The 115,343-nt window shown below is 39.1% G+C and carries 82 protein-coding genes, 4 tRNA genes and 6 pseudogenes (2 of these 92 running past the window's edge); 38 read left to right on the top strand and 54 right to left on the bottom strand.

Annotated elements, in window-relative coordinates:
- On the top strand, positions 1-200 hold the 3' portion of the coding sequence (locus IEY40_RS02180; protein ID WP_188952890.1) for a CPXCG motif-containing cysteine-rich protein. 1 nt of this gene lie to the left of the window's left edge; the window shows 200 of its 201 coding nt (coding positions 2-201); its start codon straddles the left edge of the window (only 2 of its three bases are visible, at positions 1-2); the stop codon is at positions 198-200.
- Between the two features lie 95 nt (positions 201-295).
- Here IEY40_RS02180 and IEY40_RS02175 read toward each other — a convergent pair whose 3' ends face one another.
- Positions 296-916: a riboflavin synthase subunit alpha gene (locus IEY40_RS02175; RefSeq protein ID WP_188952888.1), complete on the bottom strand. Its 621-nt coding sequence runs from the start codon at positions 914-916 to the stop codon at positions 296-298.
- A 28-nt stretch (positions 917-944) separates the two neighbouring features.
- Between IEY40_RS02175 and IEY40_RS02170 the strand changes: the two genes are divergently transcribed.
- The 4 genes from IEY40_RS02170 to IEY40_RS02155 all read left to right on the top strand — a co-directional run bounded on the left by IEY40_RS02170 (position 945) and on the right by IEY40_RS02155 (position 2,830).
- Positions 945-2,306: an MATE family efflux transporter gene (locus tag IEY40_RS02170; RefSeq protein ID WP_188952886.1), complete on the top strand. Its 1,362-nt coding sequence runs from the start codon at positions 945-947 to the stop codon at positions 2,304-2,306.
- A gap of 176 nt (positions 2,307-2,482) precedes the next feature.
- Positions 2,483-2,589, top strand: a tRNA-OTHER gene (locus IEY40_RS02165).
- Positions 2,590-2,638: 49 nt separating this feature from the next.
- Positions 2,639-2,715: transfer RNA gene (locus tag IEY40_RS02160), tRNA-Val, on the top strand.
- Positions 2,716-2,753: 38 nt separating this feature from the next.
- Positions 2,754-2,830: transfer RNA gene (locus IEY40_RS02155), tRNA-Val, on the top strand.
- Between the two features lie 729 nt (positions 2,831-3,559).
- On the opposite strand, the gene IEY40_RS02150 is transcribed toward IEY40_RS02155, so the two are convergent.
- Positions 3,560-4,069, bottom strand: a complete 510-nt coding sequence (locus IEY40_RS02150; protein WP_229776982.1) for a helicase-related protein — start codon at positions 4,067-4,069, stop codon at positions 3,560-3,562.
- A gap of 388 nt (positions 4,070-4,457) precedes the next feature.
- Here IEY40_RS02150 and IEY40_RS02145 point away from each other — a divergent pair, with 388 nt between their 5' ends.
- Positions 4,458-5,150 (top strand): pirin family protein, encoded by a 693-nt coding sequence (locus IEY40_RS02145; protein WP_188952884.1) that lies wholly within the window; start codon positions 4,458-4,460, stop codon positions 5,148-5,150.
- 437 nt (positions 5,151-5,587) lie between these two features.
- Positions 5,588-7,111, top strand: a complete 1,524-nt coding sequence (locus tag IEY40_RS02140) for an esterase/lipase family protein (RefSeq protein ID WP_188952882.1) — start codon at positions 5,588-5,590, stop codon at positions 7,109-7,111.
- A 219-nt stretch (positions 7,112-7,330) separates the two neighbouring features.
- On the opposite strand, the gene IEY40_RS02135 is transcribed toward IEY40_RS02140, so the two are convergent.
- From IEY40_RS02135 to IEY40_RS02085, 11 genes are all read right to left on the bottom strand, one after another.
- Complete coding sequence (locus tag IEY40_RS02135; RefSeq protein ID WP_188952880.1) at positions 7,331-8,488, bottom strand: PP2C family protein-serine/threonine phosphatase; 1,158 nt, start codon at positions 8,486-8,488, stop codon at positions 7,331-7,333.
- An 8-nt stretch (positions 8,489-8,496) separates the two neighbouring features.
- Positions 8,497-9,072, bottom strand: coding sequence for an MlaC/ttg2D family ABC transporter substrate-binding protein (locus IEY40_RS02130; RefSeq protein WP_188952879.1), 576 nt, complete (start codon positions 9,070-9,072; stop codon positions 8,497-8,499).
- Entirely contained in the window at positions 9,072-9,521 is a 450-nt protein-coding gene (mlaD, locus tag IEY40_RS02125) for an outer membrane lipid asymmetry maintenance protein MlaD (RefSeq protein ID WP_188952877.1), read from the bottom strand. Before mlaD ends, IEY40_RS02130 begins: the two co-directional genes overlap by 1 nt.
- 12 nt (positions 9,522-9,533) lie before the next feature.
- Positions 9,534-10,328 carry an MlaE family ABC transporter permease gene (locus IEY40_RS02120; protein ID WP_188952875.1) on the bottom strand — a complete coding sequence of 265 codons (795 nt, stop codon included), beginning with the start codon at positions 10,326-10,328 and terminating at the stop codon, positions 9,534-9,536.
- Complete coding sequence (locus IEY40_RS02115) at positions 10,328-11,125, bottom strand: ABC transporter ATP-binding protein (RefSeq protein WP_188952873.1); 798 nt, start codon at positions 11,123-11,125, stop codon at positions 10,328-10,330. Before IEY40_RS02115 ends, IEY40_RS02120 begins: the two co-directional genes overlap by 1 nt.
- Entirely contained in the window at positions 11,118-11,447 is a 330-nt protein-coding gene (locus IEY40_RS02110) for an STAS domain-containing protein (RefSeq protein ID WP_137224857.1), read from the bottom strand. The genes IEY40_RS02115 and IEY40_RS02110 overlap by 8 nt, the downstream gene beginning before the upstream one ends.
- Positions 11,448-11,453: 6 nt before the next feature.
- Positions 11,454-11,855, bottom strand: coding sequence for an ATP-binding protein (locus IEY40_RS02105; protein ID WP_188952870.1), 402 nt, complete (start codon positions 11,853-11,855; stop codon positions 11,454-11,456).
- A 28-nt stretch (positions 11,856-11,883) separates the two neighbouring features.
- On the bottom strand, positions 11,884-12,732 hold the full coding sequence (locus IEY40_RS02100; RefSeq protein WP_188952868.1) for an MlaA family lipoprotein: 849 nt from the start codon (positions 12,730-12,732) through the stop codon (positions 11,884-11,886).
- Between the two features lie 288 nt (positions 12,733-13,020).
- The gene (locus IEY40_RS02095) at positions 13,021-13,719 is read right to left on the bottom strand and encodes a YoaK family protein (protein WP_188952866.1); all 699 of its coding nucleotides are present in this window, start codon (positions 13,717-13,719) and stop codon (positions 13,021-13,023) included.
- Positions 13,716-14,126, bottom strand: a complete 411-nt coding sequence (locus IEY40_RS02090; protein ID WP_188952864.1) for a DoxX family protein — start codon at positions 14,124-14,126, stop codon at positions 13,716-13,718. Before IEY40_RS02090 ends, IEY40_RS02095 begins: the two co-directional genes overlap by 4 nt.
- 15 nt (positions 14,127-14,141) lie before the next feature.
- Positions 14,142-15,992: an amidohydrolase gene (locus IEY40_RS02085; RefSeq protein ID WP_188952863.1), complete on the bottom strand. Its 1,851-nt coding sequence runs from the start codon at positions 15,990-15,992 to the stop codon at positions 14,142-14,144.
- Between the two features lie 205 nt (positions 15,993-16,197).
- Between IEY40_RS02085 and IEY40_RS02080 the strand changes: the two genes are divergently transcribed.
- The 8 genes from IEY40_RS02080 (at position 16,198) to IEY40_RS02045 (ending at position 27,801) form a co-directional block, all read left to right on the top strand.
- A complete protein-coding gene (locus IEY40_RS02080; RefSeq protein WP_188952861.1) occupies positions 16,198-16,878 on the top strand; it encodes a hydrolase in 681 nt (226 codons plus the stop codon).
- Positions 16,879-17,007: 129 nt separating this feature from the next.
- Complete coding sequence (locus IEY40_RS02075) at positions 17,008-17,289, top strand: DUF1427 family protein (RefSeq protein WP_188952859.1); 282 nt, start codon at positions 17,008-17,010, stop codon at positions 17,287-17,289.
- A gap of 71 nt (positions 17,290-17,360) precedes the next feature.
- A complete protein-coding gene (locus IEY40_RS02070; RefSeq protein WP_188952857.1) occupies positions 17,361-17,741 on the top strand; it encodes a response regulator transcription factor in 381 nt (126 codons plus the stop codon).
- A gap of 52 nt (positions 17,742-17,793) precedes the next feature.
- Complete coding sequence (locus IEY40_RS02065) at positions 17,794-23,304, top strand: protein kinase domain-containing protein (protein ID WP_188952855.1); 5,511 nt, start codon at positions 17,794-17,796, stop codon at positions 23,302-23,304.
- Between the two features lie 2 nt (positions 23,305-23,306).
- Complete coding sequence (locus tag IEY40_RS02060) at positions 23,307-23,966, top strand: response regulator transcription factor (protein WP_229776981.1); 660 nt, start codon at positions 23,307-23,309, stop codon at positions 23,964-23,966.
- Positions 23,967-24,133: 167 nt separating this feature from the next.
- Positions 24,134-25,573, top strand: coding sequence for a catalase (locus tag IEY40_RS02055; protein WP_188952853.1), 1,440 nt, complete (start codon positions 24,134-24,136; stop codon positions 25,571-25,573).
- Positions 25,574-25,682: 109 nt separating this feature from the next.
- The gene (locus IEY40_RS02050; RefSeq protein WP_188952851.1) at positions 25,683-26,504 is read left to right on the top strand and encodes an alpha/beta fold hydrolase; all 822 of its coding nucleotides are present in this window, start codon (positions 25,683-25,685) and stop codon (positions 26,502-26,504) included.
- Positions 26,505-26,619: 115 nt separating this feature from the next.
- Entirely contained in the window at positions 26,620-27,801 is a 1,182-nt protein-coding gene (locus tag IEY40_RS02045; protein ID WP_188952849.1) for an alginate export family protein, read from the top strand.
- Between the two features lie 50 nt (positions 27,802-27,851).
- Here IEY40_RS02045 and IEY40_RS02040 read toward each other — a convergent pair whose 3' ends face one another.
- The 5 genes from IEY40_RS02040 to IEY40_RS02020 all read right to left on the bottom strand — a co-directional run bounded on the left by IEY40_RS02040 (position 27,852) and on the right by IEY40_RS02020 (position 32,014).
- Positions 27,852-28,754: a LysR family transcriptional regulator gene (locus IEY40_RS02040; protein WP_188952847.1), complete on the bottom strand. Its 903-nt coding sequence runs from the start codon at positions 28,752-28,754 to the stop codon at positions 27,852-27,854.
- A gap of 152 nt (positions 28,755-28,906) precedes the next feature.
- Positions 28,907-29,494, bottom strand: a complete 588-nt coding sequence (locus IEY40_RS02035; protein WP_188952845.1) for a putative antibiotic biosynthesis monooxygenase — start codon at positions 29,492-29,494, stop codon at positions 28,907-28,909.
- A 33-nt stretch (positions 29,495-29,527) separates the two neighbouring features.
- The gene (locus IEY40_RS02030) at positions 29,528-29,926 is read right to left on the bottom strand and encodes an OsmC family protein (protein ID WP_188952843.1); all 399 of its coding nucleotides are present in this window, start codon (positions 29,924-29,926) and stop codon (positions 29,528-29,530) included.
- A 51-nt stretch (positions 29,927-29,977) separates the two neighbouring features.
- On the bottom strand, positions 29,978-30,892 hold the full coding sequence (locus IEY40_RS02025; protein ID WP_188952841.1) for a pirin family protein: 915 nt from the start codon (positions 30,890-30,892) through the stop codon (positions 29,978-29,980).
- A 90-nt stretch (positions 30,893-30,982) separates the two neighbouring features.
- Positions 30,983-32,014 (bottom strand): alpha/beta hydrolase, encoded by a 1,032-nt coding sequence (locus IEY40_RS02020; protein ID WP_188952839.1) that lies wholly within the window; start codon positions 32,012-32,014, stop codon positions 30,983-30,985.
- 788 nt (positions 32,015-32,802) lie between these two features.
- Here IEY40_RS02020 and IEY40_RS02015 point away from each other — a divergent pair.
- The 3 genes from IEY40_RS02015 to IEY40_RS02005 all read left to right on the top strand — a co-directional run bounded on the left by IEY40_RS02015 (position 32,803) and on the right by IEY40_RS02005 (position 38,346).
- Positions 32,803-34,215 carry an ATP-binding protein gene (locus IEY40_RS02015; protein ID WP_188952836.1) on the top strand — a complete coding sequence of 471 codons (1,413 nt, stop codon included), beginning with the start codon at positions 32,803-32,805 and terminating at the stop codon, positions 34,213-34,215.
- Positions 34,216-34,711: 496 nt separating this feature from the next.
- Positions 34,712-35,071, top strand: a complete 360-nt coding sequence (locus tag IEY40_RS02010; RefSeq protein ID WP_188952834.1) for a response regulator — start codon at positions 34,712-34,714, stop codon at positions 35,069-35,071.
- Between the two features lie 701 nt (positions 35,072-35,772).
- Complete coding sequence (locus IEY40_RS02005) at positions 35,773-38,346, top strand: EAL domain-containing protein (RefSeq protein WP_188952832.1); 2,574 nt, start codon at positions 35,773-35,775, stop codon at positions 38,344-38,346.
- 282 nt (positions 38,347-38,628) lie between these two features.
- Here IEY40_RS02005 and IEY40_RS02000 read toward each other — a convergent pair whose 3' ends face one another.
- Positions 38,629-38,826: a helix-turn-helix transcriptional regulator gene (locus tag IEY40_RS02000; RefSeq protein ID WP_188952830.1), complete on the bottom strand. Its 198-nt coding sequence runs from the start codon at positions 38,824-38,826 to the stop codon at positions 38,629-38,631.
- Positions 38,816-39,223, bottom strand: a complete 408-nt coding sequence (locus IEY40_RS01995) for a hypothetical protein (RefSeq protein WP_188952828.1) — start codon at positions 39,221-39,223, stop codon at positions 38,816-38,818. The genes IEY40_RS02000 and IEY40_RS01995 overlap by 11 nt, the downstream gene beginning before the upstream one ends.
- A 222-nt stretch (positions 39,224-39,445) precedes the next feature.
- On the opposite strand from IEY40_RS01995, the pseudogene IEY40_RS01990 reads away from it, so the two are divergent.
- Positions 39,446-39,693 (top strand): annotated as a pseudogene (locus IEY40_RS01990) (endonuclease III); the annotation flags it as partial.
- A gap of 54 nt (positions 39,694-39,747) precedes the next feature.
- Here IEY40_RS01990 and IEY40_RS01985 read toward each other — a convergent pair.
- The 4 genes from IEY40_RS01985 to IEY40_RS01970 form a co-directional block, all read right to left on the bottom strand.
- Positions 39,748-40,602, bottom strand: a complete 855-nt coding sequence (locus tag IEY40_RS01985) for a CPBP family intramembrane glutamic endopeptidase (RefSeq protein WP_188952826.1) — start codon at positions 40,600-40,602, stop codon at positions 39,748-39,750.
- 826 nt (positions 40,603-41,428) lie between these two features.
- A complete protein-coding gene (locus IEY40_RS01980) occupies positions 41,429-43,630 on the bottom strand; it encodes an AAA family ATPase (RefSeq protein ID WP_188952824.1) in 2,202 nt (733 codons plus the stop codon).
- 472 nt (positions 43,631-44,102) lie between these two features.
- Positions 44,103-45,125, bottom strand: a complete 1,023-nt coding sequence (gene trpS / locus IEY40_RS01975) for a tryptophan--tRNA ligase (protein WP_188952822.1) — start codon at positions 45,123-45,125, stop codon at positions 44,103-44,105.
- 1,351 nt (positions 45,126-46,476) lie between these two features.
- Positions 46,477-47,286 (bottom strand): HNH endonuclease, encoded by an 810-nt coding sequence (locus tag IEY40_RS01970; RefSeq protein ID WP_188952820.1) that lies wholly within the window; start codon positions 47,284-47,286, stop codon positions 46,477-46,479.
- Between the two features lie 538 nt (positions 47,287-47,824).
- Here IEY40_RS01970 and IEY40_RS01965 point away from each other — a divergent pair.
- A complete protein-coding gene (locus IEY40_RS01965) occupies positions 47,825-49,780 on the top strand; it encodes a tetratricopeptide repeat protein (RefSeq protein WP_188952819.1) in 1,956 nt (651 codons plus the stop codon).
- 282 nt (positions 49,781-50,062) lie between these two features.
- Here IEY40_RS01965 and IEY40_RS01960 read toward each other — a convergent pair.
- The 3 genes and pseudogenes from IEY40_RS01960 to IEY40_RS01950 form a co-directional block, all read right to left on the bottom strand.
- Positions 50,063-50,568, bottom strand: a pseudogene (locus tag IEY40_RS01960) (endonuclease); the annotation flags it as partial.
- A gap of 211 nt (positions 50,569-50,779) precedes the next feature.
- Positions 50,780-50,911 (bottom strand): annotated as a pseudogene (locus IEY40_RS01955) (IS3 family transposase); the annotation flags it as partial.
- Between the two features lie 101 nt (positions 50,912-51,012).
- Positions 51,013-51,753, bottom strand: coding sequence for an SDR family oxidoreductase (locus tag IEY40_RS01950; RefSeq protein ID WP_188952816.1), 741 nt, complete (start codon positions 51,751-51,753; stop codon positions 51,013-51,015).
- A 128-nt stretch (positions 51,754-51,881) separates the two neighbouring features.
- Here IEY40_RS01950 and IEY40_RS01945 point away from each other — a divergent pair, with 128 nt between their 5' ends.
- Positions 51,882-52,760, top strand: coding sequence for a LysR family transcriptional regulator (locus IEY40_RS01945; RefSeq protein ID WP_229776980.1), 879 nt, complete (start codon positions 51,882-51,884; stop codon positions 52,758-52,760).
- A 363-nt stretch (positions 52,761-53,123) separates the two neighbouring features.
- Here the strand turns inward: IEY40_RS01945 and IEY40_RS01940 are convergent.
- Positions 53,124-53,623, bottom strand: a pseudogene (locus IEY40_RS01940) (IS66 family transposase); the annotation flags it as partial.
- 473 nt (positions 53,624-54,096) lie between these two features.
- Between IEY40_RS01940 and IEY40_RS01935 the strand changes: the two are divergent.
- Both IEY40_RS01935 and IEY40_RS01930 read left to right on the top strand, forming a co-directional pair.
- On the top strand, positions 54,097-55,848 hold the full coding sequence (locus tag IEY40_RS01935; RefSeq protein WP_188952812.1) for an amidohydrolase: 1,752 nt from the start codon (positions 54,097-54,099) through the stop codon (positions 55,846-55,848).
- Positions 55,849-56,011: 163 nt separating this feature from the next.
- Entirely contained in the window at positions 56,012-56,617 is a 606-nt protein-coding gene (locus IEY40_RS01930; RefSeq protein ID WP_188952810.1) for an FMN-dependent NADH-azoreductase, read from the top strand.
- A gap of 1,316 nt (positions 56,618-57,933) precedes the next feature.
- Here IEY40_RS01930 and IEY40_RS01920 read toward each other — a convergent pair.
- The 4 genes and pseudogenes from IEY40_RS01920 to IEY40_RS01905 form a co-directional block, all read right to left on the bottom strand.
- Complete coding sequence (locus IEY40_RS01920; RefSeq protein WP_188952808.1) at positions 57,934-58,629, bottom strand: pirin family protein; 696 nt, start codon at positions 58,627-58,629, stop codon at positions 57,934-57,936.
- 46 nt (positions 58,630-58,675) lie between these two features.
- Positions 58,676-59,119 (bottom strand): DoxX family protein, encoded by a 444-nt coding sequence (locus IEY40_RS01915; protein ID WP_188952806.1) that lies wholly within the window; start codon positions 59,117-59,119, stop codon positions 58,676-58,678.
- A gap of 470 nt (positions 59,120-59,589) precedes the next feature.
- Positions 59,590-60,346 (bottom strand): annotated as a pseudogene (locus IEY40_RS01910) (ISAs1 family transposase); the annotation flags it as partial.
- Between the two features lie 165 nt (positions 60,347-60,511).
- Complete coding sequence (locus IEY40_RS01905; protein ID WP_188952804.1) at positions 60,512-60,736, bottom strand: helix-turn-helix domain-containing protein; 225 nt, start codon at positions 60,734-60,736, stop codon at positions 60,512-60,514.
- A gap of 43 nt (positions 60,737-60,779) precedes the next feature.
- Between IEY40_RS01905 and IEY40_RS01900 the strand changes: the two genes are divergently transcribed.
- The 3 genes from IEY40_RS01900 to IEY40_RS01890 are packed head-to-tail and all read left to right on the top strand — an operon-like array spanning position 60,780 to position 63,166.
- Positions 60,780-61,091: a hypothetical protein gene (locus tag IEY40_RS01900; protein ID WP_308424497.1), complete on the top strand. Its 312-nt coding sequence runs from the start codon at positions 60,780-60,782 to the stop codon at positions 61,089-61,091.
- Entirely contained in the window at positions 61,084-62,307 is a 1,224-nt protein-coding gene (locus IEY40_RS01895) for a site-specific integrase (protein ID WP_188952802.1), read from the top strand. The genes IEY40_RS01900 and IEY40_RS01895 overlap by 8 nt, the downstream gene beginning before the upstream one ends.
- Positions 62,300-63,166: an HDIG domain-containing metalloprotein gene (locus IEY40_RS01890; RefSeq protein ID WP_188952800.1), complete on the top strand. Its 867-nt coding sequence runs from the start codon at positions 62,300-62,302 to the stop codon at positions 63,164-63,166. The genes IEY40_RS01895 and IEY40_RS01890 overlap by 8 nt, the downstream gene beginning before the upstream one ends.
- A gap of 429 nt (positions 63,167-63,595) precedes the next feature.
- On the opposite strand, the gene IEY40_RS01885 is transcribed toward IEY40_RS01890, so the two are convergent.
- From IEY40_RS01885 to IEY40_RS01865, 5 genes are all read right to left on the bottom strand, one after another.
- Complete coding sequence (locus IEY40_RS01885) at positions 63,596-64,852, bottom strand: Y-family DNA polymerase (protein ID WP_188952798.1); 1,257 nt, start codon at positions 64,850-64,852, stop codon at positions 63,596-63,598.
- 12 nt (positions 64,853-64,864) lie between these two features.
- A complete protein-coding gene (locus IEY40_RS01880) occupies positions 64,865-65,272 on the bottom strand; it encodes a LexA family protein (RefSeq protein ID WP_182745212.1) in 408 nt (135 codons plus the stop codon).
- 787 nt (positions 65,273-66,059) lie between these two features.
- A complete protein-coding gene (locus IEY40_RS01875; protein WP_188952796.1) occupies positions 66,060-69,005 on the bottom strand; it encodes a toll/interleukin-1 receptor domain-containing protein in 2,946 nt (981 codons plus the stop codon).
- A 225-nt stretch (positions 69,006-69,230) separates the two neighbouring features.
- Positions 69,231-71,255 (bottom strand): serine/threonine-protein kinase, encoded by a 2,025-nt coding sequence (locus IEY40_RS01870; protein ID WP_188952794.1) that lies wholly within the window; start codon positions 71,253-71,255, stop codon positions 69,231-69,233.
- 37 nt (positions 71,256-71,292) lie between these two features.
- Positions 71,293-73,068 (bottom strand): trypsin-like peptidase domain-containing protein, encoded by a 1,776-nt coding sequence (locus tag IEY40_RS01865; RefSeq protein ID WP_188952792.1) that lies wholly within the window; start codon positions 73,066-73,068, stop codon positions 71,293-71,295.
- A 187-nt stretch (positions 73,069-73,255) separates the two neighbouring features.
- On the opposite strand from IEY40_RS01865, the gene IEY40_RS01860 reads away from it, so the two are divergent.
- Together IEY40_RS01860 and IEY40_RS01855 are read left to right on the top strand one after the other, a co-directional pair.
- A complete protein-coding gene (locus IEY40_RS01860) occupies positions 73,256-74,779 on the top strand; it encodes a hypothetical protein (RefSeq protein ID WP_188952790.1) in 1,524 nt (507 codons plus the stop codon).
- 7 nt (positions 74,780-74,786) lie between these two features.
- Complete coding sequence (locus IEY40_RS01855; RefSeq protein ID WP_188952788.1) at positions 74,787-76,025, top strand: tetratricopeptide repeat-containing protein; 1,239 nt, start codon at positions 74,787-74,789, stop codon at positions 76,023-76,025.
- On the opposite strand, the gene IEY40_RS01850 is transcribed toward IEY40_RS01855, so the two are convergent.
- The 3 genes from IEY40_RS01850 to IEY40_RS01840 form a co-directional block, all read right to left on the bottom strand.
- Complete coding sequence (locus IEY40_RS01850) at positions 76,006-79,284, bottom strand: toll/interleukin-1 receptor domain-containing protein (RefSeq protein ID WP_188952786.1); 3,279 nt, start codon at positions 79,282-79,284, stop codon at positions 76,006-76,008. The two genes, IEY40_RS01855 and IEY40_RS01850, sit on opposite strands and share 20 nt — an antisense overlap.
- Before the next feature lie 91 nt (positions 79,285-79,375).
- Positions 79,376-81,178, bottom strand: a complete 1,803-nt coding sequence (locus IEY40_RS01845; RefSeq protein ID WP_188952784.1) for a hypothetical protein — start codon at positions 81,176-81,178, stop codon at positions 79,376-79,378.
- 77 nt (positions 81,179-81,255) lie between these two features.
- Positions 81,256-81,690: a hypothetical protein gene (locus IEY40_RS01840; RefSeq protein WP_188952782.1), complete on the bottom strand. Its 435-nt coding sequence runs from the start codon at positions 81,688-81,690 to the stop codon at positions 81,256-81,258.
- A gap of 326 nt (positions 81,691-82,016) precedes the next feature.
- On the opposite strand from IEY40_RS01840, the pseudogene IEY40_RS20295 reads away from it, so the two are divergent.
- The 6 genes and pseudogenes from IEY40_RS20295 to IEY40_RS01815 form a co-directional block, all read left to right on the top strand.
- A pseudogene (locus IEY40_RS20295) lies at positions 82,017-82,328 on the top strand (toll/interleukin-1 receptor domain-containing protein); the annotation flags it as partial.
- A 246-nt stretch (positions 82,329-82,574) separates the two neighbouring features.
- A complete protein-coding gene (locus tag IEY40_RS20290; protein ID WP_346347797.1) occupies positions 82,575-82,793 on the top strand; it encodes a hypothetical protein in 219 nt (72 codons plus the stop codon).
- On the top strand, positions 82,774-83,277 hold the full coding sequence (locus IEY40_RS01830) for a WD40 repeat domain-containing protein (RefSeq protein WP_229776979.1): 504 nt from the start codon (positions 82,774-82,776) through the stop codon (positions 83,275-83,277). Before IEY40_RS20290 ends, IEY40_RS01830 begins: the two co-directional genes overlap by 20 nt.
- A 183-nt stretch (positions 83,278-83,460) precedes the next feature.
- Entirely contained in the window at positions 83,461-84,144 is a 684-nt protein-coding gene (locus IEY40_RS01825) for a PPC domain-containing protein (protein WP_188952778.1), read from the top strand.
- 143 nt (positions 84,145-84,287) lie between these two features.
- Positions 84,288-85,238, top strand: coding sequence for a trypsin-like serine protease (locus IEY40_RS01820; protein ID WP_188952776.1), 951 nt, complete (start codon positions 84,288-84,290; stop codon positions 85,236-85,238).
- A gap of 300 nt (positions 85,239-85,538) precedes the next feature.
- Positions 85,539-86,936, top strand: coding sequence for a TRAFs-binding domain-containing protein (locus IEY40_RS01815; RefSeq protein ID WP_229776978.1), 1,398 nt, complete (start codon positions 85,539-85,541; stop codon positions 86,934-86,936).
- A 255-nt stretch (positions 86,937-87,191) separates the two neighbouring features.
- Here IEY40_RS01815 and IEY40_RS01810 read toward each other — a convergent pair whose 3' ends face one another.
- The 7 genes from IEY40_RS01810 to IEY40_RS01780 all read right to left on the bottom strand — a co-directional run bounded on the left by IEY40_RS01810 (position 87,192) and on the right by IEY40_RS01780 (position 99,785).
- Positions 87,192-89,189: an alpha/beta hydrolase family protein gene (locus tag IEY40_RS01810; protein ID WP_188952774.1), complete on the bottom strand. Its 1,998-nt coding sequence runs from the start codon at positions 89,187-89,189 to the stop codon at positions 87,192-87,194.
- Between the two features lie 32 nt (positions 89,190-89,221).
- A complete protein-coding gene (locus tag IEY40_RS01805) occupies positions 89,222-89,437 on the bottom strand; it encodes a hypothetical protein (RefSeq protein ID WP_188952771.1) in 216 nt (71 codons plus the stop codon).
- Between the two features lie 380 nt (positions 89,438-89,817).
- Entirely contained in the window at positions 89,818-91,059 is a 1,242-nt protein-coding gene (locus IEY40_RS01800) for a toll/interleukin-1 receptor domain-containing protein (RefSeq protein WP_188952769.1), read from the bottom strand.
- Positions 91,060-91,128: 69 nt separating this feature from the next.
- Complete coding sequence (locus tag IEY40_RS01795; protein WP_188952767.1) at positions 91,129-92,616, bottom strand: hypothetical protein; 1,488 nt, start codon at positions 92,614-92,616, stop codon at positions 91,129-91,131.
- Between the two features lie 970 nt (positions 92,617-93,586).
- Positions 93,587-96,703: a site-specific integrase gene (locus IEY40_RS01790; RefSeq protein ID WP_188952765.1), complete on the bottom strand. Its 3,117-nt coding sequence runs from the start codon at positions 96,701-96,703 to the stop codon at positions 93,587-93,589.
- On the bottom strand, positions 96,673-99,153 hold the full coding sequence (locus tag IEY40_RS01785) for a hypothetical protein (RefSeq protein ID WP_229776977.1): 2,481 nt from the start codon (positions 99,151-99,153) through the stop codon (positions 96,673-96,675). The genes IEY40_RS01790 and IEY40_RS01785 overlap by 31 nt, the downstream gene beginning before the upstream one ends.
- A 53-nt stretch (positions 99,154-99,206) precedes the next feature.
- Positions 99,207-99,785, bottom strand: a complete 579-nt coding sequence (locus tag IEY40_RS01780; protein WP_188952761.1) for a hypothetical protein — start codon at positions 99,783-99,785, stop codon at positions 99,207-99,209.
- Between the two features lie 301 nt (positions 99,786-100,086).
- Here IEY40_RS01780 and IEY40_RS01775 point away from each other — a divergent pair.
- Positions 100,087-100,163: transfer RNA gene (locus tag IEY40_RS01775), tRNA-Val, on the top strand.
- Positions 100,164-100,375: 212 nt separating this feature from the next.
- Here the strand turns inward: IEY40_RS01775 and IEY40_RS01770 are convergent.
- The 6 genes from IEY40_RS01770 to IEY40_RS01745 form a co-directional block, all read right to left on the bottom strand.
- Positions 100,376-102,469, bottom strand: coding sequence for a two-component system response regulator (locus tag IEY40_RS01770; RefSeq protein WP_188952759.1), 2,094 nt, complete (start codon positions 102,467-102,469; stop codon positions 100,376-100,378).
- Positions 102,466-104,817: an ATP-binding protein gene (locus tag IEY40_RS01765; RefSeq protein ID WP_188952757.1), complete on the bottom strand. Its 2,352-nt coding sequence runs from the start codon at positions 104,815-104,817 to the stop codon at positions 102,466-102,468. Before IEY40_RS01765 ends, IEY40_RS01770 begins: the two co-directional genes overlap by 4 nt.
- A complete protein-coding gene (locus tag IEY40_RS01760) occupies positions 104,814-105,347 on the bottom strand; it encodes a YfiR family protein (RefSeq protein ID WP_188952755.1) in 534 nt (177 codons plus the stop codon). Before IEY40_RS01760 ends, IEY40_RS01765 begins: the two co-directional genes overlap by 4 nt.
- 9 nt (positions 105,348-105,356) lie before the next feature.
- The gene (locus tag IEY40_RS01755) at positions 105,357-107,393 is read right to left on the bottom strand and encodes a TonB-dependent receptor plug domain-containing protein (RefSeq protein WP_188952753.1); all 2,037 of its coding nucleotides are present in this window, start codon (positions 107,391-107,393) and stop codon (positions 105,357-105,359) included.
- A 243-nt stretch (positions 107,394-107,636) separates the two neighbouring features.
- A complete protein-coding gene (locus IEY40_RS01750; protein ID WP_188952751.1) occupies positions 107,637-109,070 on the bottom strand; it encodes a LysM peptidoglycan-binding domain-containing protein in 1,434 nt (477 codons plus the stop codon).
- A gap of 152 nt (positions 109,071-109,222) precedes the next feature.
- Positions 109,223-110,587, bottom strand: a complete 1,365-nt coding sequence (locus IEY40_RS01745) for an MATE family efflux transporter (RefSeq protein ID WP_188952750.1) — start codon at positions 110,585-110,587, stop codon at positions 109,223-109,225.
- A 480-nt stretch (positions 110,588-111,067) separates the two neighbouring features.
- On the opposite strand from IEY40_RS01745, the gene IEY40_RS01740 reads away from it, so the two are divergent.
- The 3 genes from IEY40_RS01740 (at position 111,068) to IEY40_RS01730 (ending at position 114,661) form a co-directional block, all read left to right on the top strand.
- Positions 111,068-111,820 carry a FadR/GntR family transcriptional regulator gene (locus IEY40_RS01740; protein ID WP_229776976.1) on the top strand — a complete coding sequence of 251 codons (753 nt, stop codon included), beginning with the start codon at positions 111,068-111,070 and terminating at the stop codon, positions 111,818-111,820.
- Positions 111,821-112,082: 262 nt separating this feature from the next.
- A complete protein-coding gene (locus IEY40_RS01735; RefSeq protein WP_188952749.1) occupies positions 112,083-113,948 on the top strand; it encodes a putative nucleotidyltransferase substrate binding domain-containing protein in 1,866 nt (621 codons plus the stop codon).
- Complete coding sequence (locus IEY40_RS01730) at positions 113,948-114,661, top strand: 3'-5' exonuclease (protein ID WP_188952747.1); 714 nt, start codon at positions 113,948-113,950, stop codon at positions 114,659-114,661. Before IEY40_RS01735 ends, IEY40_RS01730 begins: the two co-directional genes overlap by 1 nt.
- Positions 114,662-114,717: 56 nt before the next feature.
- On the opposite strand, the gene IEY40_RS01725 is transcribed toward IEY40_RS01730, so the two are convergent.
- Positions 114,718-115,343, bottom strand: the 3' portion of a protein-coding gene (locus IEY40_RS01725; RefSeq protein ID WP_188952745.1) for a polysaccharide lyase family 7 protein. It continues 337 nt past the right edge of the window; 626 of the gene's 963 nt are visible here — the last part of the coding sequence; the start codon falls outside the window, past its right edge; the stop codon is at positions 114,718-114,720.

Here is a 115,343-nt window from a genome sequence, read left to right as displayed (position 1 = left end):
TGAGATTATTATCACGCGCAATTTGTTGCCCGCATTGCGGTCATCATCAACATGTCACAATTGATGCAAGTGCTGGAGATCAAGAGTATTACGATGATTGCCGTATCTGCTGTAACCCTATTCATATCCGTATGCATTTAGATGATAACCGACGTATGATTGAGCTTCATGTAGATTCAGATGATGAACAAATATATTAAGCATTAGCCTTTGTGTTTTGCTAAAGAGATGTAACGCTATTATATAAACAATAACAGCGTCGCATTTACACTTTTTAAAAGGCATTAGCGATTAATCAACTGTTGAGCAGTTGCTTTTTAGCAAGTATCCGCTCGACAGTATCAACAATCACCTGTGTTTGACTGTCAATTTCGATATTGATCTTATCGCCAGGCTGATATTGGCTGAGATTAGTCAATTTCAAAGTTTCGGGTATCAGATGTAACATAAAACCACTATCACTCACTTTACCAACCGTTAAGCTACACCCATTAATACCTACGAAACCTTTATAAAAAATATAGTTCATCCATTTCGAATCTACATGAAGTTCAATATTATAATGTTCCGCAGTATCACTAACACCACAAACAACGGCTTGAGTATGTACATGGCCAGACAAAATATGGCCACCAATTTCAGTGCCAAACTTCAACGAACGTTCAATATTAACTTTATCCCCGACACTGATATTACCTAAGTTAGTCAGGGCTAATGTTTCTTCCATTACATCAAAAAACACCTTATCATTTAGGATCTTGGTTACCGTTAGGCAAACCCCGTTATTAGCAACACTTGCGCCAGTCACTAATCCCTGTATTAACTCAGGTGTCATAAGGACTTCAAAGGTTTTAAGCCCAGCGGATTTTTGTATTGATACCACTTCGCAAGTGGCTTGAACTATACCAGTAAACATATTTTCTCGTTCCGTAATAGGCTTTTTAATGAATAATACAGGTTTTCAAATTCAGCGCTTAATAAAATTAGCGCTTCCGGTACTTATTGCCCAAGTCACACAAACCATGATGGGATTTATCGACACAGTGATGGCTGGACGCGTCAGTGCTGTCGATATGGCTGCGGTGGCTGTAGGCACCAGTTTATGGCTGCCTGCAATTTTATTTGTTCAAGGTTTATTAATGTCCTTCACACCAGTGTTTTCCCAACACCATGGTGCTAATAATCAACAAGTGATCCCATCATTAATATTTCAGGCTGGATATATTGCCATAATTGGTGGGATTGGCGTGATGTTCTTTCTGGCGTCTTCAACCTATTTACTTGATTTGATGAATTTAGAACCACAATTAAAAATATTAACCGTAGGTTACATCGATGCAATTTTATGGGGCGCTCCTGCTTTTGTATTATATCAAGTCTTACGCGGTTGTAGTGAAGGTATCTCTTATACGATGCCTACAATGGTAATTGGATTTATTGGCTTAGCTGTGAACATTCCAGCAAACTATATTTTTATCTATGGTGGCTTCGGTATACCAGCAATGGGCGGCGCGGGATGTGGCGTAGCAACGGCATTAGTGTTTTGGGCAATGTTAGTCGCGATGATAATTTACATGTTAGTCGATAAGACTTTTAAAGAGCTTGAACCCTTTAAGCAGTTTTACCGTCCGCATTTAGCCAGCATGTGGTCAATGACAAAATTAGGTATGCCAATCGCAATGGCCTTGTTTTTTGAAGTCAGTCTATTTGCCGTTATTGCTCTCTTTCTTGCGCCTTTAGGGGCAAATGTTGTTGCTAGCCATCAAATTGCCCTAAACTTTTCATCAATTGTATTTATGTTGCCATTATCTATTGGTATTGCGGTTTCTATCCGTATTGGTTATTACCTTGGCCGCAATCAACCAGAAATAGCAGCGTTAGTTGCGAGAGTAGGATTAGGCCTCTCTTTGGTATTAGCAGTTTGTACGGCACTATTAACTGTTACCTTTAGACATGAAATTGCTCTTCTGTATAACGACAACCCAGAAGTAGTTGCATTGGCAGGCAGCTTAATGATGTTAGCGGCTTTTTATCAAATATCAGATTCAGTCCAGGTTGTTGCTGCAGGTGCATTACGCGGATATAAAGACACCCGCAGTGCATTTTACATTACGCTGTTTTCATATTGGTTTATTGGTATGACTACTGGATACGTTTTAGGCTACACCAATTTAATTATTGACCCCATTGGAGCACACGGATTTTGGATTGGCTTAATAGCTGGGTTAACCGTTGCAGCAATATTATTTGCAATACGCTTAAAGTACATCCAGAAGAAAGGATTTGAGTTTAAACAAATTGGATAATTTGAGTTGCATATTTTAAGGTTTAAACAGTTTCATTGCTTAACCTTGAATCAAGTTGCACAGCAAATCACCATTTAGTCATAAAAATGATTTTTTTACTTGCAAGCGGTAGGCTATCCCACTTACTATAGCGACCGCTTTGAAGCAAAACGCTTTTAATGTTTTCTTTAAACGACACACCCGTAGCTCAGCTGGTAAAAAAGAGTAGCACTACCTACTCATTTGATAAGCTGTGGTAGGGTTGGTATTCTCGATGTAAAAAGCAGTCCACTCGGGTGTACCACTCTTTTCAAAGAGTCTAAACATTGAGATTCTATTAAAAAGTAAACAATACACCCGTAGCTCAGCTGGTTAGAGCACTACCTTGACATGGTAGGGGTCGGTGGTTCGAGTCCACTCGGGTGTACCACTCTTCTGACAGAGTTTAATCAGTCAATTTCAAACAATACACCCGTAGCTCAGCTGGTTAGAGCACTACCTTGACATGGTAGGGGTCGGTGGTTCGAGTCCACTCGGGTGTACCATTCTTGTATTTAATACAATACCTTAACTAAATTTCAATTCTTTAACTCTGTGCCTGAAGAAACTTTTTTGCCCCTAAATCCTGAGTTTTTCAAATATATTTAAATACCCCCTCTCCCTGTTAACCGCTTAGTGATGCGTTAATCACGCAATCAAAATTTGTCACTTTAACCTCAAAAAAATGCGTTTTTATCATTTTGTGCCCATTTCGTGCCAAACAAGTTGGCACAAGATGAATTTTGACATTCTTAAGCTGACCACTAGCTTAAATGGCACTACAGCTGATTGTTTGGTGCTATTGTGTCAGTTGATTCTTTGTGAAACCATTTGATTATATGACATATATGCATCCAGCTTACTTAAATTGATGATTTTATAAAAATCATCAGGGGATTCTTCGGTACAGTGTCCCCCTCCGAAATGTGAGGTAACATGGTTTTTCTGCATCCGGTTGCGATGAGAGTTCTGGTAGTGCATTGGTTTAAAAAATAGGTTTTAAACATATTGAACCGCAGACACGATAATGTGAAGATTCAGAAGAAAAGTATTACAAAAATAGATTATGAAAAAACCTAAATTATTCGCACGACTTAAACATTAGTAAACTTAAAGCTTGAACATTAACAACAAACAATGTTAGTTAAATTATATCTCACATTAGATGTGCTAATGAGCCCACTCACGAGATCCCTTACATTTGACCCAGTAGTCTTGTTATATGAAAATGAATATCAGAAAAACTGGGCAAGCTCATTTGGCTCAATACTCGGATTTGCTACAACAGCATCACTTAAATCAACTTTGTTTGCCAATAAGCCATTTAAATGTTGATCAAAAGAACGCAAGTTGGGATGAAGCGCCATTGGAATATAAACATTCACATTCCTCGTTTGTCCTATCCGGTAAACTCTATCAGTCGCCTGAGCTTCTTTTGCCGGATTCCAGTGTCGTTCAAGATGGACAACTTTATTGGCCCTAACAACAGTGAGCCCCACACCTGCAGCAACAGGAGACATTACAATAACACCAAAGCCTGGTAATGTTTGAAAACGATCAATAATCGCTTTCTGGGTTTTAGTTTCGGTCTTAGTTGCTACAGCTTTTGTATCACCGTTAATAATATCAACGTGAACCCTAAATAAACTAGTCACCAATGCACAAACATATCCTTGAACGGCTTTTGTTTCAGCAAAAACCAACACCTTCTCAGCACGCTTTTCAATTTCATTAAGCACGGACATTAAAGACTTATGAAAGCTGTATCAGCCTATTACAATTAAACATGATTAGCTGAAACATACCTAGGCCCCTACTCTCATTTTAATAAAGTAATAACTTATTAGTTAATCTATAAAATTTTAATTAGTACGATAAAGCATTACGGTAATTTTAGTTTTATTAGTTAATACGATATTCAAAACTTTAGGTGTGATAAGAAGATTCAGCCATACAACTTTCGTTTTCTTAATGACAAAAGCTGATATTTTATTCGTATGTGGGGTTAACATTCGGGATTTTAAGGAAAACAAAGACCATTCTTATTTTTAGAATGTTAGACGCTTATTATACTAATTTTAATGCGAAATAAAGAACTTATAATTTGTTTATAAATTATGAGGAGAAACATTTATGTTAACGATACGCAAAGCTTCAGATCGTGGTGCCGCAAATCATGGCTGGTTAAAAAGCTTTCATACTTTTTCATTTGCTAATTATTACGATCCTGAACACATGGGTTTTTCAGCTTTAAGAGTAATTAACGATGATACTGTTGAACCTGGAATGGGCTTTGGAAATCACGGTCATAGAGATATGGAAATTATCAGCTATGTTCTTGAGGGCGATCTAGCTCATAAAGATAGTCAGGGAAATATTAAGACTCTACCCGTAGGTGAGTTTCAACTAATGTCGGCAGGTAGTGGTATTACTCATAGTGAGTACAACCACAGTAAAGATAGAAAATTATCTTTTTTACAAATATGGATTGAGCCTAGCATAAAAGGTCAAATGCCTAACTATCAACAGAAAAACTTTGGGCAAGATGAAGGTCTAACCCATGTGATCAGCCGCGATGGAGTCGGTGATACTTTACAAATTAAGCAAAATGCCAACTTGTATCAATTGATCTTAAAAGACACTAAACATGCTGAGCTTAAAAGCACATCCGCTAGGCAGTATGTACACTTAATCTCGGGAGAATTAGCGGTAAATGGTGTTGAAATAAAGAGTGGTGACGGCCTAAAAATAAGCGACGAAAAATTACTGTCATTTTCATCATTAAGTGATGAGCCTATTAAAGCCTTGGTATTCGAGTTACCATAAACATCAAGATGGTCATACTATACAGTATGACCACCTTTTATCGGAACTAACCTCCAACTCCTCTTGCCTCATCTTCTGCCAACTTTCTGTCAAATTATTCCACGGATAAACTATAGATTTGAACTTATTAACTGACAACTTAATACCTATTAGTACTTTGGCAAATCACGGATAATATATTGAGTTATTCTCAAAGTTTCATTATTTTAATAGTTTTCATTAACTAGCAGAATAATTTGTTGCAACATTTAGTCAGCTGTTTATGATGAATGATATAACTATGGTACATACTAATTTAATAGAGAAATTGAGTGGAAATCAGATATCACCTCAAGCTGAATTTTTTATCACTCCTGTTAATTTTGTTTTTACAGGGCTGTGCCAGCAATAACTATTTTAAGCTCATTGACACACCTGTGACCACAATGGATCTTAATGTGTCTTCACTCCCCACTTGGAATAATCTTGATAATGCAGACGTAGCAAAGCAATGCCAGCAGTTTGCTTTTATAAACAATAGTATTATCGCTCTCAGTTGCGCCAACACATTATTAACGAGAAATAATTTATCGACACAAGAGAAAAATCAAGCCGTCGAACTTTATAATCATTCCCTACAACAGCTTGTCAATTTAGTCCTACAACAGCGTACGCTCGACAACCTTGTGGTCAAAGTCAATGGTCTAAACCTAGCTAAACAGAAACATAGATTGGTGCTTACCTCTGCCTTTAATATATTAGAACCGCGATTAAAAGTGACTGAATTTGGTGAATTGGGCGTGCTTGCGATTAGAGAGCGTGACAACACTAAAAAAGGTCAGGATAAGTTTTATCCGTCTGAAGGCATCTTCCGAAGTGTTAATTTTCAGTTTGACTCACTTACCGTGCATAACGGTAAGTACGTCTTGAAACTGCATGCAGCAGAACTCAGTAGTGCGACAGATATAACTAAAGGTAACAATCAATATCAGCAAAAGTATTCTCCAGCAGCAGCTTACTTATCGCTACTTCAAAAAGCCGATATTGATAACTTTAGTGTTATAGGCGTAATACACGCCGCTAAAGCTGAATTTCGTCGAGGCGTGTTCGCCGTAGAACCGATATCGACAACTAAAATTCCAATTATTATGATCCACGGGTTAAATTCTGATCCTATAATATGGCGCTATTTAACCATGGTGTTGTTAAACGATCAGCAGCTTAGCAATCACTTCCAAATCTGGCATTTATATTATCCATCCGGTCCACCGCCATTTTTTACCTCTATGAAATTAAAGCAAAGTATCGATGACTTATTAAGCTCAATTAACCAGCCTAATTTTACCGATGATGCGGTATTTATTGGCCATAGTATGGGGGGTATTGTCACAAATGTACTAACCACTGACTCTGAATATGCATTATGGGATGCAGCCTTTATTGATAGGCCTGAAATGTTTGAAGAAAAACCTGATAGAGACTTAGAAAATATTTTTATTTTTAAACCGATATTTAAACATAACACGGTATTTTTTCTCGATACACCACATCGAGGCTCTGAAGTTGCGACCTCGACTATTGGCTACTTCAGCTCAGCATTAGTAAATTTGCCACAATCTTTTCTAGGATTGTTTCAAAACTTTACTTCGAAAATTGGCTTAGAAAAAATGACTAAAGCGATGCAACCTTTTATGGAAGGACCGAATAGCATTCAAGTGCTTAGGCCTGGACACCCACTAATGAATGCACTTAATGAATTGCCTATTGCTGGTGAAGCTTATTCCATTATTGGCACTGAAAATGATTTACATTGTTTGTCAGATAGTGACTGCTCAAACATCAGCGATGGCGTCGTTAACTATAACAGTGCCCATATAGATCAAGCTAAGGAGGATATTATCGTTCCTAGCACCCATAACTCTTTTCAAAGCGAACAAGCAATTGAGTTTATTAAAAGTAAACTTCTTCAACTAATTAAATAATCCATTTTTAATTAGTTGCAATGGTAGGTATATAGAATTTTCATTAATCGAATCATCAGATAGTTATTGTTGATTTTTATTTCTTTCAAGCTCTTAAACGATAGCTTCTTCCATCAGTTTTGCTGTTTTCATGCCTCCAACAGAGTAGTCAACTGAAAGTAATACTTTTGATTGCTAGAATAAGTATTATCGATTTGTTATTTCGTTAGTCATAAATAATTAAATAAACTGGATAGCACACATGGTCAAATCATCCTGAAACTCAGAATAGCCACAAAACAGCTTCATTTGCTGCTCAAGGTGATCCAACATAGCCTGGGGTTGATCCGGTGACGCGATAATGGCCTTTTCGAGACGTTCAAAACCATATAACTCTTTTTGGGCATTTTGAGTTTCGATAACTACATCGGTGTACACAAACAAAATATCACCAACATCAACTTTTACTCTGTAAGTATTCCAATTTTGCTCGCGCAGCACTCCAATAGGGATCCCCCCCTGATCAAGGGCAACAAGTCTGTTGGCTTTTTTCAAATATGCATGGGGATGGCCAGCATTAGCGTAAATAAGCTCTTTATCAGTATAGTTGTAACGAAAAACTGTTGCCGTTAAAAAACAACCTCGAGTTTTTTTGGTAAAAAAATGTTGATTGATATATTTAAGCACTTCAGAAGAGGTATGACTTAAATCTTTAGCATCAAAGGTGCGTAAAATAGCATCTATCATGGCGGTTTCTACTGCGACAGCGGGACCATGTCCTGACACATCGGCAATAATCATTCCGACATCGCCTTTAATACCTGGACGATTTTTCCCTAGGTCGACAATGTCTAAATAATCACCACCTGCCCCAATCATTGCTTTGTATGTATAAGCCATTACCACAGAACTTAAGTCGATAGCTTTGTCTGGCAGCATAAGTTGTTGTAAGCGCGATATTTCATCTATTTCATTACGGATCCAAATTTTAGCAGTATTAAGCTGTGAAGTGATTTCATTTAACTGGAAACATTTTAATTCGTACAACATTTTAAAATACAATGTCGTAATATGTTGTAAATCAAATTGAAGATCTAAATCGCATAAGATAATACACTCAAATAAATTCGACTCATGACCTAAGGTCAGCCCCAAACTAATATTACCATCATCATTAAGCTCCAAGATATCAGCAGCGTTATCTTGCTGTGACAATTTTTGAAAATGACTATAAAGTTCACAACTATGATAATCAGACAAATATGGGGAATTACAGCTAATTTGACCGTTTTTCTTAATAAGATAAAATTTAAAACCCTCTAGAATTTCCACCAAATTAGTTTCAAACCATAGAGTTTCATCAATAATACTGTTATCTAGCGCTTTATCAATACTCAAGATTAAACTTACTTTTGGGCTAATTTAGTGGCTAAGGCTTCATTTAAACCACTGACACCGCTTTTTTTCAATGTACTTTTATAGTCGTTACTAAAGGTACGAATCATCGATAAACCTTCAGCAACAAAATCGTAAATTTTCCATTCATTATTTCGTTGATAAAGCTGATAAGAAACCGGAATGATATTTTCTTTGGTATGAATTTCAGTATCTACCGATGCATAAACCTTTTTCTTAATGGTTTCGCTAGTGTAATCAACCGTTTGATTATCATATTGTTCTAACAATACGATATAAGTATCGACTAACACCCCTTTTAATAACACCATAAATTGACGTTTTTCAGTATCGCTAGCCTGTCTCCAGTACTTACCTAATACGCGTTGTGCCGAGGCTTGTATATCTACATGCTTTTCAATCACATCACTGAGTGATTGTTTTTTCTGTTCAACTGACAATGCGCTATCTGATGCAATACCAATGATATCTGCCACGCCCAATTTAACGCGTTCTGTCGGTTCTTGTGCCGCTAAAGCTAAAGACGGCATCACTAATATCATGAGTAAAAAAATTATCGATTTCATTATTTATCCTGACTAAACATATACTTGCTAATTAACTCTTCTATACTGATAGATGATTCTGTATCAATAAACTCATCACCATCTTCCATATTGATATCTGAACCACCGCTAGAGATTTTAAGAAATCTGTCACCGATAATGCCGGATGTCCGAATAGAGGCGACCGAGTCATCAGGTACCGTAATCGTATTATCTAATGACACTTTAACCACAGACTCATACGCTTTAGGGTCGTAAGTAATTGATTGAATTAATCCAACGCGTACCCCAGACATTTCAACAAAAGCACCTTCTTTTAAACCTGAAGAATTTTCAAATTTAGCCACTAAGGTATATTTACCACTATTGGTAACCGATACACCACCAATGGTAACAGACATAAATACCAAGGCTCCAATCCCGAATAAAACAAACAGGCCGACGAGAAAATTGACGTAATTATTTTTCATTGTTACCTCTAGTTATAGCGCTAATGAGCTAACGATGTAGTCACTAAACAACATTATAATTGCACTCATTACCACTGCCTGAGTGGTGCAATTACTGACGCCTTCTGCGCCCATATTTTTTGGGTTTAGGTGTAAATAAAAGCCGTAATATAAAGGTATCCACATAATAAACAACCCAAATACCATCGACTTTATTTGACCAACCAGCACATCTTTAAAGCTAATCGTATCTAATATCCCTTGAATATATGCACCAGGGCTTTCGCCTTGGATGTGGATACCAACAATATAACCACCACCAATCCCCACCAAATCAAACAAAGCCGTTAAAATAGGTACACAAATCAATGCAGCCAGTAGTCGTGGTAACATGACATAGCGATAACTGTTAATTGCCATGCAATCCAGCGCATCAAATTGTTGTTCGTTACGCATAATGCCAATTTCGGAACACGTGGCAGAGCCTACTCGCGCAATCACCATTAATGCAGTCATCACCGGGCCTAATTCTTTAATCAGGCTCAAGGCAACCGCCGAACCCAATAAATCTACCGAGCCGAATCGCACTAAGGTATCGTAAAACTGCAAAGCCACTACCATACCGGTAAATAATGCGGCCACAACAATGACAATTAAAGACCGATTACCAATAAAATATATTTGCTTAATCACTTGCTTAAATGACACCAGCCCAGTGAATAAGCTGCTAACAATTCGTAATAAAAATAATGTCGCTAAGCCTAAACCATCAATATTTTTTCGAGTCGCTGCACCTAATTTACTGATCGAATTAAATAAGGTTGCCATTAATCTTTGTCCTTATTTAATAACCGATTAAAGTAAACCTCACCATCATCTCTGTGGGTGTTAGGTTGACGATTAATCATGTTATGAATTCGTTCATCTGGTGAGTTTTTAATATCATCAACCGTGCCGTTAGCCACCACTTCACCGCCAAATAAAACCACAACTCTATCGGCAATTTTAAATACGCTTTCAAGCTCATGAGTCACCACGACTATAGTCATGTTCATGGCATCTCTAAGGGTTAAAATAAGCTCATCCAATTCAACTGCGGTAGTAGGATCGAGCCCTGCCGAAGGTTCATCAAAAAACAGTAGCTTAGGGTCCATAATCACGGCCCTAGCTAAACCAGCTCGCTTTAGCATACCGCCTGATAGTTCAGAGGGCATGAGATGACCCGTGTCAGCCATATTCATTACTTCAAGCTTCATCCGCACCATAATATCAATGGTTTGGGTATCCAACGACGTATTATGCTCTAAGGGTAGCCTGACATTGTCTGCCACATTCAACGAACTTAGCAGCGCGCCACCTTGGAAAGCCACACCCATTTTTTTACGCAAGTTGCGTAATTGCTTATTTTTAGCATTAAAAATATTAACATCATCAATCATGATGGTGCCTGACGTTGGCGTTTTAAGCCCAAGCATATGGTTGAGTAAGGTACTTTTACCTGAGCCAGAACCCCCCATCACCACCAGAATTTCTCCGGTGTTGACCTCTAAATTGACATCTTTAAGAACTTGAGTGTCGCCATATTGGGCAAATAAATGCTCTACAGTAATGATAGGTTTAACCATTGTTACCCACAACTTCTACTGAATCAGCTAGGTTAAACACTGTGTTTAAACGGGTTAATTGCAGTACCTGAAGCGGTGAACCATTGGCTCCCACAATATGAAATTCAGTATCGTTTTCTTTGGCTTCGTTAAACGCCTCTACCAATGACGCCATGCCAGAGCTGTCGATATATTGCAGATGAGTAAAATCGACGATAATGTTATTTTTACTTTTGATTAATTTTATAATGTCGAGTTTAATGCTACGTGAGTTACTCAAATCAACTTCGCCATAAAGTTTAATCACTTGGTAATTATTATATTTTTCAATTTCAATATTCATGTCTTGTCACCCAAATTTCATCATCAGTTCTAGCCAATTACCTTTGCCATTATGGGGTATTAACCTTACCGTTTCAGCCACATGATAAATGAGGCAAAGGCCTAGTCCACCGGGCTCACATAAATCGTTTTCAGGAGGTGTTAATTGCTTGCCTGTAATCTGCGAACATACATCTTTTATCACAAATAGCGCATGATCATCACCACTGCTTATCTCTACTTCTAAACAGCCTTTGCTCGACATGTGATAACCATGACGAATAACATTGGCACAAGCTTCATCGACCGCTAATACGATTTCATTGACTTTATCTTCGCTAAAAGGAAACTCGCGGCATGCATCTACCACAAATCCGCGAATATTTTTTAATTCACTTGTACACGATGAAAACGTTTTGATGTTTGACATTGGCTAGTCCGTTCTCTTGATATCAGTTTTATTGTCTATTTTCGGGTATCACTTTTTTATCACTTAATGGTTTAGCCTCTAATGATTGATCGTTTAGAGTGTGATCATCTAGCTGCTCAGCGTCTATGAGTTCGTCATCTAAGAGTTCATCATCGAGTAGTTCATTATCGAACTCTTTATCAAAGGTATCAGCTTCAGTTTTCTTTACTTTACCGTCACTGACCAAGTATGCATCTCTTTGCAGATAGACATCTTTTACATAACCATATGGATCTAACGAACCATTTAACATGGGCTCATATTGCTGAAATTCAATCCGGCTATCTAAACCTTCAAGCGTAAATTTACCTAATCGTTGTTCAAACGTAAGCAGTGACAAAGGATAGACAAAAACATCGACAAAATCCCCCACCGTATTACGCGCAGTACTGGTACCATAAACAGGCCACATAACAAAAGGCCCATTACCGACCCCCCAAGCACCAAAGGTTTGTGCAAAGGTCTCTTGTTTCTGTAGTAACCCCATATCGGTAGCAGGATCAAAAATACCCACTAGACCAATTGTTGAGTTGACCACAAAACGTAAAACACTACTGCCACTGTCGGTGACTTTCCACTGCAGGAGGTTATTTACCGCGTAAAGAGGCTCGCTTAAATTCGATAGCAGATTAGACACACCTTTTCGAACAGGCTGAGGGATTTTTTCATAACCTTTTGCTGCGGGTTTTAATACATGCTTATCCATGATCTTGTAATTAAAATCCCAGCTTTTTCGATTAGCAGATTCGAATGGGTCACCCGGTGTTGAGTTGCTAGCACAGCCACTAAAAAATAGTAAAGCAGCACAGATAACTAACAGTCGACCAATTATGCCCACTTATACCTCCAGATTTTTCAAAAATATGCTTAAAATTAGTATTAAAAACGATATTTAATATCGATAACATCAATAAAGAGTGAAAAATATATAAATGAAACGATGATAACTATTCATAACAATATGACTAATAACTTATAAAAGATTAATTTTATGATGAAATTAAATCTTTAATTTGCTTTAATCAAAGCCACGTTTAACAGATGTTCAAGATATTTTATTCAAACTTATAATAATGAAAATAGTAATCTAGTCAGACATTGGCAATATCTCTATTAATAAAGAAAACTATTCTTGAGTGCTAGCAGTGTCAGATTGCTCAATAAATAATAATCCAAACAAAATCGAGATCGGTAACAATAACGCCCAAAAACCAAATTGGATATAACCCATTGCCGCACCCATGGCACCAATAGCAAATGCCGCGACAGGCCAAAAGAACTTGCCAATACGCTTACGAGTATTAACATCGCCTTTGCCTAAGAGCAGTTCTAATATGTCTAATACAATTTGAGTCACGTTACCCGTCATCATTGAAGTCGGCGGTAAATGTGTCATCAACAATCGAGTATACGCACTGTGAACTCCCATAGCTGCAGCTCCCAGCATCCCACAAAATATTAAGAATGGTGTTTGTTCATTACCAATAGGCGATGCATGGACCCCTGTAGCCATGAATGAAGTAAGCAAAAAGATCTGTATAGCAATTGCAATTTGGGTCACGTGAGTTTTATTGGAATGAGAACTACATTTCATCACTAATAAACGGACAATGGCAATCCCAATAACAAAGGCAGGAAAAGCCATAAATTTAATAAGTAAGCCACTGTTAGATTCACGCGTGAGACTGGCACCAATTAACACAAAGTTACCAGTAACATGAGCGGTAAATAACCCAAATAGTGCCACAAATCCCAGCGTATCGACATAACCGGCCAAAAAACCTAAGCCTGTACTTTCAAGTAAAATTTTTGTTTTTGGCGTCATATTCTTCTCTTGGGATTTGTGTTGAATGCAAAATGCCCTGGACCACACAGCGCAATGGTGCCAAACAAGACCAGTAATAACCAACCAAATTGTCCTTGCTCAATAGACCAATCCGAATGTACGCCTAGCATAGAGACCAACAGTAGAAAAATTAAGGGTAAACACGCTAAACGAGTATACACGCCAAAAGTAATGGCAATCGGGCAAACAACCTCTGCAAATATGGCACACAACAAGGTGATTGAACGCCCTAAGTGGAGTGGGTCATCAATAACTTGCAACTCAGTTCCCCAATGCAAAATCTTAGGCAATCCATGTACATAGATCACCAGTAAAGAACCAAAAACGCGCAAAAACAATAGGCCCAAATCAGGCCTCTGCAAAAAATAAGGAGGCGTTAATTTCATGCTAAATCCCCTTTGTTAGAATGCAAAACAACTGCAACCTAACACGCCCCAAAATGCACCATGATCTGATATAGGCATTGAAGACTGACGAGCATTATCATGACTATGCCCATGGACCCCACAAGCCCCCCCACATACATGATGCATCGCCATAGGATGTACTCTTGTATGGCCAGGAACCAATTTCACCGGAGACCATTCTGGTACAACTGGAATTGATGGTGGGCTGTATGAAGAAAACCCTTCACTGCCATAAACAATTTTACCATCAACAATGGTCATCACTGATTCAATAGACTTAATTTCTTCTTCTGGCACACTAAAGAAATCGGCACTAATAACGGCAAGATCAGCAAATTGACCTTTTTTTATTCGACCTTTTTTATGATCTTCACCCGAAAACCAAGAGCTACCAGCGGTCCATAATTCTATTGCAGTATCACGCGGTAAACGGGCATTGTCTTGATACAGTTGTAAACCACCAACTGTTTTACCTGATACCAACCAATATAATGCAGTCCAAGGGTTATGACTGGCTACACGAGTCGCATCAGTACCACCACCGACAGGTAATCCCATCTCTAGCATCTTCGCAACAGGAGGTGTTTGTTCAGCTGCTTTTGCACCATAACGCTCAACAAAATATTCACCTTGGAACGCCATACGATGCTGAATTGCCAACCCACCATCAAGTGCTTTAACCCGTTCCATATTTTTCACAGAAATCGTTTCTGCATGGTCAAATAACCAACGAAGACCATTAAAAGGTGTGTCCCGATTCACTTTTTCAAACACATCCAACATACGACTTATCGATTCATCGTAAGTTGCGTGTAATCTAAATGGCCAACGATTTTGCACCAAATGACGCACCACTTTTTCTAACTCATCTTCCATTCCATGAGCAAGATCTGGTCGTGGTTCAACAAAATCTTCGAAGTCTGCAGCTGAAAATACCAACATTTCACCAGCACCATTATGACGATAAAAGTCACTACCATCACCTGGTGACACCATATCGGTCCATTTTTTAAAATCTTCTAACTCAGCACCTTTATTTTGAGTGAATAAGTTATAAGCAATACGAATCGTCAATTGGCCATCTTTCGCCAACTGGTCAACCACTTGGTAATCTTCAGGGTAATTTTGAAACCCACCGCCAGCATCAATGGCACTAGTTACACCCAAACGGTTTAATTCACGCATAAATTGGCGAGTTGAATTCACTTGATACTCAAGCGGTAAACTAGGTCCTTTAGCTAATGTCGAATATAAAATCATTGCGTTAGGTCGCGCAATCAACATCCCCGTAGGATTGCCATTACTATCTCGCTGAATTTCTCCACCAGGAGGATTCGGCGTATCTTTGGTATAGCCAACAACCTTCAATGCAGCACGATTAAGAATCGCTCTATCGTAAAGGTGCAAAATAAATACTGGAGTATCTGGTGCAGCATGATTAATTTCTTCAATTGTTGGCATTCGCTTTTCAGCGAACTGGAATTCAGTCCACCCACCCACTACACGTACCCATTGTGGATGAGGTGTGCGCTCGGCTTGAGTGCGCAGCATGCGTAATGCATCAGCAACTGATGGTACACCTTCCCAACGCAATTCTAGGTTGTAATTCAAACCACCACGAATAAGGTGTAAGTGAGAATCGTTTAATCCAGGGATAACAGTACTTTTATTGAGATCAATTACACGACTGTCTGACGTTCTGTGACGAAGGATATCTTCATTACTGCCAACATCATTAAATTTCCCATCACGGATCAATACTGCACTGGCATGAGGGTGGTCTTTGTCCATCGTGTGAAAACGACCGTTAACCAAAATAAGATCATTCTTTGAAGATATATCCATCACTTACACTCCTAGCCATAAGGCCTAACCATTAAAGGGTTGATGTTATTCAGTGTGCGAATAAACCAACCATGCGTCTAGCTATACAAATAGATAGTAGTTATCACTCAGATAGGTGCTTATGATTTAGAAGAAGCTAAATCAAGTAATAGCTCAATAAGATGTTTACCCCATATAATTTAACGCGTGTAAGAGGAATTTACTTATGTCAAACTTAGATGTGCTGACACCGCATAATTGTCAAGTTATCTTTATTGATCAACAGCCACAAATGGCTTTTGGTGTGCAATCAATCGACAGACAAACATTAAAAAACAATGTTGTGGGTTTAGCTAAAGCAGCGAAAATATTTAACATCCCAACCACTATTACCACGGTAGAAACCGAAAGTTTTTCAGGTTATACATATCCTGAATTACTCGATGTATTTCCAGGTCAAGCTACACTTGAACGCTCATCAATGAACTCTTGGGATGACCAAAAGGTCCGTGATGCGTTAGCAAAAAATGGTAAGAAAAAAATCGTGGTATCTGGATTATGGACTGAAGTTTGTAATAATACTTTTGCACTATCTGCAATGGCCGAAGGCGACTACGAGATTTACATGGTAGCTGATGCCTCAGGAGGTACATCCAAAGAAGCGCATGATTATGCAATGCAACGCATGATACAAGCTGGTGTAATACCAATGACTTGGCAACAAGTATTACTCGAATGGCAAAGGGATTGGGCTCATAAAGAAACCTATGATGCAGTGATGGAACTCGTTCGAGCTCATTCTGGTGCTTACGGTATGGGGGTTGATTATGCCTACTCAATGGTCCACAAAGCACCACAACGTGTCATGAATGATTATGAAATAATCGCTCCTGTGCCAGCTAAATAATATCTTAATCAAAATATGTGATAGCAAGCAACGTTAAAGTACATTACAACCTATAGACCAAGTGTGCCTATTTCTTAATCGGGTGACATCTGTGTCAATAGGTTGTTCCACTTACACATGGAGGTCAATATGAAAATCTATTTATTATCGTTAGGTGCCGGATTATTGGTTGGGATTATTTATGCATTAATCCAGGTACGTTCACCAGCACCTCCAGCGATCGCATTATTAGGTCTACTGGGTATGTTGATTGGAGAACAAGTTGTTCCAACAGTTAAACTTATTCTTGCTGGTGAACCTCTAACTATGCGCTGGTTTAAAAATGAGTGTGTTCCTAAAATAACTGGCGCACCAGAAATACTCGTAACTCAACGAAAGCAAGATTCAGCCAATAAAAGTAAAGATATGTAATAAGCACCGTTTATCTTATAATTACTCTACATCATTAAACTGGGTAAGATAACGATTGGAGAAATAAATTAATGCATAGTAATGTTTCAAGGGAAAACCTAATTGCTATTATTGATGATGAACAATCGATTCGAAATGGCTTAAGCAGTTTATTGCGCTCTGAGGGTTATGAAACAGTGTTATTTTCATCAGCAGAATCCTTTTTGAGTTCGGAAAAAATTAACAATATTAAGTTTATGGTGCTTGATTTAAAATTAACTGAGATGTCTGGGGTAACGTTATTTGAGCTATTACTAGAAGCAAACATTAAGATCCCAACAGTTTTTATTTCAGGTAATGCAGAACCTGAAATGTCTGAAAGCTTAGTCAAAAAAGGCGGCATACTGTTTCTATCTAAACCAATAAATGTAGAGTTATTACTAAGAAAGGTTAAAGATATATTAGCAGGATAATACTTAATTTTTAAGAAAGTAATCAGCTAAGAACCTCATAGGATAAATTGTTGTGGCGACACTGGACATAAGCTCTTATCACTTTGAGCTACTAAGACAGGATTGTGATATAAGCTACTTCCGTGCTATTTGCTTACAAAGTAAAGAGCAAAACATCATCGTGGCTAAAGCAAACTCAATAGATCTTGAACAAACAACAGCACTAAGGCTACATAATGAGTTTGTTTTAAAAGACAAAATCAGCCCGCTGTGGGGAATTAAACCATCACAGCTAGTTATAGTAGATGGATTAACTACCTTAATTTACAAAAATTACACAGCTGTCCCCTCAAGTTGGCGGATAAATGGTCAACTAGAACTTAAGCAATTTTTCCCTATTGCATTAAAATTAGTAGCGACGTTAAAACACTTTCATCATAGCGGTTTGATACATAAAGATATCAAACCTAGCAATTTTTTAATCGACGATGACGGTTGCATATATTTAAGTAACTTTGGTTTCGCACAAAAAATTGAAGATATTCAGAATTCAGACCCTATGCCATTTTTCAAAAGCACATTGGCCTATATTTCTCCTGAACACTCCGAGTTTTCAGAACATCAGATAGATCATCGTAGCGATCTATATTCTATTGGTATTATTTTATACGAGTTACTTAGCGGTTGCTTACCTATCGGATTACCTGATTCAGCATCTATTCATGAATGGCTTCATTGCCAACGAGTCAGTGAGCCTAAACCTCCTCATGTTATCAATTTCAACATTCCTATTTGGTTATCTAAATTGGTATTGAAATTACTTGAAAAGTCTCCAGAAAAACGTTACCAATCAGCTGATTTGTTGGAATCTGATTTATTATTCTGCAGTAAAAATTGGCATGAAGTAGGTAATATACCTTCTTTTCCTTTAGGAGAACACTATCACTCAACTGGACTAGAGCTTTCAGATACACTTCATCAAAGAGAGCAAGAACTGGCAGCAATGCATGCTGCACTTGAGCATTCTCGCCTTGAACAAACACCAACGCTGGTATTTGTTCAAGGTCATGCTGGGATCGGGAAGTCAAAGTTGTTGGAACGCTTTATGAGTGATATAGCATTCAATGGTAGTTGTATAGCCTATAGCCAAGCGGAACGCTATAAACAAGCTCCTTACAGCGTATTAATTAGTGCGTTTAGGTATGCTCTGGCTCAAATATTACAGGGGAATCAAGAAGATCGAGAATTCTGGCAACAACATATTAAATCATCTCATCATTTGATAACCGATGAGGCGCGAAAGCTCTTTCCTGAACTAAAAAAACTAATTGAGAATGTTGGTCACCACACTCCAGAAAATGCTCCTATTAGCTTAAATATACCCAATCAAATAGAAGCTTCTATGCGAAGTATCATTGGCATATTTTCAACAACGACAAGACCATTCGTACTAATTTTAGATGATATTCATTGGTTAGACCACATAAGTATAAGCTTAATCAATACACTATTAGGTCAACAATTTTCATTGCCATTTCTGTTAGTTGCAACTCAGCGTCATACAAATAAAATACCTCTGAACACAATACAGCACGACGGTCAAACTACCATACTTCACTTGAAGCCTTTAGATGTGTCTTCTATCAGGAAGATATTAGTCAGTGCTTTCAAAACTAACCAAACAAATATAATACAACTAGCTGAATTGATTCTTCTGAAAACTAATGGCTGTCCATTTTTTGTTAAGTCTTTGATTAATACATTATTTAATCAAGAACTAATAAGATTCGATCCTATTAATTCTGTTTGGATATGTCAGCATGACGCTATTCAGTCGTTTTCTTATACCGACAATGTCGCGTTAGATATCACTCAACAATTTAAAACGCTCCCGAAAAAAACACAACAATTGTTGATTAACATGTCAATTGTGGGCCGAAGTATCGAAACAGCATTAATAGAAGCATTATTTGTTAGTAATTATGAGGAATTAGAGAGCAATATTTTGCCTGCTGTAAACATTGGTATTCTGCACAAAACGAAAAACGGTTTTGCATTTTTTCACGACTTAGTACATACAACCATAAAAAATTTAGCAAACCCGTCGGAGAAAATGCAACTTCACTTACAGATAGGTAGACGTTTAATAGAACAAGCCACAAGCACTAAGGATCTAGATGCTCAATTTCATGGTATCGAACATATATCACACGCAGAAATTTTACTGACCGATATTAACGAACGCTTATATTTAATACCACTAGCATTAGAAGTCGCAAGAAACGCCAAGAATTCACATTCATTAAAGCTTGCTCGAAGCATCTTGGTTTTTACTTATCAATTATTACCTCTAAATACTGAAAAACATAAACGATTACAAGCCGATATTATGTTTGAACAAGCAGACTGCGAGCTGCTATCAGGTAATTTTGATCATGCCCAAAGGCTACTATTAGGCATTATTGACGCCAAAACCGAATCAATACAAAAAACTGAAGCTTACCGTTTAAACGTTGAGCTATTATTGCGTCAATCTAACTATATTGCTGCCGTTAATACGGCCATTGAAGGACTGAAAGCGGCGAACATTCATATTAGCCCTAATCCAACAAATATAGAATGTGATATGGCTTATAATCACTTAATGCTTCGTCTAGGTACAACACCATCGAATACTTTAACTAATTTAACTCAATTAGATAATAAGGAAGTGGAAGCATTATTATCACTACTAAGCGCATTATCAGCCCCCGCTAGCTTCACCAGTACCAATTTACATTTTATGCAATTGACTCTAATGCTCGAAATCACATTGGACCATGGGATATCAGGAGCTTCAGCTGCTGCACTTGGTTGGTATGGCGTTTTAATAGCAGAGCGCTATGAGCAATATAAAATGGGGTTCAAATTTTGCCAATTAGCCAGAATTTTGGTTCTCAAACATCATTTCCATGATTATGAAGGGAAAGTTTTATTAACATTAGATCAAGTAAGTGTATGGATAAAGCCATTGCCTTATTCTATCGAATGCGTTAATTCTGGGTTTTCTGCAGCAATAGGTCATGGCGATGTTGCAACAGCCTGTTTTGAATGTTGCCACCAAGTGGCGAACTTATTTACATTAGGCACGCCACTTAATAAGGTGCTACAAGAAATTGAACGTGGGCTCAAATTTAGCCAGAAATCTGGGTTTGAAGACGTTAAAGTCATCATGTTGGTCCAACGAGCTTTTATTGAGAATTTACATCACAACACTAATGATAGTTTAAGCGGTCATGATTTTTTTGCCGCGGTCGGATACAGTACTGATGGTAATATTGCCGACAGAATGTCGACATTGATTTTTTGGTTTTGGTTGTATAAAGGAATAACCCATTATTTAGCTGATGAAATCAAAGATGCGTCAGTCAGTTTAATTACAGCTGGCTATTATGCTTGGTCAGCACCAGCTCATATTCATTTATTGGATTATCACTTTTTTAGTGCTTTAACGATTACCGCCACTACCTATTGTGAACAAGAAAAAGAAATAGCCCGAAAACAACTAATGGTGCATTACCATAAAATTACAACATGGGTAAAAAACAATCCACAAAACTTCACTGATAAAGCTTTAATTTTAGAGGGTGAAATAGCTAAATTTGATAATAATCCTTTTTTAGCTATGTCTAAATTCGAGGAAGCTATATCCATTTATCCTGACCAAGATTTTATTCAGTACCGTGCTATCGCACATGAATTAGCAGGAAAAATAGCACTTCAACATGGTCAAGTTACGGCAGCCACTGCCCACATTGAGCGGGCGATACAGTGTTTTGGGTCTTGGGGGGCGCAGAGTAAAGTACAGCAGTTATGTTCTAGTTATTCACTACTTAATATTGTTAATATTCATAATGAACAAGGTGTACTACTACCAAGCTTGAACACAAGCGCTCGATACCAATCTGCGGCACTCAAAGCGACTAGAAGCATGACCGAATTTGGTGACGATGAAGAAATACTTCAACAATTGCTCACTATTATTGTAGAACAAGCAACCGCAAGAAAAGGAGTATTGATAAGTATATGTGGACAAAGACTGATAATGGAAACACTTGTCAATACCACTTCTCAGGGATTATCGGTCGTCACTATAGGCGCAGTCGTTAGTCCTTTCGACATCCCAAAAAGTTTAATAAGCTCATGTATTAGAACAAAAAAAATGATTTATGTTGAACAAATATTAGAATCACCGTATGAACTAGATTCATATTGGCAAGGTAACTACGAACGTTCAATATTATGCTTACCTCTGATTGCTCATAATAAACAACTAGGAGTTTTATATCTTGAGTTTCGTCCTCAGGATATAAACATGAACGAAGATTATACAAAAGCCTTAAAATTTCTCGCAGCCAAAGCGGCATTATCCTTAGATACAGCCCAACTTAGAAAAAACTTCAGTGAATCAGTATCTAAACACTCTGAAATTGAGAGAGAAAACTTAGTAACTAGAACGTCTCTTAATTTAGGCGAGAAAATATGTAAAACGGGAAGTTGGCACTGGAATTTAGCTTCAAATATCGTCACTTGTTCTGTTGAAATGTGTCGCATATTTGGAATTGATTCTAAAAATAATCAAAGAACATTTCAGTCAATTGCCGCTTTTTTTCATCCAGAAGATCATCAAAGCGTGATGGAGAAAATAACCAAAGCCGTTACTGACCAAAAGACATTTGACGTCGATCACCGAATTATTCTAAGAGATGGCAGTAGCTTGTACCTCAATGGACAAGGATGCCCTGTTATCGGAAAAGATAGTGTGGTTGATTATGTCGGCACAGTCAGTGATATAACTTCACGACGTGCAGCAGAGGATGCCTTGCGCATAGCACAAGAAGACTTAGCAAGAGTATCGAGGATAAACACTGTAGGACAACTGACCTCGTCTATTGCTCATGAAATCAATCAACCTTTAATGTCTATTGTGTCAAATGCAGCAGCAGGATTACGCTGGTTAAAAAGGGAAAAACCGAATTTAGATGAAGCAATGATAAGCATGCAGGCCATTGCCAATGAAGGTCAACGAGCAGGACAAATAGTAGAGAATATCCGTAATTTAACCCGTAATGTTAAGCCATCTTTTACCAGAGTAAACTTATATAATATTGTTGAACATGTATTGACTATTGTTCGTAGTGAAGCCGTTCATAAAAATGTCACTATCAAATTACACATTAAAGCACATAAACTCGATATACAAGGCGACTCAATACAATTGCAGCAGGTCATGTTAAACATACTCATGAATGGCATTGAAGCAATGAGCGAAGTATATGATCGTCGCAGATTATTAAACGTCTATATAAGTAATCCTGATGATACAAATATTGTAATCGAATTTAACGATACTGGACCAGGAATAGACAAAGAGGTAAGCCAGCATTTGTTTGATGCTTTTTATACGACTAAAAAAAATGGAATGGGGATGGGATTGGCTATTTGTCAGTCTATTATAAAAATACATCAAGGAAAAATATCTGCAACATCAAGTAACAAAGTGGGTAGTACTTTTTCAATTACCCTACCCTTAATAAAGGATTAACTATGTCTATTTATAATAATTCGCACAACGAGAAAGCCTTGATAAATGGGTTAGTATTCATTGTTGATGACGAAGAAAGTGTTAGAAAATCATTGCATAATTTACTTAGCTCAGTTGGTTACCAAGTACAAGAGTTCGCTACTGCGCAGGCATTTCTCGATACAGACTTACCTAAAACACCAGTATGTTTAATTCTGGATATGCAGATGCCCGATGCGAGTGGCTTAGATGTTGCCGAAAAGCTGAGTCAAAATAATATTACTATCCCAGTGATTTTTTTAACTGGTTATGGATCAATTCCACTCAGCGTTGAAGCCATGAAACTAGGAGCTCAAGAGTTTTTGACTAAACCTGTAAATCCTGACGCTTTGTTAATTGCCGTAGATAAAGCATTAAAGTGGGACAGAAATAATATACAACAGCGAATTGAGATTGCCGACTTTACGTCACGTTATCAGTCACTTACGCCTAGAGAAAAGAATGTACTTGAGTTTATTATTAGCGGTTTATTAATTAAACAGATTGCCTCAGAACTGCATGTAAGTGAAATTACAATTAAGGTTCATAAACAAAAAATAATGCAAAAAATGTTCACAAAATCTTTACCGGAATTAGTACGTATTAGCGAACGATTAAACATTATTTCAGCAAGAACAAGATAAAATGGCCATCCGCATTAAAAAATAACTTGATTGTCCCTGATAGAAATCTCAAGCGATCACTCACAGTAGTACTGAGTTTATTACTCCCTATACCTATAGATAATATTTTTTCATCGCCTGCTTTCTTAAGCTGTCATGAACCCTAATGGCACCTCAAGGATATTCGCGTGAATAAATTAACCACAGCAGCGGGAGCTCCCGTTGTTGATAATCAAAATACACAAACTGCAGGACCGCTCGGTCCTGTTCTATTGCAAGATATTTGGCACTTGGAAAAACTGGCTCACTTTGCCCGTGAAGTGATACCTGAACGACGTATGCATGCAAAAGGTTCTGGAGTTTATGGTTCATTTACCGTTACTCATGATATATCCCACTTCAGCAAAGCTAAAATCTTTGCTGAAATAGGCAAAAAAACTGAAGTATTTGTACGTTTCTCTACCGTTGCTGGAGAACGTGGTGCTGCAGATGCTGAACGAGATATTCGTGGATTTGCCATTAAATTCTATACCGAAGAAGGAAATTGGGATTTAGTTGGTAACAATACCCCAGTCTTTTTCATTCGTGATCCGCTTAAATTTACTGATCTTAACCATGTCGTTAAACGTGACCCTAAAACCAATATGCATAATGCTGAAAGCAATTGGGACTGGTGGACTCTATTACCCGAAGCACTGCATCAAATTACTATAGTCATGAGCGATCGTGGTATTCCCCGTACCTACCGTCATATGCATGGTTTTGGTAGCCATACCTATAGTTTAATTAACAGCGACAACCAACGTTTCTGGGTAAAGTTCCATTTTACTTCGCAGCAAGGTATTGAAAACCTGAGCGATCAAGAAGCCCAAGCGATGATAGGTAAAGATCGCGAAAGCCATCAACGTGATTTATTTACTAGCATAGAAAATGGTGATTTTCCACGTTGGAAATTATCGATTCAAATTATGAGCGAAGAACAAGCTCAAGAATGCTCTTTTAACCCATTTGATCTAACAAAAATATGGCCCCATTTAGATTACCCATTAATGGATGTGGGGGAAATGGTTTTAAATCGCAACCCTGAAAACTATTTTGCAGAGGTGGAACAAGCCGCCTTTTCACCAGCCAATGCCGTACCTGGTATCAGTTTTTCACCCGATAAAATGCTGCAGTCTCGATTATTTTCTTACGGTGATGCTCAACGTTATCGTTTAGGGGTTAATCATCATCATATTCCAGTTAACGCGCCTAAATGCCCTTTCCATAGCTATCACCGCGATGGGGCTATGCGTACCGATGGCAATCTAGGTAGCACCATTGGTTATGAGCCTAATAGCCAAGGGGAATGGCAACAGCAGCCTGAATTTGAAGAACCTCATTTAGTAGCGTCGGGCAGTGCTGGACACTGGGATCATCGGAACGATGAGGATTATTACTCACAACCTGGTGCTCTATTCCGCCTTATGAGTGCACAAAAACAGAAAATACTATTTGAAAATACCGCTCGTGCAATATCAGGTGCATCCACCATGGTTAAGCAACGTCATATTGATAATTGCAATAAGGCTGATCCCGCATATGGTGCAGGCATTGCCGCAGCACTAAAATTGATCTCCAATACATAAACAAAGTCAATGATACACGTCATACAATGTGATACGGAAAATATCGTCATTGGATGTCCTAACAAAAACGAGGAAAACTCCTCAATATTATACATTTAAGGAAAATAAAATGAGCAGCATTACGACAAAAGACGGTACACACATTTATTATAAAGATTGGGGAAAAGGTCAGCCAATCGTGTTCAGCCATGGGTGGCCACTGAGTGCCGATGCATGGGAAGGACAAATGTTATTTCTAGCCAATAACGGCTACCGTTGCATCGCCCATGATCGTCGTGGTCACGGGCGTTCAAGTCAACCATCATTCGGTAATGATATGGACACTTATGCAGATGATTTAGCTGAACTAATTGAACACCTAGATCTCACAAATGCTGTACTAGTTGGTCATTCAACAGGTGGTGGTGAAGTCACTCGTTACCTTAAGCGTCATGGGTCAACACGTGTAACTAAAGCCGTCCTAGTCGGCGCGGTTCCACCAACTATGCTTAAATCTGCTACCAATCCAAATGGTGTTCCAATGGATGTGTTTGATGGTATTCGTGCAGGCGTACTTGGCGACCGCTCACAATTTTTTAAAGATTTGACAGTACCATTCTTTGGTTTTAATCGCGAAGGTGTGACTGTTTGCCCAGGATTCCAAGATGGATTCTGGTTCCAGAGTATGCAGTGTGGTTTGATCGGTGCTTATGAGTGTATTAAGCAATTTTCAGAAACAGATTTTACTGAAGATTTAACACTAATTGATGTACCAACCTTAATTGTGCATGGCGATGACGATCAAATAGTCCCAATTGAGATAACCGCGATAACTGCAGCAAAACTTGTGAAAGACGCAACACTGCTCATTTACAAAGGTGGTTCTCACGGAATACCTTACACTGATAAAGACAAGTTAAACATAGACTTACTAGACTTCATCGCTCGTTAGATAACACTTTTTAAAGGATATCTAATCCAACATAAAGTATTAGTCAAAGCGAGATTGCACGTTCAGCCCCCCTAATTAAAGGCCACAGCGGTGGCCTTTTCATTGGAGTTAACCTATGTTCCCTCCCATTAATCGCTGTTTTTTGTTCGGTTTAATATCCATAACAAGTACAACAGCAAACAGTATAGAGCTTGAAGGAAGACTAAGACATCAAGACATTTACCAGCAAGAACTTGGTGATACTGACCATCACGCTTTATTGAATCGTCTGTTATTACGCGAACAATGGCAGTTGGAAGATTCTACCTCATTACTCGCCGAAGGCATTACTGCATATGATTCAAGCTATAATAATGAACCTAGTTCGGTAGAACGTAACAGCGCAGATATCCATCGACTAATTTTAAGCCGTGATTTTGACAATACCCATATCATGCTAGGAAGGCAAGTCTGGTCCGTTGACGAACAGCGACAATTAGGGAAACGTGAAGGAACTAATGTACGAAGACGCTTTGATGGGATGCAACTCGAACATCAATTCGATGAAACAAACAAACTGTCGCTGTTTCATGGTTATAGTGTAAACGATAAAGCTCATACTTTTGATGACAATACTAATTCCAATCTTGCTATTAGTGGCGTTATTTTACAGCAGCAACAACTGATGTTACATGCCATGCGTTATCGAGATACTCGTGACGATAATAATGAAACTCGCTATGCCTTAGAAGGAAAATATCGATACATTCAAGATCGCAATGAGACTTTTTTTCATATAATCCATCAATTAGGTAACAATCAGGGAAAAAGAATATCTGCATGGTTTTGTCAACTCAAACTTAGTCACACTTTTGCCGACTTTATTTTTACCGGCACGACTAGCTACGCTTCAAGCGACGATGCTGGCCAAGATGCTCTAGAGCTCAAAGCTTTTCAGCCACTGTTTGCAAAAGCCCCCTACTATTCTGAAGCGGGTATTTTTTCCACCACGAATATCAAGCATGTTGGCATTGATTTACAATATCAATGGTCACCGAAACTCACGTTGCACTCGTCCTTGAAACGCTTATACAGAGTCAACAAACAGGGAAATATTTACAGTCCAGGACACTCATTAATGATAGCAGCAGATCCGACAAGAGGCAGTCGATTAGCTGACACTTTAGATTTTAGTATTCAATATAGTTTGTCACAAAATGTCTCAATAGAGCTGGTCAGTAGCTATGTATCACCCAACAGTCAATTCAACTTAAATGCTACAACTTTTTTCGAATCTATGCTTCATTATCATTACTGATAGGCATAACCTAAGATAATCCAAAATCTAAGTGGATTATCTTGCTTTAATTATAAACGGTCTGAAACCGGTAAATTGAGTGACAAATGTCGTAACTCACCAATAAATGTTCGAGCTGCAGGCCCTAGTTTATCACCATCTAAAAATAACAAATGCAAATTTACTTTACGCGACACACCTATGGCTAACGGCAGTTGTTTCAGTTCATGCTTCTCCAATGCATCTACAATAGAACTGCTTGGTAACCAAGCAAAACCTAAGCCTTGTTTTATTAATTGCATAGATGTGTTCATGTGACTCACTGTCCAACGCTGATTAGCCCCCAACCAACCTTCATCATTTCGTTTTGAACTAGCAGAGTCTCTGACCACAATTTGTCGATAACTTTTCAAGTCTTCGACAGTCAAATCGCGGTCAATTTCAAATAAAGGATGATAGGGGCTAGCAACGGCTAAAAATTCAATTTGACAGAGTTCTTCACTAAAAAGATCTTTGATCACTATCGGCGAAACAGCAATATCTACTTCATGATTTTCTAAATGCTCTTTCGCGCCGGTTAAAATAGATTCTATCAGTTCAATACGCAGCATCGGATACAAGGCAGAAGTATTTTCTAGCGCTTGGAATAGAATCTGCTGTGGGAAAATTTCATCTACAGCAATCCGTAAACTGGTTTCAACACCATCGGCTAATGTTTGTCCAATAGCTTCAACTCGCGATGCCTCTTCCAGTAAATAGTTAGCTCGGCGTAATAGCATTTCACCTGCAGGAGTCAATAACGTTTTGCGCCCTTCAATGCGAAAAACCTTAATATTAAGTGTATCTTCTAATTTATGAACTGCGTTATGAATGCTCGATTGACTTTTATAAATAGCCTGTGATGCTTGGTTAAAACCACCATACTCTGCAACTAGCTTAAACATTCTCCATTGCTCTAAAGAAACTCTCAGCATGTAAAATCCTATCATTATATATTTTCATGGCTAAAGTGGTTGCATCATGAAAGAGGAAATAGATGAATTGCATTGATTTAGTAGACTAATATTGAATGCAAAATTTTTGCATAACCAGAGATCTTCTAATATAAAGCGATTCACATTAAAGTTCACCCACTAAATAACCAACTTGCAACAACTTTAACAACTCTCGGCATAATGATATATACAACTAAGGCGACAATAATCGACACTGCAATGCCTTGTTGTATTACCCAATAAATATCTAAGGAAAGATATTTATAGACCAACTTAAGCAATACCGGTATCAACATAGTTAAGGGCCAAATAATCGCAGTTGTAATTAACCATTGCTTCCACCGAGTTGCAACCTTGGTTTGAACTGATGGCTGAGTAAACCAAAAATCAATCCCGTTATAAATTTCTAACTGCTCTTCACCTTGAAAAAGGCTACTAATTTGTTCAAGCAATGCTTTGCGTTCCATGGATTGAAGCCAATTATAAGCTAAGGCCTCGCAGGCAAACCGTACCGAAATTTCAAACTCCTCCTTATCCGGCAATGGTCGCAAAATATGCACGCCATTATGCCCAGGAAATTTAGCCGCTGCGGAAATAATTCGTGTTAGCCACTCCTCATACCGAGCCCGGTACTCTAACCGCACTTTATGCCGAATTATTATGGATACACCACTGACTTCAGAATGATTGTCTGAATTAACCGCATTTTGTTCCGCCATAAATCCCTCTATTTAACCAATACTGCACCAACTTTATTTGTACGTTGAGTGCACTTCATTAAGTGTCGAAGTCATCAGCTTGTGAATAGGACATTTATCTGCCACATCACTCAACTGTTTATGATTTTCGTGCGTCAACTTACCATTAAAGATTAAATGTACATTTAGTACATATACACCTTTAGCCTCACGACTATTATCACGCTCGATTTCAACATCCACGCTATCTAATGGGATCTGCTTTCGCTTGGCAAACATCAATAACGTAATAGCTTTACAGGCGGCCAATGATGCGTCATATAAATCATGTGGATCAGGTGCCGAATCCTCACCACCAAAACTAGCAGCGACATCGGTAAATAAGGTATGTTGATGAATACGAATCACTTGTCGATAAGTGCCTGTTTCATCTTTTTGTAAATTAATGCTCATAAAGTTCCTAAATACAAAAATTGATATTTTGCAAAATTTTTATCGTTACCTTTATTTGGGTAAGGGGATAAATTCTTGGTCATCATCCACAACAGGAGGAAAATCACCCGCCAACCATTCTTTTTTGGCTTGCTCAACTCGATCTTTACGGCTGGAAATAAAATTCCATTCCATAAAGCGCTTACTCATTTTCTCACCGCCAATAAGAGCAATTCGAGACTCTGCAATAGCTTCAATTACCACCCCGTCTTCAGACGATAAAATCACCATCGCAAACTCAGGAATCACAGTATCCCGAATCTTTAATTCACCCTTGGCAACATAGATAGCACGTTCTTCACTGTTCACTAATTCAAGCTTCTGCCCCATTTGCATATGTGCTTCAACATACAAGGTTTCAGCATAGGTCAGTACTGGTGAAGTTAAGCCGTAAGCGCTGCCCATAAGAACTCTTAGCGATACGCCATCGACAGTAGTCGAGGGAATAGTTACAGATGGATAATGATAAAATGCTGGATCAATCTCTTCATATTCTTCAGGTAATGCTAACCAGAGCTGTAAGCCATGTAAGTTATGTTCAGAGTTTTTTACTTCATCGCGTTCACGTTCTGAATGAACGATTCCGCGGCCAGCCACCATTAAATTAATATCTCCAGGTGTGATCACGGCGTAACTGCCTAAAGAATCTCGATGTAAGATTTCACCTTCGAATAAATAAGTAACCGTAGCCAGATTAATATGTGGATGCGGTCGCACATTAATACCTGTCCCAGCAGAAAAGGTGGATGGTCCCATGTGATCAAAGAAAATCCAAGGACCAACTGTTTTACGTTCCTTCGTGGGTAAAGTACGGCGAACAGAAAACTCTCCTAAATCTTTTGCGCGAGGTTTAATAATTAATTGAATGGCATCACAACCCTTCTCAATATCACATTCTGACTCAATTACTTCAGTTTCGATACTCATGAGCTTATATCCATTATTTATTCGCAATAGTAAAGTGGTAACCAATGAGTTGGATTACCACTAAGATTTTCGCAATTTATATAATTACGTTTACTTAAGATATTTTTTAAGCTCGCTTGAAGCCTGATCAAGTGCCGCTTGAGTCGCAGGTGTATCGCTTAATACATTTAACAAACCAAAGTCGTGAATCATCCCATTATAACGACTTGATATAACAGGCACTCCAGCAGCATTAAGCTTGTGTGCATAGGCTTCACCTTCATCACGTAAAACGTCAAACTCAGCCGTTTGGATCAATGTTGGTGGTAAGCCTTTTAGTTGATTGAGTGTTGCACGTAATGGAGACACATGAATATCATTACGTGCAGCTTGATCTGTGGTGTAGCTATCCCAGAACCACTGCATCATATTTTTAGTTAAAAAATAACCATTTGAAAATTGATTGTAGGATGTATTCTCTAAGTTTGCATTGGTTACTGGCCATAATAACAATTGAAATTTAAGTTCTGGTGTACCTGCTTCTTTTGCTTTTAATGCAACAACAGCAGCCATATTACCACCAACACTATTACCTGCTACCGCCAATTTCTTACCATTAACACCAATTTCTTTTCCATGATCAGCAACCCATTTTGTAGCTGCATAAGCTTGATTAATCGCTATAGGATAATGTGATTCTGGAGACGGCGTATAATCAACATAAATGGCTGCGGCACCAGAACGTTGAACTAAATCGCGGATTAAACGTTCATGAGTTGGATAATCACCTAACACCCAACCACCACCGTGAAAGAACATAAATGCAGGTAAATTTTTACCGCTATGTTCTGGCTTAACAATAACGAGTTTAATCTTTTCACCGTTCACTTTAATCACTTTTTCAGACACTGTTGCAGGAGGTAGTTTTGCTCCAGCTTGAGCTCCAATTAATACCGCTCTTGCATCTGCTGGACTAAGCGTTTCTAGTGGCTGCCCTTTACCTGCAGCTAATGCATTTAAAAATTGTACGGTATTAGTTTCAACACCGTATAGATCAGTTGCCATACTTGTGCCAGTAAATAATGCACTACTAAAGCAAATAGCTAACGCAGTCTTTCTATAAGTGTTCTTTAAAATACTCATATTGATTTATCCTAATTAATTTGATTTTTTTCAGTATGTTGCGTTGCACTTAAACAACACAGTTCATATAACAGCTAACAGTTTACGTTTAGTTCTATAGAACGAAAATAAGTATAAATGATACAATTCATTCGAAATAATAGATTAAATATTTCGGATAAACTTTCTATTTAAAACATAAAATATCATTTAATTCATTAACACTTTATCTAAGAAAACATAAGACCACAGCTATATATTGGTATAGGTATTTAACTAAAAAAACCTAAGTTACTACGAAAGAAATTAGTTCAAGAAACAGTCTATCAACTTTACTATTAGCTATTGTTGACTAGTTATAGCAACGCTATTTCAGATTTTATTGAAAATGAGGAAGATAAAGTTAACTATATTCGACAAGTTGTTGAAGTTTATTGTTAATTTAAATTTAATTATCCGAATACAACTTAATAAAAGATTCAATTTTGTCTGAATAGAATAAGCTGATCAAATTTCAAACAATACATTCAATTAGAAATATTGTATCAACCACTCAAATTTCACGACCTATACTATCAGCCAAAATATTGAAACGACCTTAATCTATACCTTCGTATACTGTCAGAAATACACAATATCGATAATAGTTAGTGGGTCATATATTTAGCCCAATACTTAACGGCTGAAACACTTATATCTAAGATCATTGCTTAAGAGAATCCTTGCAACTGCAACTTAAGCACTCACCTTAAGAGTCAGATCATCAACAGATCTTCAAAAGGATATAGAGATTTGAGGAAGAAATTTTAATGCAGTTAAAACCTAGTTCCATTAGTGTGTTTAAGTACGTATTTTCTGGCGTGATTACCATATCAATTTTTATTGTGGATAATATAATATCCCTGAAAATCGCTGTTGCTGTACTTTACGTGATAGTTGTTTTACTCGCCGTTGAGATTTTCTCTAGACGCGGGGTGATTCTAGTGAGCTTAGTTTGTATTACACTAACTATAACCGCATTTTTTATCAATCACGGTCTTGAGATGGAGATATCCGATCTAGCTAGGTGTTTAGTAAGCTTAGCAGCAATTTCTATCACAACATTATTAGCTCTAAAAAGTAAAAATGTAAAAAAATTACTACAACAACAAGTATATTTGTTATCACAAACCCATGATGCAATTTTAACTTGTGATATGAATGGAATTATCACAAGTTGGAATCAAGGTGCCTATCAGTTATATGGTTGGCAACCGGAGCAAGCCATAGGTAAACAGATCACTGAATTAATCGGCACTCCGACTTCGGCAATGAAAAACTTAATCAACTCTGGCCATTATGAAGGTGAGTTGATTGAACGTCATCAATCAGGTTCAAAAGTTGTAGTCTCAAGCCGCTGGTCATTAGCATTAGACGTACAACAACGTGGTTATTCAATATTAATTAGCAACAATGACCTGACAGCCAGTCGAAAATTAGACGAGCAACTTAGTACTCTGCAGACAACATTAGAACAAGCAAACAGACTCAGTACCTTAGGTCAAATGTCAGCATCATTAGCCCATGAGATTAATCAACCTTTAGCATCCATCAGTATGAATGCTGAAGCATCTTTACGTTGGATGAACAGGCTTGATCCTGTACTGGCGGAAAGTCGTTTATGCATAAATGCTATAGTCAATGAAGCCCGAAGAGCAGCAGAAATTATCAAAAGAATTAGAATGTTGTCGAGAAAAGGCTCTGTAACTCTATCCAATTTGGACTTACGTGAAGTGATATCAGAAACAATGTTATTACTAGAAAAGGAATTTCAACGTCACTCTGTACAAACAAGCTTAAATGTACCAGATGAAACAGAAGCATTGGTTTATGGAGACAAAATTCAATTACAACAAATTTTAATTAATCTATTGGTTAATGGAATTCAAGCTATGGAGAGTATCGAGACAAAACAACGCTACTTAAGTGTTGATCTAAAACGACATCAATCACATTGGGTTATTCAAGTAAAAGATTCAGGGAAAGGTATTGATGAATCAGAATTGCCTTTAATATTTGACGCGTTTTATAGCACTAAGAATGAAGGTATGGGCATGGGGCTATCGATTAGTCGTAGCATAGCAGAAGCTCACGATGGTCTATTGTGGACCGATGATGCAACAAAAGACGAAACAATTTTTTACTTACAGTTACCTATACTTCATACACAGGTAGTCCAATGAACATTATCATTGGCCAGAGGTCTATATCATCAATTGTGTATGTATTAAACAATGTACCTCAAATATGTTCATCATTAAGTAGTCTGTTACGAACAGGTGGGTTGAACTCTGATGTATTTTCCTACACTGATAAGTGTCAGCAATATCAAATGCCTAGTTATGCAAGTTGTCTAGAATTAGATGTAATTTTACAGTTTATTAATGATCTTGAGTTTCATCATCAATATCTGGAACAAGGTATTACAATACTGATTTTTTTATTACTGTTTACAGAGAAATTCCAATGTATGTTAAAGCAATAAAATATGGCTTTATAGATTCCCTAGCAAAAACGATTAGAGAAAAAAATATATTCAAAGCTATAGTCGCAGCATTAAGAAAAGATCAAAACCATATTATTTACTGTTTAATAATAGCTAATTTCAATTTAGTAATATCATGAGTAAAGTAACTATGATAATAAATTAGCTAACTATGATGTTAGTGGGGTTATAGAATGAAATCACAACTAATCTTTATACTTGACGACGACGATGCTGTTAGAAATGCATTAGATAGTTGTATTCGTTCTTTAGGATTCAAGGTCGGAATTTTTTATAGCGCGGAAAAACTACTTAATTCAGACCAATTGGATGAAGTGTTCTGTGTTATTTCCGATGTACAAATGCCTGGAATTAATGGATTTGAGCTTCTTTCGATACTACAGCAGCGTAAACCTGCTGTACCCGTTATTTTATTATCTGCATTTTATGAAGATTGTCTTAAAAATAAGGCGTTAAACATGGGAGCAATAGAGTTTATAAGTAAGCCATTTTGCTTATCCATTATTATTAATGCGCTCGATAAAGTAACCTAGAATACCATTGTTATCTAACGTGAACTTGCGGGTTTCAAGTTAAGTATTAGGTGGGTTATACTCAAAAATTATTTAATAGTATGATCTAGAAAAGAACATTTGGGGGCAATATTGTATCTTGTATTAGCTGAATAATTTATTTAAAAGTAACTCGCTATTAAGGAAAAAGTATAATCACATTATCTGATTTTTGGTTCTAAGTTTAGAAGGCACTTCTAAGTTATCTGAAAAACAATCAAAAAAGACGATTAGTAATTAGTAATTAGTAATTAGTAATTCTAACTAGACAATATTATTAATTATGATACTAGACATAATGTATTTATTAGCTTCAGTTATATCTTCTGGACTGGCTTTACTTGCAAGTATTTTATTAGTCCAGGCTTTAGCAGTTTGTGTTGCATTAAAAATCGGAAAAGCCTTACACATTATGGAACCTATTCCCCACGAGTATTTTAGACAAGAAATAAAGTGTAAAGAAAGAAACGAACCAGCATTTTGGCTATGAGAATGAAAAAAATGAGTAAGAAATATAGAAAGTAACTAATAACAACCTGAAAATTAAAACAAAAATCAAATACAGTTAATCAAGAAAACCTGACTAAGAATTTTGTATGGAGACAGTTCTCAATAATAATAAAAAATAAAGTCAACTGGATACATTACCGATTGAAACCGAATTAAAACCGAAGGATAAAAAAATGAAAGTGAAAAGTTATCTTGTAAATTTAAAACTTAATCCAGTAATAGTAGATATAATCTTATGTTTTAGCGTAACTCTCTTATTCAGCATTTACATAGCCATTACATACATCCAAAAATATCAACAGGCAAGCACTAATTTGCAAAGCATTAATTTAACTTTAGAATCAAGATTAAATTATGAACTATTGAAGCCAATACAAAATCAATTAAACACTCTATCTCTAATGATTGACCCTTATCTGATAGATGATTTACCAAAAGAAAAAGAAAACATCGAAAAAAACATTGAGGATTTGAAAAAACATTTCGATAAACTTTCAAGAATCAAGATAATAGATAAATATGATGCTCCATTAATTGCCAAGTCGGTTGACAAGATGAGACTAAACGAAATTATCTTTAAAAGTACTAAAGATAATATACTAGTACTAGCTGTTCCATTGTTCAATTCAAAAAGTGAGCATAAAGGTTGGATTTCTACATCTGTATCATTGAAGACTATTCAAATACTGTTTTCTGAGGTGGAACTAGGTAACGCTGGCGTTCTTGCTTTAAGACTTATTAATCCATCGGCAATGATCGTACAACAACCACAACTGAGCACTTTACCATCATACTTTGAACCAGACGTTATAGATAAACAGTTAGAAGAAGGGTCTAATGAAGGAGTGCAATTTATGTTCTCTGAAGAAAATAGGGAATCACGGCTATATGGATATAAAAGAGTGGGTCTATATCCTCTTGTGTTAGTGACTGGTTTTGCCACTAAAGATCTCATGGCTGAATGGTATTTAAATTCACAATTAACGGGTGTTTTGTGTTTTTTCATTTGTATTATTTTTATCCTTATACATAGATTAAGCAACTTATTCTATGATGGAAAATGCTCAACAGAAGCATATGAATCAAAAGAAGAATATATCAGATTATTACTCAACTCTGTTGGACACCCTATTTTTGGTGTTAATTTAAGGGGTGAATGTACCTTTCATAATAAAAGCTGTGCCCAATTATTAGGTTGTGACAATAATATAGATCTTACATCCAATCCTTTGAACATCCATTTTATTGACGTGAATGGTTCCCAAACCGATATACTAAGTAAGTTACTATGCCATATTCGTAAAAATTTAAACTTTCATTGTGAAGATAATTTCATTACAGATACTTTAAATAAAAAAACACCTGTAGAAATTAGGGCTTACCCCAATGTTAAAAATAAAAAACTAATTGGAGCGGTTGTTACCTTGCAAGATATTTCCGAACGGAAATATCAGGAAAAGCAAATTCGTTACATGGCTTATCATGATGCTTTAACCGGGCTCCCAAATCGCTGGTTATTGAGAGATAACTTTGATCAGTTAATTGCAGATAAAAAGGGAGAAAATGTTTTTTTACTATATTTAGATTTAGACCATTTCAAAACGATTAATGATTCATTAGGACATTATGCTGGAGATTCTGTTCTACATGTTATAGCAAAGAGATTATTATCATTTAAAACTAAAAGTTGTATTCTCTCACGTTTAGGTGGTGATGAATATCTAATGCTCGTTAGTTGCAGTCATAAGCAGTTAAAAAGACTACTATCTGACATGATAGCTGAAATCCAACAACCTATACAACTTGAAAGCCAGCAGATTTCAGTAACATCTTCGATTGGAATATCTACATATATACAACATGGTACAGATTTTGAATCCTTGCTAAAAGCTTCTGATATGGCGTTATATAAAGCTAAAGAAGATGGCCGAAATACTTATCGATTCTATCATAACAGCATGGGGAAACAGGGGTTAAGATTATTGATGATCCAAACTGAGTTGCGAGAAGCTATAAGTAAAAATCAGCTTTTTATTCAATATCAACCACAATTAGATTTGAAGACTGGTAAACTAATAGGAGTAGAAGCTTTATTACGCTGGAACCATCCAAAAGAAGGATTAATCTCACCGGCAGAGTTTATTCCAGCGGCTGAGTCGAATGGCATGATCATTCCCATCAGTAATTGGCTGTTACAGGAAGTATGTAAACAAGCTATGCAATGGAAGCAACAAGGAGTAGCTAACCTAGTTGTAGCAGTGAATTGTTCTGCAGTTCAATTTAGACAAGGAGATCTTGTAGCTGAAGTTCGCCAAGCTTTGGAATCCTCTGGTTTACCCGCCCATGAACTAGAACTAGAACTCACCGAATCGATGTTACTACAAGACTCCGAGCGAGTAATGAAAATCATGGCTCAACTCAAAACTCTGGGAATCAAGTTCTCAATAGATGATTTTGGAACAGGCTACTCAAATATGGCCTACTTGAAACGCTTCGCTGTTGATAAACTAAAAATAGATCAATCTTTTGTTAAAGGCATAGCAAATAATCCTAATGATAAAGCAATAGTCCAATCAATAATCGCCCTAGCACATAGCTTTAACCTCAAAGCCATTGCAGAAGGTGTTGAAGACTGTGCTTCGGCGAGTATTTTATCAGCAAATCAATGTGATGAAGCTCAAGGATACTTGTATTCTAAACCTCTTTACGCAACAGAATTTCTACAATGGTTTAATGGTTACAACTAAGAGTTTTAGGATACCTCAATGTTCGACTAACTAACAATTTTATATATTACTGTCGTGGTCAATAAATACTGACCACTGACTTAGATGTTCTAACTTATTTCTGGACAAAAACGAGTTACGAAATTCTTAAAGTTTCCATATTTCGGATAACCTCAGCTATGACAAAGTACGAGTATCACCTACAAGCAAGTGGCCAGTTTAAGTAATCCACTACAAACAGAATAACACGTCGCTTAGTGGAAAAACTAAGCGAAAAACTCTGTACAGATAATAAAATTTAATTTACAGCTCGTTAGGGAAAAAAATTTCTTCAATTCTTTTTCCAAAAACTTCAGCAATTGAAAAGGCAAGGGTTAACGAAGGATCATGCTTACCTGTTTCTATTGCGTTAACCGCTTGTCGAGATACTTCTAACTTTTCAGCTAAAGTCGCTTGAGACCAACCATTCTCTGCTCGGAGAACCCTTAACCTACTCTTCATAGGTTTCACCTTTCAGTTGGATATATTGCGCTATACCAAAGACTACTGCGATGGCTGGCAACATAAAGGCCGGGTTAAGGGTTGGGACATCAACCATTTCACCTAATAAACCGTAAGCCATAGCTATACACCCAACGACTCCTACTGCCCAAAGTAAACTCTCTCCCATCACTCTTTGAATATATTCATCAAACGACCGATATTGGTTTACCACTACATATAATAAAAAAATGATAGGAACCACAGGCAACATGGCGAGAAGCCCTTTGCTAATTGTAGATAGATCATTATTTTCATTTAACACTACAGATAGAGCAAGAACACCTAAAAACATTGCTATACATAAAAGAAATTTTACTGTGAATTTCTTTTCATTTTTCTCCAATACATTACTCATATTAATTCTCTATTTAACTTTAAATTAAATTCAACTGGATTTTCGAGTGCCATGACCAAACTACATTGTATCAAGCATACCTTACATTTACTCAGTGGCAATGTCAAAGAAACCTGACATTTTATCAGGTTATCTTGTCACAGGAGGTCACAATCTGTCATCGTTATTTTTGTGTTGATTTAGAATGTTTATGAGTTAACGCGCTTACATCTAGTTTTATTATCCTTTGGCTGGCCTTCCATTGCGGTGGACACCCATATTTATCGGGTATCTAACCGTACCAAGTTCGCAATGGGTAAGAATGTCGATCAGGTTGAACAAAAACTATTAAAAGTCGTCCCAGCGGAATTTAAAGTGGATGTGCACCATTGGCTAATTCTGCACGGCCGTTACACCTGTATTACCCGTAAACCCTGTTGTGGCTCGTGTATTATTGAATATAACTGGAGTTTAAAGAAAAAACCGAATAATATTTTGAGTTTATTTAATTGATGCTTTTGCTGCTTATATCCCTCAACAGGGTTTTAGGTTTTTTGGGCTAATGAAGAAAACTCCTTTACACCTTTCCTCCAATAGGCAAACGCGACAACTGTGGCTACCAACGCTAATACCGCTCCGAATTCATCAATGTAATAACTTGAGTTTTCGTTTGTAATGGTAATAGGCGTAAATACTTTTTGAATAAATATATTAGAAGCCCCATGGTACATAACGGCTGTCCAGACACTGTCTGTTTTTAACCGGATATAAGCCATGATAGTTCCGGTCGAAGTAATGAATAACGTAAAGAAAAATAGTTGATAGTAAATCGATGTATCGCTATTCCCATACAATCCTAAAAAGATCAACGGCCAATGAAACGCAGACCAGAGTATGCCACTCACTAACACGACCCCAGTAAATGATGTGATTTTAGAAAGCTCAGGAACTAATAGCCCTCTCCATCCAATTTCTTCTCCTAAAATAGACGGAATTGACATTATGAAGCTGATACACGCGACTAAAAACAAATGAAAAAGAAATATACTTAAATCATTCCATTCGCTTAAGTTATAGCTTTGCTTTTTGTCCGCTAAGAATTCACTGTTGTATAAGTCACCGCCCCCAAAAGACCAAATAAGTAAATAAGCCACTGACGCAATAGCAAAAGGTATCAGATAGCTTTTCCATTGCACTTTCCAACTTCCCCATTTCCAACCTAGTTCAGATAAGCTCTTCTTTCTAACTAAACAAGTTAAAATCGTAGCAGCGCCTACTGACAACATAAGGGGCGTTGCTTGTCCCATTCTAAATATCAGCCAAAACCCTAGGAAGTAGAAAGCAATAACGAAGGCCAAAAATGTTGCGAGCGTGATATAAGTGTCTTTAGTAGAGTTCATATTAGGCTTTCTCATCTTTTTTTAAAGCAACTCGTTGCTTATAGGTTTGTAAGTGTTCAGTCTAATTCGTCATCTTCGAATAACTTTAGATAGGGGGAAACGAAGTAGACGGCTTTGGTGTGCGAGATAATTAGGTACTGACGCAGCAAAAAATGCTATTGCCTATTGACCTGAAAAAAGCTCATATGTGCTAATTTTCTTTGAAGTCCCTAGCTAGCATAGTGGATGCTATAGATGGTTCAATTGCATCTTTACCTGAAAACCTCTTAGCGGCCTGATAACCTTCGTCTCGATATTGGGTAAGCATTTCGCTATACGAATATATTTTACTTGTGTCTATACGAATGATTTATTTTGATGATTTAAAGCCTTAAACTTACTTTCAGGTTTGGTCTCCCTAAATCGTTTTAATTCATTAGCTACATATGCCATTGTAAATGGTTCTACTAACCCAAGATTAACAAAATCAAATTCGTATTCATCGGAGTGATCTAAATCCCATAAACGATTACAGAAATTTAATGCATTTATAAGAGACAAATTTTGAGGTTTTTTTACTCGAATCATACTCATCCTTCTAGACGAAACTTAACAATTCATTAGAGCCAAAAGTGGGGGAATACCCCACTACTTTGGGATTTTTCATGCATCTACTCATCGCAAAAAAACACATAAACCATTGTTTTTTTAAGATCAAACCTGTCGAGAACTCTCGCAGTGAGAGTTGCCTAATTTACTTTTGCTAACGCAAAAGGAACAAATCTTATTTACTAGTCAATTCAACTAGCTCGGTGTTGGACGGTTTCATTTGAGCAGCAATTAAACATCACCTTATCCCCATCATCATGTTGTAGTGACCTGCTTGTTCTGCTTTGTTGAATATGCTTTGAAAAACGCGAAGATATGCCTTATTGCTTCGCTCACCATGATTGACATAAAGGTCGTCATGAATAGAATGAGATCCATCATTGACCCATGAAAACAGAGACTGACAAATCAACTTATCACGCCCGTCAAAGAGTGCACAAATTTCATCTTTTCCCATACCGCCCCACATTGTGAAGTAGTTTTCCAATATGCGGCGTAATGTATTTTGCAGGCTGACGCTGGTAATATTTTCTGACTTCACATCCTCCCACAGCAGTTCATAGGCAGATCGAATTGGGTTAGTCTCACATCGTTCAACAGCTGATCCATATTCTAGCTTCTTTACCAACCAAAAACTCTCTTCGTTAAGTGCGCCATCAGCAGGTCTTTTTCTGTTAAAGCTGATCTCTTTATGAAAATAGACATTATGAGTCAGCATAAATACCTGCTTGATCTGTGAACTCTGGCTTCTTGTCTCTTCCATAACGCCCCTAATCAAGCTACTAACGATGTAGAGAATATCACTATCTAACGACGATATCGGGTCGTCAAACACAACTACCCGATTCATAGTTATACCAGAAGGTGTCTGGGCTCCTTTGATGAGATAGTAAAAGTACAAAAAGGTGATAAACGTTTTTTCGCCTTCACTCAGTGATTTGCTGGCATCATCTCCATTTTCGCGGATAATCTTATAATGGCGGCCTTCATTAGCTTCACCTATAGTGAAGGAGTTAAACCCGAATTTCTTTAATAGATCATTGATAGCTGTAATAGTTGGTTGAATAGATGTGGTCTTTTTTTCAAGTTCCTTGACCTGTTCCGTGAATCTACGAAGCTGGTTATTTTTATCAACAAGACTCTGCTGCATACCTTCGATAACTCGCGTTAGGTTAGATTTTTTCTGTTCATATTCTTGTAAATCATCAGCTAACTCATTCAGTACATAGCACCAAACCTGAGCAATCAAATTTCGTTTCTCCGCGGCTATATTTTCCACAGTTTGGTTGTGTTCTTTAGTTGCGTCATTGGCTGAAATCACTAAGCTATTTAACTGTTTTAACAACGGCTCAATTGACTCCAATTCAATTTTTTTGCTAGGTTCATCAATCTTTTTATCTAACTTGAATCGGTTACTTTTTAACCTTTCAGTAAGCACCTGTACTTCCGCGTTGAATAACCCACTTTCCAAAAATTGGTTATTAATCATCACACTGTTCTGGATAATGACGAGTAGTTTGTCACTTGCGGTCTGATAGCTTGACTGTAACAACTTCAACGATTCTATATCTTTGTCGTAGGCTTCGCTAAAAAATGCCGCTAGGTTATCTGCAAATTCCTTATCCGTAGATTGCTGACAGAAGGGGCATATATCCGGCTGTTGTCCATGATATTGACGCCCTTGTTTTACCCAATCACTATTTCCCAAGCGTTCAATGAGAGCTGCTATATCAACATCCTGATTACCAACGATCACTTTTTGCAGTAAAGCATCTCCCTCCATAGCTACAAGAGAATCGGCTGAGATTTGTTCCAGTTGCGTAGTTCGCTCAATATTGTTTGAAAAAACCGTTTCAGCTCTTACTTTTAGTGTATCCAACGAATACAATTCAGCCGTGTTCGATTCTTGTTCAGCCAAAACCTTGTCTTTGAATCGTTCAGCATTATTTCTGGCACCAGCAAAAGCTTCCTGAAAATATTCATCATGCAATTGTTTTTGCTTCCAGCATTTATCCCTAAGCACTGGTTTAAGGTCTATCAACTCTTTGCACTTACCGTATTGACCACCCTCACCATTCAATTGATTTTTAAGGCTTGATATTTGACCATTCACTTTTTCTATTTCGGGTTGCAGGTCTGCGATCTCACGCTCAGCTTCCACTTGATTCTCACCCAAGGTAAAAACGCCTTGAAGGGGGTTGTCTTGGTTAAAATTCTGTTCAACGAAATCTCGGTTATATACCATGCATTTTAGTTCTACCCCACCTTGCCATGTTAATGGGCAATGCTTATGCCCTTCAACTTGAGCAATGACACGACTGATTGTGGTCTTGCCTGTTCCGTTCGCACCAAATATATAATTAATACGACGAAGATCACTGAGTCTTGCTTCTCTCAGATAAGTAGCAACTGGTGTATTGATTTGGATTTCACTGAGCATACTCTGTCCTTAGAAGGTCGTAGTTGCATTTAAGAATGAAACACTACTATCGAGGTTAAGATAGCGGTCAAATCAGTAGATGCAGACCAATTTTACAATAAATCAACTAGGTACATATTGATTCATTAAGATATTTTGGTCAAACACGGATTACTAGTACCATTTCAATTTAGTTATGATCGATTGAGCTACCATTCCAATGGTAGCTCATCGGTCTTTATTAATACTTTCAAAGAACGACTTCCTCTCGGCTATAAGTTTTTAAACAGTCAGAATTAAATGGAATTAGTACTAGGTCTGTGAATGAGTATTAACTCTAAATAGAAATGGGGCATTAACCCGTTTCCTCACCAAAAGTCCAAAAAAACATCAAACTATAATATAAATGATCAAACTTTAGTATGAACGCACAACAGCTTCGAGGCCTTCTGCCAATTATTTGTCTAGAAGCTAGCTGTTGAAAACAAGTTATTCAAAAAAGATTAAGTCCAAAGATATCTTTAACATCAAAAAGTACTTTTTCTGTTTTATCTCTAGATACTTGACTTCCTTTTATTAAAATATCAATTAGTTGAGCCTTATCACTTAAAAACTCAGATCTTCTCACTCTTATTGGTCGGAGCATCTCCTGTAAACATTCTTCCAATATTTTTTTAGTTGTACCATCACCAAGCCCTCCCCGTTGATAGTGCTCTTTTAGTTGGCTGATATAGTTTTCATCTGGATGAAAAGCATCAAGATAAGTAAAAACAATATTTCCTTCGACATTGCCAGGTTCTTCAACCCTTAGGTGATTAGGGTCGGTATACATAGATTTTACCGCTGCGGAGATCTCTTTTTCGGTAGCCCCAAGATTAATGGCGTTGCCTATCGACTTAGACATCTTATTTTTCCCATCAGTACTTGGTAAACGTGATGCATTACTTAATAAGGGTCGACATTCATTCAAAACAATACGTCCTGCTAGTGAGTTAACTTTTCTCACTATCTCATTAGTTTGTTCGAGCATTGGTAATTGATCATCCCCAACAGGAACTAATGTTGCGCTAAAACCCGTTATATCAGCAGCTTGAGATATTGGGTATGTTAAAAAACCAGCAGGAATCGAACGTTCAAACCCTTTGTGTTGAATCTCACTTTTAACAGTTGGATTTCGCTCTAAGCGACTGATTGATACAAGATTGCTGTAATACATAGTTAATTCAGCAAGGGCGGGTAGTTTTGATTGAAGGCAAATCGTTGTTATAGAAGGGTTGATGCCGACTGCTAGATAATCTGCAACGACATTTAGAATATTGGATGATACTTTTTTCGGATTATGAGCATTATCAGTAAGACCTTGCATATCAGCAACAAGAATAGTTTGTTCATGAATTGCCTGTAAAGCTACACGCTGCTTTAAAGAACCGACATAATGACCTAAATGCAATGGGCCTGTAGCTCTATCGCCTGTTAAAATAATTTCTGGCTTATCTGAATCTTGCTTTGAGTTCACGGGTATATCTCCTAGTTAAAATAAATCACTACTGGAGATACTAAAGAAATTACCGTCTTAGCTACCTTCCAGCAGCTTAAGAATGTAAGAATTCTGTGCCGCTCTAATTAGAGCGCCACCAGAAGAAGAATGTAAGAGTTGGAATATATTTCATTTCGATAACTTAACAATAATGCTTTTGAAGCTCAACCCTCTCAAGTGTAATTTTCAATATATAGCTTATGCAAAAAATAACTTTTATAGGAAGTATGGCGTTACGCCTCTTTGAAGGCTTCTCTTTCAAGTTGGTGATATTGATGCTGCGATAATGCTGGTTCATATACGCGATGTTAAAGGGGCAAAGACAAGCTGGTGCCATTACACCACGGACCTTGATAACACTGCTATATTATGGATAAACTCATCGTCACCCTCTTTTGCCTTTCCCATTATATCTCTCTTGAATTGAACTGTAACTGCAATAGAGTACACTTTGTGTCATTACTAAAATTAGGTCAGCTTAGCAAAACTTAACGGTTCAATAAGTTGCGTTCAAAATCGTTTTGGGGCAGATTTGTGTTAGTACTGATCGGTACAGGCGCTACTTTCCCCCGAATTCATAACTGCATTTTAGGTCTATACTTCTCTTGCTAGGTTTCTTTCAACAAGGAGGTTTTATACTCATCATTTCTCGCCCATCAGGATCATCTTTTACCATTAGCAATGTGTTTGATGCTGATGGCAACCCCCTGCATAACAAGCGGTATCCAAGCCGAAAGTCAGTGACTGTACTTCGCACCTAAGTTGTGATCGCTAGGGCGCAAGAGTTTGCTAAAGCGTCATCATAGCCAATCAGAGCTTGCTGTATGCCTGGCTTTGAAAGCCCAGCTGCTGAGCTCGGCTTAAGCCTAGATGATCTACTGGTAACTCACCCAGTGCTACCTTTATCGAGCTAGCCCCAGATACCATTTTTTGTTGGGTTCGAAAGCAGCCGTTATAAACCAATGTATCTGTAATAACGGCAAACGAATCACCATCCCAAAAGCCTGCATTCGCATTCCCGAGAGTTGCGCAAACATATTTAACGACTAGTCGTTGTAGTGGTCAAATTAAATTGGTCACGATTATAGAGTCGTTCCAATATAGAGGTGGGAAGGCCTGAGACTTATAAACACTTTTTATTTACCATCAGCAGCTTAAACTGATATTGATAGAGTTCATCATAATGATGTGTAATCTTATCGCTTCAGCTCTAAAAGTACTCTTTAATAGTTATTAAAGTGCAACTTTAGCATAGAGTTTCTATCAAGCTGGTCAATTTTTACAGACCAGAACAACCTTTAATACAAATAATAATGGGTTGCTGAAATATTTATTTACTGTGATCATGTCTTCTAATACACTCTTTGTAGTGAATCATTAGTGATGAAGGATCTGGGGAATCACATAATTTTGAGGGAAAAGATACAGAGCATCCTTCATATTGCTTATATGATGGATTACATTCTGGTGCGATAACCACTTTGCCTGTTTCAGGATTTATTGAGATAAAAAATAAATCAAATAAAGTATGGATATCTGCACGCAACAAAATACCATTATTTATGCTGTACGATTGTTCCAATGAGTGAGGAATAATGTGAGCAGCTTCAAGTGCTGCCTCAGTTGAACACTTAGTGATTGCACATTTTACATCATATGCATGAAGAAGTTCAGTCCTAAAAGTAGATTGGCCTCTTCTGCTTAAAATGCACGCTAAAACATACTGATCTATTTCTCTTTTTGGAAATCTACCTTGAACGGCACTGCTTTGATGTATCTCATAAGTTTCGGTCGTGACTCGATCACCAGAGAGCATTCTCTGAACCCATTCATCGACTTTTTTTTCGGAAACATTATAACCACGAGTTTCCCCCTTTAGACTTTTTGTACACTCTGATAACCCTTCTACCGTTAGGTATATACCATTTTCCCCATCAGCAAGTCGCCCCTCGCTTTTCCAATGCTTGATTGCTGAATCACTTACAAGGAAGGAAAGCAACTTACCATTCATAAACCTATCATCAATGTCTGATTCATTTTGAGAGATCCGAAAAGCAGCAATAGTCATTCCTCGCATTTCTTCGTTACGATTTCCCGCAAGTCCCATAGCTACCACTTCTTCTTTGGTTCGCGGATACATACCTGAAGCATGAAATATGAATTTTTTTCCGAGTCGTATATACGTGCCATGTACTTACCTCCTTGTATAACCAGCAATTTATATTAATTATTATCCAATGCTCTAAAACGCTTTTTAGCATTTTATGATCTTACATGTGAATAATCGTATACCTATATGCTACGTAAATGAATAATAACTTCAGAATTAAACTCTATGCTACCAAATTGGTAAGGTTGAAAATCAATTTGTTTACTTAATCTTTGGAGAAAAAATGAAACAACTAACAATTATAGGATTTTCACCTAATCACATAACAGATAAAGCAAAGAGTATAATTCAACATGGCATAATAGGTGATAACAAGCGAAAAATTCGTATTTTAAAACACTATTACTCAGTCAAATTATCTCGGGGTTATCGACTAATTTTATCTACGAATAGCTCATCATTCGTCTGCAACCACGAGTGCTATATAAAACAAATCAAAAGATTAAAGAAAGTAAATGGATAACAGGTTGTTAATCATAATTATTTTTATGAGTATGAGGGAATTTTAGTGTCAAAAAAAATACAAAGCATTGCCCTAACCGATATGGTTAAAAACCTAGGGTATCGAGACTACGCGATTTTGGCTAATAAGATTCGTGACATTATTAAAGAAAAAGAAGATTTCAATAAATATATTACTGAAGAAATTAATACGTTTACTAGGGCTGACGGGCGTCCTGAAAAGTTTTGCGTTACCAGTGAAAGCAAAATCTTCGTCGACAATCTAGCGATTTTAATGCCTTTTCATTCTGTATTTGGTAAAGCAAAGACAGGAGAGAAAAATTCATATACGCCGCTCAGGATACTAAAAAGCCCTAAGAATCGTAGCGCACTGAAGGACTCATTGATTGAACAAAAACAGAAGTTTGAACGCAACCTAGCGAAAACGCAAAGAAGTTTAACTGAGATACCTATGTTTGCATCTGCTGTACTCATAGATTCATCAATTGATATTGAAAAGCAATCTCTTCGAGAAATGATTAACGCTGTACCAAATCAGTATCCACTATCTGATTTAAAAGACAGGTATTCGATAGGCATTTGGAGTGACATTATTTCCTTGCAAGAGGACATTGATAATCAGCAAGCGGACAACACAACATATCAACGCTTGGGTGAAAAGTTGTTTCTCATAGGTGAAATCGATGAGGCAATTGTAGAATTTGACAGAGCTATTGAATTAAATACTAAAAATGGCATTGCTCAAGCAACTCTCGCATTGATTTATCACAAAAAATTGGTTCGAAGTAAGAAAACTTTACATTCGTTACATGCTCAAAATGACTATGGAGGATATATCTTAAATCCAATTAGCTCAGAAGAGCACTGGCTAAATGACTCTATAGACCTAACCCAAGAGGATGTTTCACAGTTGCATTCATTACTAATTGAAAATGCAATTGATGGGCTTTTGAATTGGCCACAACATGATTATCGTCCGCTTAATGGTAACAAAAATTATGTACCAAATCTTAATAATTCTAGATTTTCAGATATAGAATTCAGTCGAGCAAAATTATTTTTTATTCTTTTAGAGAACATTTCTAGCAAGGACTATGAGGAAAGAAAAACATCCATAAATGAAATAATTGAGTCTTTTTTAAGTATAGATGAAAATGGATACTGCTTTCTATATGGCTATAGCCATATGAACCCAAAGCATGATTTATATTTGTTATCCTTGATGTCACTTTATTCAACTGATGTTGTGATTGCGGAACTAAAAAAGAGAGCAAGCAACATACATTACGATTTTAATGTTTATAAAAAGGGAACTCTGGAGTTTTTTTCTTTGCCTTTCGTTGAATACTTTTATTGTAAATATATTGGTGATGATTCTTATTTTGAACTGATGAATACACTGATTTCCGCTCAATACGAACAAGCAAAAATAGACAACTTTCAGTCAAAAGTGACCATATTTTATGCTCGGATAAGTCCATTACTAAACAAAATAAGCAACCATTTTACCAATTTAACCCCCTACGTATCAGAGGAAATAAAAGATCTTTTTGATGCAGACTTTTTTTCACAAGAACAGCATGAAAATGAATATCATCTTTCCAAGATAATCAAAATCAATGAACACTTTGATTATCTGAATAATGAAATACAGGGCTGGATCAACTTGATCAATAACCCACTATGGATACGTTATTCTGATACTTCTATTGAAATTAACTATGTTAGGCGTATAACAATATATGCAGCACTTTTGGAACTTTCTGTTAATAAAAATATTGAAACTAACCTTACCCTTATAATTCAACTTACGGAGAATAAACAAAAGCTAATAAGTGATGTATGTGTTTCAGATAGCCCTATTGAGTTTATTCTACACCTGACAGATAAAATAAAAGAAAATTGTTGTTTAAGTAAACATCCTGCCATGACTCATTCTCTAACTCTATTAATAGAAGCGAGTATAGAAGCACAAGAACGATTCCTAGAACAATTTGATTAACTTTCACCTAATAGAAGCTTTCAATTAAGTCTTAAATATTCATCTTCAAATAAAAGTTCACTTTAATATGTATTAAAGTGAACTTTTTACGAGTTCTAGCGCTTTATTAGCTCGTTCTGCATGTAATCGTGAGAGAAAGACATAAAACGTAGAATATGCTGTAAACACTGCATATTTAGTCACGTTTGTATCAATTTATAACGAGAACATATCTATCTGTGTCCAGTCTGTATAAGCACTGCAATAAGATGAAATACAGCAGTCTACTTAACAGGTAATTCACTATTGAATAGATTCACAGCGACTATCTACAATCTTATTTGCATTGCCTTGAAGCTTTCAATACGTTTAGAACGTTTACATTCCCATCGAGTAACAGGATCTTGTTTGTCCCAAACTTGCATTAATTGACTTTGTTGCTTACTCATTTTGTATTTAGGATAAGTCTATTCCATATGCATGTATGTTCCAGCAATAGTGCCACTAGCTGCTATAGGAGGCTGTGCCTTGCGAGCATCTATACGCATGTCGGAACTACCAAAATCAGACTTTGCAGCAGGCAGCATAGTAAAGTTGTAGTTACTACGTAGTACATTGACAGCACCAATAGCAGGAAAAAGATTGTGCATATCAGCCTGCATATATCGATACTCCTTATTCATCTTCTCAGCACATTTTCTTCCCTTAAACGGCTTTCCTTTGTTATTTACACATTCGTTATGACCATCACGCCATTCACTAAAAGCACGACCAAAGCTCTCGGCTGGAACCACATGTTTCCATTCAACCCAACAATCGGATTAGTTTTAGACAAGTTTATTCATCTTCGTCTAATAACTGAGCACCAAAATCAATTTCTACACTTTCAACTAAACTTTCAGCACTTCTTCGCATACTTGCTGTAAGCGGCTGTAGTTTTTCGGGGTGTTGTTGCATGTCATTTTCAAGAATAGATAGAATTAATGCTGCACGATACTCATCATCAGAACTCAGAGGCGTCTCATTAACTTTGGCTAGAACAGCCAGCGGCTCTGGCTTTCGAGAAGGTAAGCGCTTTTTCCCTTTACGCCGTAAGTTAAGCTTTAAAACACAATAAACACGGTACACGCGTTTATGGTTCCATTTATGCCCTAAGAGTTGTTAAATGACCCAAGCCACTTGATGCACCCGTGATAAAAATAACTTTCTGTGACATAGTAATGCCCTCGTGTGGAGTTGATAATCAAGTGACATTAAATTAAGCCACCATTCGCACGCAGCACTTGACCATTGATCCAACCACTATCAGGACCAGCAAGGAAAGCCACAACAGACGCAATATCTTCCGGTTTGCCCAATCTTTCTAAAGGGTTCATTTTTGCCATACGCTCAATTAACTCATCTGGCTTGCCTTTAAGGAATAACTCCGTTGCCGTTGGGCCAGGAGCCACTGAGTTCACATTAATTTTACGGCCACGCATTTCTTTTGCCATAATTCCTGTCAATGTCTCAACCGCAGCTTTAGTCGCCGCGTACACACCGTAGTTTTCCAGCTTCAAACCCACAACAGTGGTAGAGAAGTTGATGATGCGACCACCGTCACGTAGACGAGCAGACGCTTCTCTTAAAGCGTAAATAGTGCCTTTTAGGTTGATATCGATTTGACGTTCGATGCTGTGATCCTCAACGTTTACCAAGGGCGCCAACTCCATAACACCAGCGGTATTGACTAAAATATCGGCTCCACCATAGCTCGCTTCCACCTTATCAAACAAGGCGCTTACCTCTGTTGAGTTCGAGACATCTGCTTTCACAGCGAGAGCGCTACCACCTTGTGCCAGTATTTCGCTAACCACTGTTTGTGCCGCAGCTTCACTACCCGAGTAATTCACCACAACGGTAAAACCATCCTTACTCAGACGCCTGGCGATTTCAGCGCCAATACCTCGTGATGCGCCAGTAACAATAGCGATTTTCTTGTCTTGTTCATTCATATTAGCCGCCTATATTAACCAAGTATTAAGATTGAGGATAAGCTTAGCACTTTGCATATTTCGGATAATCAACTAAAATCCGTTATCATAATCCGATAATCACAAACAATATGGATCGAATAGAGAGTATGCGTGTTTTTACACGCGTCTATGAAAGGCGAAGTTTTTCTCAGGCAGCCGAAGATTTAAGTCTGCCACGCTCCACGGTGACAGATGTCATCAAACAAATAGAAAAGCATCTTTCGGTGAGACTACTGGAACGAACAACACGTCAAGTCACACCCACACTTGATGGAGAAGCGTACTATCAGCGTTGTCTTTCCTTATTGGCTGATTTTGAAGATATGGAAAATTACTTTTCAGGACTTCAACCCAAAGGAAGCTTACGAGTAGACGTTCATGGCACCCTTGGGAGGCATTTTGTCCTTCCCCGCCTTCCTGAATTTCTAACGGCCTATCCTGATATTCAGCTTTATCTCAGCGAAGGTGATAAATTGGTTGACCTGATCAGTGAGGGTATCGATTGTGTTCTCAGGGTCGGCACACCTAAATCGGAATATTTGGTGGCTAAACAAATTGCACAATTGGAAGAAATCACCGTAGCCGCACCGGGATACCTAGCGCAATTCGGCAACCCAGAAAATGTAGAGGAACTCGTCTATCATCAGACGGTCGCTTTTCAATCCTCAAGCGTTAATGAACCGTTACCAATGGAGTTCACGGTTGGCCGAAAAGTCGTTTCAAAAACGTTAAAATCATCGATGAAAGTCAATTCAGCCGAAACGTTGGTTGCAGCTTGCCGGTTGGGGCTGGGGATTATTCAAGTGCCTCGCTATCATATTGAGCAAGATTTAGTTGAAGGGAGACTCGTTACCTTATTAGATGAGTATCCCCCCCCTTCATCGCCGGTTCATATTTTGTATCCTCCACATCGAAGTCATTCAGCAAGAGTGCGGATATTTACCGAATGGTTACAAAACGTTTTTAAGTCCGCAATTAAAATATAATTGCACACCAAAACCGCGTGTCTCACGCATTCACTAGCTTATAAGAAGATAATAATATCCTGAGTCAGAAATTCAGTAAATAATAGGTGGTCTTGTATTGGCTGTGTCATTTTCTTCATGGAGCCTACTCCGGCTGGCCGTCCGAGCTGAATTGATATTAAATGACGATGAAATTGATCAGCTAGAGTCCTGGACTCGTCGCCGCAAGCACAGCTTTTCGAGCTCGAACATTCTAGAGTGCGCGAAAGAGCGAAGTACCACCGTTGTTGCCGAGAGGCTTTCCACTTCGAATCAAACCGTGTGTAAGCGGCGAAGTCGTTTTCTTCAATGTCCATTTAGATGGACTTATACCAATTGCATTAATTAAAAGTAATGTGAGCTCCTAGCGAACCACACCTCCTGTTTAAAATTCCAGGGTAACAAGCTATCGATAGTGGGTTCTGGTTTACACAGTTCATCAAGGCAAACCATAATGTAATAAATGAGATTTGACTATTTATTTAGGCGGTTTCCACAATACTGTAAAGGGTGGCACTGGCATGTGCACCGTTAACTGTTTGGCTAAATAACCAATTCTTTCGACCAATCACAAACGGTTTTACTACAGATTCATCTCTATTGTTATCGATACTGAGTTGTCCATAACCCACATAGCGAATGAGTTTGTGCGATTGATTAGTTAGGTAATTAGCTGCCTCTATCAGTTTGGTATTACCCACTAAATTTGGCTGTTTTTGTTCAAGCCATGCTTTTAGCTTGCTAAGAACAGGCTGGCTAACCACTTGCCTAGCAATATACTTTTCATCAGTACTTTTATCTTTAATGCGTGTCTCAACACCGTACAATTTTTGGATAAGGCTCAATTAGGAGCAAAAGCGATTCCCCTGTCGAGCGACTATCTAGTTTTGGTACTGACAGTTGTTTGAACATAGAGATGCTCAAATGGACACCAGTCATCCATAGGATACTTTCTGCAATGTGTCTGGTTTATACGTAAATATTTAGGGGGTAATCAGATAGCCCTATAAATATTAATTGTGATCCTTTTTGAATATTACAAACGGCTTGAAAATTAAAATATCCACATATAAAGAATTGCTGAAGAGGTTTAGGCCTGCCAGTTAGATAACGGTATATGTATGTATAATAACGAATGTTGGTTTTATTTAATATCATTAATGGATTATTTAATTTTTAAAGAAAGTTTAAAGCGGTGGAGTGTTAGTCATTCAATCTAGCCAAACAAGCATTGTTGTAGTCGCTTCAATATGTTTAAGGAAATGACGACTTCTCAATTTTTGATAAATAGACCGTTATTTCAATTAAGGGCATCATCATGGTATTAATAAAAAATATACTTGCTACATTGATTGGAGCAAGTGTCGCACTGAACATTTGCGCCGCTGACTTGATCGTTTATAACGCTAAAATCGATACCTATGATGGTAAACAATATAGCGCATTTTCGGTCACAGGTGGTCTTTTTGAAGAGCTCACCAATGACAAAGACTCACTGCTGAAAAACAAAATTGATACAACTATTATTATCAATGCAGGAGGCCGAAGAGTTATACCTGGACTTAATGACTCACATTTACATGCGGTACGTGGCGGACGTTTTTATAACCTTGAAACCCGTTGGGAAGGAATTAATTCACTTTCCGACGGGTTAGAATTGATCAAGCAAAATGCCAAAGTCACTCCAGAAGGACAGTGGGTGAGAGTCGTTGGAGGCTGGAGCCCCTATCAATTTAAAGAAAAACGTATGCCAACATCGGTAGAGTTAACTGCTGCAGCACCTAATACTCCAGTATTTATTTTACACTTATATTCAGGTGGTGTGTTAAACCAAAAAGCTATGGAAGTACTTGGGATCACTAAAGATACCGTCCCACCTAAAGGCAGTTTCTATGAAAAAGATGAGCAAGGTGAACTCACAGGCCGTTTATTTGCAGATCCAAATCCGATGATTTTATATAAAACCATTGGTGCACTGCCGCAGCTGTCTCAGCAAGAGCAAATGAATTCAAGCAAACAGTATTTAAAAAAACTATTAAGCTTTGGGATCACCAGTGTTATCGATGCTGGCGGCGGTGGCCATTTCTTCCCCGAAGACTATCAAGCATCAACAACATTAGCGGTATCGGGTGAACTACCAATACGGATATCAAGTTATTTATTTCCGCAAACTCCTGGTAAAGAATTAGAAAGTTTCAGTCAGTGGATGAACAATTACAAGAGCAACCAAAACCTACACTTACACATGGATAATGGCTATGTTATTGAAGGTGGTGGAGAGCTACTTGCATGGAAAGCCTCTGACTACGAAAATTTTAAATCCGCCAGACCAGAACTTGCCCCCGAAGCGGATCAAGAGTTAGAAAAAGTGGTGCGTTTACATTTATTGCAAGGTTGGCCATTCAGAATACACGCGACTTATGATGAATCTATTGAACGTATGTTAAATGTATTTGAAAAAATAAACCGCACTCAACCGCTTGATAAAGTCCGTTGGTTTATTGATCACGCCGAAACGGTATCCGATAAAAATCTCGTTCGAATAAAACAACTCGGCGGTGGTATTGCCTTGCAAGGCCGAATGGCTTTTGCTGGCGAAGACTTTGTTGAACGTTATGGTGCCAAACAAGCAAAGAGAACCCCACCAATGAAAAAAATGTTAGCTATGGGTATTCCTGTCGGTTTTGGTACCGATGGTACTCGTGTGGGCAGTTTTAACCCATGGGCAACCTACTACTGGGCTGTATCGGGTAAAACGGTCGGTGGGTTAAGTTTATATGATAAAAGCAATACATTAGATCGCATTCAGGCATTACAGGTATTTACTCTAGGGAGTGCTTACTTCTCTGGTGAGGAACAATTAAAAGGCCAAATTAAGCCGGGAATGTATGCCGATTTTGCTATCTTAAACCAAGATATTTTAAAGGTTAAAGAAGGTCAGTTATTGCAAACTAAAGCTGAATTAACGGTAGTCGATGGTAAAGTCAAATATGCAGATCCAAGCGCATTCAAATCTCTGCATGTCCCATTAGAAGAAGCTATTCCGAGTTGGTCGCCCGTTAATCAATAACTTAATCAAGACTGTTTACAGAAAATCTGAGATTTAAATACAACCATATTTAAGTCCAATACTTGAAGAAGACTTAAATCACTTGGTAAGTATTAACAAATTTATCTATTAAAATGTGTGACATAAAACAAATCAGTTCAATCAACCCAAAAAGGAAATAATAATGAAAAACTTACTTGTTGTTAAAAGCAGTTTATTTGGTGAAGGTGGACAATCCACTTTACTTGTAGATCACTTTGTTAGCCAATACAGCAAAAAATATGCTGGCACGCAGGTGGTCACTCGCGACCTAAGTAAAGATACTATTCCACACTTAGATCAAACCCGTGTAGCAGCTTTATTTAGCCAGCCTACAGATCGAACAACTGAACAACAAATTATCCTTGATCAGGCAGACTTACTACTGAAAGAGCTGTCAGATGCCGATGTGGTTGTATTAGCTGTACCTATGTACAACTTCAGTATTCCTAGCCAACTAAAATCTTGGTTTGACCATTTAGCCCGTGCAGGTGTCAGCTTTAAATACACAGAAACAGGTCCAGTTGGTTTATTAAACGACAAGCCCGTTTACATCATGGCCGCTCGTGGCGGTGTCTATAATGCCAATGGTGTCGACTTCCAGACTCCTTTCGTGACTCAATTTTTAAACCTGCTTGGCTTAAAGCAACTGAATTTTGTCTATGCAGAAGGTCTAAACTTAGGTGAAGAGCCAAAAGCAGAAGCAATTAAACAGGCTATGAATAGAATTGATTTTCTGATTACAGTTTAAAATAATCGTAATATTTTTAGAATCTATTTACTGATAGTACAACAAACTATGAATTTGGCAGCTAAAAATTAATTAAATTATTAGCTGCCTAATTAGATTTCAATTAAGTACTATAGCCTGCCTTTAATACTGTCCAAAACATTAATGTATTCATCATGTATTGTTTATGTTTTCCAAAATGCTTATCTTTGTCGACTCAACTCATAACATATCCAAACGCATATAACGAAGGTGAGGCATATCTTCGTCCTGTGAACATTGTCGATTTAACATGCTCCAATGTTCTCGAGCAGCTACCATAGCTTCTTAGAACTGAAGAAATAACGGTTCTCAATCTCGATTATTTTTCCTTTTTCAAAGCGGCAACTTTCAACCACAACGATATTCTTAGTCCTTTTCACTTTGAAAAGTCACAGGCTAAGTTTGCACTGTCATGATAATAAAACTGACGAAACACTGTTAGCACATGACCGCTTTCAATTGCGGATAGATCTGTATCGTTGACTCGCGGTAGATAGAAGATTTTTCATTATTATTTCGCGCAGTCTCTCTGTTTGTTTTTAACTACAAACAGATACTCACCGACTTGTCCACAATGGTTTTGGCTATCTTCGTTCGACAAACCATCGCATCGATAGTCGCAAATGCCGCATTTATATCTAACATCTAAATCAACTCAAGAATGGTGGTTATCTCATTGTCTTTTTATTCTATTTATAGATTTCACCTTTTCCATCGATAGTAATCACCTTCGGTAAGAGTGTGTATCGATGACCTTCCAGCTTATAAAGCACTGATGAAATTGTTCTGATTTAATTATTGATATGATACGAGCTATTGTCACCAGTAGGAATGCTACTTATGAATAGGTTGTTTTTAACAATCATAATGTCCAAGTATGTAATATCAAACCAGCCTTTAGCACCAGCGATTACAGCACATAGAGAACCAAACAGAATATCAAGAAGATAAGAAATCACTTTAGCAAAAAAGTGTAAGTAAGTTATGGTTTGAAAAGATACTTTGAAGTGGTCAATGTGTATGGCGAGCTCGCGAAAAGGGAGTATCTGATCATTGCTAAATGTTAACGTCAAAAAGTGTCTTTGATGGACTAAAAAGCGTTAACGATCTTAGCATGAGCTGAGGTGCTTATATGTAGAATAGTAATATTAGCTATCTAAATTGAAGTTTATGTTAGTTGGTTTGATATTTCAAAACTGGGATATTTAGGGGAATACATATATTTACTTAGCCCTGTTATATTTAAATCTTTTAGCCTGCGCAGACAGGCTAACGCAGGCTGTGATTTAGTAAATTTAAGGCAAATTAAAAATCAAAGCCGTTGACCGAGTGTCTGATGGATTAACAAAGGTCACTGTTGTCATATCGGTGAGTTTAGCTCCGTCACCTATTTTTAGCTGTTTATCTTCAATGCAGAGCTCGCCAGAGACCTGATGAACATACACTTTGCGGTTATCAGCAATCTTATAGGTTATTTCAGATTGAGGTGCCAAAATCAGTTGTGATAATGTCGCATTTTGTTTTAGTTGCAGTGTACCGTTTTCACCCGTTGGAGTAGCTATCGTAGTTAAACCCACTTGCTGGCCAAAGTTTTTTTGTTGGTATTCAGGTACATTATCTAAGGTATTTGGCTGGATCCAAATTTGTAAAAACTTCAGTGGTTCTGTAGCAGATGCATTGTACTCACTGTGACTAATTCCACTACCTGCTGACATTAATTGAAACTCTCCCGCAGGCAATACTTCAATATTGCCTTCACTGTCTTTATGAGAGATAGAACCTTTAAGTACGTAGCTGATAATTTCCATGTCACGATGGCCGTGTGTAGCAAATCCAGCACCGGGAGCGACACTGTCATCATTGATCACTCGCAGTGCTGAAAAGCCCATATGTTGTGGATCATAGTAGCTGCCAAATGAAAAACTGTGTTTACTGTCTAACCAACCAAAGTTGGCTATTCCTCGCTCGCTTGCATGACGTAAGTTAATCATAATGTTGCTCCTATCGTTCAAATGAATAAGTGATCAGTACGGAAAATTAAGATAATTTGTTTACAATTGCTTTATCTAGTGCGACTTTGCCTGAACCTGATAGTGCAAGTGACACGCTGGCAGCTAATAGTGCTAACGCAAATTCATAACCGTTGTTTGCCATAAATAAACCGTTACTGATATGTACGCTTGCAATGGCGATAATCATAGTGAATGCTAATACAACAGATGTTGGGCGAGTCAATAAACCTAATAGAATGAACAATCCACCAACTAATTCAGCGCTACCGGCTAAGAAAGCCATTAACAAACCTGGTTCAATCCCAATCGATGCCATCCACTGACCTGTGGCTTCAAGGCCATAACCGCCAAACCAACCAAACAGTTTTTGCCCGCCATGAGCTATAAAAATAATCCCAACAGGTAAGCGTAATGCCAAAGTGCTAAAACCTGCAGTAGAGTTTGTGATGCGTTTAACAAGTGCTTTCATGGTATCTATCCTCAATAAATTTAAACATTATTTATTTCGCAGCAAGCCCTTCTCACTGGTTGATAAGAAGTATATTGATACTTGATTGAATTAAAAATCGGAATAAACTGACCTGTTAGTTCAAATTATTTGAACATAAAAAGATTTATACAATATTATTAAAATTGATGCTAATTAGGCAGATATTCAATTGATCGTAAGGGCGATTATGAAGGTTCAGCGACGGCGGTAAGAGCGCCATACTCCTTAACAAGCAGCATTAAAAATTGGAGATGACATGGTGTAATGATCTAATGAAACTGGAGTGATTTTCATCTTAAAATATACAAAATCTTATAAGTATTAAACATGATCAGAACAAGCGCAGTCCATATCAGCCCTCTTCAAAATTAGAGTATGCTAAGCTGATGGTCGAATAGGGTTATATGTATCGGTTCCCCGCTCTGGTCTTGAAACGGATTATAACTTTCCAAACCAAGTGTTTGTAATTGAGGCCATTGTGGGAATTCTTCTGTAAACTGTTTGGCACTTAAGACATGGTAAACTCGCGCTTCGATACGAACATGTTGTTGTTCAACGCTTAAGTCGCCTAGCGGGGCTTTACGTGTCTCAGAAAATGCTGTTTCTACTGCTTTATGTAGATTGCCCTGATTACTTTTAGCGTAAATAAGTAATCGCCACCTTGCTCGACAATGTTAACTTGGCAGCCCATGGCATCAATCGAAACCAAAGCACCTTCAATATCCAGAAGCTTTATTAGCTTTTATATTGCATTAATTTCATTAGACTTTTCAGGGTTCTTGACTTGCCCAAGAACGAGTTTGTTTTACATGCAAACGCATTCACCATATGAATTGTTGATTGTCGGTTTCCACGTTGATATGAGCCTCTCAATGTCTTGCCGTCTATCGCGATAAGTTGACCTTGCGTTATTTCATGCACGGCTTGCATCACTTTATGAAACACAGCCTAAATTGCTCGGGGTCAATGCGTGAGATAGTCCTCGCGATGGTGTCATCGACAGGGACACCATCACTTAAATACCCATGCTGTTAAACCAATCAAGATGACCATCAGCGTAATCACGGATCTCGCTCCAGCACTCTGCTCCAGCGATACACCACAGAGAATAACAAATAAAATATCTTCGAGAGGATAAGTGATTTTAGCCGATTGACGAGTGTCGGTAAGCTCGCTGAAAAAGGTTGTGAAGGCTTCAAGGCACATAATTTACCCTCCTAAAGGAGAGTATAAGGTCACAGCTAAGCCAAGGCGTCAAACAGATTGTATGTCAACATTATCAGTTCAAAAAACGTTCACGATCTCACCCTGCAGTACCCATAACTCTGACGGCCCTATCCTTATTATTAAAAAGTGACACAAGCTAGTTGCTTATTCACCAACATACTCAATTACATCATCTACTCGACATCCAAAGTACTGACATAACGAATCGATGGCTTTTGTCGTGGTTGAATATTGATAACTTGGGTTCATCATCTTAGATAGTGCTGTTCTGTTGACTCCTGCCGAGTCAGCAATCTCCTGCAAAGTAATTTTTCTTCTTTCTTTAAATTCTTTTTCCGCTATTAACTCTTTGATTTTAAACCTAATCACTGTATTTCATCCTTAAATGAGCTAAAACATCTCAAAATGTTCCTTGAAAGAACAATTATTAAGTGCTTTAATGTTCCCATCAAGAACAAATGATTCAAACCAGGAACAAGTCGAGGTTTTTATGAAGCAAACATTACTTAATGCGAAAGAACTTTCTCAAAGAATAAAGTTTAGTGCTGCATATATCAACCATACGTTGAAAGATAATGTGTTCTTTGAGGGCGTCCATTACATCAAGCCATTTGGTGGCAGAAAGATTTTCTACATCTGGGAAGAAGTTGAGCGTGAGTTATTTAAAAAACAACAACGTCGGCTAGTTGTTCCTATGGCTCGTGGAGGTGTTTGTCATGGGTAATATTAGGGCTAGAGATGGTAAGTTGTTTTTTGATTTTACCTACCAAGGGATAAGATGCAGAGAACAAACGGTATTAATTGATAATCGCATAAACCGTTCTAAATTGAACAGCATTATGAACACTATAGAAGCTGAAATCCGCCTTAATCGCTTTGTGTTCAAATCGTATTTTCCATCAAGTACACGATGCCAACTATTTTCAGAGATTGATCTTAAAGTACAACATCATTTGGCTGAAAATGTTGAACCATTATCCACACAAATCATGTCAAATATTCCATCTTTTGAAGAGTTTATTGGTGAATGGGTTGCTGAAAATAAGATCCAGTGGAAAAAAAGCCATTACAAGAATGTGCAGATGATTATTGAAAGTTATTTACTACCTGTTTTCGGTCCTATCAGACTTAACGAAATAACAAGACCTAGTTTGATAAAATTCAGAGCATCTATCTCGGAATCGCGGAGATCTGGAGTAAAAGGAGCTTTAAGTAATGATTGGATCAATCATGTGATGACACCTTTGCGTGGCATTTTAAATGAAGCTGCAATGCGCTTTGACTTCCCTACTCCGTTTATCAATATCAAACCGTTAAAAATTGATAAAACAGCCATTGAACCGTTTTCACTGGCAGAAGTGCAGTTTTTCTTGTCTAGAGTTCGTGATGACTTTAAAGACTATTACATTGTGAGATTTTTTACCGCAATGAGAACGGCTGAAATCGATGGACTTAAATGGCAATTTGTTAATTTGGACCGAAACGAAATTTTGATCCAGGAAACGCTGGTTGACGGAAATGTTGAAACACCTAAAACATCGGCGTCTTATCGTAGTATTCAATTGTCTCAACCTGTTGTGGATGCACTTAAAAGACAGCGGAAAGTCACTGGCAATAAGGATTATGTATTTTGTAATGCCAATGGCAACCCTCTTGATCATCGCAACGTAACAAAACGTGTTTGGTATCCTGCATTGAATGAAATGTGCTTAAAAAAACGTCGACCATACCAAACTAGGCATACATGCGCGACCTTATGGTTAGCCGCAGGAGAAAACCCAGAATGGATTGCAAAACAAATGGGGCATAGCACGACCAAAATGTTATTTGAAGTCTATAGCCGCTATGTACCCAACGCCACAAGACAAGATGGAAGTGCATTTGATCGTCTTATTGAACAAGTTAATTTTAATACCATGTTGGAGAATGTTGATGAATAAACCAATATTTGTCTGGGTTAAAAATATTAAGTTTGGTGCACATCTACCTACTGCAAACTGTGAATTTATTTCATCCAATAACGTGGTTAACGCAATCATGACAGCAGAAACCGCCAGAAACTGTCAGTTTACTCATGGTCTGGCACAAATGGTAATAGCACACGACTATCAAGGTAATACTGTGGTTTGTGCTGTCAAGCATGTGCACATTCAATGCACTGAAGGGCAATTTATCAAAATGGTGAATTTTTCTCACAATAAGAATGAAGGGTTGGTCGGTCGATTTTTGAAACTGCTCAGTTTTGTGTCGGTTAAGGAGCTACTGCCTTTCGTGTTTTTTATCCTCAATAATGAAGAAGTACTTAAGCTATTCATGCGCTCTGAAGCCAGTTTTAAGCATCATCATTGCTATCTTGGTGGCCTATTTGAGCATAGTATTGAGGTTGCTGAAATGACTTATCAAAATGCTAAACATCTAGGTCATTCAGACATAGAGTGCCAAACAGGCCTAGTTGCGGCGTTATTTCATGATATTGGTAAAATCTACCCTGCACTCAACATGAACAATGAAAAATATTGTTCAGGCCCCCATGAGAGCTATACATTTGCCTTATTAGCTAAACCGCTAGGTGAATTAGGGAGTCGTAACAGCCGTCTATTTTCGATGTTAACCGAGCTTTTAGCCGGGAAACCATACGGACACAAGACTCACTACCCAATTGAACATGTATTAAAACAAGCGGATCGAAGCTCTGCCGAATCTAACTATGCCAAAATTCAATTTGACGCTTTACCGTCACATTATTACTTTACTAAAGTAAATGGCAACGTGATGTATAGACTCAATACCGCTAGCTAAATCAAGGAACTTAATGAGTGGATTGAAAATAACGAGCATTCCGCTGTGACATTGATAAATTTGTGAGCTTTACATCAAGCCACTATTAGCTAGTAGACTACACAGCGAACGCTTATATGATGACTTAAAGCTTATTTTATGGAGTTTTCTATTTTATTTTCGGCTTGTCTGGCCTTAAAGGAATTAAACGTGACGATATGATAAAGGCCTAGAGCAAAACCACCAATGATGACAATGCCTATTGAAATCAGGGCGAGATCGTAACTCAACAATTCTGACATCATCATTTACCTCATTGACATGGATGGGCCCATTAAGCTTGTAACGATAGGACTAAACATTCAGCACCTATTTGATAACATGTCACAAGCTTATGGTAAATTCAACCAGGTCTTACATATTTAATTTGATGTATTGTTCTGTGGTTATCTAGCACTTTATCGCAGGTAAACTTTTCCAATTTGTCGTGTACTGTGGCGTGAGTAAATCACGTCGCATCGACCATTTTTGTTCTATCCCTTGAGCGGCTAAAAATAAAGTATCCGCACCATAACGCTGGTTAATGCCGTCTAGAGTTTGCATCAATTCTGGATTGGCTTTAGATGAATTAAACATGTCGAGTTGAGTGTGTTTTTGAGCGCTTAAATCAAGCAGCCCTATCCCCATTCGGTAATATCTCACTCCTGGCCTAAAAAGTCTTGGTGCCGCCATGCTCATTGCCTGGGTTAACTCTTTTGTACAATTTGTTGGGCAAGGAAAAGACACCAACACTTTAAAGTTTGCAGGATGCTCATCATAGGGTGAATTACTCGCAAACATCATCATGGTTTTACAGTGTGATCCTTGTCGTCTGGCTTTTGCAGCAGCAATACCAATATGTTTACTCAATGCTTGCAACAAAGAATCGTAATCAATAATTCGCTCACCAACGCTACGAGTAGAGAATATTTGCAGTTTATCTGCTCTTGCCTCATCCCATTGTTTACAAGCCAGTCCATTTAATTCACGTACAGTTCGCTCTATTTCAATACTAAATTGTTTGCGGGCTAAGCCTGGAGGAATATTGGCAAGCTCTAATGCGTTTTTTATATCCATCAATGCTAATTTTTGACTAATACGACGACCAATGCCCCATACATCATTGACATTCATGGCACGTAAAATAGCCAATCGCTCATCTTCATTGTCAATGACACATACACCTTGATAGCCAGGTAATTTTTTGGCTGCGTGATTAGCTGCTTTTGCCAACGTTAAAGTTGGCCCCATCCCCACACACACGGGTAATCGAGTTTCTTTCCAAACAGCGCGCCTAATGAGCTGACCTTGACTTCGCAAGCATTTAATTGCTGGATAGCATTTTTTAAATGACAGAAAGCTTTCATCAATGGAATAAATATGTTGCTCTGGCGCAAAACGGCCAATGATGTTCATCATTTTTAAGGATAAATCAGCATAAAGTTCATAGTTGCTTGAGCAAGCTATCACTCCTAAGCGCTGACACATGCCTTTTACTTTAAAATAAGGAGAAAATTTAGGTATGCCAAGTTCTTTGGCTTGCCGATTTGCAGCCACAATACAACCATCATTGTTACTTAATACAATAATGGGTTTACCACGCCAATCAGGCCTAAATACTTGCTCTGCACTGCAATAAAATGAGTTCGCATCCACCAAAGCAAACATGTTTCACTCTCCTTACTTACCAGCCAGTAACGGGCTTTGTCGATGGCACCGTATTGAGCGAATAACCACGCCTTCAATACTGAAAGAGTCATAATCATTGATGGGTTGAGGCTGATGATTTTCATTGGATGACAGTAGCTGTCTGCGAGGTTTATCAAGGATTTTGCATACAAACTCACCATTGAAATTAGCCACTATAACATCACCATCTCGAACCGTTTCATGCCTGTCCACTATCAATAAATCACCATAGAAAATTCCCACACCTTGCATCGAATCACCAGTGGCCACACCAATGAATGTGGCACTAGGATGCTCTATAAGTAGCTCATCAAGACTTAATGCTAACTGTAAATATTCTGAGGCTGGAGATTCAAACCCAGTAATACCAGCACTTGCATGAATAGGGATAATGCGCATATTTATAACCACTGTACATTTGTACAGTTATTTTATGCGATCTAATTTTTATTGCTAGATCTTTAATGTTTTTTTCGCAGAAGGAACCTCTTCAAAAATAAGACCAGCATGCGCCAGTCATTATATCTATCTAATTATATTAGTTAAGTTTCTATGATGAAGGTGATTTGTTCGTTTAGCTTGGAAGATTAAGAAGAGGTTATTGCTTTTGTTGTAACGTCTCAAAAATATTAGTGGTGTGCTCGCACCTACATGAAAAACATTAGGAAAGCATCTTCTCTACTAGGAATTCCTCTCCGGGTGCGAGGTAATTCAATATTTCCATGCTCAACCTAAGTAAACTAACTTAACAGTTCAACCCCAGTATTTTTATTGAATTTGCTGTAAGGATTACTAAAGCCAACACAGTATTAGGCGGCAACAGCATCAGCTTTGCCAATATTGTCAGCGTGAATTAATCTACTAAAGCTTGGAAGTTATGGACGCCTTTACCGGTTGTGGAAGTGACCATCTCATTGTCAATTAATACAAATGATGATATATGAATTTGTTTTTGCCGTAGCCTTTTATTTATACCGTTTCATAGAACATTTTATCGTATATAAAATATACTTGATTTGTACTATGCAAGTTGCTGCATCAAAACAATCCAGACTCTCAAATGATTATTTAAGTTATGGGCTTGCCTATATAAGAAAGGTTTGTTCATGCTAGATATAGTCAATGAACAAGTGGTTAGGTTTTACCTAAACCACTATTCTGGTTTTTAATCACACTCGATAGTTATTTATTTGTCCGCTTTATCAGCTGACGTGGTAGGCAATTCTGTTAGCCCTTGTTCAGCATAATCCCCCATACGGCCAGTTAGGTGGATAATGTCACTGCTTCTATTTAGTTTTGGAGTTGGTCGAATCCATAACTTATCTCCTTTGACAAATTGCACTTCACCAGTAGTTGACATGACAATCGATATCATTTTTGTATCATTGTTAACTGAGGCATCCGTATTATTTTCAGTAAATCCGTCCAGTGCAGAAAATGTGACTGGAGAGCTTAGAGGCAGCCCTGACTTCAAATCAAACATTTGCAGGCCTTGTTGCCAGTAGGCGACCAAAAAGTGCTGCGTTTCATCCGTGAAGAAATGTAATTGGTTTGTGATTGGCGAGTCGGTATTTAACATTATCTGCCATTGTGAAATCCCTGTATTGAGGTCAATTTTTTGAAAGCTACCAAGACTGTCAGCCAATATTATCTGAGCATCCTCAGTAATAATTGCCTTTTTGCCTCCTATGGCCGAATCTTGACTATTTTCCTCCCAGTTTTCCGCTTGAATGTCATCTAATTTACTAACGAGAGGAATTACTTTCTCCAACTTAAAGAAATCACCCGAATTTGAGCGGCTGTAACTCCAAACGGAGTCCTCTGTAATTGCAGTAAGACGCGTTTGTGCGTTATTGATGGCAATATTTTCCGTGTTTACAGTGCCGCTTGGCGTTTGTTCTGGTGTTACCAAAGAGTTAAATTTTAGGTCCAGAACTTCAAAACTCTGGCTGCCCATCATTTTAAGCGATGAATAAAGCAAAATATTTTTGTTTAAACTAGGCTTAGAAGAAATAAAGTCGGCTTGCGGTATTGTAGTATCAAAGCACTGCGATTTCGGGATACCTTGCAGGTTAACAGAACAAACTAGCTTGCCGCGGAAGTCCGTATTGCCAGCGTGATAACTCGCTAACACGTATAACCGCTGGTCTTTTTGCACAAACTCAAAATCGACGGCGCTCATAAGTGTGTTGGCATGCACATCGGGTATTCCCCCCTGATTCAGAAAAGCTCTAAGTAGCAGGCGACGAGTTGTCTGATATTCATCTATTTCTGGCCAGCTATTAACTTCCCACTGGTTTTGCTTAGCAGCTTCCCAGAGTTGGCTAAGCATACCATCAAGCGTTTCTTGGGAGTCAGTACCTGAATCAAAGCCTTCAGACAATTTTTCCAGTAACTCGACAGGTGCGGGATTCGTTAATGGTTTCAAGGTGCTGAGCCACATATCTACCTCAGAGATAACTGATGGAAACTCCAATCTAAAGGACTGGGCTGGTTTCTTGTTTCCATCTGTCTCAATTTCGTCTGCCAAAGAGACGTAATTGCTTTCGCCGCGACTTGTCAGTGGGCAAAGGTATTTCACATATTCAAGCAAGTTCCCAGCAAAATCCCATGTTCCCTGAACGCTGTGGTTTTGGTTAAGTTTAATAATATAAGGCTCGCCTGTTTCTAGGTCTTTCTCTTTGGTAAAAATGAATCCCTGCTGGCTGAGTTGCTGGTTAAAACTTGTCTGCCAATCTTTTTTATAATTGGGGTCATTAAAATAAAGGTAGTTTGTTTTACTATCGAGCCTTTGCAAATTTAATTGGGTTAACGTTCCCTGTTCGCTTTCCAGTAATAAGGAATCACAATCATTGCTTATATAGGTATTAATGTAGCCCGCTCTGGTTGCCACTAGTTCGCTATGGCTATTTGTTTGTAATGCTATTAGCAGAGCCATAGTGCCACCCAGATAGCTGGTGTCATTTGTGGTTTGCAGTAGCGCCAGATCACTTTTGGGCACGGTGGTTAGTACTGCATCCGTACGCTCTAATTTTTCAATGCTGTAGTTGCCTATAGGTTGGAGTGTATCTGTTGTGTAGCTACTCACAAGCCATTCTGTGGCGGAAGATTCAGTGATAACAAACAAGTACTGAGATTTAGGGGTAATCGTCCAACTGATAATATCCTGATTAGGCAGTGCTAGGAGTTTTTCCTCATGACTATGAAAATAGGCTTTATTTTGCCAGTAGACTATCGACTGCTGAGGCAGCCCAGTTAATATTTCCTCAAGAGGTCGCAAGCGGTTTAACCAAAAATAATCTAGCGGATTTTGCGGGGTGAAGCTTGCGAATTTCCCGTTTGTAGCGGCATGCAGTTGCGCTGTGCCCAAAGCAATATTGTTGTTGATGAGATTGTAATAGCTGGATCTAGTTAATGACTGTGATTGTGACTCCAGTTTCTCGTGTCGCTGGAAAAGCCATTGCGCCGTCAGCCAGGTAAATACACTTAAACCCACTGCCACAGCTAGGCCTATTATCGCTAATTGTTTTTGTCGCCGGCGCTGGTCGCGCTGGCGGAGAGCATCAAATGGCAGGCCGATGATCCCAGCGATTAATTTTAATTTGGCATTGATCAAACCGTCTTTATTTTTACGAAGGTCGGCGGCGATAGGTTCTGCAGATTTATCGGTTAATTGCCCGTCACTTTCCATAATAAAACGCAGCGCCTGAGGGAAACATTCTGCATTTACACCATCAACCAAGCCAGTGTTTGGTTCACCCTCAATGATAATACTTAAAATTCGATTAGATTTTCCACGACGTTTGAACTCAAGAATTTCCTCGTTAACCCAATGAGATTTTGCAGAGTTAGGTGAGCAAATAACAATTAAGCATTTACTGGAGTCGAGGGCTGAATTGATGTTGGAACTGAGGTCAGATGAAGTTGGTAACTCTTCCCTGTCTCTGAACACAGGGAAGAGTCTGTTTGGGATCTCGCCTACTGCTGTTTGAGTGCCTACATACGCCTTAGGAATCTTGTAAGTTTCAAGTGCTCGGTGTATCCAATCAGCCCATTTTTTATCCTTATGGCTATAACTGATAAATGCCCAATAGTGGCTTGGCTGATTATTTGTCTTACTAACTTTCGGCATAAAATTCATTCCATTGAGATTGATTATTTAACTTGAACTCGGAATAAGAATTGAAATAAAAGCCCTCTTTATCATGAGTTCGTTCGACCAAAAAAGATTTAGTCATGCGGAAAGCGTATGATTAGTTTAGTGAATAAATTTTGTCCTGTCGATGATATGTGCTGTATTCATTCCGAAATGAAAAACACAATGACTGATCTTTGGCAAAGTAGCAGAAGATTATAATTAAGCAGACTCGCTACTAATATCAAAGGAATGCAGTAGTTCCTGAACTGATGCAAAACGCTGTGATGGTTCAATTGCTAACATGCGTTTTAATGTTCCCTTGTTTTTTAAAGGCAAATATTCTTCGTTAATAACAATACCCGGTTTGAGCCCGGTTAACTTACGCTTGGCACGTTGAAATAAACTGCTGGAGTTCCTGTCGGAAGCGACGGTCGGTCGTTTGCCAGATAACCAGTGGTACCAAATGCAACCCAAAGCGTATAAATCTGCACTGAAATCTAACCTTGTATGGCGTGTTTGTTCAGGTGGCATGTAATTGGGAGTGCCTGCTATACTGTCCTCAGTATGTTTACCTTTTAACAAGGCGATACCTAAATCTATTATCACCGGCACACCGTTGCTTCTGATTATAATATTGTCAGGTTTGATGTCGCGATGAATAATATTGGCAGCGTGAATGAACTCCAGCGCTATGGCAATTTGTCTGATGTAATACTGAATAGTATCAGGGTCTTTGACACTCTGCATAAACTCGCTGAGTTTTTGTCCTTCGATAAATTCATGAACCACATAGGGTACACCAACATTATCGTGACCAATAGCTAAAGGTCTGGCAATCATAATGCTTTTGATTGATGCTGCGGTTTCAAACTCACGGCGGGCCTGAGCCCACAGTTGTCGCTGCTCTATCACACTTAGCTGCATTGAACCTTTGAACTGCTTAATTGCTACGTTTTTCTCACGATGCGTATCCCAAGCCATTGAAACCACGCCAAAACCGCCCTCACCAAGGCTTTTTCTAAGAATATAATCCGGGTTCTGCTTAAGATCTGGGGTAATAACACTTGCCACTTCTTCTGGCAATGATTCAGTTAAGTCCCACTCCATCATGTTTCTAAAAATCCGCCCTAGAAACCTGAGTTGACTGGATGCAACTGTGCGCTTTTTCGCCAGCAATAATTGATCACGCGCTTCACTGAAATTCTGCTGAGTGTAGGCCTGCTCGGCACGAATTATTCTTAGCTCAATCTCAATTTCGGGCATATCATGCTCGGAAAGCTTCGCAAAAGCCTCTTGATAAAATGACTCAGTGTCTGCACAGCTGGGTTGTAATAAATATGCACGAATTAACTGTAAACTGAGTGAATGGTAAGCACTTGTTCTCGGTTGAATGCTGCTGGCTTTTGCCAACCAACTCTCTGCCGTATGTCTTTCACCACGGGCAATATAGGTCAGCGTCAGGTCTTTATAACAAAAAAACAAATGAGAGGAGTTATGCTCATCCATTGCGATAGCACGAGTTAACCAGTCTATAGCTTCATCGGTATGATCATCAGCCAACTCAATACGCGCCATAAGGTTATAGAGCACAGCAAGCTGAGCGGTGTCATGTTCGGCTAGTAAGTTAATGTCATCCCATAAAAATCCTCTCGCCTGATCAAACCGGCCAAGCTGAAAACATAACCGGGCTAAATTACCCAGCGTTAGCGCCAGGCCCTGGGTATCGTTTATACGCTGCTTGAGTGTTAGTGACCGGGTAAAATATAACAGCGCACGTTCGATACTCCCGCTACGTTGGCATAACATACCTAAGGTATCAGCGACAAAAGCCTGGCCGTTCAATTGGTATGCTCTCTGATACTGCTCCATCGCCTGCAGCGCATAGGGAAAGGCGTCTTCGAGGGCACTTTGCCAGCTATAAAGCAGAGCGAGAGCATGCGCAGCGCGCGCGCTAAGTAAGTTAGCAGCCTGCTGCTGTACTATGCGTTTAAGACCAAGTAACGACTTAGCTTTGGTGTGATGAAATGCCGGATCCAGCAGACATGCTTCACACAAAGCAGCATCGCACAGTATATCGTCTTGTTCACTCAGTAACGTAAGCCGAGTAAGTGCTTCGGCCTTAAGATGAAGATGACTTAATGCCCATTTAAACGCCGCCGTGCGATCATTTTGTGGCAAAGCATCCAACGATATATCAGTAAGTTTGTGATAGAAGGACAGCACGTTAGATTGTTCCTTAACCACACACCCCGACACCAAGCCAGGGTGTGTCTTGTTGGGTTTACTTTAGGTATTGATAGAACCAGATTTTTCCAGTGCTGCTGTACTCTTCATTTGCAGAACCATCTACAACGACAATTAGAAAAACCTCCCCTTTTTGAACATGGAACGCAGCAAAAGGATGGAATGTTGATGAGGTGTCTTTGCTGATAAGTGCAAGACGCCCGCCTTTAACTTTTGCGACAAACATATCAATATCAGCACCTATTGTAGATATTGCATTTACCGCGACAATAGCGTCACTTTCCGCTTTATACTCATATTTTACCGCCGGATAACCTTCAAAAGTGGTTTGGGAGGTTACGGTAAATTCCGCAGCAGAAAGAATGGAAGGATCATCACTACGCGACAAGCTTTCTTTCCAGGATTCAACGTAAGCCGCTTGAATATAATCAAGTTGCATAGCTGCGGCCTGAGCTTTATCAACAAAACGTTCAAAGCCACGCTGCCAAAGCCGTTGTTCTGCAGTTAAATCGAATGGCAAATCTGGCTGCAACAACGGTAACAACAAATCTGAACGCTGAGCAAAATTAACGTCAGCACCATGGGAAAGTCGAACTTCATTGCCAAATAAGTCCTCAACTAAAACCACATTGCCGGCATTTAGCAAGGCGACCACCTCACCTTTGCGGTTAATAATCGGTGAGCCGCTGGCGCCGCCGGTGGCGGGTAAGGAGTGCATTATCATTTGTGGAGCCATTTCAACGCCACTACCCCGGAAAAAATCGACAATCGATGTAATATTGGCGACCTGGATAGTAGGTGTTGGCGATTTCACATCCATCTGACTCAGATTTTCCATTGGATAACCAACAAATGCCACTTCCATTCCCGCTTTAAGATTTTCCAAAGTGTCTGCTGTGGCCAGTTTAAGTGGCGCGGCCAGCGTAGCTTTAACATTAAGTAATGCTACGTCGTAACCCGGCACAAACTCCATCGGCGACAGTTCTCCATTTGCCGAATAGACTTGTGGGCTGGCAATTTCCCACGCTTCAGTAAATGTATCGTAGCCAGGGTGAATACTCACAGAGTCAACCACCACGTCTTGTTTATCACCAGGTGAGCGGACGATCAGCTGCACTCCTTCTTCCAAGTCGTCAAACACCACCGCCACATGTGCATTAGTAGCCAATTTGCCAGGCGCAACAACCCAGGCGGTACCAATAGGACTTTCTCCTCCGTCCACACTTTTCATCAGCACCAGATACACAGAATTAATCGCCTGACTGGCTTTTACGCCGATATCATCTTCAATTTCCTGGTAAATTTCACCAATGAAATCGCCCATTTGCTGTTCGGTATTGGCCAAGTCACGTTTAAACTGCCAGTTGCTATAACCAAAATATCCGCTAAGGGCCACAATAAGCACCAATGCCATCGCCAATAGCTTTTTAGTCGTTGTCACTTTTTCATGTACCTCAACACCTTCTTTATAAATTACCGTATCTGGTAAAGTGTCGTCTTGAATGGTATTAATGTTGAATGCCGGGCCATCTTTTACACCCAGATTAATCGTACACTCTGCCGGCAACTCCTGATCATCAACCGCCAGCTTACCGTTGATAAAAACCGGGTTATCTTTATTAACTCTTACCTCATAACGACCTACATCCTCAACAATCACTAGATGTTTCCGCCCAATAGTTACAAAGTCTGCCGGGTACAATACCTGACACTGAGATGCGTCACGCCCTATGGCGATTTCTTTGACACTTTGACTAAATAGGTAATTCTGCTGCTGCATCGGGCCAACTTTATTTACTATTTTTAGTGCCATTACAGTCTCTCTTATTGATTTAGCTGATTAAATATAGGAAGTGCTAAAATAACACTCTACACTTTAGCCTAGTTAATAACCTGGCGTAATATTATTTTCCTCTCAATATGAATAGAATTTGAAATAGCAGCGGTTTGTTATACGATGAATAAATAAGCGTTTCAAAACCAAAAAAAACAGGATCGTTATGAAGCATTGGGTCAGATTTTATTTCCCGTTTAGTCTTGAACAACACACTGATTTCACAAATCAGAATGCTGTGTTAAACATAATTCAATCACTAACATTAAATGAAGTTGCTGTTGAGCTGGCATTGCCAGTAACGCAAACAGAAAAATTCAGCCAATTTGATACTTCGGCACTTTGGCAAACCGCCCGTTATAAGACAGACCCTCGCTTTGACGATCATCTGAGTAAAATTTTTAATGGACGTAAACTCAGCACAGATCATAACAATGCTAAGTTGCCTATATGTATGCAGCTCAGCAATGAAGGTATAAGCTGGCTGAATGGTGGTAAGCCTGGACAACAAGGTGCTGGACTTAGTGTCAGCCTGCCGAACTCTTCAGTTAAGCGTCTTGCTGAACAACAGCTGAGTTCCCCGCTTGATAGGACGCGAAGTTGGCCGGTAAAAATTAATGAAGCGTGCTGTGTCATATTTAATACCAGTATAGGTGTTTGTGTTATTGAAGTAGCCTATCAGAGTCCGGGCAATAAACCACAATATGAAATTCAGTCAGCGCTAGAAATTCAAGAATTGAATTATCATCTGGCACGAAACAAACAAAACAAACAAACCTTGCAGCTGCATTGGCAAAGCCAGTCAGAAGATAGCGGGCCTGCTGTATTAGGCTTAGCTGGGTTAGTAAAAACCATATTACCACCATTAAATGATGACAGTGTGGCGGCATCGCTAACACCACTGCATTGGGAGAACACCTACACTTATACCGTTGCCGAATTAGACGACAGTACAGACGATGACAGTTTTCGGCAGCAGGCATTCAGGCTGGCGCGTAAATATACCGATGCCTATATTCCATCTACCGGACAATTTGAGGGTGGCGAATACCGCTTTTTTGACAATATAGTTCATCATTTTGCGATTGAAGGATGTTGTACGCTGATCAGAGTAAGCAAGGATAGCCCTGAGGCGATAAAACAATTTTCAGAAACCGCCTGTCGGATGGCGTATGAGCCTATTGTTATGCTGGTCTATTCTGAATTAGTTTTTTTACACGCTATGACCCAGGGCAGTAACATTGACATTGACTTGCAACACCCAACTGAACATGAATTAGAGGAGCTGCGTCTGTACCGCACCCGTTTGTATAACTACAGGTTAAACAATCGCTTTTCGTACGTTAGCAGCCTGACCCTGCACAACGATTTTTTTCAGCGATTACGTACTATTTTTAACGTCGACATCATTTTGAAAGAACTCAGTACCGACGTCCAGGAAATAGAGGCATTTATCACCCTGCATCTTGAGGAGAAAAACCAGCGCTCACTGAATAATGTGAAAATAGTAGGCTCATTATTCGCTGCGCTGGTGCTGCTGACCGATCTAACCGGTCTGAATCTGCATGAGTTGTTTTTTGCCAACCCTCCGATCCCTATCGTTATGCGTGGAGTATTCTGGGGAACGCTGGTGCTGATCATTGTAGGCTTTGTAGTAATGTTCGGCTCAATGAAAAAAAAATGGAAGTAGCCGTAATATGACCGAAACAGCAGATGCCATACAGTTAATTAATCTGTATCAACCAGACATCGTGCATTACAGCACAGAGCATCTGGCGCTGCAAAACGACTTAATAAATTTGCAGGCAGTATATGATGCAGGCGCCACAGAGGCTGTTGTTTTTTATGCAGGCAGGATCCTCGAAGCATTATCCGCTGAAGGCGTCAGTCTGTTCGGTGAACAGTCTAAAACTAATGTATTTGCGAATCTGGAATATCTTAACGACTTCCATATTTTTGACTTTGCCACCTTGCATTGGGCTCATGCCTTGCGCAGGCAAGCGAACCAGGTACGCCATTTATTAGGCAAAGTTGAAGCACAGGACAGCGACATCGCGGTCGCGTTGCTCGATTCCTGGCTTGGCTGGTACTTTTCAAAATTTCCGCTGGGCTTATGTCTGAAGCAATACCGCACTAATAAACAGCAAAACAATGTAATACACCAACTGGTTGATGACATTAGTCAGCAAATGGCTAATACGCAGGTTAATGAACAGGTGTTGTTGTTGCATCCACTGGTTCAGCAATCCCCCGTTTTCAGCTCCATTTTAATTGAGAGTCTGATTAACAAAGACCAGCTCGATACCGCAGGCTCGGCGCTTCACACTACTTTGGTACATCACCCAGAAGATTTGCGCTTACTTCAGCTCAACGGCCTGTACTTCAGCCGAAAAGGCATGATTGATGAAGCCACAGAGCAATTAAGCAGCCTATATAAATCCTTATCAAATGATGATGAAACTATTGGTATTTATGCCGGCGTGTTAAAAAAAACCTGGCAAAAAAATCCGGCCAATACCGAGGCATTAAAACGTGCCTGTCGTATGTATGATAAAGGCTGGCAACAGTCCAAACAACGCAACACTTACTTGGGGATCAACGCTGCAGCTATTAACCTGTGGCAGGGACATACCGATAAAGCACGCGACATTGCATTAAGTATCGTGAAGCAATTTCAGCATAAGAAACATATTATCGAGCAGAAACAGCGGCTTAATAATTTCAGTTTTAACTTCTGGGAGCTGGCGACCATTGGTGAAGCACTTTATATCACTGGTCAGCAGGAGCTGGCGTTGCAGCATTATCAAAGCTTGTTTGCAGCCAATGCTCACCCTATCGGAAAACTAAGGGTGGCGGCTAAACAGCTCATCATACACTTTAGCTATATAACACCAAGCAATACACTTAATAAGCTAGCTAAGGCTGTGCTGTATTGATCTTATCAATACAGTCCCTTGCTAACTTCTGCTCTTTCGTCAGTCTGGCTAAGAAAAAACTCTCACGTTCTTGATCACTTAGACATTTCTTCGAGAATGCTAACCCTGCCATTGCCTGTTCAGTAAAATTATTACTGAATGCAGGTAAACGTTTAATTCCTTTACCGTTTAATAAAACAATCTGATCTTGTTCGCTGTCTATAAATATGTTTTGTGTTGAGGCTTCTTGACCTTGATAAAAAATACCCAAATCCTGCACTGAAATAGCAATATCTTCACCTTCTTTATACAAAAACTTCGCGTCAACAGAGAGGTGATATTTATCACTAATTCCATCAACAACAATACGCTCTATAAAATCGCCACTGAGTCCAGACCACACCGCAATATCGCCAGTCTTTGATATAAGCGCAACCTGTTCGTTTGGTAAAGCAATCAGGTTGCCAAGATTTTCCTCATTTTCAAATGCCACCAGTTGACGGTTATCCGCCATACTGAGTTTCAATGTTGTATTGTTACTGTAATGCACAAAAAAGCTCTCATTATCACGATTTATTGCAAATAACTCTATATCTTCTGTTGAACTGAAATCATTTATTACAGTGCCGGTTTTTGCATCAATAAAGACCAGTCTATTCTTCAAATATTGCGCAACCACGATACCGCCATCATGGCTAAATGAAATAGCAAATCTATCCCGATTAAAATCCAGGTTGAGCATAATCGGCTTATTTTGTTTGCTGCCAACGTTTAGCAACGCCAAATCATGATCATGATATGAGTTAAACTTAAAAACTAAAGAGTTGCCATCAGGAGAGAAGAAAACAAAGGCGTAAGCGAGTTCGTCACTCAAAGGCGCAACATCAATCTCTTTGACAGTTGCCAAATCTAATATATGACCAATTTTTTCTTGATTACGGCAGCGAAAAAACAACCTTTTATCATCATTGGAAAACACAATTGCATACGGTGAATTACACCAGTCATTTAGAACTGCAACCTCCTCCATCGTGCTGGTGTTTACAATCATAGATTTCTCACCTTCGCCAGGTGCCGGTAAGTATGCGTATGTACCTTGTGGGCTCAACTCAACGCCGTAATCACTGTAAGTACGGTTAAATAGTGTTTGCTGATGGACGGGTTCTATTTTCCAAATAGCAACAGCGTCATCTTTTTCAAAATGAGCAACAATATGCTGACTATCAGACGATACTACTACGGAATCTGGAGTCGCGGGCAATTGAATTTCATGGCTTAGTACAGCAGAGTCTTTCAACCAAAAACGCAAGGTTTTGTATGATTTCGTAATCACATAGCGACCATCCGGTGTAAAGTACACATCATCGACTTCACCAAAATGTTTTAACGGGAAACCGGTTTTTTCCGTAAGATTCAATAAAAATGGATTGTTACGGTATGACTCTATTTGATGTATTTCATCAGCAGTACCCTGTATTTGACGGTTTGCTGGAAGAGTAATTGCGAATTCCCCATCGTAGCCTAGCAAAGTATGGATTTGCGAGCTGAATGCTTTTGACTCGCCTTTTTCAAGGTCATAAATAAACGTACCTTTGTCGTTGTAGTATATCGCCAAGTTATTTTGTGACGTAAAAAAAGGCCGCCGAGAGTCAGGAATATATCCCATTTCACCCGGAATTTTGTGTAATAAGGCTCCGGTATCTGTATTGAAAACAGAAAAGCCAAAACTGAAGTCATGTTGAGCAAGAATCAATTTATTATTATTACTAACATATAAGAAACCTAAGAAGTCAATGTCTGTTAGTATTTTAAAAATCTGATTACCTGAAATAATGTCCCAATTATATAGATAACTATTTTGATCAGCAGCAAACAGTGTCGCGTTATCTGAGGAGAACTCCAATAGTTTCCCTCCCATTCCTAATTGCAGCGTTTGCGTAATAGTTTTGTCTGTGGTGTTAAATATTGTTACAGCACCTTGACCATTAGCAATTGCTAAAAACTTATCATCAGAGCTGAATGCCGCTGAGGTTATAATTCCATCTACTTCATAGGTTTGCTCTAATTTACCAGAATCAATACTGTATAGCTGCAGGGCCGAACTTTTAGTGACAACATAAACATGGCTCGCTGCGCGATTAAACCCAACAGTTAAAATGTCTTCACTGATATTGACAGAGAGTTGTTGGTTTCCAGCATGTAACGCCCGCCTAATCTCACTAACAGATCGGGGCATTGGCCTATCTCCGCCATATAAGCCAGGAATGGCATTTAAACCTAAGAGTAAGGCAAGATCATGTTTACCTGCATCATTTGCCAATCGAGATTGTTCGAGCAGAAAGCGACTTTGATTTATTAACGATGCGTCTCTTTCTTGCACAGCTTTAGTTTCATTTATTTTAGCCAATTCAGCTTGTTGCTGAGCTAGGTTTTCGTTTTCAATGGCCAATTTTTTTTGGGTCAATGCGACAAAACCAGCGCTCAATGCTAAAACTGCCAATAATACAACTCCAGATAACCACTGCGTCAATCGTTTGGTTTTCTTTTTTGCTAACTCCAGCTGATAAGCTTTGTCGCGTTGGGTTAATTCCCCCAATGGCACACCCAGTATTCCGGCAACAATTTTCAGAACCATCAACTTCTGCTGTTCACGGTAATCAGATACCTGTTGTTTTATCGCAACATTGTCATAACCAAGTTCCTTTAATTGCTGGCTAAATGCTTCTATATTGCACCAGCCCTGATGAATTTTATTATTGATATTTATCCTGAAATCCGCTGCTATTGGCTCTGCCCGGTTCGCAGTAAGCTCACCGTGTTCATCAACTATAAATTGCAACGGTACAGGGAAGCACTCAGCGAGTGGAATGATACCAGCTGATTGCTTTCCCAGATCCCAGCTGGCATTTGGCTCACCATCAATCATCGCAGCTATGATACGATCGGAGTGTCCCAGTTTTTTAAAGTATCGAATCTCGTCTGCTACATAAGTAGAAGCAACAGCATTGGGTGAGCACAGTACGATAAGCAGCCGCGACTGTTTTAAGGCATTAGTAATTGAATTTTCAAGATCAGAATCGGCAGGAAGCTCTTCTTCATCGCGAAAAATCGGATAAATCCGTTCAGGTATTACTTCACCACGGCTGTTCGTTTTTCCAACAAGGTCTTCAGGCACCTCGTAGGTTTCCAGAGTTTGATGAAGCCAGGTTGCCCATTGGCGGCCCTGCTCTTTGTTATCGGCATGGCGGTAAGAAATAAATGCCAGATATTCACGTAACATAAACAAACCTCCCAATCTGGCTATAATTAATAATTATTATTTAATAAGTTACACTTAGCGAAACCAGTTCGCCAATATACTTAGCGTTGCGCTACCCCGGAATAGCCAACAACTTACGCTCAAAGGTAACGCGCCAGTCTCGCAATTCGGCGCTTTTAACCTGCCGTACCAGTTCTGACAGGGTAAGCAAGCTGGCTAAGTCATGCTCAGTCTGCTCCAGTCGCCCGGCGATATCGCTTAACTGCGTCGCAGTTAACTCGCTGCGATGGGCAATGCCCTCATAATCGCCATGAGCGCGTAAACCATAACTGGATGCGCCAAAAGCTGGCAGCAATGCGGTAATAAAGGTCACCCAGGTTGCCACGCTGTAATTAACCGTTTCAGAAAATACGGCTACACCGAGGTAGCCTAAACAGGCCAGCAAAGTACCGTACAGACACACTTCTCCCAGAATATGCAGCCGGTGTTCGGCTTTGTGCGCCTGCGCCGCGGTATGATGATGATAAGCAATTTGATCGTTTAACTGTGTGGTTAACCCTTCACTGAAACGTTCGGTACACGCATTACCTAGCTGCCCTGCCGGCAAATTTACCGATCGGATCACTGCCGTTAAATACCAGTTTACCCAGGACACATGCTGCGCCTGATGAAATGACGATAGCCAGCGATGTTGTTTTAGGCTGTTAGCGCCAATTAACGCAAAATAGCGCGCAACTCGCAGCTGCTCTGCCAGTAAGCGATAGTCCAGCCATTTCTGGTGCCAGCGATGACGTTTACCAATGTAGGTATTACCCAGCATGCCCAAAATTATGCTCAGCTCTAAAAGGATCCACACTAATTTCAGATCTTTTAATAACAAGCCCAATAAGGCCATTAATACCGCCATAGATGCAAGCACATAATTAAGTATACTGGCCGCACGATATTGCTGTGCAAACATTGATGCCAGTAAATCGGCTTTAATATAATGTTGATGGATAGCGGCGCTGGCCTGAACATCCGGCATAGCCTCTGACGTACCCTCATTAAACGCGTGCCACTGCTGTGCGCAAACGTCCTCTTGCTTCGCCTGCACAAAGTCACTTTTTCCTGGTTTGCGGCCGGTAAAACACCACTGGAAAAATGGGTATAACCAGCCCTTTTTAACTCTGCCAGGGCTGGTTGCCATAAACTGCGCGAGTTCCTGCTGTTCCAGTCTGTCACTATCCTGTTGCGGAGGTGTCAGGGTGTTTTCAACGAAGTCAGCTAACCAGCTTTGCCATGAAATCTGATTCACCACTCCATTGCCAGGTGCGATGCAACGCACCTGAAGTTCTGCAGTTAAGCCAACCCATACCACCGGCACCCCTTCCTGCAGCGCCATCTCAACCACGCTCGCCGTACCGCCGGGGCCGCGGGCCGGTTCACCGTCCCACAGCGCAATAAGGACATCGGTATTTCTGGCTAATAATTTGCCTACGGCCTCATAGCCGGTAAGTTGGGCAGTAGTACGATCAATGGCTAAATCAGTTACGGCATGGACAGCGTCAAGTAATCCGCTAAAGGCTTGTTTCGACGCATCTGTCTCAAAATCCAACTGGTAATTTGCTGCTGAAAATGGCAGCAAGGCATGTAGTGTCCATCCCGCCTGCAGGGCTTGTTGCGCCACTAATCGGTCTGTGCCTTCTGCCAGGGCAGAAATAAGCTGTAATTGAGCGGCACCACCGCTATAAACGGCTGACTGTTGTTGCAATACCTGGTTGGCGTTCTGTGCTAACTGTGCCAGCACTTCAGCCACCACTTTTTCAAGCGCCGCACGGTCTACTGCCGCCAATGCAGCATCACGATGCCCGGTCACCCCAACCCGAAAACACAGTGGAATATCAGTTACATGAGTGTGATGTGTTTTATCCAACAGAAACTCCTAAACAGCGAAAAACCTTTCAACTGCATCCATTATTACCATGAAACGTCAATGGCGCAATTTAGTATCTACTGCTCTGAATTAACTCGAGCAATTTCAGCCTGGTATTGTGCATAATCAAATACTAACGGTGGCAGGGCTGAGTAATCCCAAAACCCGCCTTCAGCGGCTTTGTTTTTGTCTGCCCGATAAGGGTTACTCCAACGATGCCAAATAACATAGTCGGCATTAATGTCCATGATAACCTCTACCTTCACCGTAATAAACCAACACGTTGGCTCAATGCAGGTGCAAACAAAAGGGACAACGGAGCCGCGGTTATTTGTTAGCGACGCCAAACTCAACCCTGGTTGATAAGCGCCTGCTATCCTGCCAGCGAACGGCGCTTCATAATCGCGTAAAACAGGCAGGTACGGCTCATGGTCTACCATAAGCTCAAACACATTCTCATGCTCTAACTGCCCATGCAAGCGCAAGCCAAAATGCTGCAACTCCGTTGCCATATTGTGTCTCAGATAAACTTATCATCGTATAACCATACTGCAGTTCATATAAAGTGAGAACCGATTCCTTTACATTGGCAAATAGTAAGGCTGCACTTTTTGGTCTAGACTTGTTTTTTGCTAGAAGGCCGTTGTTAAAAAATAATTATTATTAGCGCTTTAGAAAGTAACAAGGCTATATTGTTGATAACGCTGCATTGTGCTAAGTAACACAGTAGATGACTGACAGGGATGATAATTCAAAGAAATACTACGCCTTTATTTCTTATCGCCACGCCGATAATAAAGAACAAGGCCGGCAGTGGGCCACCTGGTTGCATTAGGCACTGGAAACCTATGAAGTACCTGCCGATTTAGCCGGCAAACAAAATGCGCGCGGCGATGTAATACCACCGCGCATTTATCCGATATTTCGTGACGAAGAAGAACTGCCTGCCCATGCTGATTTAGGCCACTCTATTGTTAAAGCCCTGGAAGACTCACAATTACTGATTGTACTGTGCTCGCCCAGAGCCGTTGCCTCAACGTATGTTGCTGATGAAATTTCCTATTTTAAAAAGCTCGGCCAATCAGAGCGCATTATCGCTGCCTTAATTGACGGTGAACCCAATGCAAGTTGGGATAAGGGTAAACAACAGGCCGGCTTTAGTCAGAGTGACGAGTGCTTCCCCATCCCGCTACAGTTTGAATTTGACAGCAAAGGCAACCAGACCGATAAGCATGCCGAGCCCATAGCAGCCGATTTCAGAATTAACAATAACGGCAAACCCGAACAAGGCTGGACCAGCCCCGGCGCTTACCGACAGCATTTAAAAAGCAATTCTCAATCAGATAACGCTGAGATAGACAAAAAAATCAGCGCGTATCAGCAACAGCAGCAACTAATGCTGCTAAAAATCATTGCCGGTATTTTAGGGGTGCCACTAGGCGAGTTAACCCAGCGCGATAAAGCCTATCAACTCGCCCTGCAACAGCAAAAAGCCAAACGTCTGCGCCAGTGGCTGGCTGGGGTAGCTGCTCTGGCGATTATGGCCATAGGCGCAGGGCTATTTGCCTGGCAACAGCAACAGTTGGATGTGGAATGTGACCAGCGGTGCGCTTAAAAACACCCTTGAAGGGCATACAGGTGAAGTAACCAGTGTCGCCTTTAGCCCCAATGGTCAGACCCTAGTCTCTGGCTCTAGGGGTAACACCCTGAAGCTATGGGATGTGAGTCATCTTCAGGATTATTCCAATAAGACATCCATAAAATCAAAAATTGATAGCCTAGCATCTGTCAATAATATGCAACTTAAAGGTATCAGTATTGTTTTTGATAACATCAATAACCAACAGAACCTATTTGACGCATCAAAAAGCAAACCGCCTATGTGGCCAAAACATCATCCCATCTACCTCATGCAACAAGCTAACAACAATGACACCAAAGCCATGATCCAGCTTGGTAATTACGCCTACCGGGATTTCGACTTTAGTAAAGCAAAGTATTGGTTTGAAAAGGCTTTAAATGCTGGCAATGCAGAAGCCAAGCAACGTTTGCAAGCACTGCAAATGACGGTTACCTTAAAAAAAACAGAATCAGATTAATTATTATCTAGCGTTATTGAAATGGATTTGAATGCAAGAAAACAAGAATATAGAAAAAACAAATAATACCCTTAGTTCATCTGGAATAACCACGCCGATATTAAAGAAAAAATTGGCGAACTGGCGCATTTGGTCTAGATTAAATTGCGGCATCAGAAAATATTTAACTTCAAGGAATAGATAATGAAATTAACGACAAGCCTTTCGTGTGTTGCGGTACTATTGTCAGTCTCTGTACAAGCGGCAGACGAAAAAGCTGCCAACAGTGTAGCCGTTGAAACCAAGAGTAATAGTTTGATTGCAAAAGCCCATTTGGCAAGTCAGATGGCGGCGCTAGCGCGAGAAAATAAAGATGCGTTACTTATGCTGGCCGCAGCCAAGCTGGATGCTGAAATCCCTAAAACTGATGCAGACTATGAAAAAAGCACGGCAACTTCCAGCGAAGTCCCTGCTGCGAAAGCAACCAAAGCACCCGCGATATCGCTGTTTGAACAAGCAAAAGTGTGTGCTAATGGGGACAGCTTTATAGAATCACTTATTGCCAAGACCCAAAAAGAGAGCACGGCTGCAGTTAAAGGGCGAGTTGGCGGGCCTGCCCACCATATTGATCAGGTTAGAGCTAGCGATACAGACACTTATAGCCTAACTTTCAGAGGTGATGAGTTGGCAGAAATTGCTATTTCCGGAGACGGCGACACTGACCTTGATTTATATATTTACGATGAAAATGACAACCTTACTTGTCGTAGTACAAGGTCTGGTGATGATGAATACTGTAAGTGGACACCACGTTGGACGGGAAAATTCACAGTGAGAGTAAAAAATCTGGGTACCGTTTATAACGAATATAGCCTGTATACGAATTAGTTTGGTTAGCGTAGATGCATTTTCGCTACACTGCTTCCGCTTTTGCCGTTGTCATACTGCTATTTAGCAGCATTACTTCGGCACACATCAAGCCCTCGACGCCCTCAGAACCGGGTTTAATTGACCCTTTTACGCAGCGTCTTGTGAATATCAAAAAATACCATTTCGGCGCCAAGGGTAAAAACAGCAAGTATATCATTGGGGGCGCTGCAGTTGCCCAAAGCGAGTTTCGTAATGTAGTGGCCTTATTGGATAATAATAACAAAGCTTTTTGTACCGCAACCTTTGTTACTCCCAATACCCTTGTTACCGCTGGCCATTGTATTTATTACTTAAACAATCCTAACCTGCCACACTACACTACCCTGCGCCAGTGGTTGAAAAGTAAAGACAACTGGACTGTGCAGCAAAATATCAGAACCTATTTACACCAGTTAAGCCAGGATATGAATGCGTCAATGAAACTTGAGATTGATGGTGTTGTCGTTGAACAGGTTATTCAAAATATCGCGGTAGACCCAAGCTGGCAACAACTGAATCTGCAACTGGCTCAGTATTATTTAAGCGATGCTAAATTAAAGCCTGTACGTCTGCCCTACTCTGACCGCACTATTATTACGCTTAACCGTGACTTTAATGATATTGAGCTTATTCAGCTATTAAGTGACAAAGAACTTAGTGAGTTAAAACAGCATTTTATTGCCGAACATGCTCCAGCACTTAACGCTGTGCAGGTAGGCTTTGGATTGCGTGAAGATCCCAAACACCTTGCAGAATCGATGAGCAGATTTGAATTGAAGAAAACACTCAGGCTACTCGCAGGCGCAAAGTACAAAGTGTCATTACCACTGCATGGTATCTGGCAAGGCCAGCATGGGCTGCGGGCGGCCATTGGCAGTGAGGGTAAAGCGGCCTGCTATGGTGATAGCGGTGGCCCAACGTTTATTACGCTTGCTAACGGCCAGTGGCGTTACTTTGCCAACTTATCCAGCGGCCTGGACGGCGCCCAATGTGGCCAGGCAAAAGCCGACTTCTGGCCACCTGAACTAACTCAACTGCAGCTCGCGACCGATATTGTTGATGTGTGGCATTAACCGGCTTAACGCGACTTTTGTAATTCAAAATTCCTGTCACTTCAGTTTGTCTCACTTCAAATAACCAGGTAAATTATGCAGTTGCTTTGTGTTACCCCCCCCCCCAAGCTAAGGGGTAACTCGCTGGATGAACTAGGATCATGAACAGAGAATTAGACATAATGTTGGGTGTTTTTATAGCTGTCTGAATAGGTTTTATTTTAGTTCTTATATTGTTTTTAGCGAACGACACTACATTTGAAATAAACATGAGCTCTGCTATTATCTGTTTACTATTTTAGTACTACTGTGACCATCTCCATGGCTTCTGAAATTTGCAATAAACCCCTTTGTTTTGTCTTAATGCCATTCGGTCAAAAGCCTGATGCCACAGGCGGGCCTCCAATTGACTTCGATAAAATCTATCACAATGCGATCAAACCGGCCATTGAGAGATGCGGTCTTTCACCAATTAGAGCCGATCAAGAGAAAGGCATCGGGATTATCCATAAAGCTATGTTCGAGAGGTTATTATTATGTGAATACGCCATTGCCGATTTAACGACCGCTAACGCTAATGTATTTTACGAACTTGGTGTCAGACATGCTGGACGGTCTAATACCACATTAGCGATTTTCGCCAACACTCAACCCATCCCCTTCGACCTTAATTTTATTCGTGGTATTCCTTATGATATTGGTGAAAAAAACTTATTTGGGGACATTCAAGCTGAACATTTAAAGAACACGTTAACGCAAAAGTTATTAGTATTGATTGAAGAGCATCGTCTAGGACAAAATCCGGATAGTCCCGTTTTTCAGTTAATTGAGGATTGGACGCCTAGTGAAATTAGCCATCTTAAAACCGATGTTTTTAGAGAAAGAGCAGTCCTTCAAGAGGATAGACGTTCTACATTGATAAGCGCACGCTCAATGAGAGCTGAACAAGGGATCGCAAAATTACAATCTCTTGAAATTGAGTTTAAAAAGGATGGCTGGGTAGATGTTGGTTCCGCTATCGACTTGTTTCTCTCTTATCGTGCATTTAGTGCTTGGCAATCGATGATAAATCTATTTGAAGACTTTCCTGCACCATTTAAACGTCAGATCATGTTACGTGAGCAATATGCGTTTGCACTTAATCGAAGAGCTGGAACTACAGACGCACAGCCTGGTGACAGGGAGAGCGCAATAGATATATTAGAGTCAGTTTTACACGAGCAAGGTAATTCATCAGAAACATTAGGTTTACTTGGAAGAATTTATAAAGATCTTTGGAGTGATATTGAAAAAGATGGTGGACGCAAAGCGCGCGTTGCACTTAACAAGGCAATCGAAACTTATAAAAAAGGCTTTGAGTCAGATTGGCGTGATTATTATCCCGGAATAAATGCTTTAACATTAATGTATTTATCCGGTGAGGATGAACATTTAGTTGAAATGAAAAAACTACAACCAATCGTGAGCTATGCATTAGAGCGAAGTATTTCTGATCGGGAACCCGGCTACTGGGAAAGAGCCACAATATTAGAGTTGGCGGTATTGGACAATAACCAAATAGCGATCGACGCTGCATTGAATAATTTACTCGCCATCAATAATGTTGAAAAATGGTGTTATGAAACCACCGCTAACAATATTAAAAAACTGCGCGATGCGCTAATTACTCGTGGTGAGGACTGTACTTTACTTGAAGAAGTAATCAATGAGTTAACTTAAAATTTAAATTAGTTGTCTTGGACTAGATTTATACTTGCGAGTTGTACATATGTATGATCTTCAGGAAATGAAGATGTTCTTCATTTGTGATCTGTAACCGTCTAGCTCATCACATCAGTGTTAGGTAAGTGACAGATTGGCTTTGTACACAGCTAAAAGTATAATCAATAAAATCACGCGGCGTCGCTAAAGATATAGGAGTATATAAAGTTAAGCTTTTGATTTTATTTAAAACACTTTCTATGAACCTACTATTCAATTAATTAAGGGTGAGCGGGAAAATCCCTCGGCATTACCCTTATCTGATACCGACTGAATAAACCAGCTATGGGCATAACTATGGGCGCCAGTATAAGGATCTATCTCTGGTGGTGGAGTAATATCAAAACGCTTAAAGCCAATCACAAATTGGTCGGCAGGAACCCCCTGCGCTAGCGATGAAGTGACATAAAAATCAATCGGGAAGTATGACGCAGCTTTAGCAAGGTCGGCCGCCAATGGAAACGGCGTATCCAGCATAGTTACCTGCATAGGCTCTGGCGCCAACCCAAGTTCACTGAGCACAAGTGCTGCGTGTAACACAACAAAACCGCCTGCACTGTGGCCAATTAAATGCAGTGGCTTGTCACGAGCGATATCTCCACTGCGAATCGCCCGGGCTAGTTTAAAACCTACCAGTTCGCCGATACGCTCACCCTGCGGACGGATCATCGATAAGTCATTCAGCATATCCTGAGCAGATTTCGGCATACCCATGACGCTTAACGCCATCGTATCAAGCGCACTAAACGGGTTGCCAGACGGCTTAGCTGCCTCTCGCCAATCCACCAAGATAATTTCGGGCGACAGCGACGCTGTGCGCTGCAATATGGCCTGCTCCAGTCTGGTCATCCAGTGATTATTACTGCGGCTAATATCAACACCATCATGTAAACCATGTACCAGCACCACGGTGCCATTACTTGCTGCCTTCTGCCCTGGTAGCCACAATGTATAACTATCGTCTAGCTTACGGGCATTGAGTAACTGGCCATCTTGCTGACGCAACACTGACTGAATTGTAGGGTCTTCGGGTGCTCGCTGATATTGAATAAATGCAGTAGTCAGCACCATAGACAGCGCAATAACCACCCCCCTCCCAAGCACCACTTTACCAATAAATCCTGCGCTGTATTCCAATGCGCTAAGGGCACGCGCCAGCTTGCTGTGCCGCAACACTGCTGCAGCGCGCCACTCCTTTAACTCTGCCTTATCTTTGTTTGCCCGGTAGTAAGGTTCGTTGTGTTCAGCCTGATAAAACCACTCCATCACTTCAGATAATAACGATGCTTCAACATCACTTACGATATTATTTAGCTGTATAAGCTGGTTTGCGTCTTTTAGCTGAGATTTAGCAGCACTTAGCAACTCAATTTGTTGAGCAAAGGTGCCTATTCTCCGGTTTAACTCAAGCTGAGCACCACGCATCTGCGCCAATACGGCCAATAAAGGCAGCAAAGTGCCGACAAAGCCCAGTACATAGTCAGAATAAGACCAGTTAAGCCAGATCATCGCCTCATCACGCAATGAAATAGCCACGCCAGCCACTGCAAGAAATAATGCAGCATCCAGCGATAACGTAACAATTTTACTTAAGCGCTGGCGTCGCAGTAACGCATCGTGCCGTTTATGTTGATAATACTGCAACTGATTATCCAGCCGTTCAGCCATATAGTGCAGCTTCGCATCGTTAAAATCAGTATTTTCCGCACTGAGAGGCTTATTCGCTGCGCCTGGCAGAGCATTGGCTACGGCTTGAAGGCTTGGCGAGCGGCGCAGAGCCGACGCAGTAAGGCCAGAGTCAATCTGCTCTGTTGCCATGCGTGAGCGCGCCAGCTCTGCAACCAGTCGGGCCCTAACCCACATATGCTGCATACCACGCCAACGCATCCACCAACTAATTACCAGTAAACCCACTGCACAAAACACTACGCTAAAGGCGGCAAAGGACACACTAAACTGTTCACGCAACACAATAAGCCACAGGGAAGGTGCCAGCACTGCCAGCCCCTGAAACACTAAAATAAAGTTAAATAGTCGCCGGGTATGAGGTGCCAGGCGGTTCGCTACCTCGTCTGCCTTCTGATAGCATTCTTCAGCAGTGTCGTGTGCGGTTATCTTAAGTAAATTTAATAATGGCGCAAGCCAGACAGGATTGGCAGCCTGCTCTGCTGGTAATTTGACATTATTATTGTTTTTTACTGAGTCATTCACTGCAACCAGATCCTTCTAAAAAGCGTGCCGTTTTAAAACAACTGATAACGATTTATCGTGCCACGTTTATCAACGGTGATAAGTGTGCTGCCATCAACTTCAGTGCTCCGTAGATCGCCTGTCACCGAAGGTTGAAACCGATTAATCAAACTTTGACCAGGCCACTGCCACAGCGATACTTCGCCACTTTGCCTGAGCGAAATAAGCCAGCTATCCCGAACAAAATGCAACTCGGTTATTGGTTCCATGCCATCTTGCCAACTGCCAATGCGTTTAAGGCTAATGCTATCCCACAGCGGAATACGGCCATCTAAGTCCGTTGTTGCAAAATAAGCGTTATCAGTACGCGCTAATGCCGGTTACATGGCCGCTTAGCGGTGCAATAATATTGCCTGATTGCGTATCAATGACATTTGCCTGCTCCGGATCTAAATGGCTCAATACCAGCCGATGTAAAGGTGCAGCATAGCGGGCATCCTTAACCAGCGAAATAGCCAGATCTGCAACTGATGCAACATAACGCAGTCAGCGTTCATGTCGCTGATAATCTCAAGCTGTGCGATAACAAACCAGCACGTTGGCTCACTGCAAGTACAGACGAAAAGTAGCTCTGTGCTTTACTTTTCATTTAACTTAGCTGCTTTTTAAGCGTTGCCACCAAATTGGCAATATGTGAGCTTAACGGAGGTGTTACCGCGTCAAGCCAGTGGCAAATACTGATAAAATACGCCAAATCCGCTTCGAGTTCGGTCGGCTCTATTTTGAAAGGCACTATCAGTTTATTGGCATTGACTGCACGTTCAACCTCGCGCAGCACATGCTGGGACGCGTTAGATGCATCGGAAAACACCAGCACGAACGCTTTACAGGCGACAATCCCTTTAACAATGGCTGCGGCATACGATTCACCGGGACCAATATCACGCGGCGCCATCCAACAGCGAATGCCTTCGCTTTCCAACCCGTGGCATACCGCCAATGCCTGATTAAAATTCTTTGATGAGTAGCTGATAAACACATCAAACGCCCCAGTTTGATCTACCCTAGCTTTCAGTGTGGACGCTGGCACTGAAACCAGAGTTAATGCTTTAAGTGCTGCACGCAGGTCAAATAAACGGGCAATACGAGTTAATGAGTCTGTTTCATCCAGCATTGAAAGCGGTAATGCAGAATAAAAGAGATCTTCAGCCAACTCATCAGCTTGCACTGGTACGGTTTTTATACCGAAAGGCTTTAGGGCTTGATACTGAAAATCATCAATAATTTGCTGTAATTGCTCTTGCTTACCAGCGGAAAAATTCAGTAAGGTATCAAGCTCATACCCCGCATTTAAGCTTTGAGCTAGGTTGTTTTTGATATGTGTTTTAGTGTTGGCTGGTATATTGCTCTCAAAATCCAGTTTCACCATGAGTTTCCTCGCGGTACGCTCAACTTCTGTTGGCGCTGTAACCGCTAAAAGATTGAACTGAATAGTAAGATCTGACAACCCGGGAAAATCAGGATTAAACAGTAAATTCAGCAACTCAAATAAGTGCAATTGGGTTGGAATCGTGACGTCATTAGCCAGAGAATGGAGGTTTTCAAGCCGCAAAACTTCATCGCCACACGCCATTTCATGAAATGCATCAAACGCCGCTTTGCTATTAACAGAAAAATCAGCCAGCGCCCGGTTACAAACCAAGCTGGAAAAGTGAAAACGATCCAGTTCGGCTTGCTGCTCATCACTTGCATTCAGATACAGACCGATTTTGACCTCTTCAGGCTTACAAACCAGTCTAAGCGAAAATGCCTCAATGGCTGAATGGGCAAGTTGATGCAGTATGTCTTTCAGCCAAGCTAAACCAGCCGCACTGCGCACTGATTTGTGCAAATAGAGGCTTTGTACAATATTTTGGTGAGCCAGCTGATAACTAGCCCTGTATGGCATTTGCGACATCGGTTAGCCTGTTCTCATAAAGCGTTTCTTTTTCTCGTTACTGGCAGGTTTTTGCTGCGAATTCAACACACCAGATCTGGACTCTCGCACAATGGTGAAGTCAATATCCTGATCCACATCGCGCTCTTTAATCAATCGCTTAGTTAGCTTTACCAAAGTGGCATGCACAGTCTCCAACGCAAAATTTGCATCGCTGATATCGAATTCGTTCGGCTGATGCCATTCAGATTCAATACTGTACACATCCAAGCGAGTGCCATCGTGATGAGCATAGCCTGCACCAATATTTTTCTCTGCCCAGCTGCCGGCATTGACATGTGCATCCCAGCCGATATACAAATCATCACCGTACGCATAGATTTTAATAAACACCAACGCCCTGCCAATACTGAACACATATTGTTTGCGCTCAACTTTACCGTCAACATCCCAATACCAAATAAGCTCTTCGTTTAATTTGCCGAACTGACTAGTATTGGCCTGCATAGCGTTAACAAACTCGGTTTCAAGTTGTTCTGCATAAGCCTGCAATCCCTTAATCGCCACCTGCCAAGAATCAAGTTGTAATAACTGTCTAGGCTCAATTGAGGGTTTACCTGTAGTCAGTTTCAACCGCTTGGCTTTGCCAAAAAATATCCTGCGCAGCAACGGAAAAATCAGTAATGGTGGTATCACCATCATGACGATATCCACACCACGCCACTGCTTGTAATCGCGGGGGTTATTAGCCGGACGCCAAACTTGTATGGGGGCTTGCTTCAAGCGCTTTGGTTTAAAGTGCCAACGTTCCCCTTGCAGTAACTGCGTGATCAAACGTGACAGTTGCTCTAGGCTAATTTGATATACATCGGAAAATTCCTGCAACTTATATGACGACTCTACACGGATAGAATAGGTTATCGGAAAACGCATAAACGGATGTGCATCCAGGCGAATCAAAACCAACGACTGAGTTCCAAGTTTATTAGCCAAGGCGCCGTCGGGAAAAGCCGGTTGAAACATCGACAAGCTGACAAAGGTTACCGCTGAATAGTTTTGAGATTGTAATAATTGGATATTGGTAGAGTCTGGTAGTTTGAGCTGCACTAAAATTGTCTCGACCTCCAGATACAATGCTTGTCTCGCCGAATTTAGCGCTTCTGCCGGATTATCAGCGGTCACAGGAATGACTGAAAGCGCTTCTTTAATACTGCCCGTATCTTTACTGCCAATTCCAGAGAAATGGCTTTTCAGATAAAACAGCGACAACAAGCCAGCAAGCAACAAAGTGCAATTGCCAACAATCAGTGAGAAAATCCACACCGGATTGTCGTAATATAAGGTGTCAACATCACTATTGGCATAAATAAGTTCCAACATTGCCATGCAAATAAGACCCACAACCAATAAAAAAAATCGAGCGCCTTTGGGTTTAGATAACAAAGTTAAAACAGCGGCAAACGACGACAACCAGATTATTTTCAGGAAAAAATCGACCCATTCGTAAATCATATTGAACTCCCTTTACTCTTGTTGTTTTTTCGTTCTCAGTGTAGTTAAGAGATGCTTAACATCCAACATTTACATCCATTTAACAACAAGTTTATCGCCCGACTCCGATTTAAATTAAACTGCTTAGGATCTGTTGATATTGACAGCCTGTTACCTTGGAATGTTAAAAGATAGGTGTAATTGCCCGGACGCTTACAATAAAATTAGTGGTTCGACGCTTTTGTAACATCCAAAAAAGAAAAGCTCCTCAAAGAAGGAGCTTTATCATCGTGAGATTTACTTGTAGTACTGATAACGTCGTTTGGAATTATGCTTCCAACTTTTTGCTAGGTCATACACATACGCTGGATAGTCATCCCATGGGTTAGCCAACGATCTTCCACGAGCTGCTCGTAACTTGATCGGGTAACCTTTGCACTCAATCATATGAAGGAAGTAATAACCCTTTTCCTGTTTTGTTGAAAAGTGCTTGTGGGCTCCACTGCGTACGCTGGGATAATAACCCCAAAAATATTGACACTGGCTTTTAATACGTTTTCGGTACTGATGTTTTAGTTTTTTCATTTACCCTCCAGGTTTACATTACCTAGAAGGGATCCTCTGCAAAGTAGTTCATTTACCCACCTTATATGTGCTGTCTAACTTAGTCTTACATATCAACAGTATGATCATATTAGTGATATTTGTAAAATCACCTGTATTAGTTCAGACTCGTTCGGCTGATATCTAATGACCTAAAAAATCACGCTTAATCAAATAACCATTCAAACCACGACAAATGTTACAAATTCATTCGATAAAATCTATAAAAATTTTGATTTCGATCACTTTGCTCTAATTAATGATATTGCAGATTTTTTGGTAACTTTTATCAGGTGCAGTATCTTCAAAAATAGGACTCGCAAGCACTAAAATCATATACCTATGATCTTAAATATTATTTTAGTTCACAGTAATGAAGAAGTTGCATTTATTTTGCTTGGTAACTCAAAATGAGCAAAAAGTGCAAAAAGCTAAATATGCTTTGATGGCGTTGTGCCTGCTTATATCTATTGTTGACCAATGCGATTACTAAAAAACCATTACCGTCATGTTTACCTAAAAAGCGCCCTTCACTTTCACTTGCTACTACAAAATTATTTACATCAAATCCGTAATCTGTGATAGTTTTTTTCCATCGATTTTCAATACACTGTGACTGCTCTTTCGTCAAATCCGCACGATGAAACCTGAACTTTAAATGCCTATCTTTTAAGTCCAGTAACTGACAAAAGCGAATAAATATTCTTGACACTGTTGAGTCGGGACACCTTAAAGCATAATCCTTTCCTGGTACGGCGTATTTTAATATTTCCATGCTCAGCCTCACATTAGATAAGGTTAATGGTTCAACACCAATACTCTTGTCGAATTTGTCGCAAAGATACATAAATACTTTACTGGATTTAGCGACAGTTGCATCAGCTTTGGCAACATAGTCGGCATTATGTAATCTTGGAAAGGCTGGGATCAATGGAAGTCGCCTACCTATGCGCGGGTAATGTTGATGTATTTGCTCTGCATTATTAAGCAGTTGCTGTAATTCTTCGAGTGGAAGATTGTAATATTGAGAAGACTCTATAACCGAGCTGACTTTCAAGGCGTTCAGTGCGCGAGCCCAAGTCATGCTGCTTATCTCAATATTGGGTTTTATTTCTTGGACATACGTTGAAAATGTTGGAACCGACAAGGATGACGTTAATGGTGCAGGCTTTATCGCTAATTTCGCTTCTGTATCTCGAGTGTAATAGTTTAATCTTTCAGCCAAACTTAAGCCGGGCTCAGGTTCTAGCCAAGATACTCGCCCAACACATTCTGAAGTAAAATACTTAGTTAACGTAAAGTAAGGCTTTAAGTCTAGGTAGTACAAAATATCTTTAAGGTGTAAATAGCTATTTAACGTTGATTGAACATCTTTATGTCCCATCAAATGAGCCAAAATGAACATTTTTTTACGGCTATTCATATTATAGCGTAATCGAGTTTGTAACCGTTGTAGATAATCATCATCAAATATTTGATGACCGAACATCGTTAGTTGTACACGCCCCTGCTTTATGGTTCTTGGATTTAAGCGGCACCAAGACCAATTAGCAAAACTATGACGAAGATGATGAATTCGTAAAGTGTAGTCTTGAGTAAAGTGACGGATTAAATCTGTTATTAACTCATAAGCCTGATTAACTCGAGTTGCATCGTCAAACAATAGCGCCTTTTTGTTTGCACCTGAGTGTTGCTGTATTTGATATCGCACCCGTAACTTTTCTATGGCTGTCTTTGGCCAAAGCGCATCTAATGGTAACTCACGACGAGCAGAAGTCGTTTTGAGCGTGCGATGCTGATTGGGTCTAACCGAAAGCTGCACATAGTCAAATGCATCTTTGGCTGGCGTATTGACTGCAAATGAAAAGTCAGCCCAGGTTAATTTTGCAGCTTCATTTCTTCGCAAGCCGCTGTAAAAGCAAAAACATAACAAAAAATAAGCATATTGATAAACAAGATCATCTTGAACATGATCTGTGAGATATTCCATGACTTCATCAATATGACTTGGTGAAATTAAATTCGCGTCAACTTCACTAGAACTACCAATAACATCAATATCGGATAGGCAGAGATCTCGAACTAAATTTGTTTCGACTAAAAACTGTGCGAAATAATACACATACTTTTTTCGTTGTGCTGAGGTAAACATTTCTGCTGATTCATTGAGCTTATCAGCCCAATCTTCACCCGATAATAACTCTATATCGCATGTACTAAATACGGCGAGAAACGGCTTGCTCAAACTTCTGACATAATCCACTGCAGTGGCCAACTTTAATCGGCGCTTGTAGGTACCTCCATTTTTTAACAGTGAAAATAACCAAGAGCATAGCAGCCAGAGATAAGGATTGGCGGTTACATCTAATGCCTTAAGCTTTTTACTCAAAGTATCTAAACATGCTGATCTTGATGCTTCTTTGATTAAATCCGAATAAATGTCATCTAGTTGTTTTAATGTAGTATCAATAGCGATAAAGCAATGGTTTTTGTTCGCCACATGTCGCCATTGCTTAAATTCGTTTGTGCCTTGATCACTTACCCCTAACAAATGTGGCATCGAATGTAAGCATGCTTTATTTGTTAATATTCGCATAAAAGCATGCTCTGGTAGCGCTTGGCTCACACTGGGTAAAAAATACATTTGATACTGTACTGGTCCTAAGTGCAGTATGTTGTGAATTTTTCTAAGCGTACGTAATCTAAGCATTGATAGATCTGACCAATCAAATTCAGATGCCCTGTTTAAATACTTTACGATACACGCTTGGATCTTTGATGTACTTTGTTTGACGTTAGCCCATTGTTGTAATGCCATTACCGCAACATCACTCAATATGTATCGTGATTGATCTGTTGTCTGTTGTTTTTGCCAATAACAAATCCCGCCGACGTAAAACACATCCTGAGGATGCTCAAGGATCGAAAGAAGCTCCTGAGTCTTGCTCACATTCACTGTTAAATAAACTAACAGTGCTGCTCGCCCTAGTTTTTCGTTATTAGATAGAGCTCTATTTGGGCTAATTAATTCTTTATCGAGTTGTGAGTAAAGCATATCAACAATTGGCAGCTTGACGAGCTCAACCGGCGATATAATAGGTTTATCTCGTTTAAGAGTAACAATAGACGGTATGTTGGGTGAATCTATACCATGGTGTTTTTTGGCATAATTGAGTATTGATTGCAAAATCAATAATTGCGTTTGCTTACTCAACACCGCTGGTTTTAGTTGCGCAATTAACGCCTCTAGTTCTTCAGGTAAAATTTTTGTTTCTGATTGAATAAATCTTTTTTTTAAATGCCCAAGTAAGTTTTTATAAGATTGATAAAAATCCTCTTCAACTTTCTCTTTGCCTTGAACATCATCAACTTTGCTTTGATTATAGTCTTCAAATGCATGTTCATTTTGTTCAACGAAAGCATCAAACACCTCTCGATATAAAGGGTGTAATTTTCCACTTTCATTGAGGTTTCTTATGAAATGACGGACTTTAATGATTTCCATCCAACCTCCTCAAATAACTCATCAAGCACAGGGACTATTTCATTGATGGCTTCAACATGGCTTAAAGCTGAATAATGACCTAATGGCACTTCTCCGGCTTGCCAATGACCCATTTGGAAATTGATTAACTCAGGACAAATATTTTTCTCTAGTAAATGAGATTTCAACCAATGTCGTCCAGCATTAGCAGGCAGCTGTATTGTGTTTTTACAATAGTTAACAAGCTCTGATGGTGATAAATTTGTCGCTACAACACTATTGCCTTGTCTATGTAAAAAAAAGAAAGGACCTTGTTGTTTACGTGAATTACGGATGACTTTGTACCATTGTGTTGCCTGAGTATGATTAAAGTTCAACACGTTTTGCTGAACGTCAACTATGTTGTCAATCGTACTGCACATCTTTGGCAGTAACACACGCAACAATGAACGTAAGCACCCTAAGTGACGTTTATATTCTTTCAATTGAGATACTAAAACATTGGGCACTGCGACGATACGAGAATGACTAAAGTCTGAATCGTCTTTATCACTTATCCCCATTAAATTTAATGACGGTAAAAATAAGGCAAATGTCGGTAACGGATTCCAAGCTGCTCTATAACCCGTTCCAAATAGCAGCATCCAAGCTGTGTAAGCGGTAAATGCATTATGATAATCAATCATATCTAATAACCGATGTTGAAAACCAGGTATAGAGGCCGAGACTCGCTTTGTTAACGAGTTAATTAAGGTTGATATAGCATCATTTGTCGGTGTGAACGATGAGCCCATAAAAGGATTAGTTTGATCAAAATGTCGAAGTTCAAATAATGAAAACGGTAGTGGTTTACCCGAGTACCGTTGAATATCTTGTTCAACATTTTGCCATAATTTGCAGAGTTTCTCGGTTCTAAAATCATCCCTGACATTCGCGTAACTTCTCGCAACACGAGTCGTGTACATATGTACTGCATAGCTATAGTCGATAAAAATAGGATCGATAACATCAGTTGAATTTAAATAATAACTAACAAAGTTAACCAATCGTCGGACACTTACGCGGGCTGAAGCATGTCGATCTGATAGCTTTTTTAGTTTTCGAACGAGTGAACTCGTAATTATTTTTGAATCTTTTTCCTTAAGGATAGGTCCGGTTAACTGAGTCTGCCGATTTTCAACTATGAGTTTTTGTAAAAACTCGGGGCATGGCGTGAAAACCTCCTCTTTAACTTCCCTTAGCCCTTCGTTATCCAGCTTAGCTTTTGCTGAATGGCTTACATAGAAAAACCACCACCCTTGCCCAAGTTCATCGATATACAAGCCCTGCTGTTTTTTAGATAAGTCAGTAAACACGACTAAGCTTTGTATTTCTTCTATAGATTTGCTTAGCAACAACATTAGCCAAATCACTATTGCCATTTCGCGGTTGCCTGGTCTATGCCCCATCAGGATTAATTTTTCAATGAGGAAATTAAGCTCTTCAGGCATTAATAATTGTGTATTTTGTATGCCCATATTATGAGAGCGTCGAACACTTGCAGTGACATCAATAGCAGTTCGGTTTTGTACGTGCTTATTGAAAGGAATAGCTGTGTCGAGTAATTCTGTTTTATCACGTTTTGTATCAACGTCACGGTTATTAATTACAAATGTCTGAGCAGCAAATTGATCATCATCATTTAAACCTTCACTGTTTGGTATTAATGGTTCATCTGGAATTAATGCGAAAATATCATTGTGAGCTCCAACAATCGGAATGGCTATTGGATCTGCATAACGTTTAGGTACTCTATCAATTGCAGGTCTTCTTCGTGTGATATGTTTTGCTGGTTTCCAATCGTTGGAAAAGAAATGACACAGTATTCGAAGATAATTTTTATGTGGTAGATATGGCCATGTTTCTTTACTAGTAAGATATTGATCCAGTTGGTGGGCAATGGCCGCTGGTGAATCGCCTGTTGTATTGGGAATTGTCTCGCGTACAAAATTCAGTTCAGCAACATTGGTTCTCATGAAAAGCCTGAAATTAGAACAGGCATCTTCTTCCCGGGTTGAAGATTCCCTGGCCAAGTCTTTGTCTCTGAGGGTATCTAAAACTGAGTAATAGTGATTGATGAATGTAGCAAATAATTCGCATGATTTTATCGTCAGGTTGTACTCATAAGATTTAAGCAATACAACATAAAAGGGATATTCACTGCACCACCCTTTTTGATACTTGGTCCGATGATATTCATTGCTGATATAACGGTCTTCGATATCAAAACTATACTTGTGCAATGCATCAAAAATATACATTGCTAAATTTAACTCTTTCATTATCGATTGTGCTGAGTGAAAGGATATATTTCTAACGCGGGCGATCAATTTAATAACTTGTTTAAGGCCTCCAAGTGACTCTGGGGCAAAAATACGATCAACAAAATCATCTAAATCTTCACTGATCTCATCTTTACCAATATGCGGCATGTTGAGTTCACCATACCGACAAATATGTTCAACTAGATATTGCTTAAGACTTTTCATCTTAATTTAACCACTTTAGTGCTGATATGTAACCACTCGCATAATTGCGTTTTAGTTTTTATCATTGGAAACAACGACTGCCATTGTGGGGAATTAAACACTGACGGGTGTTCATCGGTGATAAACCATGCAGATAAAGATTGAGTAATTGAATCTCCTGAGACGTTAACAAACTGTTTTAATAAAGGCCTTACAATATCATTGAGCATTAATAAATGAAGTATATCTTTATTAGGACGCCGAGGTAATACAATACAAGGTACTAGAGCTTTGGCATCACCAGCATATATTTTACACAGCTTTTGATAGGTCAATAATCCAGAAATTAAACGATAATAACCTGCCTCAGTTTTACTTGCTAACAAGGGTGCTTGATATGAGTCGAGCAATATTGATGCGGGGGATTCGACGCTATCATCGGAGCTTGGTTTTAGAGTACTAAGAAGATTAAACGATTCACAGAAGGTTTTAAGCGAACGCTCAAGTTGAATTTGATTAAATGCAACCATCTCGAGTTTAACGTCGACTAGCAACTTATCTAAACTCTTATTGAAATGCTCAGCATGTACGTTCATCAATCCCCCTAAATGACAAAATAGTGGTCAATTTCGACATTTCTATATTGTGCCTAGATCGTGCCTAATTCAAGCGCAAGAAATACAAATATTCGCTTAAATTATCGAAAATGAGATGCCCGTTTATTTGGAAAACTCATATTAGTTAAGGGATGCAGGCGAAAGGTGTAGCACTGAGGGAATTCAAGAAATAATATTTTTAACGTCTTGACATGGTAGGGGTCGGTGGTTCGAGTCCACTCGGGTGTACCACTCTTCTCAAAGAGTTTAAACATTGAGATTTTATTAAAAAGTAAACAATACACCCGTAGCTCAGCTGGTTAGAGCACTACCTTGACATGGTAGGGGTCGGTGGTTCGAGTCCACTCGGGTGTACCATTTCTCGCTTTAATTCCACGTTATAATTTTATTCCTTATCCATCCAACAAAATTTAATTCAACATCCATTTGATTCAAAACAAGTTTGTACGCTCAATTTTCTACATTGAAATTATACGAAAGAGTATGACAACGACTTATCAGTTAAGTCGTAATAAGTGTAGAGAGAAAAGTACTAGGACAAGATACGAACACTTCTTAAGCTTTAATCATTAAAACCGCTCTAGTGAGACTGGTTTGCCATACAAATATCCTTGTAAATCGTTACATCCCATCTCTTTTAATAATTCATACTGCTCTACGTGTTCTACCCCTTCGGCTATTGTGCCTAAGCCTAAGTTCAGTGCGAGTTGGACTATGGTGCGTGCTATGGCTGCATCTTTTTGATTATGAACGATGCCATCGATAAACGATTTATCAATTTTTAAGGTATCAATTGGAAAGTTCTTTAAATAGTTGAGTGACGAGTATCCAGTACCAAAGTCATCAATAGCCAATTGCACTCCAAGTTCCTTGAGTTTAAACAATAATGCTATGGCATCTTCAACGTTACTAATAATGGCAGATTCAGTTATTTCAAGTTCAAGTAAATGAGCTGGAAGCGATGTTAGCAACAGTGCGTTTTTAACATGGTCGACAATGTTGGCGTGATTAAATTGTAGCGCAGATAAATTCACTGCCATTCGAGTAAAATTGCTGTCCGCAACATGGATTTTCTTGGCTTTTTTACAGGCTTCAATTAAAGCCCACTCACCTATCTGGATAATTAATCCGCTACTTTCAGCCATGGCCATAAAATCAAAAGGCGACAACATGCCTTTAGTGGGATGATTCCAACGTAATAAAGCCTCATAACCGACAACGTTATCGTTGGTTGAGCTAACTTGAGGTTGGTAATGCAATTTGAGTTGATCCCCTAAGGTAATCGCTTCTCTCAGTTCAGCTTCCAGTTGCAACCTGTCCATTAATGTCTTGTGCATGTCATGAGAAAAAAGTTGATAACCATTTTTACCGTTATTTTTAACTTCATACATGGCGGTATCTGCGTGTTGCAGCAATATATCGCCAGTAAGGCCATCATCTGGATAAAATGAAATACCTACACTGGCAGAAATATAAGTCTGTTTTCCCATGATAAAATAAGGTTTACATAACTCATCTATAATCCGCTGAGCAATAATGGCTACACTATCAAATGTATTAAGTTCAGTTAACAATAAGGTAAATTCATCGCCGCCCAAGCGTGCAATATGTTCATTGTCAAAGTCGACATGAGTATTACCACTACTCATTTCATCAGTAGCTCGTATCGACGTTTTAATACGTCTTGCCGCTTCACAAAGTAATTCATCACCGGCTTTGTGGCCTAATGTGTCATTAATGCGTTTAAAATGATCTAAATCGATAAATAATAATGCTAATTTTGTTCCGTGACGCTTTGCTAATGCGATAGCAGAATCTAATTGAACCAAAAATTTACGTCTATTCGGTAAATCGGTTAACGTATCGAAATAGGCATAATAAGCAATTTCTTGCTCAGACTTTTTCCGGCTAGAAATATCATGTAACGTGCCGTTTAAACGCTGACCACCGAAATCATCAGTGATATCAGTTCTGTCATGTAAAGTTATAATGTCACCATTACCGTTCAATATCCGATATTCAATATCATAGGATTCTTTGTTCTTTAATGCATTTTTGAGCGTGTGAGTCAGAAACTCACGATCGTCTGGGTGAATAATTTCAATTAAATTAGCAAAATTGAGTTCGCGTTCTTGAGGTTGCATACCGATCATGCGATATACTTCATCAGAACAATCAAGTGTTTGATTTTTAAAATCCCATTCCCACGACCCTAAGTGGGCAATGCTTTGTGCCCTGGCCAGTCTATTTTTACTTTTTGTCAGTTCTTTAATGGTTTTATTGGCTTTAAGGACATAGTGGATCCGATGGTTTAACAAAGGCCATTTTACCGGTTTAGTCATAAAATCGGTGGCACCGACATCGAAGGCTTTTTTAATGTCTTCCGGTTGGTCTAAAGCCGTTACCATAATAATAGCAACGTTCTCCCCTTCTGGCATCTTACGAATAACAGAGCAGCATTCAAAGCCATCCATATTATCCATAGAGACATCAAGCAGAATAAGGTCTGGGCAATGCAAACTGAATAACTCAATAGCTTCCTCGCCACTACTTGCTTCAAGAATATGAGTCATTGACGGGTTCAATGCACGACGCATAAGCATGCGAATGACGGGGTCGTCATCAACAATCAAAATGACATCATGTATAACATTGTTCGTCATTGACCAAGCTCCTCGACTTTGTGCATTAATGCTTGTTGAGTTTGTTCAAATACTGTTTGAAGTGTTCCTGCTAAAGGTTGGGCCTCATCTAATTTAACATTGCGTGCAAATTGCTCAATTTGACTGGCTAAACGTTGCATTTTGCTTGCACCTAAATTCGCAGAACTAGACTTTAACGAATGAGCAGCTTTAAAAACTTGATCTGCGTTTTGATCCGCTAAACCCTGAGCAATATCATTAATCAAATTAGGGGTGCTGTTAATGTAAATATCAACAATGGTTTTCACCAGTTCAGTTGAATCATCAGGAGATATTTGCTTAATGTCATTAAGCGGACCGTCAACAAAGATTTGGTATTCATCATCATTTGATTTGTCGTTTTGTGATAATGAATCTACAGAGTCAAATACCCATTTATTTAAGCATTCGTTGAGGGTTTGCCTAGTAAAAGGCTTAAGTAAAGTATCTTTTGCCCCAGCGGCCCGAAACTGACGTTTTACATTAGGCTGAATATCAGCGGTAAGCGCTATTATGGGAGTCGTAAAGTTTACCCCATCAGGGCCTTGATTAGTGATGGCTTCAGTTGCCGCTATCCCATCGGCTACTGGCATATGATAATCCATAAAAATCACATCAAACTTTTTCTCACTCGCCCTTTTAATCGCCTCTTCGCCATTATCTACAATTTCACATTCATGGCCTAAAGACGCAAGCAAGCTCTTAACTACTAATTGATTGACGACGTTATCTTCAGCAACTAAAACATGCGTTTTACGATATACAGATTCACTGATGTTATTGTTATTAATTAGTTCGCTCACAGGCTCCGATGAACTATCGACAGCAACTAGTGGAATGCTAAACCAAAAGGTACTGCCTTCATTGACTTTACTTTCAACACCATAACGGCCATTCATCAATATAATAAGTTGCTGGCATATGGCTAAGCCTAAACCTGTTCCACCAAATTCGCGGGTAATAGAGTTATCAGCTTGAGTAAATGGAGTGAAAATTGATTCAAGTTTATTGTCAGAAATCCCTATGCCTGTATCAATAACAGTAAATTTAATAACCGTATCTGAGCCCTCAATATGCTCACTGACTTTAATAGTAATTCCACCCTGTCTAGTAAACTTAATCGCATTAGAAATAAAATTGTTAATAATCTGCCGGATCCGTACAGAGTCACCTAAATAGTTCAATTGCATTAATGGTTCAATATTAATAGAAAAAGTTAAATTTTTCTTTTGTGCAACAACGTGATGAGATTGACAGGTAGAGTTAACTAAATCTGGCAAATTAAACTCACGGATGTCTAAATCCATTTTATTGGCATCAATTTTTGAAAAGTCCAACACCTCATTCAATAACACCAATAGGGTTTGCGCAGAATCATTAATCATTTCAACGGTGTTAGTGACATCTTTATTTAGCTCATAGGATTTAAGCAAATCTGAAAAACCAATAATCCCATTAAGCGGGGTCCGGATTTCATGACTCATCACAGCCAAAAATTCGGATTTAGCAAGGTTAGCATTTTTAGCTATTTCTAACGTTTGTTGTAACTCAAATGTACGTTCAGTAACACGATGTTCAAGTTCTCGATTTATCGTTTCAAGTTGGCGACCTCGAGTATCAACCTCGGCAATCATAACGTTGAAACTATCAGCAAGTTGTGAGAACTCGTCATGAGATTGAATGCTGACACGTTGGCTGTAATCTTTGTTATTTGAAATTTGTTCAATCACACCTAAAAGCGTATTCATCGGCTTAGTAAATAACGACTGTAACCAAAACATAACCAATAAACTGGCAAAAAATGCCGACACACTGGCAGAAACCACTAACAATAAGTAGTCATCTAGCTGCTTTGATAATGTATTCATATTGTCGGTTATGTGGAGCATGCCAACAAACTCACCTTCTGATAATATTGGTGTATATGAATGTACTGCGTCATGACTAAACGAAATTTGTTTTTTCTTACTTGATACTATGTCTAAAAATTGCTCTGCATGTATGTTTAATTGATTTTCTTTATTACCAGAGTACACAGCAAAAATAGTACCGACAGGGTCATATATGACGGCATTAATAATATCGGGCTGAGCAACTAAAGCAGACAAGGTTTTTTCGGCAGAATTGGGGTCATTAAATATCACCGCAGATAAACTGTTGCTTGCCACTATATCACTCAACACGGTTAAGTTTTGCGCTGCTTTTAGCTTAGTTATGGCAAATTGTTGGCTAATTAGCGCGGTAGAAATAATAACGATTACGATGACCGCAATAGCAAGCATTGAACAAATGAGCTTGGTTCTAATTGAAGAAAAATTGACTATACTCATCGTTTTACCTCAAGCGCTAACTTTAACACTTGTGAACTTATATTTAATCCAGATTGCTCTAAAGCCTGAATATTAACTTTGAAAAACAATCGTTTATCTTGCTCTACAATTTCAATCATTCCACCTTGTGCGGCAAAACCAGAAATATCCGATACAGTTAAAATTGATTTACTGTCAACTGCCAAAAATATACGCCGCGTTAGCTCACGCGATGCAGAATCGATAAATATGACATCACATTGATCTATTTGGCTAGTGTCTGATAATTGGATAGCGGAAATGTTTTGTTTAGCAATTTTTTTATTCTCGAGTGCGATGAAACTGTCTCGATATTGGTTGCCAAAAAAGCATATTTTCCATGCAGAAGGTTGTTCAATACGCGTTTGAGGCCATTGAGTAAATTTTGCAAAGTTATAAGTAAATGCCGTTTTTAAGTCAAACGAATCCTCGGCGATTGCTGAACTAGAAAATAGAGCAAGTATCGCCATCAATGAATAAAGTATCTGTCGATAAATATTATCATTTCTCATAAATAACGCTTAAAAACTCAAGCTAGCTTTAACAAAATAACTTGGGCCTACCTGATAAGGCAGCAAAATACTCTCTGCTTCATATTCAAGGTGAGATGAGTAAAATAAATCTTTACCATGTGCAGATAACATCAAATCTGGAGTTACAGCCCAGCTAACACCAATATCAACCCCCTTATAGCCCTCAATAGATTTAAAGCTAGTGCCGTTGCCACTGAGTAACTCGGTATTATCAATGATACGCCATACCAGATTCACATCAATATTGTCGGTCATATTCCAATCAACCATGGCTGAAAACATGTTTTGTGGCGCCTGGGTATTTTGCCCCAAAATATCCCCAAACTCGTTTTGAATATAGCTATAGTTAATACGTAACTGCAGCAAATCGGTCACCGCCCACATCGACGACAGCTCGGCACCATAGTTGTAACCATCGTATTGATTTTCAAAAACAGTGTATTGTGAAATGTAATTAGGGAAAGTACTAAGGTCGGTTGTGCCATCAGATGTACTGCGTAACTTATCGTAAACGTTATAGAAAAACGTTGTGTCAAAAGACCATTTTTTCGCGGGTACAAAACGGTAACCCACTTCATAGGACACGATTTCTTCTGATTGGTAGTCATCACTGCCCACAACAAACAATTTAACAAGAGGTGATACATCCGATGGAGCAATGTTTAGCGCATTCACAGATAAGTTATTTTCAACTCGAGACGGAGTTCTAACCGCGCGGGCAATTGAAGTCCATAAGCTATTCTTTGTATCAACTTGCCACATCAAACGAACATTGGGTTGAATTTCAAACCCAGTATAATCATTGTGTTCAAAACGTGACGCTAAGGTTAACCAAAGTGCATCATCCACTAAGGCAATTTCATCACTAACAAATGTACTCCATAAATGTGTTTGTGTTGAATCGGGTTCTGAACTGGTTAATATTGGCATTGAAGTTAAATCATCGCTTATGTATCGATAACCTAAGCCCCAAACGATATTATGATCTTGAGCTACGATAAGCTGATGCTGAAAATCAATATCAACAGTATTGGTGCGAAGATGATAGAGCTCTTCTTCTCTGTCAGCAAAATCGTAATAAGTTTGTAGAGTATATTCTGAGGTTGCCGATAACGCTTTAGTGTAACGCGATAATAAATTGAACCCTTCAGTCTCTACCTCCTCTGAATAAAACACTCTATATTGTGGTGCATCCATTGAAGCTATATTTGATGCTTGATTCATTTTGCTGGTGTAATAGTCACTGCTTAACGTCAAGCTAGTGTCGTTTTCAAGTTGGATATCAACCCTGCCGCCAAATTGTAAATGGTGCCAATCATTACTTTTATCAACAGTAGATGCGGCATCAACAAGTGAACTGTCGAGATCTTTTGCATTATGCTCTAATGAATCGCGACTATTACCTTTAATATACATTCTGGAGCTAGCATTATCTGATAGCTTAGTGCCATATCTTGCGCCGATAAAGCCTTGTTCATAATCACCCGCACCGAGTTCTGCATAGCCGCCTAACGTATCTGCACTGTGTTTAGTGATAATGTTAATAACACCATTTACGGCATTAGCACCCCACAATGCTGCACTGGGACCACGAATAACTTCAATACGTTCAATATCGGCCATTAACGTATCTTGTACTTCCCAATACACCCCAGAAAACGCAGGGGAATAAAGCGTGCGGCCGTCCATCATGACTAAAAGCTTATTGTTATAACGTCCATTAAAACCACGGCTACTAACAGCCCACTTTTGAGCGTCAATTTGAGCCACATGTAGGCCTGGTACGTCGCGAAGAGCTTGAGGAATGGAGGTTGCACCAGAATGGCGGATAGCATCGTTGGTTAACACATAAATGGCGGCGGGAGAATTAGATAAAGGCTGCTTTTGCTTTGAAACCGATGTAACTTCTACATTCATCAATTCTTGTAAACTAAGGTCTAGTGAATTGGATTCTTGAGCCATTACAGTTGAACTGGCACATAAAACCGCTAACGTCGTGTAAGGAAACACATTGATTTTCAACATTGCAGCGACACCCTCATAAAATTAACTGTCATGTAAAAATTTATGAACAAACTTATACATTTATACAATTAATTTACACTAACAAATAATAAAAGTATGCCGTAAGGTATGATTTTTATTCTTTTAAAAGAAAATATCGTTTAAATATACTGTTGAAATGTCAGAACTGTGAACTCAGTAAGATATCGTAAAGCAAACAACCTAAGTCGCGATAGCCATTCGCAACTTAGATTGTAGCCCTCATTATAGGCGCATTTGCTGGCTTTTATTTTGTACGTTTTGATAAAACTTGAGTGTTTTACCTACTGTGAGCTTGTCTCTATCAGTCATATTATTCCAACTGATAATTTGCTCAACACTTACCTTATAAACTCTAGCGATACTCCATAAGGTATCCCCGTATTGAACTGTATGCCCAGCTTGGGGAGTGGCACTGGAAGCAGCAGTGATTAGCTGCGGTTGAACGAGTGTATTGTCACTCTGTTTGTGAATTATTTTCTTCGCCGCAGATTGAGAGGCCGCTAATTCAACATCTAAAATCACCTGAGATGCCGTGTGTGGCATATACAAGAATTGACCCGCTATAATTTTATCACCATCAATATCATTCATGGCTTTGATTTTATCGACATTGGTTTGATGACGCTGTGCGATGACCGTAATATTGTCACCGTTTTGAATTTGATATTTGTACCATTTTACCCGTTCGTTCACATCAGTATTGGCTAACGCTTGCTTGAACTTATGAGCTTTACTCACAGGTACCACTAACTGATGCGGCCCTTGTGGTGATGTGGCCCAGCGGTTAAAACCAGGATTTAACTTTTGTAAGCGTGTAACAGGTATTTTAGCCAGCTTCGCCGCGACAGCTAAATCGATTTGGCTACCAACATCAATCACTTCAACCAAGGGCTTATTGGGAATGGGGTTTAGGCTTATGCCGTAGCTTTTAGCATTCTTAACCACATCAGCAATGGCTAGAAGTTGCGGCACGTATTGCCTCGTTTCAGTGGGTAATTTTAGTGACCAAAAGTCAGTGTCAAGTCCCCTAGCCTCATTATATTTTATTGCTTCTCTGAGCCGACCTTCACCAGCATTATATGCGGCAAGTGCATACAACCAGTTATCGGTTTTTTTATACAGATACTCCAACATATCAAGCGCTGCGGTGGTTGCTGCAGGCACATCTTTGCGACCGTCATACCACCAATTCATATCTAAACCAAAGTGAATCGCCATAGGCGAAGTAAACTGCCATAAGCCTGAAGCATCAGCACTTGAGTACGCGAGAGGATTAAAAGAACTTTCAACGATCGGTAATAATGCCAGTTCAATCGGTAAATCACGATGCTCAAACTCTTGCACGATTAAATATAAAAAAGGACGAGCGCGTTGTGAAATTCGCTCGAGGTGTTGAGGGTTATCAATGTACCATTGGCGGTATCGGTTCACTAAGTACTGGTCAGGTATTGGCATATCCATTGAAAAACGAATACGTTCCCATACATCACCAGACTCTTTATATTGTCGACGTACCAACGATTTTGGAATGTTATATTCAGTCGACTTTTTAGTTTTGTTAACGCTTTTATGTGTTTCTATATCGGTTACGGTTGACGATTGGCAACCACATAACAGCATAAATCCCGTAGAAATAAGGAAAAGTGATGTTTTCAATTAAAGGTATTCCTCAGATATTACGCCGTGTTTTTTATTGATTAATGCGTAAGTAAAATTGAGCAAAAGTCGTTCATTGTAATTGAGATTTCAAAACCTCGCTATTGAAATCAATTGTTTCAACTCTTCGTGCTTAATAGTAGCCATAACCATTAAATCAGCTTTTGGGCTTGGTTGTGGTCAAATTCTTTTAACGTCTTTCTTGCCAAATACCTAAAAGGAAATGCTTTAACGGCTTCCTCAAATGGCATAACAGCAAAAGCCCAGAAGATGGAGGCATCAAAATACAAGATTAACAGGGCACAAAGCGGAATTGAAATTAACCATTGGCCAGTAAAATTGATTTTAAATACCGCTGTCGTTTTACCCAAAGCCCGCAGAATATGACCATGTACTGTGTTATATCCACGAATAAACGGCAGTAGTATATACAAAGGAGCAATTGACGCTAATGCTAGGTACGTTTCGTGATTTAACCCCGGATATATATCACCAATAACAAAACTTAACGCCCAAAATAATCCACAAGATAATACCGACAAAACCACCGCCATCTTGATACTAATATCAACATCTGCAGTTAGGTTTTCTAATTTTGTTGAACCAATGGCTTGGCTAATAGTAATAGCTGATGCATGCGCCCACGAGGTTATAAATTGAGTTCCACCTCTTATCCATGGCATTAAGACTGTAATGGCGGCATAAGCATTAATAGAAAGTTGTGAATACAATAGCTGATAAATTGTTGCTCCAATCGATAACATGGTGACATTAGCTGCAACTGGAAATATCTCAATGAAATGCAATTTAATGTTGTTTATGAACAATGCCATTTTACTGTTAAAAGAAAGGTCCAGATCTTGTTGATACTTTAAACATACAGTTAAAAATATCATTCGTAAGCTAATCGCAATCACACTGCCTATTGCCGCACCGACAACTCCGAGGCCTTGCCAATCACTGACACCATGGATTAAGAAATAAGATGCAAAAGCATTAATTGGTAATTCAATCAAATAACTTTTAAATGGCAGTTTACTGCGGCCTAACGCATTAAACATAGCCGTGATAACTTGAGTAATAGCAGTAAATAAGACTAAATATTTTGCATAACCAAGGTATTGGCCAATCTCAACATATAAGGTTTTATTGTCAGTAAGCCAATAAATTAAATCTTGGTCTAACCATGAAAGTAATAGCCAGAAAACAATCGCCACAATCAGGTTAATCAACATTCCAGACCAATATGAATTTGCCAGTTTGGTCTGGTTAGCAGAACCTACTGCACGGCTCATCACTAGTTGAGTTCCATTGGCCAGCGCCATTTGAATACCCAAAATAAATGACACTATAGTCGTGGCAATACCCATTGCCGCTAATGACACTTCGCCCAAAGGACTGACTAATAAAGTATCAATCATCAACATTGACTGCATTAACAACGCATTTAATGCTAAAGGCCAGCCTAAAGAGATATTTCGTTTGATATAGGCATTAGATGCCGATGATAAGAACACAGTACGTCCTTGAGCAAAAAAGTCTAAGCAATTAAAATTATGTTGCAAATCAATTACAAATGAAGACCATAATAAGTTATCCCAGTATTGATGAACTGACTATAATCTGTCATTGTGATTGTTGCTTGAGTTAGTCAACTACTGACGGTTAACAACATTGAGCATTAAGTAATACAATTACATTAATCTAATCAGCAAAAATTAACAGATCTATTTTAGTTTACTACCAAATTTAGATGCAATTAAAACAACATCAACTTTAACAGACATCAAAAAGTGTATTCATTTTAATGATTTTTGCAGCGATTTACAGTGTGCTTAAACCTATAGCCAGACTTGATGTGAGACAATAACAATCGGTAGCAGTGATAAGTCAGCTCAATAATACGTCGACAAATTTGAACAACAAAATTAAACGCAAAGTACATATGTCACATTTAAAAGATTGCTCGTTTGTATAGTGATTTTTTAGGTGTATAGTTGTACTTAAATAGTATATATCAACAAGTAGAGATGATTATGATCGGTGATTTTGATTCAATTGCTGGCTCAAAGCGCAGTTTGCATGTACAAGTCGCTCGCGAAATAGCGAGAAAGATATTGTCTGGAGAGCTCGCTCAAAATTCGGTAATACCCAGCGAATTAGATCTCTGCGAACAATTTGGTGTAAGCCGAACCGCATTGAGGGAAGCAGTTAAACTTCTGACTTCAAAGGGTTTACTTAAGTCTAGACCTAAAGTTGGCACAAAAGTGGTTGAACGAGCTTACTGGAACTTCTTAGACTCTCAATTAATTGAGTGGATGGACGGCATTTCTGATAATGACGAATTCTGTTCTCAATTTCTTGGATTACGCGGAGCAATTGAGCCTGAAGCATGCGCCCTTGCCGCTCGCCATGCCACCATTGAACAACGCATGAAGCTATCAGAAATATTCGATAAAATGTGCGATATAGCTAAAGCTGATGTATTTGACCAAGAACAATGGACCACAGTTGACACTCAATTTCATAGCTTAATCTTTAACGCTACGGGTAATGTATTTTATCTGCCATTTGGCAATATTTTAACGACTATGTTTGCAAACTTTATCCATCATACTTCTGAAGATGGTAGCACTTGTATTGAAGAACACAGAAAAATATACAGTGCCATTATGGCAGGTAACAGTGACAAAGCTCGCGCAGCATCGGCCGCTCATTTACTAACAGTTAAAGACAAATATCCTGTTTAGTTAACTGTGTATTTAGCTATCGTATTATTAAATCAATAACTCACATCGGCCGATTATATATCGATGTGTGTTATTGATTAGTATATAACCTAAAATCACGTAGCCTAATACAAAACCTAATTCCAGCAGTGTTGGAGTCATGCGCGCAAACCAATACTCTTTCTTAATAGACTCAAACTGTCATAATTACTGATTTTTACATCAGCTTTTATCATGACTGGTGAATGTTTATAAATAAAATAGCGCGTTAGAGGTCTTTATCATGCCACAATCTTTACTGCCGAATATTATGACTTTTATCAGTCAGATAGACCCTTTCGACAAAATTGATAAAGCCGAATTAAGAGAATTATGTGCTCATGTTAAAATAAGCTACTTGGGCAAAGGCGAAAAAGTAGACCTTGATGAAGATGACAAAGAAAAATCACTGTATATCGTTCGAACAGGCTCGATGGAACAACGCAAAACAGATGGTGTACTTAGAGCTAGATTAGGTCCAGAAGACCTTTTTGGCTTCACATTTCTAAATTCTGATGTCAATGATAACGAAGGTTATTACGCTACTGCAATTGAAAATACCCTGCTCTACTTAATTCCTCATTCAGCATTGCAAACCTTATTTAAACATTCTCCACATGTAGCAGAGCATTTTGCCTCACAAGCTCAAGTAAGGCTGAAATCAGCTTTAGATGTTGTGTGGTCAAACAAAGAAAAAGGCTTATTTTTACGTCGTGTCGGCGATATTGCTACAGGTCGAATCGCGATAGTCACCGCAGATATGAGTATTCGTAAAGTAGCTCACGAAATGCGTAATGTGCTACGAACATCTTGTGCGGTGATTTATAAAGACAACAACATCGTCGGCTTAATTACAGACCGCGATATGACTAAGCGCGTGATTGCAGATGGTGTATCTGTTGACCAGCCCATTGAAGATGTGATGACAGCGTCACCCCACATTATCAAACCAGACGATTTGGTTTTGCATGCAGCATCATTGATGATGCAGTACAATATTCGTAACTTACCTGTTGTGAAAGATAATAAAGTCATAGGCTTATTAACTACTACACACCTGGTCCAAAATCACCGTATGCAGGCAATATTCTTAATTGATAAAATCAAATATGCTGGAAGCACTTCGGTATTAGCAAGCTTCACACCTGAACGCCAAGCTATATTTGAAGCCCTGGTTGAGGGAAAAGTCGCCCCTGAAACCATTGGCAAAGTCATGACCATGATTATGGATGCTTATAATCGTCGCTTAATTCAAATTGCTATCGACAAGTTAGGCCCACCACCTTGTGAATTTTCATGGATAGTTGCTGGCTCACATGCCCGAAATGAAGTACATATGCTGTCTGATCAAGATAACGCAATAGTGTTAGCAGACAGTGCAACAGACAACGATAAAATCTACTTTAAACATTTAGCCAATCTCGTCACTCATGGTTTAGACCGTTGTCATTACTCATTGTGTTCAGGAAACTATATGGCTTCGACACCTAAATGGTGCCAAACAGTGTCAATATGGAAAGCCTATTACAAAAAATGGGTCGCTAACCCTGAATATGAATGTTTACTCAATATCAGTGTCTTTCTTGAAATACGTACTATCTATGGCAATGCTGATTACGAAACAGAGTTACGGAATGAACTTCACAGTAACATTAAAAATAACCGCGAATTTTTAAGTAGCTTAGTCAAAGATGCTGTTAACACTAATCCGCCATTAGGAATTTTTAATAAACTAGTGCTAGAAAAGTCAGGTGAAAATAAAAAAACGCTCGACGTTAAAAAATACGCCATTAACTTAATTATTGATCTTGCCCGTATCTATGGCCTCGCAGTTGAGTGTGACTTATCTGCCACAGATGAGCGTTTTAAAGCTGCTAATGAAAAAGGTGTGCTCAGTGATGATTCATTTAAAAATATATTGGGCGCTTATAAATTCATATTATCTTTTAGATTTAATCACCAATTAGTCGCATTAAAACAAGGTGAAGAGCCTAATAACAATATTAACCCAGATCATTTTGGAAGCTTTGAACGCAAACATTTAAAAGATGCATTTAGAATTATCGCTGACTTACAAGAAGCAGCAAAAGTCAGGTTTGGGAGTCGTTAATGAAGTCATTTATTCATTACTTTCACCCCTTAATGAGAATAATGCGTGAGCGTGAGCAGTTTTTAGCAGATAAAAATGTACCAGAATTTATTAGCGATAATTTACTGCAAACAGTACCTGCCCTTATCGATACTGCTGAGTCGTTTGATTATTTAGTGCTCGATTTTGAAACAACAGGCTTAGATGTTGAAAATGATTTAATTTTATCGATTGGTTGGGTTGAGATTATTAATTCACAAATCGATCTGGCATCTTGTAAACATCACTATATTAATTCAAAGTCGCAAATTAAACCTGTTACTGCAGTTATCAATCATATTACGCCACAAATGCTCAATGAAGGTGAATCGATTCATGATGCCATTAAAGCACTGTTTAATGCATCAAAAGGAAAAATTCTTGTTGCACACGGTTGTATCGTCGAAGCGCAATTTCTACAAAAATACATGAAACGTAATTTTCAGTTAACTGCCCTACCATTGTTATGGATCGACACGCTCAGTATCGAAAAACACATGGCAATGTCAGTTAATAATCCTGACATAGATTTGACACTTGCAACCACAAGAGAACGTTATAACTTACCAGAATATAATAGCCACAATGCATTAGCTGATGCGGTTTCTACTGCTGAGCTTTTTTTAGCACAACAAAAAAAATTACAACCCCATAATAAAATGCGCTTTGGGCAACTGTACAAAATGAGTCAATAGCGAAACGATAAAACAAGGGCATACGCGACAGGTTAAATTGGCACACTGCCCCTAGTTTATTGATGTGTTACGAGAATCTTACTGAAGCCCACTTCAAATACCTGGTTATCATATGCAGTGTTCACATTAATTTGTGGGTATATCCCAGCCTTAAAATAATAGCTCGCATTCAACCAGTTTTTTGACAACGTATAATAGTGACCATCGTTAGCTAAAACTGGCTCTCCCCATTTAAGCGTTTTAATTGTAACTTCGCTATCAATCGTTGTTTGTAATTCAATACCTTGTAAGTCTACGCTGATCGTGTATTGCCATTGCTGATATGCTTTTGCTACGCCCAAATCAATGCTAAATGGCTGACAATCATCACATGTTTGATTATTGCCCGCAAATGAATCATTCAAAATGACTCTTACCGGTTTATCGTCACCTTCCCATAACAGTTTCACTAACGCCTGCTTTATCTCATAACCATGAACTTGACCAAGTACAACCTTAGGCGCCAGTCCCGTAATGGTAGGATATTGTTCAATTATTAGGGTTGATTCGAGTTTGTGCTCGCCAGTGATGAACCAATTTTGATTACTTGAACTGCAACGATTTTCAGTTTCAAAATGATATAACTCGCGCAATTCAGACCGAACATAACTCGAGTTAGTCGTCGTCGCACCTATTTCATCTA

Origin of the sequence: Shewanella ulleungensis (assembly GCF_014648315.1) — a bacterium.
GTDB classification, from domain to species: Bacteria; Pseudomonadota; Gammaproteobacteria; order Enterobacterales; family Shewanellaceae; genus Shewanella; species Shewanella ulleungensis.
The sequence above is the reverse complement of the archived record's forward strand: the minus strand, read 5'-3'. Positions and strand labels throughout refer to the sequence as shown.

Excerpts from the sequence above, each read along its gene's own strand:
- IEY40_RS01935 (WP_188952812.1), top strand. The coding sequence starts at position 54,097 with ATGGTATTAATAAAAAATATACTTGCTACATTGATTGGAGCAAGTGTC.
- IEY40_RS02000 (WP_188952830.1), bottom strand. The coding sequence starts at position 38,826 with ATGAAGAGTAGGTTAAGGGTTCTCCGAGCAGAGAATGGTTGGTCTCAA.
- IEY40_RS01980 (WP_188952824.1), bottom strand. The coding sequence starts at position 43,630 with ATGCTCAGTGAAATCCAAATCAATACACCAGTTGCTACTTATCTGAGA.
- IEY40_RS01945 (WP_229776980.1), top strand. The coding sequence starts at position 51,882 with ATGCGTGTTTTTACACGCGTCTATGAAAGGCGAAGTTTTTCTCAGGCA.
- IEY40_RS01985 (WP_188952826.1), bottom strand. The coding sequence starts at position 40,602 with ATGAACTCTACTAAAGACACTTATATCACGCTCGCAACATTTTTGGCC.
- IEY40_RS01765 (WP_188952757.1), bottom strand. The coding sequence starts at position 104,817 with ATGAGTATAGTCAATTTTTCTTCAATTAGAACCAAGCTCATTTGTTCA.
- IEY40_RS01915 (WP_188952806.1), bottom strand. The coding sequence starts at position 59,119 with ATGAAAGCACTTGTTAAACGCATCACAAACTCTACTGCAGGTTTTAGC.
- IEY40_RS01805 (WP_188952771.1), bottom strand. The coding sequence starts at position 89,437 with ATGGAACCAATAACCGAGTTGCATTTTGTTCGGGATAGCTGGCTTATT.
- IEY40_RS02045 (WP_188952849.1), top strand. The coding sequence starts at position 26,620 with ATGTTCCCTCCCATTAATCGCTGTTTTTTGTTCGGTTTAATATCCATA.
- IEY40_RS01760 (WP_188952755.1), bottom strand. The coding sequence starts at position 105,347 with ATGAGAAATGATAATATTTATCGACAGATACTTTATTCATTGATGGCG.
- IEY40_RS02105 (WP_188952870.1), bottom strand. The coding sequence starts at position 11,855 with ATGTCAAACATCAAAACGTTTTCATCGTGTACAAGTGAATTAAAAAAT.
- IEY40_RS01855 (WP_188952788.1), top strand. The coding sequence starts at position 74,787 with ATGACCGAAACAGCAGATGCCATACAGTTAATTAATCTGTATCAACCA.
- IEY40_RS02175 (WP_188952888.1), bottom strand. The coding sequence starts at position 916 with ATGTTTACTGGTATAGTTCAAGCCACTTGCGAAGTGGTATCAATACAA.
- IEY40_RS02050 (WP_188952851.1), top strand. The coding sequence starts at position 25,683 with ATGAGCAGCATTACGACAAAAGACGGTACACACATTTATTATAAAGAT.
- IEY40_RS02070 (WP_188952857.1), top strand. The coding sequence starts at position 17,361 with ATGCATAGTAATGTTTCAAGGGAAAACCTAATTGCTATTATTGATGAT.
- IEY40_RS02025 (WP_188952841.1), bottom strand. The coding sequence starts at position 30,892 with ATGAGTATCGAAACTGAAGTAATTGAGTCAGAATGTGATATTGAGAAG.
- IEY40_RS02095 (WP_188952866.1), bottom strand. The coding sequence starts at position 13,719 with ATGACGCCAAAAACAAAAATTTTACTTGAAAGTACAGGCTTAGGTTTT.
- IEY40_RS02005 (WP_188952832.1), top strand. The coding sequence starts at position 35,773 with ATGAAAGTGAAAAGTTATCTTGTAAATTTAAAACTTAATCCAGTAATA.
- IEY40_RS01815 (WP_229776978.1), top strand. The coding sequence starts at position 85,539 with ATGGCTTCTGAAATTTGCAATAAACCCCTTTGTTTTGTCTTAATGCCA.
- IEY40_RS01885 (WP_188952798.1), bottom strand. The coding sequence starts at position 64,852 with ATGTTTGCTTTGGTGGATGCGAACTCATTTTATTGCAGTGCAGAGCAA.
- IEY40_RS01865 (WP_188952792.1), bottom strand. The coding sequence starts at position 73,068 with ATGGCACTAAAAATAGTAAATAAAGTTGGCCCGATGCAGCAGCAGAAT.
- IEY40_RS02110 (WP_137224857.1), bottom strand. The coding sequence starts at position 11,447 with ATGAATATTGAAATTGAAAAATATAATAATTACCAAGTGATTAAACTT.
- IEY40_RS02010 (WP_188952834.1), top strand. The coding sequence starts at position 34,712 with ATGAAATCACAACTAATCTTTATACTTGACGACGACGATGCTGTTAGA.
- IEY40_RS20290 (WP_346347797.1), top strand. The coding sequence starts at position 82,575 with ATGCTGCTAAAAATCATTGCCGGTATTTTAGGGGTGCCACTAGGCGAG.
- IEY40_RS01825 (WP_188952778.1), top strand. The coding sequence starts at position 83,461 with ATGAAATTAACGACAAGCCTTTCGTGTGTTGCGGTACTATTGTCAGTC.
- IEY40_RS01860 (WP_188952790.1), top strand. The coding sequence starts at position 73,256 with ATGAAGCATTGGGTCAGATTTTATTTCCCGTTTAGTCTTGAACAACAC.
- IEY40_RS02030 (WP_188952843.1), bottom strand. The coding sequence starts at position 29,926 with ATGAGCATTAATTTACAAAAAGATGAAACAGGCACTTATCGACAAGTG.
- IEY40_RS01850 (WP_188952786.1), bottom strand. The coding sequence starts at position 79,284 with ATGTTACGTGAATATCTGGCATTTATTTCTTACCGCCATGCCGATAAC.
- IEY40_RS02015 (WP_188952836.1), top strand. The coding sequence starts at position 32,803 with ATGCAGTTAAAACCTAGTTCCATTAGTGTGTTTAAGTACGTATTTTCT.
- IEY40_RS02145 (WP_188952884.1), top strand. The coding sequence starts at position 4,458 with ATGTTAACGATACGCAAAGCTTCAGATCGTGGTGCCGCAAATCATGGC.
- IEY40_RS01995 (WP_188952828.1), bottom strand. The coding sequence starts at position 39,223 with ATGAGTAATGTATTGGAGAAAAATGAAAAGAAATTCACAGTAAAATTT.
- IEY40_RS01770 (WP_188952759.1), bottom strand. The coding sequence starts at position 102,469 with ATGACGAACAATGTTATACATGATGTCATTTTGATTGTTGATGACGAC.
- IEY40_RS02170 (WP_188952886.1), top strand. The coding sequence starts at position 945 with ATGAATAATACAGGTTTTCAAATTCAGCGCTTAATAAAATTAGCGCTT.
- IEY40_RS01890 (WP_188952800.1), top strand. The coding sequence starts at position 62,300 with ATGAATAAACCAATATTTGTCTGGGTTAAAAATATTAAGTTTGGTGCA.
- IEY40_RS01735 (WP_188952749.1), top strand. The coding sequence starts at position 112,083 with ATGCCACAATCTTTACTGCCGAATATTATGACTTTTATCAGTCAGATA.
- IEY40_RS01970 (WP_188952820.1), bottom strand. The coding sequence starts at position 47,286 with ATGTATCCGCGAACCAAAGAAGAAGTGGTAGCTATGGGACTTGCGGGA.
- IEY40_RS02150 (WP_229776982.1), bottom strand. The coding sequence starts at position 4,069 with ATGTCCGTGCTTAATGAAATTGAAAAGCGTGCTGAGAAGGTGTTGGTT.
- IEY40_RS02035 (WP_188952845.1), bottom strand. The coding sequence starts at position 29,494 with ATGGCGGAACAAAATGCGGTTAATTCAGACAATCATTCTGAAGTCAGT.
- IEY40_RS01950 (WP_188952816.1), bottom strand. The coding sequence starts at position 51,753 with ATGAATGAACAAGACAAGAAAATCGCTATTGTTACTGGCGCATCACGA.
- IEY40_RS01895 (WP_188952802.1), top strand. The coding sequence starts at position 61,084 with ATGGGTAATATTAGGGCTAGAGATGGTAAGTTGTTTTTTGATTTTACC.
- IEY40_RS01730 (WP_188952747.1), top strand. The coding sequence starts at position 113,948 with ATGAAGTCATTTATTCATTACTTTCACCCCTTAATGAGAATAATGCGT.
- IEY40_RS01790 (WP_188952765.1), bottom strand. The coding sequence starts at position 96,703 with ATGGAAATCATTAAAGTCCGTCATTTCATAAGAAACCTCAATGAAAGT.
- IEY40_RS01785 (WP_229776977.1), bottom strand. The coding sequence starts at position 99,153 with ATGCCGCATATTGGTAAAGATGAGATCAGTGAAGATTTAGATGATTTT.
- IEY40_RS02085 (WP_188952863.1), bottom strand. The coding sequence starts at position 15,992 with ATGGATATATCTTCAAAGAATGATCTTATTTTGGTTAACGGTCGTTTT.
- IEY40_RS01755 (WP_188952753.1), bottom strand. The coding sequence starts at position 107,393 with ATGTTGAAAATCAATGTGTTTCCTTACACGACGTTAGCGGTTTTATGT.
- IEY40_RS01840 (WP_188952782.1), bottom strand. The coding sequence starts at position 81,690 with ATGGCAACGGAGTTGCAGCATTTTGGCTTGCGCTTGCATGGGCAGTTA.
- IEY40_RS02130 (WP_188952879.1), bottom strand. The coding sequence starts at position 9,072 with ATGAAATCGATAATTTTTTTACTCATGATATTAGTGATGCCGTCTTTA.
- IEY40_RS02075 (WP_188952859.1), top strand. The coding sequence starts at position 17,008 with ATGAAAATCTATTTATTATCGTTAGGTGCCGGATTATTGGTTGGGATT.
- IEY40_RS01920 (WP_188952808.1), bottom strand. The coding sequence starts at position 58,629 with ATGATTAACTTACGTCATGCAAGCGAGCGAGGAATAGCCAACTTTGGT.
- IEY40_RS02080 (WP_188952861.1), top strand. The coding sequence starts at position 16,198 with ATGTCAAACTTAGATGTGCTGACACCGCATAATTGTCAAGTTATCTTT.
- IEY40_RS02040 (WP_188952847.1), bottom strand. The coding sequence starts at position 28,754 with ATGCTGAGAGTTTCTTTAGAGCAATGGAGAATGTTTAAGCTAGTTGCA.
- IEY40_RS02060 (WP_229776981.1), top strand. The coding sequence starts at position 23,307 with ATGTCTATTTATAATAATTCGCACAACGAGAAAGCCTTGATAAATGGG.
- IEY40_RS02090 (WP_188952864.1), bottom strand. The coding sequence starts at position 14,126 with ATGAAATTAACGCCTCCTTATTTTTTGCAGAGGCCTGATTTGGGCCTA.
- IEY40_RS01780 (WP_188952761.1), bottom strand. The coding sequence starts at position 99,785 with ATGAACGTACATGCTGAGCATTTCAATAAGAGTTTAGATAAGTTGCTA.
- IEY40_RS02020 (WP_188952839.1), bottom strand. The coding sequence starts at position 32,014 with ATGAGTATTTTAAAGAACACTTATAGAAAGACTGCGTTAGCTATTTGC.
- IEY40_RS01795 (WP_188952767.1), bottom strand. The coding sequence starts at position 92,616 with ATGATTTACGAATGGGTCGATTTTTTCCTGAAAATAATCTGGTTGTCG.
- IEY40_RS01930 (WP_188952810.1), top strand. The coding sequence starts at position 56,012 with ATGAAAAACTTACTTGTTGTTAAAAGCAGTTTATTTGGTGAAGGTGGA.
- IEY40_RS02115 (WP_188952873.1), bottom strand. The coding sequence starts at position 11,125 with ATGGTTAAACCTATCATTACTGTAGAGCATTTATTTGCCCAATATGGC.
- IEY40_RS01875 (WP_188952796.1), bottom strand. The coding sequence starts at position 69,005 with ATGCCGAAAGTTAGTAAGACAAATAATCAGCCAAGCCACTATTGGGCA.
- mlaD (WP_188952877.1), bottom strand. The coding sequence starts at position 9,521 with ATGAAAAATAATTACGTCAATTTTCTCGTCGGCCTGTTTGTTTTATTC.
- IEY40_RS02120 (WP_188952875.1), bottom strand. The coding sequence starts at position 10,328 with ATGGCAACCTTATTTAATTCGATCAGTAAATTAGGTGCAGCGACTCGA.
- IEY40_RS01880 (WP_182745212.1), bottom strand. The coding sequence starts at position 65,272 with ATGCGCATTATCCCTATTCATGCAAGTGCTGGTATTACTGGGTTTGAA.